Source organism: Pseudomonas parasichuanensis, from assembly GCF_021601385.1.
Lineage (GTDB): Bacteria > Pseudomonadota > Gammaproteobacteria > Pseudomonadales > Pseudomonadaceae > Aquipseudomonas > Aquipseudomonas parasichuanensis.
In genome coordinates, this window is record NZ_BQHO01000007.1 from 1 (window position 1) to 115,343 (window position 115,343).

General features: G+C 63.6%; 95 protein-coding genes and 1 other RNA gene (1 of these 96 running past the window's edge). 30 read left to right on the plus strand and 66 right to left on the minus strand.

Annotated elements, in window-relative coordinates:
* Positions 1-370: 370 nt before the first annotated feature.
* The 12 genes from ccoN to L6D77_RS07790 all read left to right on the plus strand — a co-directional run bounded on the left by ccoN (position 371) and on the right by L6D77_RS07790 (position 12,544).
* Positions 371-1,813, plus strand: a complete 1,443-nt coding sequence (gene ccoN, locus L6D77_RS07735; protein WP_232883850.1) for a cytochrome-c oxidase, cbb3-type subunit I — start codon at positions 371-373, stop codon at positions 1,811-1,813.
* The gene (gene ccoO / locus L6D77_RS07740; RefSeq protein ID WP_236170033.1) at positions 1,813-2,421 is read left to right on the plus strand and encodes a cytochrome-c oxidase, cbb3-type subunit II; all 609 of its coding nucleotides are present in this window, start codon (positions 1,813-1,815) and stop codon (positions 2,419-2,421) included. The genes ccoN and ccoO overlap by 1 nt, the downstream gene beginning before the upstream one ends.
* Positions 2,422-2,426: 5 nt before the next feature.
* Positions 2,427-2,627 (plus strand): cbb3-type cytochrome oxidase subunit 3, encoded by a 201-nt coding sequence (locus L6D77_RS07745; protein ID WP_232882883.1) that lies wholly within the window; start codon positions 2,427-2,429, stop codon positions 2,625-2,627.
* Positions 2,624-3,604: a cytochrome-c oxidase, cbb3-type subunit III gene (ccoP, locus tag L6D77_RS07750; RefSeq protein ID WP_232882882.1), complete on the plus strand. Its 981-nt coding sequence runs from the start codon at positions 2,624-2,626 to the stop codon at positions 3,602-3,604. The genes L6D77_RS07745 and ccoP overlap by 4 nt, the downstream gene beginning before the upstream one ends.
* Before the next feature lie 320 nt (positions 3,605-3,924).
* Positions 3,925-5,340 carry a cytochrome c oxidase accessory protein CcoG gene (gene ccoG, locus L6D77_RS07755; RefSeq protein ID WP_232882881.1) on the plus strand — a complete coding sequence of 472 codons (1,416 nt, stop codon included), beginning with the start codon at positions 3,925-3,927 and terminating at the stop codon, positions 5,338-5,340.
* 18 nt (positions 5,341-5,358) lie between these two features.
* On the plus strand, positions 5,359-5,889 hold the full coding sequence (locus tag L6D77_RS07760; protein ID WP_232882880.1) for a FixH family protein: 531 nt from the start codon (positions 5,359-5,361) through the stop codon (positions 5,887-5,889).
* Positions 5,890-6,040: 151 nt separating this feature from the next.
* A complete protein-coding gene (locus L6D77_RS07765) occupies positions 6,041-8,512 on the plus strand; it encodes a heavy metal translocating P-type ATPase (RefSeq protein WP_232882879.1) in 2,472 nt (823 codons plus the stop codon).
* A complete protein-coding gene (gene ccoS, locus L6D77_RS07770; protein WP_232882878.1) occupies positions 8,494-8,703 on the plus strand; it encodes a cbb3-type cytochrome oxidase assembly protein CcoS in 210 nt (69 codons plus the stop codon). The genes L6D77_RS07765 and ccoS overlap by 19 nt, the downstream gene beginning before the upstream one ends.
* Entirely contained in the window at positions 8,696-9,379 is a 684-nt protein-coding gene (locus L6D77_RS07775; protein ID WP_232882877.1) for a sulfite exporter TauE/SafE family protein, read from the plus strand. Before ccoS ends, L6D77_RS07775 begins: the two co-directional genes overlap by 8 nt.
* A gap of 257 nt (positions 9,380-9,636) precedes the next feature.
* Positions 9,637-11,019: an oxygen-independent coproporphyrinogen III oxidase gene (gene hemN / locus L6D77_RS07780; RefSeq protein WP_232882876.1), complete on the plus strand. Its 1,383-nt coding sequence runs from the start codon at positions 9,637-9,639 to the stop codon at positions 11,017-11,019.
* Positions 11,020-11,206: 187 nt separating this feature from the next.
* A complete protein-coding gene (gene fnrA, locus L6D77_RS07785; protein ID WP_110991794.1) occupies positions 11,207-11,941 on the plus strand; it encodes a Crp/Fnr family transcriptional regulator FnrA in 735 nt (244 codons plus the stop codon).
* A gap of 54 nt (positions 11,942-11,995) precedes the next feature.
* On the plus strand, positions 11,996-12,544 hold the full coding sequence (locus L6D77_RS07790; RefSeq protein WP_028692867.1) for an adenine phosphoribosyltransferase: 549 nt from the start codon (positions 11,996-11,998) through the stop codon (positions 12,542-12,544).
* A gap of 195 nt (positions 12,545-12,739) precedes the next feature.
* Here the strand turns inward: L6D77_RS07790 and recR are convergent, their stop codons facing one another.
* The 3 genes from recR to dnaX all read right to left on the minus strand — a co-directional run bounded on the left by recR (position 12,740) and on the right by dnaX (position 15,872).
* A complete protein-coding gene (gene recR, locus L6D77_RS07795; protein ID WP_125464932.1) occupies positions 12,740-13,342 on the minus strand; it encodes a recombination mediator RecR in 603 nt (200 codons plus the stop codon).
* Positions 13,343-13,430: 88 nt separating this feature from the next.
* On the minus strand, positions 13,431-13,766 hold the full coding sequence (locus tag L6D77_RS07800) for a YbaB/EbfC family nucleoid-associated protein (RefSeq protein WP_110991796.1): 336 nt from the start codon (positions 13,764-13,766) through the stop codon (positions 13,431-13,433).
* Positions 13,767-13,829: 63 nt separating this feature from the next.
* The gene (dnaX, locus tag L6D77_RS07805) at positions 13,830-15,872 is read right to left on the minus strand and encodes a DNA polymerase III subunit gamma/tau (protein WP_232882875.1); all 2,043 of its coding nucleotides are present in this window, start codon (positions 15,870-15,872) and stop codon (positions 13,830-13,832) included.
* A 132-nt stretch (positions 15,873-16,004) separates the two neighbouring features.
* Here dnaX and L6D77_RS07810 point away from each other — a divergent pair, with 132 nt between their 5' ends.
* Positions 16,005-16,772 (plus strand): substrate-binding periplasmic protein, encoded by a 768-nt coding sequence (locus L6D77_RS07810; RefSeq protein ID WP_232882874.1) that lies wholly within the window; start codon positions 16,005-16,007, stop codon positions 16,770-16,772.
* Here the strand turns inward: L6D77_RS07810 and L6D77_RS07815 are convergent.
* Positions 16,769-17,263 (minus strand): DUF2938 domain-containing protein, encoded by a 495-nt coding sequence (locus tag L6D77_RS07815; protein WP_232882873.1) that lies wholly within the window; start codon positions 17,261-17,263, stop codon positions 16,769-16,771. The two genes, L6D77_RS07810 and L6D77_RS07815, sit on opposite strands and share 4 nt — an antisense overlap.
* A gap of 85 nt (positions 17,264-17,348) precedes the next feature.
* On the opposite strand from L6D77_RS07815, the gene L6D77_RS07820 reads away from it, so the two are divergent.
* Positions 17,349-17,750, plus strand: a complete 402-nt coding sequence (locus L6D77_RS07820; protein ID WP_232882872.1) for a helix-turn-helix domain-containing protein — start codon at positions 17,349-17,351, stop codon at positions 17,748-17,750.
* Between the two features lie 4 nt (positions 17,751-17,754).
* Here the strand turns inward: L6D77_RS07820 and L6D77_RS07825 are convergent, their stop codons facing one another.
* The 7 genes from L6D77_RS07825 to L6D77_RS07855 form a co-directional block, all read right to left on the minus strand.
* Positions 17,755-19,704 (minus strand): hypothetical protein, encoded by a 1,950-nt coding sequence (locus L6D77_RS07825; RefSeq protein WP_232882871.1) that lies wholly within the window; start codon positions 19,702-19,704, stop codon positions 17,755-17,757.
* 29 nt (positions 19,705-19,733) lie between these two features.
* A complete protein-coding gene (locus L6D77_RS07830; RefSeq protein WP_232882870.1) occupies positions 19,734-20,171 on the minus strand; it encodes a hypothetical protein in 438 nt (145 codons plus the stop codon).
* A 118-nt stretch (positions 20,172-20,289) separates the two neighbouring features.
* Positions 20,290-20,386, minus strand: an RNA gene (ffs, locus tag L6D77_RS07835) — signal recognition particle sRNA small type.
* A 119-nt stretch (positions 20,387-20,505) separates the two neighbouring features.
* Positions 20,506-22,860 (minus strand): NAD-dependent DNA ligase LigA, encoded by a 2,355-nt coding sequence (gene ligA / locus L6D77_RS07840; RefSeq protein ID WP_232882869.1) that lies wholly within the window; start codon positions 22,858-22,860, stop codon positions 20,506-20,508.
* A gap of 101 nt (positions 22,861-22,961) precedes the next feature.
* Positions 22,962-23,849, minus strand: a complete 888-nt coding sequence (gene zipA, locus L6D77_RS07845) for a cell division protein ZipA (protein ID WP_232882868.1) — start codon at positions 23,847-23,849, stop codon at positions 22,962-22,964.
* A 204-nt stretch (positions 23,850-24,053) separates the two neighbouring features.
* Positions 24,054-27,542, minus strand: coding sequence for a chromosome segregation protein SMC (gene smc, locus L6D77_RS07850; protein ID WP_232882867.1), 3,489 nt, complete (start codon positions 27,540-27,542; stop codon positions 24,054-24,056).
* A gap of 3 nt (positions 27,543-27,545) precedes the next feature.
* The gene (locus tag L6D77_RS07855; RefSeq protein ID WP_232882866.1) at positions 27,546-28,205 is read right to left on the minus strand and encodes a GntR family transcriptional regulator; all 660 of its coding nucleotides are present in this window, start codon (positions 28,203-28,205) and stop codon (positions 27,546-27,548) included.
* 269 nt (positions 28,206-28,474) lie between these two features.
* On the opposite strand from L6D77_RS07855, the gene xdhA reads away from it, so the two are divergent.
* The 4 genes from xdhA to guaD all read left to right on the plus strand — a co-directional run bounded on the left by xdhA (position 28,475) and on the right by guaD (position 34,590).
* The gene (gene xdhA / locus L6D77_RS07860) at positions 28,475-29,929 is read left to right on the plus strand and encodes a xanthine dehydrogenase small subunit (protein WP_232882865.1); all 1,455 of its coding nucleotides are present in this window, start codon (positions 28,475-28,477) and stop codon (positions 29,927-29,929) included.
* Entirely contained in the window at positions 29,922-32,321 is a 2,400-nt protein-coding gene (xdhB, locus tag L6D77_RS07865; RefSeq protein ID WP_232882864.1) for a xanthine dehydrogenase molybdopterin binding subunit, read from the plus strand. Before xdhA ends, xdhB begins: the two co-directional genes overlap by 8 nt.
* A 107-nt stretch (positions 32,322-32,428) precedes the next feature.
* A complete protein-coding gene (xdhC, locus tag L6D77_RS07870; protein WP_232882863.1) occupies positions 32,429-33,274 on the plus strand; it encodes a xanthine dehydrogenase accessory protein XdhC in 846 nt (281 codons plus the stop codon).
* A gap of 11 nt (positions 33,275-33,285) precedes the next feature.
* Complete coding sequence (gene guaD / locus L6D77_RS07875) at positions 33,286-34,590, plus strand: guanine deaminase (protein WP_153785088.1); 1,305 nt, start codon at positions 33,286-33,288, stop codon at positions 34,588-34,590.
* Here guaD and aqpZ read toward each other — a convergent pair.
* Both aqpZ and L6D77_RS07885 read right to left on the minus strand, forming a co-directional pair.
* On the minus strand, positions 34,587-35,285 hold the full coding sequence (gene aqpZ, locus L6D77_RS07880; RefSeq protein WP_038705702.1) for an aquaporin Z: 699 nt from the start codon (positions 35,283-35,285) through the stop codon (positions 34,587-34,589). The genes guaD and aqpZ overlap by 4 nt on opposite strands.
* Before the next feature lie 149 nt (positions 35,286-35,434).
* Positions 35,435-36,190, minus strand: a complete 756-nt coding sequence (locus tag L6D77_RS07885; protein WP_232882862.1) for a GntR family transcriptional regulator — start codon at positions 36,188-36,190, stop codon at positions 35,435-35,437.
* A gap of 355 nt (positions 36,191-36,545) precedes the next feature.
* Between L6D77_RS07885 and L6D77_RS07890 the strand changes: the two genes are divergently transcribed.
* Positions 36,546-37,895, plus strand: a complete 1,350-nt coding sequence (locus L6D77_RS07890; protein ID WP_153785090.1) for an NCS2 family permease — start codon at positions 36,546-36,548, stop codon at positions 37,893-37,895.
* Between the two features lie 41 nt (positions 37,896-37,936).
* On the opposite strand, the gene L6D77_RS07895 is transcribed toward L6D77_RS07890, so the two are convergent.
* Positions 37,937-40,333: a sensor domain-containing diguanylate cyclase gene (locus L6D77_RS07895; protein ID WP_232882861.1), complete on the minus strand. Its 2,397-nt coding sequence runs from the start codon at positions 40,331-40,333 to the stop codon at positions 37,937-37,939.
* 95 nt (positions 40,334-40,428) lie between these two features.
* The gene (gene rlmKL, locus L6D77_RS07900) at positions 40,429-42,621 is read right to left on the minus strand and encodes a bifunctional 23S rRNA (guanine(2069)-N(7))-methyltransferase RlmK/23S rRNA (guanine(2445)-N(2))-methyltransferase RlmL (RefSeq protein WP_232882860.1); all 2,193 of its coding nucleotides are present in this window, start codon (positions 42,619-42,621) and stop codon (positions 40,429-40,431) included.
* 550 nt (positions 42,622-43,171) lie between these two features.
* Between rlmKL and rmf the strand changes: the two genes are divergently transcribed.
* Positions 43,172-43,387, plus strand: a complete 216-nt coding sequence (gene rmf, locus L6D77_RS07905; RefSeq protein WP_079227119.1) for a ribosome modulation factor — start codon at positions 43,172-43,174, stop codon at positions 43,385-43,387.
* Between the two features lie 95 nt (positions 43,388-43,482).
* On the opposite strand, the gene L6D77_RS07910 is transcribed toward rmf, so the two are convergent.
* A complete protein-coding gene (locus tag L6D77_RS07910; RefSeq protein WP_232882859.1) occupies positions 43,483-44,508 on the minus strand; it encodes a quinone-dependent dihydroorotate dehydrogenase in 1,026 nt (341 codons plus the stop codon).
* Between the two features lie 127 nt (positions 44,509-44,635).
* Between L6D77_RS07910 and L6D77_RS07915 the strand changes: the two genes are divergently transcribed.
* From L6D77_RS07915 to cobA, 5 genes are all read left to right on the plus strand, one after another.
* Positions 44,636-45,850 (plus strand): CmpA/NrtA family ABC transporter substrate-binding protein, encoded by a 1,215-nt coding sequence (locus L6D77_RS07915; RefSeq protein WP_232882858.1) that lies wholly within the window; start codon positions 44,636-44,638, stop codon positions 45,848-45,850.
* Between the two features lie 10 nt (positions 45,851-45,860).
* Positions 45,861-46,436 (plus strand): ANTAR domain-containing response regulator, encoded by a 576-nt coding sequence (locus tag L6D77_RS07920; protein WP_232882857.1) that lies wholly within the window; start codon positions 45,861-45,863, stop codon positions 46,434-46,436.
* A 331-nt stretch (positions 46,437-46,767) separates the two neighbouring features.
* Positions 46,768-47,979: a nitrate/nitrite transporter gene (locus tag L6D77_RS07925; protein WP_125464953.1), complete on the plus strand. Its 1,212-nt coding sequence runs from the start codon at positions 46,768-46,770 to the stop codon at positions 47,977-47,979.
* A 9-nt stretch (positions 47,980-47,988) separates the two neighbouring features.
* The gene (locus tag L6D77_RS07930) at positions 47,989-49,659 is read left to right on the plus strand and encodes a bifunctional protein-serine/threonine kinase/phosphatase (protein ID WP_232882856.1); all 1,671 of its coding nucleotides are present in this window, start codon (positions 47,989-47,991) and stop codon (positions 49,657-49,659) included.
* Positions 49,660-49,686: 27 nt separating this feature from the next.
* Positions 49,687-50,448, plus strand: coding sequence for a uroporphyrinogen-III C-methyltransferase (gene cobA / locus L6D77_RS07935; protein WP_232882855.1), 762 nt, complete (start codon positions 49,687-49,689; stop codon positions 50,446-50,448).
* A gap of 132 nt (positions 50,449-50,580) precedes the next feature.
* Here the strand turns inward: cobA and L6D77_RS07940 are convergent, their stop codons facing one another.
* The 8 genes from L6D77_RS07940 to ppsA form a co-directional block, all read right to left on the minus strand.
* Positions 50,581-51,621 (minus strand): OmpA family protein, encoded by a 1,041-nt coding sequence (locus tag L6D77_RS07940; protein ID WP_232882854.1) that lies wholly within the window; start codon positions 51,619-51,621, stop codon positions 50,581-50,583.
* A 110-nt stretch (positions 51,622-51,731) separates the two neighbouring features.
* Complete coding sequence (gene sigX, locus L6D77_RS07945) at positions 51,732-52,298, minus strand: RNA polymerase sigma factor SigX (RefSeq protein ID WP_110991831.1); 567 nt, start codon at positions 52,296-52,298, stop codon at positions 51,732-51,734.
* A gap of 113 nt (positions 52,299-52,411) precedes the next feature.
* Complete coding sequence (locus L6D77_RS07950) at positions 52,412-53,236, minus strand: mechanosensitive ion channel family protein (protein WP_153785098.1); 825 nt, start codon at positions 53,234-53,236, stop codon at positions 52,412-52,414.
* Between the two features lie 2 nt (positions 53,237-53,238).
* The gene (locus tag L6D77_RS07955) at positions 53,239-53,502 is read right to left on the minus strand and encodes a CrfX protein (RefSeq protein WP_232882853.1); all 264 of its coding nucleotides are present in this window, start codon (positions 53,500-53,502) and stop codon (positions 53,239-53,241) included.
* Between the two features lie 106 nt (positions 53,503-53,608).
* The gene (locus L6D77_RS07960) at positions 53,609-54,604 is read right to left on the minus strand and encodes a zinc transporter ZntB (protein WP_232882852.1); all 996 of its coding nucleotides are present in this window, start codon (positions 54,602-54,604) and stop codon (positions 53,609-53,611) included.
* A gap of 27 nt (positions 54,605-54,631) precedes the next feature.
* Positions 54,632-55,123 (minus strand): ribonuclease E activity regulator RraA, encoded by a 492-nt coding sequence (rraA, locus tag L6D77_RS07965; protein WP_125464957.1) that lies wholly within the window; start codon positions 55,121-55,123, stop codon positions 54,632-54,634.
* Between the two features lie 86 nt (positions 55,124-55,209).
* Positions 55,210-56,208: an alpha/beta fold hydrolase gene (locus tag L6D77_RS07970; protein WP_232882851.1), complete on the minus strand. Its 999-nt coding sequence runs from the start codon at positions 56,206-56,208 to the stop codon at positions 55,210-55,212.
* 158 nt (positions 56,209-56,366) lie between these two features.
* Complete coding sequence (gene ppsA, locus L6D77_RS07975) at positions 56,367-58,742, minus strand: phosphoenolpyruvate synthase (protein WP_232882850.1); 2,376 nt, start codon at positions 58,740-58,742, stop codon at positions 56,367-56,369.
* 182 nt (positions 58,743-58,924) lie between these two features.
* Here ppsA and ppsR point away from each other — a divergent pair, with 182 nt between their 5' ends.
* Positions 58,925-59,743 carry a posphoenolpyruvate synthetase regulatory kinase/phosphorylase PpsR gene (gene ppsR, locus L6D77_RS07980; protein WP_232882849.1) on the plus strand — a complete coding sequence of 273 codons (819 nt, stop codon included), beginning with the start codon at positions 58,925-58,927 and terminating at the stop codon, positions 59,741-59,743.
* Between the two features lie 210 nt (positions 59,744-59,953).
* Here ppsR and L6D77_RS07985 read toward each other — a convergent pair whose 3' ends face one another.
* On the minus strand, positions 59,954-64,819 hold the full coding sequence (locus tag L6D77_RS07985; protein WP_232882848.1) for an NAD-glutamate dehydrogenase: 4,866 nt from the start codon (positions 64,817-64,819) through the stop codon (positions 59,954-59,956).
* Positions 64,820-65,108: 289 nt separating this feature from the next.
* Between L6D77_RS07985 and L6D77_RS07990 the strand changes: the two genes are divergently transcribed.
* The 4 genes from L6D77_RS07990 (at position 65,109) to L6D77_RS08005 (ending at position 69,053) form a co-directional block, all read left to right on the plus strand.
* Entirely contained in the window at positions 65,109-65,462 is a 354-nt protein-coding gene (locus tag L6D77_RS07990; protein ID WP_232882847.1) for a hypothetical protein, read from the plus strand.
* A gap of 211 nt (positions 65,463-65,673) precedes the next feature.
* Positions 65,674-66,384 carry a FadR/GntR family transcriptional regulator gene (locus tag L6D77_RS07995; RefSeq protein ID WP_232882846.1) on the plus strand — a complete coding sequence of 237 codons (711 nt, stop codon included), beginning with the start codon at positions 65,674-65,676 and terminating at the stop codon, positions 66,382-66,384.
* Between the two features lie 103 nt (positions 66,385-66,487).
* Entirely contained in the window at positions 66,488-67,681 is a 1,194-nt protein-coding gene (gene lhgO / locus L6D77_RS08000) for an L-2-hydroxyglutarate oxidase (protein ID WP_232882845.1), read from the plus strand.
* A gap of 43 nt (positions 67,682-67,724) precedes the next feature.
* The gene (locus L6D77_RS08005) at positions 67,725-69,053 is read left to right on the plus strand and encodes an MFS transporter (protein WP_232882844.1); all 1,329 of its coding nucleotides are present in this window, start codon (positions 67,725-67,727) and stop codon (positions 69,051-69,053) included.
* Positions 69,054-69,059: 6 nt separating this feature from the next.
* On the opposite strand, the gene flhB is transcribed toward L6D77_RS08005, so the two are convergent.
* From flhB to L6D77_RS08210, 41 genes are all read right to left on the minus strand, one after another.
* On the minus strand, positions 69,060-70,202 hold the full coding sequence (flhB, locus tag L6D77_RS08010) for a flagellar biosynthesis protein FlhB (RefSeq protein WP_232882843.1): 1,143 nt from the start codon (positions 70,200-70,202) through the stop codon (positions 69,060-69,062).
* A 2-nt stretch (positions 70,203-70,204) separates the two neighbouring features.
* Positions 70,205-70,981 (minus strand): flagellar biosynthetic protein FliR, encoded by a 777-nt coding sequence (gene fliR, locus L6D77_RS08015; RefSeq protein ID WP_232882842.1) that lies wholly within the window; start codon positions 70,979-70,981, stop codon positions 70,205-70,207.
* Positions 70,982-70,988: 7 nt separating this feature from the next.
* Complete coding sequence (gene fliQ / locus L6D77_RS08020; protein ID WP_110991846.1) at positions 70,989-71,258, minus strand: flagellar biosynthesis protein FliQ; 270 nt, start codon at positions 71,256-71,258, stop codon at positions 70,989-70,991.
* Between the two features lie 21 nt (positions 71,259-71,279).
* A complete protein-coding gene (fliP, locus tag L6D77_RS08025) occupies positions 71,280-72,032 on the minus strand; it encodes a flagellar type III secretion system pore protein FliP (protein ID WP_110991958.1) in 753 nt (250 codons plus the stop codon).
* 2 nt (positions 72,033-72,034) lie between these two features.
* Positions 72,035-72,481, minus strand: coding sequence for a flagellar biosynthetic protein FliO (gene fliO, locus L6D77_RS08030; protein WP_232882841.1), 447 nt, complete (start codon positions 72,479-72,481; stop codon positions 72,035-72,037).
* The gene (fliN, locus tag L6D77_RS08035; RefSeq protein WP_232882840.1) at positions 72,482-72,940 is read right to left on the minus strand and encodes a flagellar motor switch protein FliN; all 459 of its coding nucleotides are present in this window, start codon (positions 72,938-72,940) and stop codon (positions 72,482-72,484) included. It abuts the gene before it with no gap.
* Positions 72,941-72,987: 47 nt separating this feature from the next.
* Positions 72,988-73,956: a flagellar motor switch protein FliM gene (gene fliM / locus L6D77_RS08040; protein ID WP_232882839.1), complete on the minus strand. Its 969-nt coding sequence runs from the start codon at positions 73,954-73,956 to the stop codon at positions 72,988-72,990.
* 10 nt (positions 73,957-73,966) lie between these two features.
* Positions 73,967-74,464 (minus strand): flagellar basal body-associated protein FliL, encoded by a 498-nt coding sequence (fliL, locus tag L6D77_RS08045; RefSeq protein WP_232882838.1) that lies wholly within the window; start codon positions 74,462-74,464, stop codon positions 73,967-73,969.
* A gap of 225 nt (positions 74,465-74,689) precedes the next feature.
* The gene (locus tag L6D77_RS08050; RefSeq protein WP_232882837.1) at positions 74,690-76,018 is read right to left on the minus strand and encodes a flagellar hook-length control protein FliK; all 1,329 of its coding nucleotides are present in this window, start codon (positions 76,016-76,018) and stop codon (positions 74,690-74,692) included.
* A gap of 72 nt (positions 76,019-76,090) precedes the next feature.
* A complete protein-coding gene (locus L6D77_RS08055; protein WP_232882836.1) occupies positions 76,091-76,438 on the minus strand; it encodes an Hpt domain-containing protein in 348 nt (115 codons plus the stop codon).
* A 53-nt stretch (positions 76,439-76,491) separates the two neighbouring features.
* Positions 76,492-78,183: an ATP-binding SpoIIE family protein phosphatase gene (locus L6D77_RS08060; RefSeq protein WP_232882835.1), complete on the minus strand. Its 1,692-nt coding sequence runs from the start codon at positions 78,181-78,183 to the stop codon at positions 76,492-76,494.
* 8 nt (positions 78,184-78,191) lie between these two features.
* Positions 78,192-78,497 (minus strand): STAS domain-containing protein, encoded by a 306-nt coding sequence (locus L6D77_RS08065; protein ID WP_232882834.1) that lies wholly within the window; start codon positions 78,495-78,497, stop codon positions 78,192-78,194.
* Positions 78,498-78,629: 132 nt separating this feature from the next.
* Positions 78,630-79,082: a flagellar export protein FliJ gene (gene fliJ, locus L6D77_RS08070; protein WP_232882833.1), complete on the minus strand. Its 453-nt coding sequence runs from the start codon at positions 79,080-79,082 to the stop codon at positions 78,630-78,632.
* Positions 79,083-79,088: 6 nt separating this feature from the next.
* Entirely contained in the window at positions 79,089-80,444 is a 1,356-nt protein-coding gene (gene fliI / locus L6D77_RS08075) for a flagellar protein export ATPase FliI (protein ID WP_232882832.1), read from the minus strand.
* Positions 80,434-81,207: a flagellar assembly protein FliH gene (fliH, locus tag L6D77_RS08080; RefSeq protein WP_232882831.1), complete on the minus strand. Its 774-nt coding sequence runs from the start codon at positions 81,205-81,207 to the stop codon at positions 80,434-80,436. Before fliH ends, fliI begins: the two co-directional genes overlap by 11 nt.
* 179 nt (positions 81,208-81,386) lie before the next feature.
* Positions 81,387-82,406 carry a flagellar motor switch protein FliG gene (gene fliG / locus L6D77_RS08085; RefSeq protein WP_110991858.1) on the minus strand — a complete coding sequence of 340 codons (1,020 nt, stop codon included), beginning with the start codon at positions 82,404-82,406 and terminating at the stop codon, positions 81,387-81,389.
* Positions 82,399-84,177 carry a flagellar basal-body MS-ring/collar protein FliF gene (gene fliF / locus L6D77_RS08090; protein WP_232882830.1) on the minus strand — a complete coding sequence of 593 codons (1,779 nt, stop codon included), beginning with the start codon at positions 84,175-84,177 and terminating at the stop codon, positions 82,399-82,401. The genes fliG and fliF overlap by 8 nt, the downstream gene beginning before the upstream one ends.
* Before the next feature lie 15 nt (positions 84,178-84,192).
* Positions 84,193-84,525 (minus strand): flagellar hook-basal body complex protein FliE, encoded by a 333-nt coding sequence (gene fliE / locus L6D77_RS08095; RefSeq protein ID WP_110991860.1) that lies wholly within the window; start codon positions 84,523-84,525, stop codon positions 84,193-84,195.
* A gap of 106 nt (positions 84,526-84,631) precedes the next feature.
* Positions 84,632-86,008, minus strand: a complete 1,377-nt coding sequence (locus L6D77_RS08100) for a sigma-54-dependent transcriptional regulator (protein WP_232882829.1) — start codon at positions 86,006-86,008, stop codon at positions 84,632-84,634.
* A complete protein-coding gene (locus L6D77_RS08105) occupies positions 86,008-87,225 on the minus strand; it encodes a sensor histidine kinase (RefSeq protein ID WP_232882828.1) in 1,218 nt (405 codons plus the stop codon). Before L6D77_RS08105 ends, L6D77_RS08100 begins: the two co-directional genes overlap by 1 nt.
* Positions 87,226-87,435: 210 nt before the next feature.
* Positions 87,436-92,541: a glycosyltransferase gene (locus tag L6D77_RS08110; RefSeq protein WP_232882827.1), complete on the minus strand. Its 5,106-nt coding sequence runs from the start codon at positions 92,539-92,541 to the stop codon at positions 87,436-87,438.
* A gap of 100 nt (positions 92,542-92,641) precedes the next feature.
* Positions 92,642-93,703: an NAD-dependent epimerase/dehydratase family protein gene (locus L6D77_RS08115; protein ID WP_232882826.1), complete on the minus strand. Its 1,062-nt coding sequence runs from the start codon at positions 93,701-93,703 to the stop codon at positions 92,642-92,644.
* Between the two features lie 62 nt (positions 93,704-93,765).
* Complete coding sequence (locus L6D77_RS08120; RefSeq protein ID WP_232882825.1) at positions 93,766-95,085, minus strand: FkbM family methyltransferase; 1,320 nt, start codon at positions 95,083-95,085, stop codon at positions 93,766-93,768.
* 91 nt (positions 95,086-95,176) lie between these two features.
* Positions 95,177-96,091, minus strand: coding sequence for a nucleotidyltransferase domain-containing protein (locus L6D77_RS08125; protein ID WP_232882824.1), 915 nt, complete (start codon positions 96,089-96,091; stop codon positions 95,177-95,179).
* Positions 96,091-97,380, minus strand: coding sequence for a hypothetical protein (locus L6D77_RS08130; RefSeq protein ID WP_232882823.1), 1,290 nt, complete (start codon positions 97,378-97,380; stop codon positions 96,091-96,093). The genes L6D77_RS08125 and L6D77_RS08130 overlap by 1 nt, the downstream gene beginning before the upstream one ends.
* Positions 97,368-98,348, minus strand: a complete 981-nt coding sequence (locus L6D77_RS08135) for a hypothetical protein (protein ID WP_232882822.1) — start codon at positions 98,346-98,348, stop codon at positions 97,368-97,370. Before L6D77_RS08135 ends, L6D77_RS08130 begins: the two co-directional genes overlap by 13 nt.
* 87 nt (positions 98,349-98,435) lie before the next feature.
* Positions 98,436-99,494 (minus strand): FkbM family methyltransferase, encoded by a 1,059-nt coding sequence (locus L6D77_RS08140; RefSeq protein WP_236170034.1) that lies wholly within the window; start codon positions 99,492-99,494, stop codon positions 98,436-98,438.
* A 150-nt stretch (positions 99,495-99,644) separates the two neighbouring features.
* Positions 99,645-101,450, minus strand: a complete 1,806-nt coding sequence (locus L6D77_RS08145) for a thiamine pyrophosphate-binding protein (RefSeq protein WP_275094582.1) — start codon at positions 101,448-101,450, stop codon at positions 99,645-99,647.
* 26 nt (positions 101,451-101,476) lie between these two features.
* Positions 101,477-103,375, minus strand: a complete 1,899-nt coding sequence (locus L6D77_RS08150; protein WP_232882820.1) for an N-acetylneuraminate synthase family protein — start codon at positions 103,373-103,375, stop codon at positions 101,477-101,479.
* On the minus strand, positions 103,372-104,736 hold the full coding sequence (locus L6D77_RS08155) for a GHMP family kinase ATP-binding protein (RefSeq protein WP_232882819.1): 1,365 nt from the start codon (positions 104,734-104,736) through the stop codon (positions 103,372-103,374). The genes L6D77_RS08150 and L6D77_RS08155 overlap by 4 nt, the downstream gene beginning before the upstream one ends.
* Positions 104,733-105,425, minus strand: coding sequence for a sugar phosphate nucleotidyltransferase (locus L6D77_RS08160; protein ID WP_232882818.1), 693 nt, complete (start codon positions 105,423-105,425; stop codon positions 104,733-104,735). The genes L6D77_RS08155 and L6D77_RS08160 overlap by 4 nt, the downstream gene beginning before the upstream one ends.
* Complete coding sequence (gene rfbH, locus L6D77_RS08165) at positions 105,425-106,747, minus strand: lipopolysaccharide biosynthesis protein RfbH (protein WP_232882817.1); 1,323 nt, start codon at positions 106,745-106,747, stop codon at positions 105,425-105,427. Before rfbH ends, L6D77_RS08160 begins: the two co-directional genes overlap by 1 nt.
* A complete protein-coding gene (rfbG, locus tag L6D77_RS08170) occupies positions 106,740-107,816 on the minus strand; it encodes a CDP-glucose 4,6-dehydratase (protein ID WP_232882816.1) in 1,077 nt (358 codons plus the stop codon). The genes rfbH and rfbG overlap by 8 nt, the downstream gene beginning before the upstream one ends.
* Positions 107,798-108,568 (minus strand): glucose-1-phosphate cytidylyltransferase, encoded by a 771-nt coding sequence (gene rfbF, locus L6D77_RS08175; RefSeq protein WP_232882815.1) that lies wholly within the window; start codon positions 108,566-108,568, stop codon positions 107,798-107,800. The genes rfbG and rfbF overlap by 19 nt, the downstream gene beginning before the upstream one ends.
* Before the next feature lie 458 nt (positions 108,569-109,026).
* The gene (fleQ, locus tag L6D77_RS08180) at positions 109,027-110,502 is read right to left on the minus strand and encodes a transcriptional regulator FleQ (RefSeq protein WP_232882814.1); all 1,476 of its coding nucleotides are present in this window, start codon (positions 110,500-110,502) and stop codon (positions 109,027-109,029) included.
* Positions 110,503-110,668: 166 nt separating this feature from the next.
* On the minus strand, positions 110,669-110,965 hold the full coding sequence (gene fliT, locus L6D77_RS08185) for a flagellar protein FliT (RefSeq protein ID WP_232882813.1): 297 nt from the start codon (positions 110,963-110,965) through the stop codon (positions 110,669-110,671).
* A 19-nt stretch (positions 110,966-110,984) separates the two neighbouring features.
* Positions 110,985-111,386 (minus strand): flagellar export chaperone FliS, encoded by a 402-nt coding sequence (gene fliS, locus L6D77_RS08190; RefSeq protein WP_232882812.1) that lies wholly within the window; start codon positions 111,384-111,386, stop codon positions 110,985-110,987.
* Positions 111,387-111,514: 128 nt separating this feature from the next.
* Complete coding sequence (gene fliD / locus L6D77_RS08195) at positions 111,515-112,903, minus strand: flagellar filament capping protein FliD (protein ID WP_232882888.1); 1,389 nt, start codon at positions 112,901-112,903, stop codon at positions 111,515-111,517.
* A gap of 82 nt (positions 112,904-112,985) precedes the next feature.
* On the minus strand, positions 112,986-113,339 hold the full coding sequence (locus L6D77_RS08200) for a flagellar protein FlaG (RefSeq protein WP_232882811.1): 354 nt from the start codon (positions 113,337-113,339) through the stop codon (positions 112,986-112,988).
* Between the two features lie 75 nt (positions 113,340-113,414).
* Positions 113,415-114,827 carry a flagellin N-terminal helical domain-containing protein gene (locus L6D77_RS08205; RefSeq protein ID WP_232882810.1) on the minus strand — a complete coding sequence of 471 codons (1,413 nt, stop codon included), beginning with the start codon at positions 114,825-114,827 and terminating at the stop codon, positions 113,415-113,417.
* Positions 114,828-115,069: 242 nt separating this feature from the next.
* On the minus strand, positions 115,070-115,343 hold the 3' end of the coding sequence (locus L6D77_RS08210; RefSeq protein WP_232882809.1) for a ketoacyl-ACP synthase III. The gene runs 656 nt beyond the window's last position; only the last 274 of its 930 coding nucleotides appear in the window; the start codon falls outside the window, past its right edge; the stop codon is at positions 115,070-115,072.

The window sequence follows — 115,343 nt, forward strand, 5'->3', positions numbered from 1 at the left end:
GCACCCCCTCCGAACGCAACTAAGCTTGTTGCCACAGTTGCCCCGCTCGCAGCAGCCGGAGCAGACGTGGTTCACAGCCTGCCACCATGCAGCGAATCCAGCCTTGCGAGCCCACGCTTTGGGATGATGCCTTGCGTGCCCGTCCCGGCAATAAAAGCTTGACCGATCGATCAGAAAAACATGGGAAACGGTACACATTACAAAGATTTATTTGTGTACAATCGTTCAAACCCCGACGCCACGGGACGGTGGCGAACAGGGTCTGGACACGGGTCGGCGTACATAACATGCGTTGCCATAATCATGGCGGTTATTGATACTGGCGCCGATTTACCAACCAACAAGAATACCCAAACCGTGGAACCTTAGAATGAGCACTGCAATCAGTCCGACTGCTTATAACTATAAGGTCGTCCGCCAGTTCGCCATCATGACGGTGGTCTGGGGGATCCTTGGCATGGGGCTTGGCGTCTTCATCGCCTCGCAACTGGTATGGCCCCAGCTCAACCTGGACCTGCCATGGACGAGCTTCGGCCGCCTGCGCCCACTGCACACCAACCTGGTGATCTTCGCCTTCGGTGGCTGTGCCCTGTTCGGCACCAGCTACTACGTGGTGCAGCGCACCTGCCAGACCCGCCTGATCTCCGACAGCATGGCCGCCTTCACCTTCTGGGGCTGGCAGGCGGTGATCGTCGGCGCGCTGATCACGCTGCCCATGGGCTTCACCACCACCAAGGAATACGCCGAGCTCGAGTGGCCGCTGGCGATCCTGCTGGCCATCGTCTGGGTGACCTACGGGCTGGTGTTCTTCGGCACCATCGTCAAGCGCAAGACCAAGCACATCTATGTCGGCAACTGGTTCTACGGGGCCTTCATCGTGGTCACCGCGATGCTGCACATCGTCAACCACATGTCGCTGCCAGTGAGCCTGTTCAAGTCGTACTCGGCCTACTCCGGCGCCACCGACGCGATGATCCAGTGGTGGTACGGCCACAACGCCGTGGGCTTCTTCCTCACCACCGGTTTCCTCGGGATGATGTACTACTTCGTGCCCAAGCAGGCCGAGCGCCCGATCTACTCCTATCGCCTGTCGATCGTGCACTTCTGGGCACTGATCACCCTGTACATCTGGGCCGGCCCGCACCACCTGCACTACACCGCCCTGCCGGACTGGGCACAGTCACTGGGCATGGTGATGTCGATCATCCTCCTGGCGCCGAGCTGGGGCGGCATGATCAACGGCATGATGACCCTGTCGGGGGCCTGGCATAAGCTGCGCACCGACCCGATCCTGCGCTTCCTCGTGGTATCGCTGGCGTTCTACGGCATGTCCACCTTCGAAGGCCCGATGATGGCCATCAAGACGGTCAACTCGCTGTCCCACTACACCGACTGGACCATCGGCCACGTGCACGCCGGCGCCCTCGGCTGGGTGGCGATGATCTCGATCGGCGCGGTCTACCACATGATCCCCAAACTGTACGGCCGCGAGCAGATGCACAGCGTCGGCCTGATCAACACGCACTTCTGGCTGGCGACCATCGGCACCGTGCTGTACATCGCCTCGATGTGGGTCAACGGCATCACCCAGGGCCTGATGTGGCGCGCCATCAACGACGACGGCACCCTCACCTATTCGTTCGTCGAAGCGCTGCAAGCCAGCCACCCGGGCTACATCGTCCGCGCCCTGGGCGGTGCGTTCTTCGCCTCGGGCATGCTGCTGATGGCCTACAACGTGTTCCGCACCGTTCGCGCGGCCAACCCGGTACAGGCTGAGGAAGCCGCCAAGATCGTCGTCGTGGGAGCGCACTGATGAAGCATGAAGCCGTCGAGAAGAACATTGGCCTGCTGGCCTTCTTCATGGTCATCGCCGTCAGCGTGGGTGGCCTTACCCAGATCGTCCCGCTGTTTTTCCAGGACGTCACCAACAAGCCGGTCGAAGGCATGAAGCCGCGCACCGCACTGGAAGTCGAAGGTCGCGATATCTATATCCGCGAAGGCTGCGTGGGCTGTCACTCGCAGATGATCCGCCCGTTCCGCGCCGAGACCGAGCGCTACGGCCACTACTCGGTGGCCGGCGAAAGCGTGTGGGACCACCCGTTCCTGTGGGGCTCCAAGCGCACCGGCCCGGACCTGGCCCGCGTGGGTGGCCGCTACTCCGATGACTGGCACCGCGCGCACCTGTACAACCCGCGCAACGTGGTACCGGAATCGAAGATGCCGTCCTACCCGTGGCTGGTCGAGAACAAACTCGATGGCAAGGACACCGCCAAGAAACTGGAAGTCCTGCGCACCCTCGGCACGCCGTACACCGACGAAGACATCGCCGGTGCCCGCGACGCGGTCAAGGGCAAGACCGAGATGGACGCCCTGGTGGCGTACCTGCAAGGCCTTGGCACCCTCATCAAAAGCAAACGGTGACACTGATGGATATCGGGATGATTCGCGGCCTGGGCACCGTCGTGGTGCTGGTGGCTTTCGTGGGCCTGGCGTTGTGGGTGTTCAGCCCGCGGCGCAAGCAGGACTTCGACGAGGCCACGCAGTTGCCCTTTGCGGACGACCCCGAGGCCACTCGCCACGTTGAGCACGCGAAAGCGCAAAAAGCTTCTGGGAGCAAACAACAATGACAACCTTCTGGAGTCTGTACGTCACCGTCCTGACCCTGGGCACCATCTTCGCCTTGACCTGGCTGTTGCTGTCGACCCGCAAGGGCCAGCGCGAAGAGATCACCGACGAAACCGTCGGCCACGCCTTCGATGGCATCGAGGAATACGACAACCCGTTGCCCAAATGGTGGTTCTGGCTGTTCGTCGGCACCATCATCTTCGCCCTGGGCTACCTGGTGCTGTACCCGGGCCTGGGCAACTGGAAAGGCGTGCTGCCAGGTTATTCGTACCTGGATAACGACAAGCAGACCGAGTTCAGCAATGGCCAGGCCGGTTGGACCGGCGTGCACGAGTGGGAAAAGGAGATGGCCAAGGCCGACGCCCGCTTCGGGCCGATCTTCGCCAAGTTCGCTGCCATGCCGGTGGAAGAAGTGGCCAAGGACCCGCAGGCACTCAAGATGGGCGCACGCCTGTTCGCCTCCAACTGCTCGGTGTGCCACGGCTCCGACGCCAAGGGCGCCTACGGCTTCCCCAACCTGACCGACAACGACTGGCGCTGGGGCGGAGAACCGGAAACCATCAAGACCACCATCATGGGTGGTCGCCATGGCGTGATGCCGGGCTGGGGCACGGTGATCGGCGAGCAGGGCGTGGCTGACGTGGCGGCCTTCGTGCTGACCAGGCTCGACGGCCGCACACTGCCCGAGGATGCCAAGGCCGACCCGGTCAAGGGCCAGCAGATCTTCGCCACCAACTGCGTGGCCTGCCATGGGCCTGAAGGCAAGGGCACTCCCGCCATGGGCGCGCCGAACCTGACCCACCCGCAGGCGTTCATCTACGGCTCGAGCTTCGCCCAGCTGCAACAGACCATCCGCTATGGCCGCCAGGGCCAGATGCCGGCCCAGGAACAGATGCAGGGCAACGACAAGGTGCACCTGCTGGCGGCCTATGTATATAGCCTGTCGCATCAGCCGGAGGCAGCTCCACAGGCCGAGTAAGGCAGGCCTGGCCTCTTCGCGGGCAAGCCCGCTCCCACAGGTTCACTGCTTTTTCAAACGTTGCGCAGTTCCTGTGGGAGCGGGCTTGCCCGCGAAGAGGCCGGCACAGGCACTGCATAACTTGAGAGCAGATGACCTGGATCAATTGACACTCGCCATATCACGATTCAAACCAGCACCCAACGCGACTAAGTGTCGCAGCAAGGCCCCGGCACGCCACCACAGGCGTATCATGGGCCGCAGAGCGCCAGCAAGAACGCGCGCGACTGCGGCCGGCAAGCACTGGCCGCGGCGTTTCTCCACTGCCGTGGGACTAGATGATGAGCAAGCAAATTCCGGTACATGACGTCACCCCGCCTGCCAGCAAAGGGAAGGATTCCGTCGACCTCTACGCATCACGCGAAAAAATCTATACACGCGCCTTCACTGGCATTTTCCGCAGGCTGCGGATGGTCGGCGGCGCGGTGTTGTTCCTGCTGTATTTCGGCACTGTGTGGCTGAACTGGGGCGGCCACCAGGCCGTGTGGTGGAACCTGCCCGAGCGCAAGTTCTACATCTTCGGCGCCACCATCTGGCCGCAGGACTTCATCCTGCTCTCGGGCCTGCTGATCGTCGCGGCCTTTGGCCTGTTCTTCATCACCGTCTACGCCGGCCGCGTCTGGTGCGGCTACACCTGCCCGCAAAGCGTGTGGACCTGGGTGTTCATGTGGTGCGAGAAGGTCACCGAGGGTGACCGCAACCAGCGCATGAAGCTGGACAAGGCGCCCATGAGCGGCAACAAGTTCCTGCGCAAGTTCGCCAAGCACAGCCTGTGGCTGCTGATCGGCTTTGTCACCGGCATGACTTTCGTCGGCTACTTCTCGCCGATCCGCGAACTGGTCATCGAGTTCTTTACCGGGCAGGCCGACGGCTGGGCCTACTTCTGGGTCGGTTTCTTCACCCTGGCCACCTACGGCAACGCCGGCTGGCTGCGCGAGCAGGTGTGCGTGTACATGTGCCCCTATGCGCGCTTCCAGAGCGTGATGTTCGACAAGGACACCCTGATCGTCAGCTACGACCCCCGCCGCGGCGAAACCCGTGGCCCGCGCAAAAAAGACATCGACTACAAGGCCAAGGGCCTGGGCGACTGCATCGACTGCACCATGTGCGTGCAGGTCTGCCCCACCGGCATCGACATTCGCGACGGCCTGCAGATCGAGTGCATCGGCTGCGCCGCCTGCATCGACGCCTGCGACAGCATCATGGACAAGATGAACTACCCCAAGGGCCTGATCAGCTACACCACCGAACACAACCTGTCCGGGCAGAAGACCCACATGCTGCGCCCGCGCCTGATCGGCTACGCGCTGGTGCTGCTGGTGATGATCGGCGCCCTGACCACCGCCTTCGCCACCCGTTCGCTGGTCGGCTTCGACGTGGCCAAGGACCGGGTGCTGTACCGCGAGAACGCCCAGGGGCGGATCGAAAACGTGTACAGCCTGAAAGTGATGAACAAGGACCAGCGCGACCACGTCTACGTGCTGGATGCCGCCGGCCTGCCGGACCTCAAGCTTGAAGGCCACCGCGAGATCCGCGTGGCCGCCGGCGATATCGTCAGCCTGCCGGTGCAACTGTCGGTTGCCCCGGAGAAACTGCCCTCGACCACCAACGAAATCACCTTCATCCTCAAGGACGCCGACGACAGCGCCAGCCAGGTTGAAGCCAAGAGCCGCTTCATCGGCCCACAGATCCGCTGACTAGAGAGAACACAGACAATGCCTGCCGCCACCGCCGCCAGCCCCTGGTACAAGCACCTCTGGCCCTGGATCATCATCGGCATCCTGGCCACCTCGGTCTGCCTGAGCCTGACCATGGTCAGCATCGCCGTGCGCAACCCGGACAACCTGGTCAACGACAACTATTACGAAGCCGGCAAGGGCATCAACCGCTCGCTGGACCGTGAACTGCTGGCCCAGACCCTCAACATCAAGGCCAGCATCCACCTGGACGAACTGACCGGTGAAGTGGACGTGCGCCTGACCGGCAACAGCGCCCCCCAGGCGCTTGAGCTGAACCTGATCTCGCCGACCCAGCCGAACAAGGACCGCAAGGTGGCGCTGGCACGCACCGAGCCGGGCCGCTATGTCGGCCAGCTGGACGACAAGGTCGATGGCCGGCGCTTCGTCGAACTGCTCGGCAGCCAGGATGACCATGTGTGGCGGTTGTTCGAAGAAGAGAAGGTCGAGCATGGGGTGACCTTGCAGTTGGGCGATGAAGCATTGCAAGGTGCCGAGCACCAGCCATGATTTTCCCTATGATGGGGGCGCTGCGCGCCCCTTTCGCGGCACAAGGCCGCTCCTACAGGGTTATGCGATCTCCTGTAGCAGCGGCCTTGCGCCGCGAAAGGGCTGCACAGCAGCCCCAGCATTCTCGAAGTATCAATAAGACCGCCCGAAAATGACCCAACCCACCCCCTGCTACCACTGCGCCCTGCCCGTCCCCGCCGGCAGCCGCTTCACCGCCGTGGTGCTCGGCGAGCCCCGGGCATTCTGCTGCCCGGGTTGCCAGGCGGTGGCCGAGTCCATCGTCGCCGGGGGCCTTGAGCACTATTACCAGCACCGCAGCGACACCAGCGCCAACCCCGAAGCCCTGCCCCGCCAGTTGCAGGACGAACTGGCGCTGTACGACCGCAACGACGTGCAACAGGGCTTCGTGCGCCACGAGGGCGAACTGGCCGAAGCCACCCTGCTGGTCGAAGGCATCAGCTGCGCCGCCTGCGGCTGGCTGATCGAGAAACACCTGCGCACCCTGCCCGGGGTTGCCGAAGCGCGCCTGAACCTGTCCAACCACCGCCTGCTGGTCAACTGGGCCGACAGCGCGCTGCCGCTGTCCAGGCTGCTGGCCGAGCTGCGGCGCATCGGCTACGCCGCCCACCCCTACCAGCCGGACCAGGCCGCCGAGCAGCTGGCCCGGGAAAACCGTAGCGCCCTGCGCCGCCTGGGCGTGGCCGGGCTGCTGTGGTTCCAGGCGATGATGGCGACCATGGCCACCTGGCCGGAATTCAACATCGACCTGTCCCCCGAGCTGCACACCATCCTGCGCTGGGTCGCGTTGTTCCTCACCACCCCGATCGTGTTCTACAGCTGCGCGCCGTTTTTCAAGGGCGCCGCCCGCGACCTGCGCACCCGACACCTGACCATGGACGTCTCGGTGTCGCTGGCCATCGCCCTGGCCTACTGCGCCGGGATCTGGACCGCGATCACCGGCAGCGGCGAGCTGTACTTCGACACCGTGGGCATGTTCGCCCTGTTCCTGCTCACCGGCCGCTACCTGGAACGCCGCGCCCGCGAGCGCACGGCGGCGGCCACGGCGCAGCTGGTCAACCTGCTACCGGCCTCGTGCCTTCGCCTGGACGCCAACGGCCAGGCCGAGCGCATCCTGCTTGGCGAACTCAAGTGCGGCGACCGGGTACAGGTGCTGCCCGGCGCGGTGATCCCTGCCGACGGCTGCATCGTCGAGGGCCGCTCCAGCGTCGACGAATCGCTGCTCACCGGTGAATACCTGCCCTTGGCGCGGCGCGCCGGCGACCGGGTCACCGGCGGCACCCTCAACGTCGAGAGCACCCTCACCGTCGAGGTCCAGGCCCTGGGCCAGGACTCACGGCTGTCGGCCATCGTGCGCCTGCTGGAGCGGGCACAGACCGAAAAGCCGCGCCTGGCCGAGATTGCCGACCGCGCCTCGCAATGGTTCCTGTTGTTCACCCTGGTAGCGGCGGCGATCATCGGCCTGGTCTGGTGGCAACTCGATGCCGGGCGGGCGTTCTGGATCGTCCTGGCCATGCTGGTCGCCACCTGCCCCTGCGCGCTGTCGCTGGCCACCCCGACCGCCCTCACCGCCGCCACCGGCACCCTGCACAAGCTTGGCCTGCTGGTGACCCGTGGCCATGTGCTGGAAGGCCTCAACCAGATCGACACGGTGATCTTCGACAAGACCGGCACCCTCACCGAGGGCCGCCTGGCCCTGCGCAGCATCCGCCCGCTGGGGCGCCTGGATGCCGACCGCTGCCTGGCACTGGCCGCTGCGCTGGAGAACCGCTCCGAACACCCTATCGCCCGCGCCTTCGGCCGCGCCGCCCGGCCGGCCGAGGCAGTCAACGCAGTGCCTGGCCTGGGCCTGGAGGGTGAGGTGGACGGCCAGCGCCTGCGCATCGGCCAGGCCACCTTCGTCTGCGCCCTGAGTGGTGCCGAGGTGCCTGGCGTACCCGAGCCTCGCGGCCAGTGGCTGCTGCTGGGCGATCGCCAGGGCCCGCTGGCCTGGTTCGGCCTGGATGATCGCCTGCGCGACGACGCCGCCGACCTGGTGGCCGCCTGCAAGGCCCGTGGCTGGAAAACCCTGCTGCTGTCCGGCGACAGCTCGCCGATGGTTGCCGAGGTGGCCGCGCAGCTGGGCATCGACCAGGCCGTCGGCGGCCTGCGCCCGGACGACAAGCTCGCGCGCCTGAAACAGCTGCAGGCCGAAGGGCGCAAGGTGCTGATGCTGGGGGACGGGGTGAACGATGTGCCGGTGCTGGCCGCCGCCGATATCAGCATCGCCATGGGCAGCGCCACCGACCTTGCCAAGACCAGCGCCGACGCCGTGCTGCTGTCCAACAACCTGCACGCGCTGGTGCAGGCCTTCGCCCTGGCCCGGCGCACGCGCCGCAACATTGTCGAGAACCTGCTCTGGGCGACCCTGTACAATGGCCTCATGCTGCCGTTCGCCGCGCTTGGCTGGATCACCCCGGTATGGGCGGCGGTCGGCATGTCGGTCAGCTCGCTGATCGTCGTGCTCAACGCCTTGCGCCTGACCCGGCTGCCAACGCCCGCGGGCGTGCCGGCGAACGTACCACCGTCACTTGGAAGCAAACCCTTATGCCCGCCCTCTACGTGATGATCCCCGCCGCCCTGCTGCTGGTCGGGGTGGCCGTGTACATTTTCTTCTGGGCGGTGGACAGCGGCCAGTACGACGACCTCGAAGGGCCGGCCCACAGCATCCTGTTCGACGACCAGGACCCACGCCACCAGGCCGCGGTCAAAGACGAGCAACCCGCCGAAGACAAGGACACCAAACCGAGTGCCTGAACTGATCCCCCTGCTCGGCTCGGCGCTGGTCCTCGGCCTACTCGGCGGCGGCCACTGCCTGGGGATGTGCGGCGGCCTGATGGGCGCCTTGACCCTGGCCATCCCGCCGGAGCAGCGCAGCCGGCGCCTGCGCCTGCTGCTGGCCTACAACCTCGGGCGCATCCTCAGCTATGCCGCTGCCGGCCTGTTGCTGGGCCTGGCCGGCGTGGCCCTGGCCAGCAGCCCGCTGGCAATCGGGCTGCGGGTGGTCGCGGCGCTGCTGCTGATTGCCATGGGTTTGTACCTGGCGGGGTGGTGGAGTGGCCTGACCCGTATCGAGGCATTGGGACGCGGCCTGTGGCGCCACATACAGCCGCTGGCCACACGGTTGCTGCCGGTGTCCAGCTTGCCCCGCGCCCTGCTGCTCGGCGCCTTGTGGGGCTGGCTGCCGTGTGGGCTGGTGTACAGCACCCTGCTGTGGGCGGCCAGCCAGGGTGATGCGCTGCACAGCGCGGCGCTGATGCTGGCGTTTGGTGTGGGTACCTGGCCGGTGTTGCTGGCCACGGGGTTGGCGGCAGAGCGTGTAGGCAGCGTGCTGCGCAAGCGCGGGGTGCGGATGGCGGGCGGGGTGCTGGTGATCCTGTTCGGGCTTTGGACGATGCCCGGGCCGCACCAGCATTGGCTGATGGGGCATTGACACAACCCTCGCTGTGCAGGAGCGGCCTTGTGCCGCGAAAAGGCCGCGCAGCGGCCCCAGGATCTCTGCATCATGCAAAATTGCCGGGGCCGCTTCGCAGCCCTTTCCGGTCGGTCCGGCGCCCCGGCAAGGCCGCTCCTACAGGGATCGGTGCTGGCCTGCCTAAGCGCGCCGATTGCCCTTGATGCAAATCAACACGCACGCCGCTGCACACCCCTAGACTCCGGACACTGCTGCTCTATCCGGGGACTGCCCACATGCTCGACGACCTACGCTGGGACGCCGACCTGATCCGTCGTTACGATCTGGCCGGGCCACGCTACACCTCCTACCCTACCGCCGTGCAACTGCACGGCGAAGTGGGCTCGTTCGACCTGCTCCACGCCCTGCGCGAGAGCCGCCGGGCCACGCGCCCGCTGTCGCTGTACGTGCACGTGCCGTTCTGCGCCAACATCTGCTACTACTGCGCCTGCAACAAGGTCATCACCAAGGACCGCGGCCGCGCCGCGCCCTACCTGCAGCGCCTGGAGCAGGAAATCCAGCTGCTCGCCTGCCACCTGGACCCCAAGCAACGCGTCGAGCAGCTGCATTTTGGCGGCGGCACCCCGACCTTCCTCAGCCATGTGGAACTGCGCCAGCTGATGGCGACCCTGCGCCAGCACTTCAACCTGCTGGACGATGACTCCGGTGACTACGGCATCGAGATCGACCCGCGCGAGGCCGACTGGTCGACCATGGGCCTGCTGCGCGAGCTGGGCTTCAACCGCGTCAGCCTCGGTGTGCAGGACCTCGATCCGGCGGTGCAGCGTGCGGTCAACCGCCTGCAGAGCCTGGAACAAACCCGCACCCTGATCGAAGCGGCGCGCACCCTGCAGTTCCGCTCGATCAACCTCGACCTGATCTACGGCCTGCCCAAGCAGACCCCGGAAGGTTTCGCCCGCACCGTCGAAGAAGTGATCCGCCTGCAACCCGACCGCCTGTCGGTGTTCAACTACGCCCACCTGCCCGAGCGTTTCATGCCGCAGCGGCGCATCGACAGCAACGACCTGCCGGCCCCCGCGGCCAAACTGGAGATGCTGCACGCCACCATCGACCAACTGACCGCCGCCGGTTACCGCTATATCGGCATGGACCATTTCGCCCTGCCCGACGACGAGCTGGCCATCGCCCAGGAGGAAGGCACCCTGCAGCGCAACTTCCAGGGCTACACCACCCACGGCCATTGCGACCTGATCGGCCTGGGGGTCTCGGCCATCAGCCAGATCGGCGACCTGTACTGCCAGAACAGCAGCGACCTCAACACCTACCAGGACACCCTGTCCACCGCCCAACTGGCCACCCAGCGCGGCCTGCTGTGCAACCAGGACGACCGCTTGCGGCGGGCGGTGATCCAGCAATTGATCTGCCATTTCGAACTGGACTTCGAACAGATCGAACGGCAATTCACCATCGATTTTCGCGGCTACTTCAACGAACTGTGGCCGCAACTGCAGGCCATGCAGCGCGACGGCCTGATCAGCCTCGACAGCAAAGGCATCCGCATCCTGCCAGCCGGCCGCCTGCTGGCGCGCTCGGTGTGCATGGTTTTCGATGCTTACCTCGCGCAACAGAATCGCCAGCGTTTCTCACGGGTGATCTGAGGCGATTGAGGCGTTTCACCGCATGGACAGCCCGCCTTCAGGGGCACACTATGGACAGTCGAAAGGTACCGGAAACATCCACTCCGGGCCGCCGCCAGCACGCACCAAACAAGTGCATGCTGGCCTCCAGCCTATGCCGTGGGTTACCCTTACGGCTTATGTGTGCTTTCCCACAAGGATCGAAGAAATGTCCGAGCCAGTAAAACTGCGCCCACACAACCAGGCCCACTGCAAGGATTGCAGCCTGGCCCCTCTGTGCCTGCCCCTGTCCCTCAACCTCGAGGACATGGATGCACTGGATGAAATCGTCAAACGCGGTCGCCCACTGAAAAAAGGCGAATTCCTGTTCCGCCAGGGTGACAATTTCGGCTCGGTTTACGCAGTCCGCTCCGGCGCCCTCAAGACCTTCAGCCTCAGCGACGCTGGCGAAGAGCAGATCACCGGCTTCCACCTGCCCAGCGAGCTGGTCGGCCTGTCCGGCATGGACACCGAAGCCTACCCGGTGTCGGCCCAGGCCCAGGAAACCACCTCGGTGTGCGAGATCCCCTTCGAACGCCTGGATGAGCTTTCGGTACAACTGCCGCAACTGCGCCGCCAGCTGATGCGGGTCATGAGCCGCGAGATCCGCGATGACCAGCAGATGATGCTGCTGTTGTCGAAGAAAACCGCCGACGAGCGCATCGCCACCTTCCTGGTCAACCTGTCGGCGCGCTTCCGCGCCCGTGGCTACTCGGCCAACCAGTTCCGCCTGAGCATGTCGCGCAACGAGATCGGCAACTACCTGGGCCTGGCCGTGGAAACCGTCTCGCGGGTGTTCACCCGCTTCCAGCAGAACGGCCTGCTCAAGGCCGAGGGCAAGGAAGTGCACATCCTCGACCCGATCCAGCTGTGTGCGCTGGCCGGTGGTGCAATGGAGGCCTGACACAGGCCGGATGCGGGTATACTGGCGCCTTGGTTTTTCCAGGATACCCGCACCATGCACAGCGACACTTTCGACCTCAAAGCCCTGATTCGCCCGGTAGTGGACTTCCCCAAACCGGGGGTCATCTTCCGCGATATCACTCCGTTGTTCCAATCGCCGCGTGGGCTGCGCTATGTCGCTGACCAGTTCATCGAGCGTTATGTCGAGGCCGAGTTCAGCCATATCGGTGCCATGGATGCGCGGGGTTTCCTGATCGGCTCGATCATCGCCCACCAGTTGAACAAGCCGCTGATCCTGTTCCGCAAGCAAGGCAAGCTGCCGGCCGACGTGCTGTCGGAGGGTTACCAGACCGAGTACGGCGAAGCCTTCCTGGAAGTGCACGCCGACAGCCTGTGCGAAGGGGATTCGGTGCTGATCTTCGATGACCTTATCGCCACCGGCGGTACCCTGCTGGCGGCAGCCAACCTGGTGCGTCGCACCGGGGCGCAGGTATTCGAGGCGGCGGCGATCATCGATTTGCCGGAGCTGGAAGGCTCGCGCCGGCTGCAGGCGGCCGGGGTACCGACCTTCTGCCTGACCGAGTTTTCGCTCAGCGAATACTGAGTGACCACCAGCAAGCCCGCATCGACTGCGATGCCCCCCTGTAGGAGCGGCCTTGTGCCGCGAAAGGGGCGCGCAGCGGCCCCAGGTTTCAGGTACGCCACGACGTTGCCGGGGCTGCTCCGCAGCCCTTTCGCGGCACAAGGCCGCTCCTACAGGGAATGTGCAAGCCCAGGGAATGGAGTGCCGCTCAGCGCGTCACAGCGAAATCGGCCGGCGCCCGGCAAAGGCATGGGCCAGCGTCCCGCCATCCACCAGTTCCAGCTCGCCACCCAGCGGTACGCCATGGGCGATACGCGTGGTGCTCAAACCCTTCTCGGCCAGCAACTGGGCGATGTAGTGGGCCGTCGCCTCCCCCTCCACCGTGGGGTTGGTCGCCAGGATCACCTCACTGAAGGTGCCCTGCTCTTCGATCCGCGCCATGAGCTGCGGAATACCGATTGCATCCGGCCCCAGGCCATCGAGCGGCGACAGGTGCCCCTTGAGCACGAAGTAACGGCCACGGTAGCCGGCCTGCTCCACTGCAAACATGTCCATCGGCCCTTCGACCACGCACAGCTGGCTGTCATCACGACGCGGGTCGGCGCACTGCGGGCACAGCTCCTGCTCGGTCAGGGTGCGGCACTGGCGGCAATGGCCAACGCCGTCCATGGCCTGGCTCAGGGCCTGGGCCAGGCGCGTACCGCCACTGCGGTCGCGTTCGAGCAGTTGCAGGGCCATGCGCTGGGCGGTTTTCTGGCCGACACCGGGCAGAATGCGCAGGGCGTCGATCAGTTGGCGGATCAGGGGGCTGAAGCTCATGTATGCGGGCCTGCCAGTTCAGGAAACAGAATGAACAAGGGAGCAACGACCGCCTGGCCGTTGCTCCCCCGGGGTAACGCGAAGCCGATCAGAACGGCATCTTGAAGCCAGGCGGCAGCTGCATGCCGGCGGTCATGCCGCCCATCTTTTCCTGGCTGCTCTGCTCGATCTTGCGCACGGCGTCGTTGAGTGCGGCGGCGATCAGGTCTTCGAGCACTTCCTTGTCGTCGGCATCAGCCGACATCAGGCTGTCATCGATGCTGACGCGCTTGACGTCGTGGCGACCGGTCATCACCACGCTGACCAGGCCACCACCGGACTGGCCGGTAACTTCGGCGTTCGCCAGCTCTTCCTGCATCTTCTGCATCTTTTCCTGCATCTGCTGGGCCTGCTTCATCAGGCCGGCCATGCCACCTTTCATCATGGGGTATACCTCAATTGGTTCATGTAATGCGGCCGCGCACAGGGCCGGCCGCATGGTTATCCGTTATTGGCCCTGGCTGGCCAGGGCATCCACAGGCTCAATAGTATCCTGCCGTACCGTCGCACCGAACTGCCGGATCATCTGCTGGATGAGCGGATCCTGTTCGATCGACACCACCGCATCGTGCTGGCGTTCGGCGCGTTTGCGGGACGCGGCCTGGGCCGGGGTTTCCTGCTCCGGGCGAATCAGTTCGATCTTCAGCCGGATCTCGCGCCCCAGCTGCTGGTTGAGCGCATCGTTGAGGCGGCGCTGTTGCGTGCTGTTGAACAACGCCCCTTGGCCCGGGTCCAGGTGCAGCAGCCAGTCATCACCATCGGCGGCGATCAGCGTACAGTTCGCGGCGATGTTGCCTGTCATACCCGAGACAGGCAATTGTGGGAATAATTCCAGCCATTGCAGGGCCAGGCCCGTGGCGGGCTGAGCCGCCGGCAGGGGCTCGGGGGCCTTGGCGGGCTCGTCTTCCTGCACATGCTCGGCCAGTTCGTCGAGGTAGCTGAAGCCCGCCGGGTCGCTGTCCGCGACGTAATAGTCTTCGTCCGCCGGCGGCTCGTCATCGCGATCCATGCCCACAGCGTTGTACGCGGACGGGTCAAAGGGTGGCGCGTCGTAGTCCGGCTGGCTGCCGGCCGGCTCGGCAACGGTCGGCGCGGCAACCACTGGCTCAGGCTGCGGCGGGGCGGCGACCGGCGCAGGAGGGGCGGCGGGCTCCTCCCATGGCAGATCGATCACGTCCTCGACCGGCTCGGGCACCGGGGCTGGCTCAGGCTGCGCGACGTGCGCTTGAGCCACGGCCTCGGCGACGACAGGCGCCTCTATCGGGGCCTGTGCGGCGGCTTGCTCGACAACAGGTTCAACGGGCGCTGCGACGGCAACTGCCGCAGCTGCCACCGGTGGGGCCGGATCAGCTGTGGCCTGGCTGATCCCCACTGGCTTTAGTACCGGTTTGGGTGCATCGTCGCTGTCGGCCGGGCGGAACGCCAGCATGCGCAGCAGGACCATTTCGAAGCCGCCACGCGGGTCGGGTGCCAGCGGCAGGTCGCGGCGGCCGATCAGGCCCATCTGGTAGTAGAACTGCACGTCCTCGGCGGGCAGCGCCTGGGCCAGCGCCAGCACCCGCTCACGGTCGCCCTGGCCGTTGTCGACCGCCTCGGGCAGCGCCTGGGCGATGGCCACGCGGTGCAGCACATTGAGCATTTCCGAGAGCACGCCGTTCCAGTCCGGCCCCTGCTCGGCGAGGTGGCGCACCGCTTCGAGCAAGGCCCGGGCATCGCCGTCGAGCAGTGCCTGCAGCACGCCGTATACCTGGCCGTGGTCAAGCGTGCCGAGCATCGCCCGCACATCCGCCGCCAACACCTTGCCTTCGCCGAAGGCGATAGCCTGGTCGGTCAGGCTCATGGCGTCGCGCATCGAGCCGTCGGCAGCACGGCCCAGCAACCACAGGGCGTCGTCTTCGAACGGCACGTTCTCGGCGCCCAGCACATGGCTGAGGTGCTCGACCACCCGCTCCGGGCTCATGTTCTTCAGCGAGAACTGCAGGCAGCGCGACAGGATGGTGGCCGGCAGCTTTTGCGGATCGGTGGTGGCGAGGATGAACTTGACGTAGGGCGGCGGCTCTTCCAGCGTCTTCAACAAGGCGTTGAAGGAGTGGGTCGAGAGCATGTGCACTTCGTCGATCAGGTAGACCTTGAAGCGCCCGCGGCTGGGGGCGTACTGCACGTTGTCGAGCAGCTCGCGGGTATCTTCGACCTTGGTGCGGCTGGCGGCGTCGATCTCGATCAGGTCGACGAAGCGGCCTTCATCGATCTCCCGGCACACCGAGCAGGTACCGCAGGGCGTGGAGGTGATGCCGGTTTCGCAGTTCAGGCACTTGGCGATGATCCGCGCGATGGTGGTCTTGCCCACCCCACGGGTGCCGGTGAACAGGTACGCATGGTGCAGGCGCTGGTTGTCCAGGGCGTTGATCAAAGCCTTGAGCACATGGGTCTGGCCGACCATTTCGCGGAACGAGCGCGGACGCCATTTACGTGCAAGAACCTGATAACTCATCAAAAAACCATCGTGACCGGAGCGGGCGGAAAGAGCGCTAATGCTAGCGGAGCGAGGGGGAAATTGCACCCTGCGGATCTCGTCTAAGCTCAGCAGCAGGCGCAGCCAGGGGCTGATCAGGGAGGATGAGACGTGCGGCGAGCCTTGGTCATCCTGTGGTTATGCAGTACATGCAGCCTGGCCGAGCCGCCTGTACTGCGTTTTTCCGTGGCCGAAAGCTGGAGCATGCCGCTGATGCGCATCGAGCAGGGGCAGCCGGCAGAGGGCATTCTGTTCGAGTTGATGCAGGCTGCGGCCCGCGAAGCAGGGGTGCAGGCGCAGTACCATGTGATGGCCCGGCTGCGGCTGCAGGAGGCCATGGAGAACGGCGACATCGACGTGCGCTGCTACGTCTCCACCCAATGGTTGACCAACCGCCCCGGCGATTACCTGTGGAGCATCCCACTGATCGAGCAGCGTGACCTGCTGGTAGGCCGCCCGGGCGACACCGTCACCACCCCCGACGCTCTCCCTGCGCAAGCGCTTGGCACCGTGCTGGGCTACAGCTACCCCACCCTTGAGCCATTGTTCACCCGCGGCCAGCTACGGCGCGAGGACAGCCGCAACCAGCTTCTGGCCCTGCAGAAGCTCCAGGCCGGGCGCTATCAGCATGCGGTGAGCAACCAGTTATCGCTGCAATGGTTCAACCGTGGGCTGCCACAGGCGCAGCAGCTGCATGGGCTGGCGGTACTGGAAGAACAGGCACTGGGCTGCATGGTGCGCAACGATCCGGCGTTACCGACGCAGGCGATGCTGAGAGCATTTGTGCGGCTGAAGCAATCCGGGGAGATCGAGCGGATCATCGGGCGTTACACCCAAGGCCTCACTGTGCAACCCGTGGCCGACGGCAAGGACCACTAGCCTAACAAGCCACGCGCGCCCAGCGCGGCCAGGTACAGGCCACCCCCGAACACGCAATGCGTCCCCAGGCTGCGCAGGCAGCTTTTCACCGGTGCAGGCGTATTGGCAGCAAAGTACCCCGCCCCCAGCGCCGGCTGTATCACGCACAGCGGCACCAGCACCGAAACAATCCCGAACAGCAAGGCCGGGAGTGCCGTCGGTTCACGCAACCAAGGCACTCCAACCAGCCCCACCAGGAGTGCGGCGAACAACAACCCGGTGACATAGTGCAGCAGCCAGCCCCACGCCAGCTCACCGCGAACAGCTTCGGCCTTGCCAATCGCCGCATGCCGCCAGCGCCCTTTCAGCAAGTGCCCTGCCCAACGGCCGATCATGGCGTAGTTCAGGGTCGTGATACCCAGGCGCCTGAGCAACAGCGTCCACAGGTCCATCACCAGCGTGGCGACGATGCCGATGAACAGCGTGGAGTAGATCAACGAGGTTACGGTCATGACGGATGCCCTTGGCAGATTGACGGAACAGGTCTTTGCCAAGCAGCATGCAAGTTGAAGTCAACTTCAAGTCAAGAGGCCACCGATGGATATTGCCGATGTCGCCAGGTGCAGTGGTGTACCGGCGTCGACCCTGCGTTACTACGCCAACAGGGGCCTGCTAACGGCGTTGTCCGGCCGGGGTCAGCGTCGCCAGTTCCCGGCCGACACGCCACAGCGCCTGGCGTTGATCGCCCTGGGCCAGGCGGCCGGCTTTTCGCTGGATGAAGTGGCGGCGATGCTGGCCGAGCAGCAGGTCGACCGGCAATTGCTGCTGGCCAAGGCCGACGAGATCGACCAGCGGATCAAGCGCCTGCAGGCGATGAGCAAGGGGTTGCGGCATGCGGCGGTGTGCCCTGAAGAGCATCACCTGCAGTGCCCGACCTTCCAGAGGTTGATGACAGTGTCCGCCAGCCAGGGCAAGCGCGGCCGAGCGCCGCGCGAGTGAGCCGTCAATAGCCGTGCAGTTCGCGGAACGGCTGGCTCTTGTGGTAGGTGATCCACTCTTCCACGTCGTAGGGCAGGTACAACTGGCGCCGCGCCCGCGACAGGGCGATATACACCGCGCAGATACGCGCATCGAACGCGTAGGCATCCTTGAAGCGGTTGGTGGTCATCAGCTCGGGCGTAAGCAGGACATGATCGAACTCAAGGCCCCCGGCCTCCTCGGCCATCATCAGCAACAGGCTGGTACGTTGCTCGGCGACCCGCGCCGCCAGGGTGGTCAAGTCTGCCAGTTTGAAACCGTCCTGCAGCCGTGCCTCGACCCACAGGAACGACTCATCGAAACGCTCGGCCTCGCGCACCTGCTGCCAGTCGAGCATGTGCGCGAAGTGCGGGTGTGGCCCTTCGGCGTCCTGCACCGGGCCATGGATTGCCGCCCGGAACAGGCCGACCGCAGTGGCCATGAAGCGCCGCATATCGGGCCAGTCGGGGAATTTCAGCAGGCAACCGGACTCGGCCAGCTCCATGGCCCAGCGCATGCTGTCCCAGCGCGAGGCAGTCAGCACCACGCAGCCGTCGGGCGGGGTGAAGCCCTGGGGAAACAGCTCGATACCGACATCGACGTTGCGCGCCGCCTCGAAGGCTACTTTCGACTTTTGCGAATGCACGTCGATCAACGGGTTGATCAGGCGCTCGACCTTTGGCCCGGAGCGCACGGCGAAGGCGATATCCTTTTGCCGCACCTGGCGCTCACGCCGCACCACGGCGCCGGAGGCCTTCTGGTATTCGTCGCCCAGGGTGATCAACACCTGCCGCCCGCGCTCGATGATCTGCAGCAGCGAGCCCGGCACGTCCTGGCTCTCGTCGATGATCACGTGGCTGAAGCGAGTAGGCACGCTGCAGCCGCCCAGGCTGGCACGTTTGATCAGCAGCAGCGCCTCGAAACCGGTCTGCGCGCCCCAGGCCGAATGCGACTCCAGGTAGCGCCACAGCCGGCTGGCATATTCGAGCAGGACCTGGGCGTCGACGCCCGACAGCGCCTGACGGAAGAACGGCAGGTGGCGATTCGACAGGCTGTAGTCACGTGACTCGCAATAGCTGTGCAGCACTTCGAGGCAGATATCCAGGGCATGCCCGGCGTCGTACTGGCGCAGCCCGACAATGCCGAGCTCTTCGGCCAGCTTCAGCTTGCCAGGGCCTCGCGCTGCTGCCCTGCCGTTGGCTGGTTGCGCATCCTTGAGCAGGGCCTTGGCGAACTGACCGAAGGTCATGCCGACCTTTGACTGCGGGTCCAGCCCCATTCGCTGGCGCAGGGTGCCAAGCTTGGCCGGTGTGCGCGCCAGGGCCAGCACCCGCCCGCGCGGCAGGCAATCCATCAACGCGCCGAGCAGGTAGCTCTTGCCGATGCCGGCGTAGCCCTGGACATGGATGTCTTCGTCGAGGTTGGCGCGGATGACCTTGAGCAGCTTGTCCTGCTCGACGGTCAGCCAGCGCTCGTTGTCGAAACCGGTCACCACCTGCTGGCTGAAGGGGTTGTCGGTTTGCTGCCGGCGGAGCCTGAAGTCGAAATCCCACTTGCCGTCGGCCAGCAGGTAATCCCTGCCCTGCACCTCTTCTGCGCTGAGCAGGCGCAGCTTCGAGGCCTTGATCACCTCGAGGCCGAAGTACAGTTTGCGTGCATCGAACAGCCGATGTGCTTCCGAGAGCAGGCTCACATCAGCCGAATGGAGGCCATCGACAGACCAGGCCAGCAACTTGCCCAGCACCTTCTCCGCCGCCGGCGCATCGAGCTTGCCCTGGGCCTGGGCAAGGTTCTGGATCACCAGCAAGGCCGCCAGCTCAGGGTCGCTCAGCGCGTCCAGGGCGGGCGCGCCTTCGGCCTGCAGCAACCCCTGGCAGCGCTCCAGGGTGATGGGCAGGAAGACAGGGCAGGAGAAATTGAAATGTTCAGGCTGCATGTGCGCTCAATGTCCAGGCAAAGGCTGATTCAGGGCGTGTCGGCATCCGGCGCCTGGCCAACCCGCAGTTCGAACTGGTATGCACCCAGTGACCCCGACATCCCGCCAGGATGGCTGTCACTCGGCTGAGGCTCATCGAGCACGCCATCGAGTTCGTGCAATGCCAGTTCCAGCAACTTGCGCAGGTCACGCACGCTGCCGGCCGATACGTTCAAGTGAAGGTCCAGCAAGGCCTGGGGCGCGGCAACAGGCGCTGGGGGCGTGGCCTCGGCGAGAATGCGCTCGTGCTCCTCTTCCATCTGGTCGAGCACCCGCGACAACTCCAGCACCCGCTCGGGGCTGGCGGCCATCTGGTCCTTGATTTCCAGGCGGCGCATCTGCCACTCCCGGATCTTGTGACGGGTAAGGTCGTCGACATGTTCCACGGTCGCTATCTCCTGGCCGAACGCAATGAACGCTGGGGGCATGATAAGACGCCACGCACGATTGTGCAGGGGTTAAGGCTTAGGTGGGCGTAAAGAAAGGGTACAGGCGGGGTACGAAAGGTGCGCGAAGCGAAAAAGCCTGCGCCCAAAATGGAGGCGGCCCCACCAGCCACACCCCGGCACTCGATGTTCCCGCTATGGCTGCTCCCTTCCGGGCCTGACCAGGTTAACGGGTAATCAATGCGGGGGGACCGATGGGGCCACCACGACGGCTCGCCAAGTGACGAGCCGCGCCATTGTACCTGTCAGCGACGAAGTTACAACCTTTGCATCAAGAAAAAAGCATCATTTCTCAATGACTTGTCCCGCGACGCTGTCAAACGGCGATACCCTGCCCCGCCATAAAGGCAACGAACTGCTCCTCGTCCAGCACCTTGACTCCCAGCTCACCGGCCTTGGCCAGCTTCGAGCCGGCACCGGGGCCGGCAACCACGCAATGAGTCTTGCCGGAGACCGAACCTGAGACTTTCGCCCCCAGGCTTTCCAGCTTCTCTTTGGCGATATCCCGGCTCATGCGCTCCAGCGTACCGGTGAGCACCCAGGTCTGGCCGGCCAGGGGCAGGCCCTCGGCGGTTTTCTTCTCGCAGGACCAATGCATGCCGAACGCGAGCAACTGGGCTTCGATGGCCCGGGCCAGCTGCTGGTTGGCCTCGACCTTGAAGAACTCGCGCACACCCTCGGCCTGCTTGGCACTCAACGCCTGGCGCAAGTCGATGCCATCGGCGGCGATGATCTTGTCCAGCGTGCCGAGCTTGTCCACCAGCTTCTCGGCGCCGGTCGGGCCGACCGAAGGGATGTCGAGCTTGGCCAGCATCCCGGCCAGTGTGGTGCAGGCGGCAAACTCGGCGGCGAGCTCACCTTCGTCCTGCAGTTGCATGCCACTGGCCAGCAATTGCGCGATCACCTCGCGGTTGTGCTCGGCCTCGAAGAAGTTGTGGATCTCGTAGGCCACTTCCAGGCCAATGTCCGGCAGGTAGGTGAGCACCTGGGGCAGCGCCACCTGGACCCGCGCCAGGCTGCCCAGCGAACGGGCCAGCACCTTGGCGGTCTCCTCGCCGACATCGGGGATGCCCAGGGCAAAGATGAAGCGCGCCAGGGGCGGACGCTTGCTGGCCTCGATGGCTTCGAGCAATTTGCGGCTGGACACCTCGGCGAAGCCTTCCAGCGCAACCACTTGCTCGAACTCAAGCGTGTAAAGGTCGGCCGGCGAGCGGATCAGGCCTTCATCGACCAGTTGCTCGACGCTCTTCTCGCCCAGGCCGTCGATGTCCATGGCCCGGCGCGACACGTAGTGGATGATCGCCTGCTTGAGCTGGGCTGCGCAGCTCAAGCGGCCGACACAGCGGTACACCGCGCCTTCGCTGGTGGTCGCCTTGCCCTTGCTGCGTTTGACCAGCTGCGTGCGCTCGACCTGCGAGCCGCACACCGGGCAGGCGCTGGGCACCTGCACCGGCCGGGCATCGGCCGGGCGGCGCTCGGTCACCACCTGCATCACCTGCGGGATCACGTCGCCGGCACGGCGGATGATGACCGTGTCGCCAATGCACAGGCCAAGCCGGGCGACTTCGTCCATGTTGTGCAGGGTGGCATTGGACACGGTGACCCCGGCCACCTTGACCGGCCTCAGCCGCGCCACGGGCGTTACCGCGCCGGTACGGCCGACCTGGAATTCGACGTCGAGCACCTCGGTCAGCTCTTCCATGGCCGGGAACTTGTGGGCAATCGCCCAGCGCGGTTCACGGGCGCGGAAACCCAGCTCGCGCTGCGCGGCCAGGCTGTTGACCTTGAACACCACCCCGTCGATCTCGTAGGGCAGCTCATTGCGCCGTTCGCCGATATCCCGGTAGTAGGCCAGGCACTCTTCGATACCGGCCGCGTGCCGGAGCTCGCGGCTGATGGGCAGGCCCCAGCCCTTGAGCTTCTCGAGAATACCGATATGGCTGTCACCGAAAGGCTCCGACACCTGGCCGACGCCGTAGCAGCAGAACTCCAGCGGGCGGCTGGCGGTGATCTTCGAGTCCAGCTGGCGCAGGCTGCCGGCGGCGGCGTTGCGCGGGTTGGCGAAGGTCTTGCCACCGGCTTCGGCCTGGGCGGCGTTGAGCCGGTCGAAACCGGCCTTGCTCATGTACACCTCGCCACGCACCTCCAGCACCGACGGCCAACCGTCGCCCTGCAGCCTGAGCGGGATATTGCGCACGGTACGCACGTTGGCGCTGATGTCCTCGCCGGTGGTGCCGTCGCCACGGGTGGCGCCCTGCACCAGCTGGCCGTCGCGGTACAGCAGGCTGACCGCCAGGCCATCGAGCTTGGGTTCGCAGCTGTAATCGACGGCGGCGCGGGCAGCGAACAGATCGCCGCCAGGCAGGTCGAGGCCCTCGACCACGCGACGGTCGAAATCGCGCAGGTCATCCTCTTCGAAAGCGTTGCCCAGGCTGAGCATGGGCACTTCGTGGCGCACCTGGCTGAACGCCGCCAGGGCCGCACCGCCGACGCGCTGGGTAGGCGAGTCGGGGGTCACCAGATGCGGGTGCTCGGCCTCCAGTGCCTTGAGCTCGTTGAACAGCCGGTCGTATTCGGCGTCCGGCACGCTGGGCTCGTCGAGCACGTAGTAGCGGTGGTTGTGCAGGTCGAGCTCGGCACGCAGTTCATGGATTCGGGTTTCGGCGTTCATTTTTTCGTCTTCTCGTGCAAAGCAAAAGAGCAGCCCCAGGCTGCTCTTTTGCTTGAATCATCGCGGCGCGGACCGAGGCGGGAGCCGACCGCTGGTCTGGATCAGCGTTTCTGCGTCAGCGCCCGGCGCTCGAACTCGACGATGCGCTGGCGGTAGTGCTCGATGGTCTGGGCGGTGAGCACGCTGCGCTGGTCGTCCTTGAGCTCGCCGTTGAGCTCGTGGGACAGCTTGCGCGCGGCGGCGACCATCACGTCGAAGGCCTGCTTGGGGTGGCGCGGGCCAGGCAAGCCAAGGAAGAAGCTCACGGCACGGGTGCTGAAGTGGTCGATGTCGTCCAGGTCGAACACGCCGGGCTTGACCGCGTTGGCCATGGAGAACAGCACTTCGCCGTGGCCGGCCATGCTTTCGTGGCGATGGAAGATGTCCATCTCGCCGAAGCGCAGGCCGCTTTCCAGGATGTTCTGCAACAGGGCCGGGCCCTTGAAGCCGCCTTCGTCGCGGGAGATGACGCTGATCACCAGCACCTCTTCCATCGGCGGCAGCTCCCTGGCTGGGGTGCTGGCGCTACTGGCCGCGCCGTTGTTGCGGCTGCCGGTGTCGACAACCACGTCATCATCGCTGTCGGCGAACAGGTCGGGCTCGCGCTCGGCGGCAAGGTTGAGGTCGCCCTGCTGCGGCTCGCTGTTGTTGCGCTTGCCGCGCTTGGGCTGCTTGGCCGGCTTGGGTTCACGCTCGCGCTCACGCGCCGGCGCACTCAGCGACGGCAGGTCGGTCTCGTCCAGCTCGGGCTCTTTGTGCGTATCCAGCACACGTGAAGGGCCAAGCACCTCGGCACTGCCCTCTTCGTCCTGGGCATTGGCGTAGCTACGGTCCAGACGGAACTTCAACTTGCCCTTGCCGCCGCGCATGCGACGCCAGCCGTCGAAAAGAATACCGGCAATGACAATGACGCCGATGAGGATCAGCCACTCGCGCAGACCGATTTCCATGTAATCCCGTGCCTCTATAAAAAATATGCTTGAAAACAAAGGCTTCAAAGGCCTTTAACACGTGGCGCCAACTCTATGTTCTGACAGGCGTTTTACCCACGCAAAAACAAGTGACGTAAAGCTAGCACGACCAAAGGCAACTTTACACCGTCTGTCGCACCTGCTGCGGATTTTACCTGCTTGATCGCACCCAATCTTCCCTCGTCATGCATCGACCATGGCCAAGGCCTCCTCGACATCCACCGCCACCAGGCGCGAGCAGCCCGGCTCATGCATGGTCACCCCCATCAATTGATCGGCCATTTCCATGGCAATCTTGTTGTGGGTGATATAGATGAACTGCACGCTCTCGCTCATTTCCTTCACCAGGCGCGCATAACGCCCGACGTTGGCGTCGTCCAGCGGTGCGTCGACTTCGTCGAGCATGCAGAACGGCGCCGGGTTCAGTTTGAAGATGGCGAACACCAGCGCCAGGGCTGTCAACGCCTTCTCGCCACCGGACAGCAAATGGATCGTGCTGTTTTTCTTGCCCGGCGGGCGCGCCATGATCGTCACCCCTGTATCGAGTAGATCTTCGCCCGTCAGTTCCAGATAAGCGCTGCCACCACCGAAAACTTTTGGGAAAAGTGCCTGTAATCCGGCATTTATCTGATCAAAGGTATCCTTGAAGCGGTTACGGGTCTCTTTGTCGATCTTGCGGATGACGTTTTCCAGGGTCTCCAGCGCTTCAACCAGGTCGGCATTCTGGGCGTCCAGGTAACGCTTGCGCTCGGACTGCTGCTCGTATTCCTCGATGGCCGCCAGGTTGATCGCGCCCAGGCGCTGGATACGCCCATCGAGCTGCTCCAGTTCCTGTTCGGTACCCTGTTCGCTGGCGTGCTCATCGAGCGTGGCGAGCACGCCCGGAAGATCGTAGCCGTCAGCCAGCAGTTGTTCCTGCAGGGTCTTGCGCCGCACATCCAGGCCTTGCGACTCCAGGCGCTGCTGTTCCAGCTGGCCGCGCAGCAGTTGCGACTGCTGTTCGGCCTGGGTGCGACGGCGCTCGGCATCGCGCAGTTCGCGGTCGGCTTCGTCCATGTGCAGGCGGGCCTGGCGCATCTCTTCGTCGACGCTCATGCGCCGCTCAAGCAGTTCTTCCAATTTGAGGCGCAGCTCTTCCTGGGGCGCCTCGCCCTCCTCCAGGTTCAGGCTCAGCTGCTCCTGGCGCTCGCCCAAGCGCGCGGCCTGCTGCTCCAGGCGCTCGAGGGCCTGGCGGGTGGAGTCGTGCTGGGCGCGCAGCGAGCCCAGGCGCACGGCCAGCTGATGGGCATGGTCCTTGTGCTGGCGGGCTTCCTGGCGGATACGGTCAAGGCCTTCGCGCAAGCTGTCGCGCCGGGCCATCAGCTGTTCGCGCTGCTCGGTGTCCTGGGCCATCAGGTCGAGGGCGTCCTGCAGCAGCAGGCGTGACTCACCCAACTGCTCGTGTTCCAGGGCGCGCTGCTCCTGCAGCTCAGCCAGTTCTTCGTTCAGGCGCTTACGGCGCAGCTCAAGCTGCTCGGCACGGGCGCGGCCGGCGGACAGACGCGCTTTAAGTTCGCCATGCTGGCGACCCTCGTCCTGGCTGCGGCGGCGCAGCTGTTCGCGCTGCTCTTCCAGGTCGAGCTGCTGCTCACGCAGACGCTGCAGCTGCTCGTCCAACTGTTCCAACTGCGCCTGCTGCTCCAACTGTTCCTGGCCCAGGCGCTCGATTTCCTGGCCACGGGCCAGCACACCACCCTGGGACTCACCGCCACGGCTGATGCGCAGGAAGTGCCGCCCAACCCAGTAGCCGTCGCGGCTGACCAAACTATGGCCGTCAGCCAAGGTCGGGCGCAGGGCCAGCGCCTGCTCCAGGCTTTCCACCGGCTTGACCTGGCCGAGCCAGGGCGAAAGATCGGTACGCCCCTCGACCTTGTCGAGCAGGCTGCCGGGAATACTTGCCCCTTTGCCATCGCTCAACAGCAGACGCAAATCGCCCTGTTCCAGACTGGCGAATTCGAGGTTGTTGAAATCCTCCAGCAGCACGGCCTGCAGGTCGGCACCCAGCACCGTCTCCACCGCCAGCTCCCAGCCGGGCTCGACCCTCAGGCCTTCGGCCAGGCGCGGGCGCTGCTGTAAACCCTGCTCGCGCAACCAGTCGGCGGCGCCGACGCTCGGTTCCAGCGCAGCTTGCTGCAAGGCTTCCAGGGACGCGAGGCGGCCACCGAGACGCTGCAGATCGCCTTGCTGTTGCTGCTGCGCCTGGTTGGACTGCTGCAGTTGCTCACGCAGCGCCTCGAGCTGCTCGACCACCTGCTGCTCCTGCAGTTGCAGCTCCTCGAGCAACAGTTCGCTGCCGAGCACCTGCTCCGCCAGGTCGAGCATTTCAGCGTCCTGCGGGTCGGCGAGCAGTTGCTCGTCTTCCTCGCCCAGCTTGCGCTGGCGCTCGCCCAGGCGTTCCAGGCTCGTTTCAAGCTGGGCAAGGCGCGCCTGCTGCACTTCGGCCTGGCGGCGCGGCTCGGCGGAGCGGGCGTTGAAGCTGTCCCACTGCTCCTGCCAGCCATGCATGCCCAGCTCGGCCTCTTCCAGCGCCGCAGCGGCTTCTTCGGCGGCGGCCAGGGTAAGTTCCTGCTCAGGTTCGAGCATTTGCAGCTCTTCACCCAAGGTGGCCAGCAACGTGCGGTCATGGCCCAGGTGCGATTCGGTTTCCAGGCGGGTGCGCTCGGCCTCTTTGAGGTCGTCCTGCAACTGGCGCAGGCGCTGCTGGCCGTGCTGGATGCTCTGCTCGACCCGGGCGATATCGCCGGCCACCGAATAGAAGCGGCCCTGCACCTGGTTGAAGCGCTCGGACAACTCGTGATGGCCATCGCGCAGGCGCTCGATGCTGGCATCGGCATTGCGTTGCTCAGCCACCAGCGCCTCGAAGGCGATTTCCTGGTCACCGATGACGCTTTCGCGCTGGCGCACGCGGTCGTCCAGGTCACGCCAGCGCAGGGCCGCCAAGCGAGCCTTGAGCTGGCGTTCCTGGGCCTTGTATTCACGGTATTTTTCGGCGGCCTGGGCCTGGCGGTGCAGGCGTTCGAGCTGACGCTCCAGCTCTTCGCGCAGGTCGGTCAGGCGCGCCAGGTTTTCCTGGGTGCGGCGAATGCGGTTTTCGGTCTCGCGGCGGCGCTCCTTGTACTTGGAGATGCCGGCCGCTTCTTCGATGAAATTGCGCAGTTCTTCAGGCTTGGCTTCGATCAGCTTGGAGATCATGCCCTGCTCGATGATCGAGTAACTGCGCGGGCCCAGGCCGGTACCGAGGAAAATGTCGGTGATATCACGGCGGCGGCACTTGGTGCCGTTCAGGTAGTAGGTGTTCTGCGCGTCGCGGGTGACCTTGCGGCGGATCGAGATCTCGGCGTAGGCGGCGTACTCGCCCACCAGGGAGTTGTCGCTGTTGTCGAACACCAGCTCGATGCTGGCCTGGCTGACCGGCTTGCGGCTGGTGGAGCCATTGAAGATGACGTCGGTCATCGACTCGCCGCGCAGGTTCTTCGCCGAACTTTCGCCCATCACCCAGCGCACCGCGTCGATGATGTTGGACTTGCCGCAGCCATTGGGGCCGACCACGGCCGCCATGTTGCTGGGGAAGTTGACCGTGGTCGGGTCGACGAACGACTTGAAACCGGCCAGGCGAATGCACTTCAGGCGCATCGGTCAGGTCCGCGCCAAGGCCGCCAGCACCAGCTCGCAGCTGCGCTGGCAATAGGCGGCGAGGACCTCGCGGATGCGCGGCTGGTCACGGGCGACCACGGCTTCGAGCAGGCGGGCGAACAGGTTGAGGTAATCGGCCATGTTGGCCTGGCGCTGGTCGAGCGCGAGGTAGTAGGCACGGCTCATGGCCGGCTGCAGGTTCTCGACGGTTTCCTGCAGGTAGGGGTTGTTGGCGAACGGGTAAGCGGCGCGCATTACCGCGAAACTGTCGGCGACGAAGGCTTTGATGTCCTGCTCGGCGTGGGCCTGGGCCAGGCGCTGCTGGATCTCCAGGAACGGGCGCAGGTCGGCCTCGGTGCGCCAATGCAGGGCAACGGCATTGCCCAGCAGGATGTAGAACTCGCCCATCAGCGCGCACAGGCTGCGCACGCTGTTTTCGTCGAGTTCGGTCACATGGGCGCCGCGCCGCGGCAGGATCGCCACCAAGTGGCGACGTTCAAGAATCAGCAGTGCCTCACGCACCGAACCACGGCTGACGTTGAGGGCCTGGGTGACCTTCTGCTCCTGGATACGCTCGCCGGGCGCGAGTTCGCCGCGGATGATCCGCTCGGCCAGGTAGTGGGCAATTTGCTCGGAGAGGCTGTCCGGCGCCTTGAACGTCATGGGTTTCCTTCGAAATCGGATCGCTGTGCACAAGCGCGCGATTGTAGCGCACTTGCCCGGTGCTCGCGCAGGGGGATCACGTGCTTTGTGCGACTGTGCGGTCAACCCTGATGCCCGGCGCGAACTATGCTTGAGGAAGGTTCCTTGAGGCGGTTCGGACGTAACGCAGGCAATTTCTTGACCTTTGAGTCAGAAAATTATTGACCAAGAGGTCAGCCCTTGCTTAGAGTCCGCCCGAACAACAATAAAACCATTGCGAGGCCCTCCCCGTGATCCAGTTTCTCGTCAACCAGGAGCTGCGCAACGAGCACGCCCTGGACCCGAACATGACGGTGCTGCAGTACCTGCGTGAGCACCTGGGCAAACCCGGTACCAAGGAAGGCTGCGCCAGCGGCGACTGTGGCGCCTGCACCGTGGTCGTCGGCGAACTCGTCGCCGACGAACTGGGCAGCGACAGCATTCGCTACCGCAGCCTCAACTCGTGCCTGACGTTTGTCTCTTCCCTTCACGGTAAACAGCTGATCAGCGTCGAGGGTCTCAAGCACCAGGGCGAACTGCACAGCGTGCAGAAAGCCATGGCCGACTGCCACGGCTCGCAGTGCGGTTTCTGTACCCCCGGTTTCGTCATGTCGCTGTTCGCGCTGCAGAAGAACAGCGAAGGTCACGACCTGCACCAGGCCCAGGAAGCCCTGGCCGGCAACCTGTGCCGCTGCACCGGCTATCGGCCGATCCTCGACGCTGCCGAGCAAAGCTGCGCCCGTCCCTGCCGCGACCAGTTCGACGCGCAGCAGGCGCAGACCATCGCCCGCCTCAAGGCCATCGCCCCGCAACAGACCGGTGAACTCAACAGCGGCGACAAGCGCTGCCTGGTGCCGCTGACCGTGGCGGACCTGGCCGACCTCTACAGCTCGCACCCCGAGGCGCGCCTGCTGGCCGGCGGTACCGACCTGGCACTGGAAGTCACCCAGTTCCACCGCACCCTGCCGGTGATGATCTATGTTGGCCACGTCGCCGAACTCAAGCGCATCGAAAAGACCGCCACGCACCTGGAAATCGGCGCCGCCACCCCGCTGACCGACTGCTACACCGCCTTGAACGAGGAGTACTCCGACTTCGGCGACCTGCTGCACCGCTTCGCTTCGCTGCAGATCCGCAACCAGGGCACCCTGGGCGGCAACATCGGCAACGCCTCGCCGATCGGTGACTCGCCACCCCTGCTGATCGCCCTCGATGCCCAGGTGGTCCTGCGCCAGGGCGAGCGCCAGCGCACCCTGGCCCTGGAAGACTACTTCATCGACTACCGCATCACCGCGCGCCAGGACAGTGAGTTCATCGAGAAGATCATCGTCCCCCGTGCCACCAGCGACTGGGCGTTCCGCGCCTACAAGGTGTCCAAGCGCCTGGATGACGATATCTCGGCAGTGTGCGCCGCGTTCAACCTGAGCATCGAGAACGGTGTGGTCAGCGGCGTACGCGTGGCCTTCGGCGGCATGGCCGCAATCCCCAAGCGCGCCCGCGCCTGCGAAGCCGCCCTGCGCGGCAAGCCCTGGAACCAGGCCACCGTCGAGCGTGCCTGCCAGGCCCTGGCCGAGGACTTCACCCCGCTCAGCGACTTCCGCGCCAGCCGCGAGTACCGCCTGCTGACCGCGCAGAACCTGCTGCGCAAGTACTTCATCGAACTGCAATCGCCGCACATCGAAACCCGGGTGACCGACTATGTCTAACCATCACGCCGTCAAGAGCCAGGCCGAGATGGCCGCACTGTTCAGCCAGGACCTGACCACCGGGGTCGGCCGCAGCCTCAAGCACGACAGCGCCGACAAGCATGTGGCGGGCGAGGCGGTGTATATCGACGACCGCCTGGAGTTCCCCAACCAGCTACATGTCTATGCGCGCACCGCTGACCGTGCCCATGCACGCATCCTGAGCATCGATACCACGCCGTGCTACCAGTTTGAAGGCGTGCGCATCGCCATCACCCACGAAGACATTCCAGGCCTGAAGGACATCGGCCCGGTGGTGGCCGGCGACCCGCTGCTGGCCATCGACAAGGTCGAGTTCTTCGGCCAGCCGGTGCTCGCCGTTGCGGCCCGCGACCTGGAAACCGCACGCCGCGCGGCGATGGCGGCGATCATCGAGTACGAAGACCTGGAGCCGGTACTCGACGTGGTCGAGGCCCTGCGCAAGAAACACTTCGTGCTCGACAGCCACACCCACCAGCGCGGCGACTCGGCCAGCGCCTTGGCCAGCGCCCCGCACCGTATCCAGGGCACCCTGCACATCGGTGGCCAGGAGCACTTCTACCTGGAAACCCAGATCAGCTCGGTGATGCCCGCAGAAGACGGCGGCATGATCGTGTTCTGCTCCACCCAGAACCCCACCGAGGTGCAGAAGCTGGTCGCCGAAGTGCTCGACGTGCCGATGCACAAGATCGTCGTCGACATGCGCCGCATGGGCGGTGGCTTCGGCGGCAAGGAAACCCAGGCTGCCAGCCCCGCGTGCCTGTGCGCGGTGATCGCGCGCCTGACCGGCCAGCCGACCAAGATGCGCCTGCCAAGGGTCGAAGACATGACCATGACCGGCAAGCGCCACCCGTTCTACGTCGAGTACGACGTGGGCTTCGACGACAACGGTCGCCTGCACGGCATCAACTTCGACCTGGCCGGCAACTGCGGCTACTCGCCGGACCTGTCCGGCTCGATCGTCGACCGCGCCATGTTCCACTCCGACAACGCCTACTACCTGGGCGATGCCACCGTGCATGGCCACCGCTGCAAGACCAACACCGCCTCCAACACCGCCTACCGCGGCTTCGGCGGCCCACAGGGGATGGTCGCCATCGAGCAGGTGATGGACCATATCGCCCGCCACCTGGCGCTCGACCCGCTGGCGGTGCGCAAGGCCAACTACTACGGCAAGACCGAACGCAACGTCACCCACTACTACCAGACCGTCGAGCACAACATGCTCGAGGAGATGACCGCAGAGCTCGAGGCCAGCAGCGACTACCATGAGCGCCGCGAGTCGATCCGCCGTTTCAACGCCAACAGCCCGGTGCTGAAAAAAGGCTTGGCGCTGACCCCGGTCAAGTTCGGCATTTCGTTCACCGCCACCTTCCTCAACCAGGCCGGCGCGCTGATCCACATCTACACCGACGGCAGTATCCACCTGAACCACGGCGGCACCGAGATGGGTCAGGGCCTGAACACCAAGGTCGCGCAGGTGGTGGCTGAAGTGTTCCAGGTGGATTTCAACCGCATCCAGATCACCGCCACCAACACCGACAAGGTGCCCAACACCTCGCCGACCGCCGCCTCCAGCGGCGCCGACCTGAACGGCAAGGCCGCGCAGAACGCCGCCGAAATCCTCAAGAAGCGCCTGACCGAGTTCGCCGCACGGCATTACAACGTCACCGAGGAAGACATCGAGTTCCGCAACGGCCATGTGCGTGCCCGCGACCAGATCGTCAGCTTCGAGCAGCTGGTGCAGCAGGCCTACTTCGCCCAGGTATCGCTGTCGACCACCGGTTTCTACCGCACGCCAAAGATCTTCTACGACCGCAGCCAGGCACGCGGCCGGCCGTTCTACTACTTCGCCTTCGGCGCCGCCTGCGTGGAGGTCGTGGTGGACACCCTGACCGGTGAGTACAAGATGCTGCGCGCCGACATCCTGCATGACGTGGGCGACTCGCTGAACCCGGCCATCGACATCGGCCAGGTCGAGGGCGGCTTCGTCCAGGGCATGGGCTGGCTGACCACCGAAGAACTGGTGTGGAACGCCAAGGGCAAGCTGATGACCAACGGCCCGGCCAGCTACAAGATCCCGGCGGTGGCCGACATGCCGATCGACATGCGCGTGAAACTGGTGGAAAACCGCAAGAACCCCGAGGACACGGTGTTCCATTCCAAGGCCGTGGGCGAGCCACCGTTCATGCTCGGCATCGCCGCCTGGTGTGCGATCAAGGACGCGGTGGCGAGCATCGCCGACTACCGCGTGCAGCCGAACATCGACGCGCCGTCGACGCCGGAGCGGGTGCTGTGGGGCTGCGAGCAGATGCGCAAAGCGGTGGCACAGCAGCAACCGACCGAGGCCGAACTGGAAACCGTCACTCACTGACAGCGAGGAAACCCTGTGGGAGCGGGCTTGCCCGCGAATGCGCTGGTGGGCTCACCGCCCTCTTCGCGGGTAAACCCGCTCCCACAGTGCTCACCGAGGATTCAGCTATGCACCAATGGATCAACGCCCTCGCCGACCACCAAGCACGCGGCGAACCCTGCGTGCTGGTGACCATCATCGAAGAACGCGGCTCCACCCCGCGTAACGCAGGCTCGAAGATGGTGGTCAGCGCCAGCGCCCTGTACGACACCATCGGCGGTGGCCACCTGGAATTCAAGGCACTGCACATCGCCCGGCAGATGCTCGAGGAGCACCGCTACACGCCACACCTGGAGCGCTTCAGCCTGGGTGCCAGCCTCGGCCAGTGCTGCGGCGGCGCCACGGTGCTGCTGTTCGAACCGATGAGCGGGGTGCAGGCGCAGATCGCCGTGTTCGGCGCAGGCCATGTCGGCCGGGCTCTGGTACCCTTGCTCGCGGCGCTGCCCTGCCGGGTGCGCTGGATCGATTCGCGCGAACAGGAATTCCCCGAGCACATCCCCAGCGGGGTGAGCAAGATCGTCAGCGAGGAGCCGGTCGACGAAGTCGCGGACCTGCCGCCAGGCAGCTACTGCATCGTCATGACCCATAACCACCAGCTGGATCTGGAACTGACCGCCGCCATTCTCAAACGCAATGATTTCACCTGGTTCGGCCTGATCGGCTCGAAGACCAAACGGGCCAAATTCGAGCACCGCCTGCGCGAGCGCGGCTTCGACGAGGCACTGATGGCGCGGATGCGCTGCCCGATGGGCCTGGCCGAAGTGAAGGGCAAGCTGCCGATCGAGATCGCCGTGTCCATCGCCGCCGAAATCATTGCCACCTACAACGCCTGCTTCGGCCAGCACGACAGTGCCGCCAACGCCGGCCAGATCACCCAGTTGCTGCCGCCCTCCCGGCGCAGCCAGACCCTTTGACGAGCGTATCCATGACCGCAACCCGCAAAGCCTACCGCGCCGCCATCCTGCACAGCATCGCCGACCCCGCCGAGGTCGGCCTGGAGGCCTCCCAGGAATACTACGAGGATGGCCTGCTGGTAATCGACAACGGCCGTATCAAGGCCCTCGGCCACGCCAGCGAGCTGCTGCCGACGCTTGAGGCCGACATCGAGGTGGTGCACTACCAGGATGCCCTGATCACCCCGGGCTTCATCGACACCCATATCCACTTCCCGCAGACCGGCATGATCGGCTCCTACGGCGAACAGCTGCTGGACTGGCTGAACACCTACACCTTCCCCTGCGAGAAGCAGTTCGCCGACAAGGCCCACGCCGACAAGGTGGCAAAGATCTTCCTCCAGGAGCTGCTGCGCAACGGCACCACCACCGCCCTGGTGTTCGGCAGCGTGCACCCCGAGTCGGTCAACGCGCTGTTCGAGGAAGCCGAGCGCCTGGACCTGCGCCTGATCGCCGGCAAGGTGATGATGGACCGCAACGCCCCCGACTACCTGACCGATACCGCCGAATCCGGCTACACCGAGAGCAAGGCGCTGATCGAGCGCTGGCACGGCAAGGGCCGCCTGCACTACGCGGTCACGCCGCGCTTCGCCCCCACCAGCACACCCGAACAGCTGGCCCTGGCCGGTCAACTGCTCAAGGAGCACCCGGGCGTTTACATGCACACCCACCTGTCCGAGAACCTCAAGGAGATCGAGTGGGTGAAGGCGCTGTTCCCCGAGCAGAACGGTTATCTGGATGTCTACGATCACTTCGAGCTGCTGGGTGAGCGCTCGGTGTTCGCCCACGGCGTGCACCTGTGCGACGACGAGTGCAAGCGCCTGGCCGAGACCGGCTCGGCCATCGCCTTCTGCCCCACCTCCAACCTGTTCCTGGGCAGCGGCCTGTTCAACCTGCCCCAGGCCGAGCGTTTCAAGGTCAATGTGGGCCTGGGCACCGATGTGGGCGCGGGCACCAGCTTCTCGCTGCTCAACACCCTGAACGAGGCCTACAAGGTGATGCAGCTGCAGGGCGCGCGCTTGCACCCGTTCAAGTCGCTGTACCTGGCCACCCTCGGCGGCGCGCGGGCCTTGCGCCTGGACGACCGGATCGGCAGCCTGCGCCCGGGCAACGACGCCGACTTCGTGGTGCTCGACTACAAGGCCACGCCGCTGCTGGACTACCGCATCCAGCAGTCCAACAGCATCGAGGAAACCCTGTTCGTGCTCACCACCCTGGGCGACGACCGCACCGTGCGTGAAACCTACGCCGCCGGCCGTTGCGTGCACCAGCGCTAAGGCTGTTTCGCCAACCCTCGGTACAGTGCGCCGCCGATCGCTGCCCCGATCAGCGGCGCCAGCCAGAACAACCACAGCTGCTGCAGCGCCCAGCCACCCACGAACAAGGCCGGCCCGGTGCTGCGCGCCGGGTTGACCGAGGTGTTGGTGACCGGAATCGAGATCAGATGTATCAGGGTCAGCGCCAGGCCAATCGCAATTGGCGCAAAGCCGGCCGGTGCCCGGGCATCGGTGGCGCCCATGATGATCACCAGGAACATCGCGGTCATCACCACCTCACTGGTGAAGCCTGCCGCCAGCGTGTAGCCGCCCGGCGAATGCTCACCGTACCCGTTCGAGGCCAGGCCGCTGGCCAGTTCGAAGCCGGCTTTTCCACTGGCGATGAAGTAGATCACCGCTGCGGCCAGGATGGCGCCGATCACTTGGGCAATCACATAGGGCAGCAGCTCTTTTGCCGGGAACCGCCCGCCCACCACCAAGCCGAACGACACGGCAGGATTGAGGTGACAACCCGAGATATGGCCGATGGCGAAGGCCATGGTCAGGACAGTCAGGCCGAACGCGAAAGCGACACCGAGAACGCCGATGCCAACGGGAGAACTGGCGGCCAGCACGGCACTGCCGCACCCGCCAAGGACCAGCCAGAAAGTGCCGACCAGCTCGGCACCCATGCGCACACCCAGGGATGAAGTCATGAACCCTTCCTCAAGTAATTGGACGCAACGACTGCGCAAGCCCAACTGCTTGATGAAGGTTTGCTGGTTTGAAATCTAGCAGAGCTTTGGCCAAGGGCCAGTAACGACGAAGGGCCGCTAAGCGGCCCTTCGGTCATCAAGGCAAACGATCAACCCTTGGCGGTGGCCTTGGGCTTTTTCAGCAGGTGCGAGAACACGGCATGCAGATCGTCCGACGCGCTTTCCTCATCGAGGTTGAGCTTGCTGTCGATATGATCCATGTGGTGCATCATCAGGCTGACCGCCTGCTGTGCGTCACGGGCCTCGATGGCGTCGATCAGTTGCATGTGCTCGTCATAGGAACAGTGCGAGCGGTTGCCGCTCTCGTACTGGGCAATGATCAGCGAGGTCTGCGACACCAGGCTGCGCTGGAAGCTCACCAGCGGGGCATTGCCCGCGGCTTCGGCCAGCTTGAGGTGGAATTCGCCGGAAAGGCGGATGCCGGCGCCACGGTCGCCACGGGAGAAGCTGTCACGCTCATCACGGACCATCTGGCGCAATTCGTTGAGCTGCTCGAGGGTGGCGTGCTGCACGGCCAACTCGGTGATGGCACGTTCGACCATGCGCCGCGAGAAGAACACTTGGCGCGCCTCTTCCACTGTGGGGCTGGCCACTACCGCGCCGCGGTTGGGCCGCAGCAGCACCACGCTTTCATGAGCCAGGCGCGACAGCGCGCGGCGGATGATGGTGCGGCTGACGCCGAAGATCTCGCCCAGTGCCTCCTCGCTCAACTTGGTGCCCGGCGCCAGGCGCTGCTCGAGGATCGCCTCGAAGATGTGCGCGTAGACGATGTCGTCCTGGGTACCACTGCGGCCGGCCTTGCCAGTGCGCACAGGTTTTTTCAGAGGTTGCAGCTGTTCGTTCATGGGCTCTCGAGCACAAAGGATCTGCCAGTCGGACCGTGACTGTACTACCTGTCAGCGGGTGGAGGGCAAGTCCTGGAAGTAGGTGGTGGACCAAGGTATGGCGCCATTGTACACAGGCTGACCCGTTTCTGCAGGGGGCCTTTAACCTATATAGCCGTTGTACGGCAGTTTGTGCGCACAAAAGATAAAACATTATTTGCATTCTTTGTACACAAAAGCATAATCCTGCGAGCAACTTCCTGACCCGCAAGTCAACAAAATGGTCGGACGTCTGCCACACCCCCTCGCGAAGCCCCCAAGTGCATTGCTCAGGATCAGGCTTCGAACAACAAGAAAGACTTGAGGAGTACTCGCTGTGGAAAGCCGCAAATCCGAAGCCCCTACGCTGGATCTCGCTGCGCCGCCCGAAACGGGTTGGCTGGAGCGGATTTTCAAACTCAAGCGACATGGCACCACCGTCCGCACCGAACTGATAGCCGGGGTGACCACCTTCATCACCATGGCCTACATCATCTTCGTCAACCCCAACATCATGGCCGACGCCGGCATCGATCACGGGGCGGCCTTCGTCGCTACCTGCATTGCCGCGGCGCTGGGCTGCCTGCTGATGGGCCTGTACGCCAACTGGCCGGTGGGCCTGGCGCCCGGCATGGGCCTCAACGCCTTCTTCACCTACACCGTGGTCGGCACCATGGGCTACACCTGGCAGGCCGCGCTGGGTGCGGTGTTCATCTCGGGCGTGCTGTTCATGTTCCTCACCCTGTCACGGGTGCGCGAGTGGCTGCTCAACAGCATCCCAGTGAGCCTGCGCCATGCCATGGGGGCCGGCGTCGGATTGTTCCTCGGGCTGATCGGCCTGAAAACCGCGGGCATCGTCGTCGACAGCCCGGCCACCCTGATCAAGCTCGGCTCGCTGCATGAGCCCGGCCCGCTGCTGGCGGCCGTGTGCTTCCTGATGATCGCGATCCTCAGCTACAAACGGGTGTTCGGTGCGATCCTCATCAGCATCATCAGCGTCACCCTGGCCGGCTGGGGCCTGGGGCTGGTCAAGTTCGGCGGGGTGATGTCGATGCCGCCGAGCCTGGCGCCGACCTGGATGGCAATGGATGTGGCGGGCGTGTTCAACGTCAGCATGATCAGCGTGGTCTTCGCGTTCCTGTTCGTGCACATGTTCGACACTGCCGGCACGCTGATGGGCGTCGCCCAGCGCGCCGGCCTGGTAGCGGCCGATGGGCGCATCGAGAACCTGTCGCGGGCGCTGAAGGCCGACAGTGCCTCCAGCGTATTCGGTGCCGCGGTGGGCGTACCACCGGTCACCAGCTACGTCGAGAGCGCCGCAGGCGTCGCCGCCGGCGGCCGCACCGGCCTGACTGCCGTGGTGGTCGGTCTGCTGTTCGTCGCCGCGATGTTCTTCGCGCCGCTGGCGGGGATGATCCCGGCCTATGCCACCGCCGGTGCGCTGATCTATGTGGCGATGCTGATGATGGGCAGCATGGCGCACATCGAGTGGGACGAAGCCACCGACAGCATCCCGGCGATCGTCACGGTGATCATGATGCCGCTGACCTTCTCGGTCGCTGACGGCATCGCCCTGGGCTTCATCAGCTATGTGGCCCTGAAGGCGGGCACCGGCAAATTGAAGGAAGTTTCGCCGAGCCTGTGGGTGCTCAGCGTGATCTTCATCGCCAAGTTCGTGTTCCTGTAAAGCGCTGACACCCTGGCCTGGCAGTGACGCCAGGCCAGGGGTCAGGCAAGCTCCGCCTCGACCCGGTCCCGGCCACCCTGCTTGGCTGCATACACCCCCGCATCCGCCCGCAGCAACAGCGCATCGGCCCCCTCCCCGTCCCGCCAGCCCGCGACCCCGAAGCTTGCCGTCACCCGCCCGACACCTTCGATCGGCACGTTACGCACGCCCTGCCACAGCTCCAGCGCCAGCAACCGCGCCTGTTCGGCATCGCTGCCCGGGCACAGCACCATGAACTCCTCACCGCCCAAGCGGCAGAACACATCGGTGCGCCGCAACCGCTGGCTGATCCGCTGGCACAGGCTGCGCAGCACCAGGTCGCCCACCGCGTGGCCGAACTGGTCATTGATCCGTTTGAAATGGTCGATATCGAGCATGATCACCGCCAGGTCCAGCCCGTCCCGCTGGGCACGATCAAGTTCATTGCGCAGGCGCTCCTGGAAATAACGGCGATTGTGGATGCCGGTAAGGGCATCGGTGATCGACAGCGCGCGCAGTTCCTCCTCCACCCGTTTGAGGTCGGAGATATCGGTCAGGTAGCCATGCCAGAGGGTGCAACCGTGGTCGCCGATTTCCGGCGTTGCCTCGCCGCGCACCCAGCGCAGGCCGGCCCGGGGCAGGCACACCCGATACTCCTCGCGCCAGGGCGTCAGGTGCTCGGCGGAAAAACGCACCGAGCGCCGCACCCGCTCCAGATCATCAGGATGGATGCGTTCGAACACCACCGTGGCATCCTGCTGCAGCAGCGCCAGGTCGACTTCGTAGATATCGTGCAGCCCCTGGCTGGCATAAGGGAAACACGAGCGCCCGTCAGCATCCAGGCGGTACTGGTAGATACCGCCGGGCACCTCGGCACTGAGCTTCTCCAGCAACCGATCGCGCGCTGCCAGCGCCTCGTGCACTCGACGCCGCTCGGTGACGTCGATGCAGATGGCCAGGTAGCCCACCCACAAGCCCTGCTCATCGAGAACAGCAGTCACCAGCATGTTGGCCAGCAGGTGGCTGCCATCCTTGCGCACCAGGGTCCATTCGCCGGGCTCTGCGCCGCCTTCCTGCACGGTCTCGGCGAACATCGCCTGGCCCGCACCGACCTCGCGCCCATAACGCAGGCTCAGGGCATGGGCACGACGATGCAGCTCTTCGGGCTGCACCAGGTCCTCGAGGGTGAGCACGCCCAGGGCTTCCTCGGCCGAATAACCGAGCAGGCGTTCGGCACCGGCATTGAAGGTACCTATCACACCCTTGAGGCTGGTGGCGATGATCGCTACCTGAGTCGCGGCGTCGAGCACACTGCGCAGCTGGTTGTGGGTTTCCCGCAACGATTGCTCGCTGATACGCAGCTCAGTGGTACGCCGGGCCACCAGGTCCAGGGCGCGCTGGCGCTGACTGAACAGGCTGTAGAGCAAGGTCGCCAGCAACAGGCTGAGCAAACCGCCGAGCAGACCGACCACCTGCACCGCCGCCGAGCGGTTGGCGGCCATGAAACCTACGCTGGGGCGGATGTCGAGCTGGTAGTGGTGATCGGCCAGGTGCAGCAGGTGGGTACTGGCCAGGGCCATGCGCGCCGTTCGGTTGCCAGAATCGAACAGCACTTCGTGGCCACCGTCGGTGGACAGGTCGAGGATCCGTACCACCAGGTTGTCGTCCGCCACCGTCGGCAAGCTCTCAACGATCAACTGACGCAGGCTGAGCAACGCCATGACATAGCCACTGGGCGGGCCACCGGCCGGGGCCGATTCGGCGAACACCGGTGCCACCATCAGCAGGCCACGGCTGTAGGCCGGGTCGACACTGAGCATGTCCAGCGGCTCGGACACCGCCATGCTGCCAGGTGCTACGGCCCTGGCCAGGGTCGCCGTGCGTTTCGGCTGGCCGAGCAGGTCCAGGCCATAGGGCTGCCCTTGCTGGCTGGAGGCCTGGTTGTACAGCACCGGGTAATAGTGGTCGCGCGCGGGGGCCGCCTGCCAGCCGCCTTGCGCGTCCTGGTCGCGGATCTGGTAGCGCTGCGCTAGCAAATCGCTGGCGCGCTGCTCGAAAGCTTCACGCTGCCCTGCCTCCACCCGCGGCGCCCAGGAATAGGCTTGGGTGCGGTGCAGCAGCGGACGTGCATAGCCGTCAAACTCGCGGGGGGTGATTTCGTTGGAGAAATCGAAGAACCGGCGCAGGCCATCCAGGCGCTGCTCCTGTTCTTCGAAACGCTCGGCGATACGGCTGTAGCGCTCGCCGGCCAACAGCTCGAAGCGCTGGCGCAACTGCTGCTTGTAGAAGCTCTGGGTGGCAATGGCCAAGGCTGCCGTGAGCAGGCCGCCGGCGACCAGCGCCGCCAGGGCCACACCCCAGGCCGACAGCTCGTCACCGAGCAGGCCAAACCACTTCGCAGGTACACCCGCATTCGCCATAAAGGACTCTCGACAACATCAGCGTCCTGCGAATGGATTAACCCTTCAGTGCTTTATAGCCACTGGCCAGCAGCCGCGCAATGTACCTCGTCGTCTCAGCGCAGACGCAGTTGCCAGGCGCGGTGGATACGGTTGTTGCGGGCGAAGTCCGGGTCCAGGGTCTGGGCGCTGATTTCCTCCACCGCATAACGCGTTGCCAGGTGCTCGTCGAGCTGGAACTTGCGGAAGTTGTTGGAGAAATACAGCACGCCGCCCGGCGCCAGGCGGGCCATGGCCAGGTCCAGCAGCTCGACATGGTCGCGCTGCACGTCGAACACCCCTTCCATGCGCTTGGAGTTGGAGAAGGTCGGCGGGTCGATGAAGATCAGGTCGTAGCTGTCCGTCGCGCTCTGCAGCCAGGCCATGACGTCGCCCTGCTCCAGGCGGTTGCGCTCGGAGAAGCCGTTCAGCGACAGGTTGCGCCGCGCCCAGTCCAGGTAGGTCTTCGACAGGTCGACGCTGGTGGTGCTGCGCGCGCCGCCCTTGGCCGCGTGCACGGTGGCCGTGGCGGTGTAGCAGAACAGGTTGAGGAAGCGCTTGCCCTCGGCCTCGCGCTGGATGCGCATGCGCATCGGGCGGTGGTCGAGGAACAGGCCGGTGTCCAGGTAGTCGGTGAGGTTGACCAGCAGCTTGACGCCGCCTTCGCTGACTTCCTGGAAGCGCCCTTCGGTGGCCTGGCGCTCGTACTGGCGCGTGCCGCTCTGGCGCTCACGGCGCTTGAGCACCACGCGCTGCTGATCGACACCCAGCGCCTGGGGAATGGCCGCCAGGGCATCGAGCAGACGCGCCTGGGCCTTTTCCGGGTCGATGGAACGCGGGGCGGCGTATTCCTGCACATGCACCCAGTCGTGGTACAGGTCGACCGCCACGGCGTACTCGGGCATGTCGGCATCGTACACGCGGTAGCAGTCGACCTTCTCGCGGCGGGCCCACTTGCCCAGCTGCTTGTAGTTCTTCTGCAGGCGGTTGGCGAACATCTGCGCGCCTTCGGACAGCCGCGCCGGCTCGCTGGCCTGTGGCGCCGGGCGACGCTCCTGGCCCTCTTCAACCTGGGCCGGGCGGCGCTCGCCGGTGACGAACTGGTCGGGCTGCAACTTGAACAGCAGCAGCTTGCAGGGCAACGCGCCGTTCCAGAACGCGTATTGCTTGTGGCTACGGATACCCATGCGCTTGCCCAGCTCCGGCGCGCCGGTGAACACCGCTGCTTCCCAGCCCATGCAGGCCTGGCGCAGGCGCTCGCCAAGGTTCTGGTAGAGGTACAGCAGGCTGGCTTCGTCGCCCAGACGCTCGCCATAAGGCGGGTTGCTGATCACCAGGCCTTTCTGGTTCTGGTCCGGGCGCGGCTCGAAGCTGGCCACCTCGCCCTGGTAGATCTTCACCCAGTCACCCAGGCCTGCGCGCTCGACGTTGTTGCGCCCCGGCTGGATCAGCCGCGGGTCAGCCTCGTAGCCACGGATCCACAGCGGCGGTTTGGCCAGGCCGGCCTGGGCACGGGCCTGGGCCTCTTCGTGCAGCTTGCGCCACAGTGCCGGCACATGGCCGAGCCAGGCGCTGAAGCCCCAGCGCTCGCGCTTGAGGTTGGGGGCCATGTCGGCAGCTATCATCGCCGCCTCGACCAGGAAGGTGCCCACACCGCACATTGGGTCGGCCAGTGCGCCGCCCTGGGCGGCGATGCGCGGCCAGCCGGCGCGGATCAACACCGCCGCCGCCAGGTTTTCCTTGAGCGGCGCCGCGCCTTGCTGCAGGCGGTAGCCGCGCTGGTGCAGGCTGTGGCCGGACAGGTCAAGGGAGAGGATCGCCTCGCCACGGTCCAGGCGCAGGTGCACGCGCACATCCGGGTCGATCTTTTCCACCGACGGGCGCAGGCCTTCACGGTTGCGCAGCTTGTCGACGATCGCATCCTTGACCTTCAGCGCGCCGAAGTGGGTGTTGTCGATACCCGAGCCATGGCCGCTGAACTCCACCGCCAGGGTGCCGTCGGCCGCCAGGTGATCGGCCCAATCCACCGCGTTCACCCCGTCATAGAGGTCGTCGGCGTTTTTCATCGGGAAGCGCTTGAGCACCAGCAGCACGCGGTTGGCCAGGCGCGACCAGAGGCACAGGCGGTAGGCGGTTTCCATGTCGGCCTCGCCGCGGATGGCCGAGGTGTGCTCACGCACCTCGGTCAGGCCCAGCTCCCGGGCCTCTTCGACGAGCAGGCCTTCGAGGCCCTTGGGGCAGGTGAGATAAAGTTCGATACGGTCCGACATGGGTATTCCAGAGCCTTTGGCTAAGTAGATGGCAGCCGACGCATCGGCCTGCCGAGGTTTTCCCGCACGCCCTTTAAGCAGGCGCCCGGGTGGCCCGCGAGCTGTCTCGCCAGGCCTGGCCGCCCGACGCAACCTGCTCTCGCCGGGTGGCGAAAAAGGCTTTGATCGTCGAGCAGTATGAAAATTCGCGCACAGCGGGTCCAGATGTGACCCTTCGTCGCATTACCAATTATTACGAGCCATTGACCAGACACGCTGGCCAATTGACGTCAAAGCTGACTAAACCCTGATCATAGCGGGCCCAACGGCAAACAAGGTTGAGTCGCATCTATTTACTTATCCTCTCACCCTTGGAAAGGTTACGTCCTTATGACAAAACGATCATTCACACTGTGACTCGCATTCGTTAGAACTGATCTCAGGTCGCCTCGCAATGGGGCGACACCTTCAGCCCGCCACGCCGGCAGCGGGCGCACACCGGCAGAACGATTCTGCCCGGCCTCGTAGAGGCCGACGGGACATTACAGTCAACAAGTGAGGGCAACACCCTATGAGAAGACTTAAGCGTGATCCGTTGGAAAGAGCATATTCACGTGGCTACCAGTATGGGGTCACCGGCAAATCCCGCGAACTTTGCCCATTTACTCTACCTTCCGTACGTCAAGCCTGGATCAACGGCTGGCGCGAAGGGCGCGGCGATAACTGGGACGGCATGACCGGCACCGCTGGCATCCATAGACTCAACGAAAATCACGCCGTTGGCTGATCGAGGACACTGAATTCGAGTTACCATGCGCGCCCCATCCGGGCGGCGGGCTACGGCCCAGGGGGCCCCATGCGGGGCCCCTTTTTTATGGCCGCTTATTGCCGAGGCATGGCCGCGATAGCATCCACCGCCTCGCGGATCAGCGCCGGGCCCTTATAGATGAAGCCCGAGTAAATCTGCACCAGGCTGGCACCGGCGGCGATCTTCTCCGCGGCGTGACGGCCCTCGGTAATACCACCGGCCGCAATGATCGGCAGCTTGCCACCCAGCTCACCCGCCAGCACTTTCACCGTGTGGGTGCTCTTCTCCAGCACTGGTGCGCCCGACAGGCCGCCCGCCTCGCCACCGAACGGCAGCCCTTCGACACCCTCACGGCCCAGGGTGGTGTTGGTGGCGATCACCGCGTCCATCCCCGACTCCATCAGCGCAGCAGCCACCAGGGCGGTTTCTTCATCGCTCATGTCCGGGGCGATCTTGATCGCCAGTGGCACGCGCTTGCCATTGCTCACCGCCAGCTGCTCGCGGCGCTCGGCCAGGGCATCGAGCAGTTGCTTGAGCGAGTCACCGAACTGCAGCGAGCGCAGGCCCGGGGTGTTTGGCGAGCTGACGTTGACGGTGATGTAGCTGGCGTCGTTGTAGACCTTCTCCAGGCAGATCAGGTAATCGTCCTGGGCCCGCTCGACCGGGGTGTCGAAGTTCTTGCCGATGTTGATGCCCAGCACGCCGGTGTAGCGTGCGGCCCGCACCCGCGCCAGCAGATGGTCGACGCCCAGGTTGTTGAAGCCCATGCGGTTGATGATCGCGCAAGCTTGCGGCAGGCGGAACAGGCGTGGCTTGGGGTTGCCCGGCTGTGGGCGCGGGGTGATGGTGCCGATTTCGACGAAACCGAAGCCCAGCTGGGCGAAACCGTCGATGGCCGCGCCGTTCTTGTCCAGGCCAGCGGCCAGTCCCACCGGGTTGGCGAAGTTCAAGCCCATGACGCTCACCGGCAGCGCCGCTGGCTGCTTGCACAGCAAGCCGTTGAGACCAAGCCGGCCACCGGCACCGATCAGGTCCAGCGACAGGTCGTGGGAGGTTTCCGGGGAGAGCTTGAACAGCAGCTGGCGGGCCAGGGTATACATGGGCGGGCGGACTCGCGGTGTGTGAGGGGTGCGATTATAGCCAGCGCATCGCCGGGGCGACAGGGCCATGGCACATGGGTTGCTTCAACAACCCCATGCAGCCCCCGCAGAACGCCCGAGGATCCACGTGAATACAGCTTTCCCGACATCGCCACTGGCCTGGGTCAACGGCAGCGACGCGCCAGAAAAAAACAGCCTGAACATCGGTTTCATGGCCCTGAGCGATTGCGCCTCGGTGGTGGTCGCCGCCACCCAGGGCTTTGCCCAGCAACAGGGCCTGACCCTCAACCTGCAGCGCCAGGCGTCCTGGGCCGGGCTGCGTGACAGGCTGGTCAGCGGCGAACTGGACGCCGCGCACTGTTTGTATGGCCTGGTCTACGCCGTGCAGTTGGGCGTGGGCGGCGGGCCCGCCAATGACATGGCAGTGCTCATGGGCCTGAACCAGAACGCCCAGGCCATCAACCTGTCCGCGGCCCTGCAACGCAAGGGCGTGACCAACCCCGAGGCACTGGCGCGGCTGGCGCACCAGGGCGGTGCGCGCCTGACCTTCGCCCAGACCTTCCCCACCGGCACCCACGCCATGTGGCTGTATTACTGGCTGGCCAGCCAGGGCATCCACCCGCTGCATGACGTCAACAGCGTGGTGGTGCCGCCGGCCCAGATGGTCGCCCACCTGCAGGCCGGGCGCATCGATGGTTTTTGTGTCGGCGAGCCGTGGTCGGCCGAGGCCATCACCCAAGGCCAGGGGTTCACCCTCGCCACCAGCCAGTCGATCTGGCCGGACCACCCGGAAAAGGTCCTGGCCTGCGCGCGCAGTTTCGCCGAGCAATACCCCAACAGCGCACGCGCGCTGATCAAGGCGATCCTCGCCGCCAGCCGCTTCATCGAAAGCAGCACCGAGAACCGTCGTGGCGCCGCGCAATTGCTCAGTGGCAGCGCCTATCTGGACACCCCGGCCAGCAGCATCGAGCCACGCCTGCTGGGCGATTACCAGGACGGCCTGGGCAACCGCTGGCAAGACCGCCATGCCCTGCGCCTGTTCGACCAGGGGCGGGCCAACCTGCCCTACCTGTCCGACGGCATGTGGTTCATGACCCAGTTCCGCCGCTGGGGCATCCTGCGTGACGACCCGGACTACCTCGCCGTGGCACGCCAGGTCCAGCAGCTGGCGCTGTACCGCGAGGCCGCCGACGCACTGGGCGTGCCCTGCGCCGACCTGCCGATGCGCAGCAGCCAGCTGATCGACGGCAGCCGCTGGGACGGCAGCGATCCGCATGGCTACGCGCGCAGCTTCAAGCTGCACGCCCTGGACGCGGCGCCCGACGCCCGCGTCGGTCTGTGAGGAGCCGACCATGCTGCGCATCCTGCTGATCGACGACACTGAAAAGAAAGTCGGCCGCCTCAAGGCCGCATTGGTCGAGGCTGGCTTCGAGGTGATCGAAGCCCCTGGCCTGACCATCGACCTGCCGGCCTGCGTCGAAACGGTGCGCCCGGACGTGGTACTGATCGATACCGAGTCACCGGGCCGTGATGTGATGGAGCAAGTGGTGCTGGTCAGCCGCGACCGGCCCCGCCCCATCGTGCTGTTCACTGACGAACACGACCCGGGGGTGATGCGCCAGGCGATCCAGGCCGGGGTCAGCGCCTACATCGTCGAAGGCATCCATACCGCGCGCCTGCAGCCGATCCTCGACGTGGCCATGGCCCGCTTCGAAAGCGACCAGGCGCTCAAGGCCCAGCTGCTGGCCCGCGACCTGCAATTGGCCGAGCGCAAGCGTATCGAGCAGGCCAAGGGCTTGCTGATGAAGATGAAGGATTGCAACGAAGAGCAGGCCTACACCCTGATGCGGCGCCAGGCCATGAGCCGCCAGCAGAAGCTGATCCAGGTGGCCGAACAGATCATCGCCATGTCGGAGATGCTTGGCTGAAACCCCATTTTTCAACTGCAGGAGCGGCCTTGTGCCGCGGATGGGGTGTGCGTAGCGCCCCCAGAATGTAGTGGCTCTTGCACCTATCGCTGGGGCCGCTGCGCGCCCCTTTCCGGCCGGTCCGGCGCCCCGGCAAGGCCGCTCCTACAGAAATCGATGCCTGAGCCGGCAAGTAATCTTGGCCCGGCTCTTGCTCAGTGAATCACCAGGTAGCCAACGGCGGTTGCCAAGATACCCCGACAAAGACGTCGCTCCCCCTCCACGCCAGTGGACCGGGCAGCGGCGTCTTTTTCGTTTCCGCCCCTGTGTTGCACGCCGATCGAGGTGTTCGATGAATACGAGCTTCTGGAAATCCGGGCATGTGCCCACCCTGTTCGCTGCCTTCCTGTATTTCGACCTGAGCTTCATGGTCTGGTACCTGCTCGGCCCCATGGCGGTGCAGATCGCCACCGACCTGCAACTGAGCGCCCAGCAACGGGGCCTGATGGTCGCTACACCCATCCTCGCCGGTGCCCTGCTGCGCTTCGCCATGGGCCTGCTGGTCGATCGCCTGTCGCCCAAGACCGCCGGCCTGATCGGCCAGGTGGTGGTGATCGTCGCCCTGGCCTGCGCCTGGCACCTGGGCGTGCACAGCTTCGAGCAGGTGCTGCTGCTGGGCGTTTTCCTCGGCGTTGCCGGCGCCTCGTTCGCCGTTTCGCTGCCCCTGGCGTCGCAGTGGTACCCACCCCAGCATCAGGGCAAGGCCATGGGCATCGCCGGCGCCGGCAACTCCGGCACCGTGTTCGCCGCGCTGCTGGCGCCGGTGCTGGCGGCGGCCTACGGCTGGAACAACGTGTTCGGTTTCGCCCTGCTGCCACTGTTGCTGACCCTGGTGCTGTTCGCCCTGCTGGCCCGCAACGCACCCGAGCGGCCAAAACCCAAGGCCATGGCCGATTACCTCAAAGCGCTGGGTGACCGTGACAGCTGGTGGTTCATGTTCTTCTACAGCGTCACCTTCGGCGGCTTCATCGGCCTGGCCAGCACCCTGCCCGGCTACTTCAACGACCAGTACGGCCTGAGCCCGGTGACCGCCGGCTACTACACCGCCGCTTGCGTGTTCGCCGGCAGCCTGATGCGCCCGCTGGGCGGCGCCCTGGCCGACCGCTTCGGCGGCATCCGCACCCTGCTGGGCATGTACAGCGTGGCGGCGGTGTGCATCGCCGCCGTCGGCTTCAACCTGCCCAGCGCCGCAGCGGCACTGGCCCTGTTCGTCAGCGCCATGCTCGGGTTGGGTGCCGGCAATGGCGCGGTGTTCCAGCTGGTGCCGCAGCGCTTTCGCCAGGAGATCGGGGTGATGACCGGGCTGATCGGCATGGCCGGTGGCATCGGTGGCTTCCTGCTGGCCGCAGGCCTGGGCACCGTCAAGCAACACACCGGTGACTACCAGATGGGCCTGTGGCTGTTCGCCAGCCTTGGCCTGCTGGCCTGGTTCGGCCTGCACGGCGTCAAGCAGCGCTGGCGCACCACCTGGGGTTCGGCGGCCGTCACTGCGGCACGGGTCTGAGCACACACCATGAGCCTGCAACTGAGCTTTGCCCAGGCCTCTGCCACCGGCCCCCGCACAGAGAACCAGGACGCCCTGCGCCTGGTCACGCCGGCACCGGAACTGGCCGCCAGCAAGGGCTACCTGTGCGCCCTCGCCGACGGTGTCAGCCAGTGCGCCGATGGCGGCCTGGCGGCCCGCGCCAGCCTGCAGGCCCTGGCCCTGGACTACTACGCCACGCCCGCCACCTGGGGCGTGGCCCAGGCCCTGGACCGGCTGTTGCTGGCCCAGAATCGCTGGCTGCGCGCCCAGGGCAACGGCCAGCCGCTGCTCACCACCCTCAGTGCCCTGGTGCTGCGCGGGCGTCGCTTCACCCTCGCCCACGTCGGCGATTGCCGTGTCTATCGTTGGCATGACGGCCAGTTGCACTGCCTGAGCGAAGACCACGTCTGGGACCAGCCCGGCATGCAGCATGTGCTCAAGCGCGCGCTGGGCCTTGACCAGCACCTGCTGGTCGATTACCTGGATGGCGAGCTGCACCAGGGCGAACGGTTCCTGCTGCTCAGCGATGGCGTGTGGGCCAGCCTCGGCGACCAGCGTATCCAGGCTATCCTGCGCGAACACCCCGACCTGCAGGATGCCGTCGACACCCTGGTGGCTACCGCCCACCACAGCGGCAGCCAGGACAATGCCAGCGCCATGCTGATCAGCGTCGACGAACTGGGCGCCGCGAACCTCGGCGATACCTTGGCCCAGCTCCAGCAGTGGCCGCTGCCCGGCCCGTTGCGGGACGGGCAGACCCTCGATGGCTGGCGGCTTGACGGGCTGCTGGCGCAGAGCCGGCAATCGCTGCTGTACCGGGTACGTGATGCCCTCGGTCAGGCCTGGCTACTCAAGACCCTGCCACAGGCCCGCGATCAAGAGCCCGGGGCTGCCCAGGCCTTGCTGCTGGAGGAATGGTTCCTGCGCCGGGTCGCCGGCCGCCACTTCCCCGAGGTGCATCCGGCCAGCCAGCGCCAGCATCTGTATTACCTGATGCGTGAGTACCCCGGCAGGACCCTCGCTGCCTTGCTCAAGCAAGACGGCCCGCTGCCCCTGCCGCAGTGGCTGGAACTGGCGCGCCAGCTGCTGCAGGCGGTCGGCGTGCTGCATCGGCGCAACCTGCTGCACCGCGACATCAAGCCGGAAAACCTGCACCTGGGCAGCGACGGCCAACTGCGTTTGCTGGACTTTGGCCTGGCCTATTGCCCGGGGCTATCTGAAGACCAGCCGCACAGCCTGCCCGGAACGCCGTCCTACATCGCCCCCGAGGCGTTCGACGGCCAACCGCCAAGCGCGCGCCAAGACCTCTACGCCGTGGGCGTCACGCTCTATCACCTGCTCACCGGCCACTACCCCTACGGTGAAGTCGAAGCATTCCAGCGTCCGCGCTTCACCGCGCTGATCAACCCCGGCCGCTACCGGCCCGACCTGCCCGAATGGTTGCAACGCAACCTGGAGCAGGCACTGGCCAGCGACCCGGCCCAACGCTTCGAGACCGCCGAGCAATGGCTGCTGCTGCTCGAACGCGGCGACCGCCAGGCGCTGCCTGACCGCCCTAGCCCACTGCTGGAGCGCGAACCCCTGAAGGTCTGGCGCTGCCTGGCGCTGCTGTCCCTGCTGTTCAACCTGATCCTGCTGTTCGCCCTGCTCAAGGGTTGAGTGGCACCTGTCGACGAGGAACACCCGATGAATGCGAAAGTCTGGTTGGTTGGTGCCGGCCCTGGCGACCCCGAACTGCTCACCCTCAAGGCTGTCCGTGCGCTGGGCCAGGCCCAGGTGGTGATGATCGACGATCTGGTCAACCCGGGCATATTGGCGCACTGCCCGCAGGCGCGGGTGATTGCCGTGGGCAAGCGCGGCGGCTGCCGCTCCACGCCCCAGGCCTTCATCCAGCGCCTGATGCTGCGCCATGCCCGCCAGGGGCGTTGCGTGGTGCGGCTCAAGGGTGGCGACCCGTGCATCTTCGGTCGCGCCGGTGAAGAAGCGGCGTGGCTGCGCGGGCACGGCATCGAGGTGGAGGTGGTCAACGGCATCACCGCCGGCCTGGCCGGCGCCACCCAATGCGACATTCCGCTGACCCTGCGCGGCGTCAGCCGTGGCGTGACGCTGTTGACCGCGCACACCCAGGACGACAGCGAGCTTAACTGGCAGGCACTGGCCCAGGGCGGCACCACACTGGTGCTGTACATGGGCGTGGCGCGCCTGGAGCAGATTCGCCGTGGCCTGCTGCAAGGCGGAATGGCGCCCGGCACGCCAGTGGCGATGATCGAGAATGCGTCATTGCCGCAGCAGCGTGAATGCCGTAGCCATCTGGCGGCGCTGGAGGAGGATGCATTGGCGTTTGGCTTGCGCAGCCCGGCAATTTTGGTGATCGGTGAGGTTGTAGGAGCGGCCTCGTGCCGCGAAAGGGCCGCAGAGCGGCCCCAGCAATGGGTGCATCAACGCTGAAATCCTGTGGCCGCCCTGCGGCCCTTTCGCGACACAAGGCCGCTCCTACAGAAGCCGTGTCAAGCGTAATGGTAAATCCCAGGCAAAGAAAAACCCGGCCGAGGCCGGGTTTTTCGTGAAGCTTCAAACCAATTACTTGGCCTGGGCTTCTACCTGAGCTTCTACGCGACGGTTAACGGCGCGGCCAGCTTCGGTGGCGTTGTCGGCGACCGGACGGGTCTCACCGTAGCCAACCGAGCTAACACGGCTCGATTCGACGCCGTACTGCTGGGTCAGGACTTGCTTGACAGCGCTGGCACGACGCTCGGACAGCTTCTGGTTGTAAGCGTCTGGGCCGACGGAGTCAGTGTGACCTTCCACGGTGGTGGTGGTCTGTGGGTACTGCTTCATGAAGTCAGCCAGGTTCTTGATGTCGCCGTAGCTGTTAGGCTTGACGACCGACTTGTCGAAGTCGAACTTGACGTCCAGCTCAACGCGAACGACTTCGGCAACAGCCGGGCAGCCATCAGCGTCAACGGTAACGTTGGCTGGGGTGTCTGGGCACTTGTCGACGTTGTCGCAAACGCCATCGTTGTCGCTGTCGGAGCAGACTTCGGCGACTGGAGCAGGCGCAGGAGCGGCTTTCTGGCCACCGCTGCCACCGAAGTTCAGACCCAGACCAACGGTCGGGCCCCACTCGGTGTTGCCGTTGTCGATGTTGTACATGGCTTCGACGCCAGCGCGGGCGAAGAACATGTCGGTGATGTACCACTTGGCGCCAGCGCCAACGTTGGCGAAGGTGGAGTGGTCACGGCCGCTACGGGTGGCCTGGCCCAGGCTCTCGTGCGCGAAGCCGGCAGAAACGTACGGACGCAGTGCATCGCCTACGGTACCGAAGTGGTAGGTAGCGTCGAGCTTGGTCTTGGAGCCTTTGATGTCTTTGTTGAAGACTTCACCGCGAGCGTTGTGGGTCTCGTTGTAGCCCAGGTCCAGGGAGACGTCGTCGGTCAGGAAGTAACCGAGGCGAACACCAGGGTTGGTGCCGTCGTTCTTGAAGTTACGCTCGCTGTCGTAGAACTGCTTGGTAACGTTACCTTCGATTTCGACCGCGCCTTGGCCTTGAGCCAGAGCGCCGAGCGAAGTCACGGCTACGAGAGAGCCAATGGCCAAGCCCAAGGTGTTTTTCAATTTCATCCGTTAAATCCCCATCTGGTGATAGTTAAGCAGTCCCACCAAAATCCGGGGGACAACTCGACGGCAAGTCTAGCAGAACTTGCCGGTTGGTTAGAGATATTTGAACGCCACTAAGTTTCAGTGAGCCCTGCAAATTTCTCTCTAAGCTTGTCGAGCGCACGCTTGTAGCGCATTTTCGTGGCACTCAGGCCCATGTGCATGATGTCGGCGATCTCCTGGAATTCCAGCTCTGCGACAAATCGCAGCACCAGGATTTCCCGGTCGATCGGGTTCACATGCACCAGCCATTTGTCCAGCCCGCCTTTCTCTTCAGGTTTCGGAGCCTTGTCCTCGGACGCCTCTTCGACAGGGTCCAGGCTCAGGGCATCCATCAACCTGCGCTTGCGACGCTCCTTGCGGTACTGGGTGATGCATTCGTTGTAGGTGATGCTGTAGAGCCAGGTCTTGAACTTGGATTTACCCTCGAAGTTCTTCAGCCCGTACAGCACTTTGAGCATCACCTCCTGACAGACATCGTCAGCATCCCGGTCGTTCCCCAGATACCGCGCACACACGTTGAACAGCGTGCGCTGATAGCGCCTCATGAGCTCCTCATAGGCGCGGGTAACGTGAAACAGCTCCTCATGCGAACGCGCCACCAACTCCTCGTCGGTGAGCTCCCGGGGGTCATAGCGCATGGGCGGCAAATGAACTTTATTCAATGCGGATCTGGCCGACAGTCGGGTCAATGTCGCCGCTCAGCCCCTAGGGCCGATTTTCGCGGCGGCATACATTAACAGCTTTTGTGCGGTTAGCGGCTATTCACGCGCTGCTCGAGCAGCTCGCGATTAGACAACGACACCAGTTCGCCATCATCGGTCAGCAGCGTCGTCTTGACGGTGCCGATCTCTTCGATGTGCCCTTCAACCTCTCCAATCCGCACCTGCTGGCCGACCTGATAGAGTTCGCGCACGTAGATTCCGGCAAGAATCTGCCCGGCGATTTCACGGCTGCCGAGGCCCATGGCCAATGCAATTGCCAGACCAACGGTAATCAGGCCGATGACGATCACATGGTTGAGCAGGTCGGTCTTGACCTCCAACTGGCTGATCGCCACCGAGATACTGATGATGATCACCAGGCCCTGTGCTATCCGCCCCACGCCAGCGGCATACTCCAGGCCAATGCCTTCGGCGGCGCCCCGCACCAGGCCGTTGACCAGCTGTGCCAACAGCACACCGGCCAGCAGCACCAGCGCCGCGCCGAACACCTTGGGCAGGTACAGGGCAAGCATGTCGAGGGTCGCCGAGACCCGCTCAAGGCCTAGCGATTCCGCGGCCGAGACCAGGAAGATCAACAGCACGAACCAGTAGACGATCTTGCCGACCAACGTCGAGATCGGCACCTGAATGCCTGCCCGGGCGAGGATCTTGGTCAGCCCGGTACCGCTCATCAGGCGATCCAGGCCAAATTTGGCCAGTAGCTTGGACAGCAGTGTGTCGAGCAGCTTCGCCACGACGAAGCCCAGCAACACCACCACCAGCGCCCCGAACAAGTTGGGGATGAAGTTCGCCACCTTGGTCCAAAGGGCAGTCATGGCGGTGACCAGACTCTGGGTCCAGAGATCGAGTTCCATATTCAATCGGCCTTATCTACGTTTCTGCCGGCGGCAGGATTGCGGGTGGCATTGCGACGCACCGGCGCGACATGCGCCGAGCCATTGTTGACAGCGATCATCAGCGCCTGGCTCCAGCGGCCGAGCAGGCTGAACAGATCGCCCGCGCCGACCTGGCGGTTGGCGGTCTTGAGCACGCGACCCAGGCAGGCGGCGTCGTCGCGCTCCTGGCCGGAGGGTGACGCCTTGAGCAGGTCACGCAGGGATTCTTCAAACGGATCGTGCATGGGCACCTCGCGCAGTGTCAGTCAAAGACGAGAGCTGCGGGCGATGGGTCACACAGGGACGTGGGACGAATGTTTCAGAATGAGAACAGTGCAGGTCAAACGCCATCTAGACCCACCGCAACTTGCGGAACAACAGCCACTGCGCCACCGCCAGGCCCAGCACGATCAAGCTGGCGAACAGGAAGCCATAGGGGCTGCTCGAACCCGGTATGCCGCCAACGTTGATGCCCAGCAGGCCAGTGATGAAACTCATGGGCAGGAAGATGCAGGTAATGATGCCGAAGCGGTACATGGTCCGGTTCATCCGTTCGCTGCGGCGTCGGTCCTCGCTTTCCAGCACCAGGGCGGCGCGCTCACGGGCCAGCTCGAGCTCTTCGAGGTAGCGGATCAGGCTGTTGTTGAGCTCGTTCCAGTAATCGCTGTCGGGGTCGGCGAACCAGCTGCACTTGTTGCGCGACAACTGCGCGTAGATATCCCGCTGTGGCGCCAGGAAGCGGCGCAGGCCGGCGGCACGTCGACGGATCTGCTGCAGGCTGCCCTGCTCGGGGGCATACCGTTCGTCGGCTTCCACCTTCTCCTCTTCGAGATCGACCGCCTCGGACAGGTCGCTGACCAGCGCCTGGACCTTCTCGGTGAGCAACTCGCCCATCAGCAGCAACAGCTCGGATGCCGACTTCGGCCCCCTGCCCTCATCCAGCTGCTGAAGCACCTCGTCGCTGGCACGCAGCGGCCGCAGGCGCAGCGAGATGACCCGCCGCGCCTCGGCGAAAATGCGCACCGAAACCATGTCCTCAGGCTCGGCACCCGGGTTGAGGTTGACCCCGCGCAGGAACAGCAGCATCTGCTCGTTGGCCAACTGCAGCAGGCGCGGCCGGGTATTCTCCTCCAACAGCAGATCGCAGGCGAACTCGCTCAGGCCACTGTCGTGCAGCAGCCAGGTGCGGGTTTGCGGGTGGCTGCGATCCCAATGCAGCCACAGGCTCTCCAGAGGCTGCAGCTGCAAATCGTCCAGCTCGGTACGGGCTATCGAGCGCGCGCCGCCTTTGCCATCGAGCACCAGGGCATGCACCAGGCCCCACTGCGCGTTGTCTTCCTCGAACATCAAAGCTCCATCAGCGCGCGCCGCGCGTCACTCGGGCATCTTCAGCGGGCTTGGCGAGACGATGACGCCATTGTTGTCGGCGTACACATATTCGCCCGGGCGGAAGGTCACCCCGGCGAAGGTCACCGCGACGTTAAGGTCGCCAATGCCGCGCTTGTCGGTCTTCATCGGGTGGCTGGCCAGGGCCTGCACACCCACGTCGGTCTGCACCAGCACGTCGACATCGCGCACACAGCCATAGATCACCAGGCCCTCCCAACCGCTCTTCGCCGCCTTCTCGGCGAGCATGTCGCCCAGCAACGCGCGGCGCAGCGAACCACCGCCATCGACCACCAGCACCTTGCCCTTGCCATCGAGCTCGACCTGCTCCTTGACCAGCGAGTTGTCCTCGAAACACTTGATGGTGACGATCTGGCCGCCGAACGAGTCGCGGCCGCCGAAGTTGCTGAACATCGGTTCGAGCACCTGGACGAGGTCAGGGTAGGCGTCGCACAGGTCGGGCGTTACGTAATGCTGCATGGGAAACTCCTGTCAGTCACAACGAAAGCGGATGTGGGATCAAGGCTACACCGTGGAAGGCATGGCAGTCATCCGGGACCGGGCAGTCAGTTTATCGCTGGCTGCGCCGGCTCTGCCGCCACCGTCGACTCATGCACTGGCACCCGCGGATCGCGCAACCAGCGCGCTACCAGCGGCCACACCTGGGCCTGCGCCGCCTTGCTGACCAGCATGTCGACGTGCCCGAAAGCCTCGAAGCCCTCTTCCCGCCCCAGGCGCAGAAACTGCTTGCTGTCACCGCCCAACTGCTCGAACAGCTTGCGGCAAGCCCACACCGGGTCCTGGAAATCGCCTGCCCCGGCTACGGCCAGCACCGGAACGTCAACCTCGGTCAACCCCGCCCACCAGTCGCGATCCTTGTCGCCGAAACGGCCGAACAGGCCATTCCAGCGCAGGCTTTCCAGGGCCAGGCCGATCGGTTCGTCTTCCGGACCACGCTTGAGCCTCGAACCGCTGATCTGGGCAAAGCGCTTAAGCAGCAACTTCGCCCCCCACGCCACCGGCGGCACCTTCAGCGGCCAGTACACGCGGCTGACCTGGGCGCCGAAGAAGGCCGCGCTGGCCACCTGCTCGCAGGCCAGGTAGCCACTGCCCAGCGCAGCGGCCAGGGTTGTGCCGCCCAGGGAATGGCCCAGCCAGTGCGGCGCTTGCCCGGTTTGCTCCTGAACGAAAGCCCCGATCACCGGCAGGTCATAGCGGGCATAGTCGGCCACACGGTTCTGGCGCCAGTCGCGGTTGCGGGGCGACAGGCCATGGCCGCGCATCTCCGGGATCCATACATCGAAACCGGCGCGGGCAAGGTAGGCGCCCAGGCCGATGCCCTTGGGCGAGTACCAAAAGCGCCGATTGGAAAAACTGCCGTGCAGGAGGATGACCGGCACGCCCTGGGCACGCCCCTGGTCGGCCAGGCCCAGGCGAGTGACGGCCAACTCGACGCTCAAATCGGGGCTGTTGCCTGCCTTGATCCGGTAGACGTCTTCGCTGAGGTCGCCGCGGCGCTCGGCACTGAGCAACGCGACGGGAAATTGGGTGCTGCTGCTTTGCATGGCTTCACAAATTCAGTGGATATGAAACGTGGGAGCGGGCTTGGCCCGCGACAGTGACAGATCGGACGACAGGGTTGTCCTTGCTGGCGCTGTCGCGGGACAAGCCCGCTCCTACAGGTGCGATGCGCGGATGCCAGGGCACCCGCGCACTCACCGCATCAGGCCGCGCCCTGGCCTTCGGCCAGGAAGAACCAGGTCTCGAGCACCGAGTCCGGGTTCAGCGACACGCTCTCGATACCCTGCTCCATCAACCATTTGGCCAGGTCCGGGTGGTCCGAAGGGCCCTGGCCGCAGATGCCGATGTACTTGCCAGCCTTGTTGCACGCGGCAATGGCGTTGGCCAGCAGCTTCTTGACCGCAGGGTTACGCTCGTCGAACAGGTGGGCGATGATCCCCGAGTCGCGGTCCAGGCCCAGGGTGAGCTGGGTCAGGTCGTTGGAGCCGATCGAGAAGCCGTCGAAGTACTCGAGGAACTCTTCGGCCAGGATGGCGTTGGACGGCAGCTCGCACATCATGATCACGCGCAGGCCGTTGTCGCCACGGGCCAGGCCGTTTTCGGCGAGCAGGTCGACGACCTGGCTGGCTTCGCCCAGGGTGCGCACGAACGGCACCATGATCTCGACGTTGGTCAGGCCCATTTCGTTGCGCACGCGCTTGAGGGCACGGCACTCGAGCTCGAAGCAGTCACGGAACGACTCGCTGATGTAGCGCGAGGCGCCACGGAAGCCCAGCATCGGGTTTTCTTCTTCCGGCTCGTACAGCTTGCCGCCGATCAGGTTGGCGTATTCGTTGGACTTGAAGTCCGACAGGCGCACGATGACCTTTTTCGGGTAGAAGGCCGCGGCCAGGGTGCTGATGCCTTCGACCAGCTTCTCGACATAGAAGCCGACCGGGTCGCTGTAGCCGGCGATGCGCTTGTCGACGCTCTCTTTGAGCTCCGGCGGCAGGCCCGCGTAGTTCAGCAGCGCCTTGGGGTGCACGCCGATCATGCGGTTGATGATGAACTCCAGGCGCGCCAGGCCCACACCTTCGTTGGGCAGCTGGGCGAAGTCGAACGCGCGGTCCGGGTTGCCCACGTTCATCATGATCTTGAACGGCAGCTCGGGCATGGCGTCCACCGAGTTCTGCTTGACGTCGAAGCCCAGCTCGCCTTCGAAGATGAAACCGGTGTCGCCTTCGGCGCAGGACACGGTCACGCCTTGGCCGTCCTTGAGCAGTTGGGTGGCGTTGCCGCAACCGACCACTGCCGGGATACCCAGCTCACGGGCGATGATGGCCGCGTGGCAGGTACGCCCGCCGCGGTTGGTGACGATGGCGCTGGCGCGCTTCATCACCGGTTCCCAGTCCGGGTCGGTCATGTCCGACACCAGCACGTCGCCGGGCTGGACCTTGTCCATTTCCGACACGTCCTTGATCACGCGCACCTTGCCGGCGCCGATGCGCTGGCCGATGGCGCGGCCTTCGACCAGCACGGTGCCTTTTTCCTTAAGCAGGTAGCGCTCCATCACGTTGGCGCTGGCACGGCTCTTCACGGTCTCAGGGCGGGCCTGAACGATGTACAGCTTGCCGTCGTCACCGTCCTTGGCCCACTCGATATCCATCGGGCGCTGGTAGTGCTGTTCGATGATCATCGCCTGCTTGGCCAGTTCGGCCACTTCGGCGTCGCTCAGGCAGAAGCGCGCGCGTTCGGCGCGGTCGACTTCGACGGTCTTGACCGAACGGCCGGCCTTGGCTTCGTCGCCGTAGACCATCTTGATCGCCTTGCTGCCCAGGTTACGGCGCAGGATCGCCGGGCGACCGGCCTGCAGGGTGTTCTTGTGGACGTAGAATTCGTCCGGGTTGACCGCACCCTGCACCACGGTTTCACCCAGGCCGTAGGCGCCGGTGATGAACACCACGTCACGGAAGCCCGACTCGGTGTCGAGGGTGAACATCACGCCGGCGGTGCCGGTTTCGGAGCGGACCATGCGCTGCACGCCGGCGGACAGGGCGACCAGCTTGTGGTCGAAGCCCTGGTGCACGCGGTAGGCGATGGCACGGTCGTTGAACAGCGAGGCGAAGACTTCCTTGGCCGCGCGGATCACGTTGTCGACGCCGCGGATGTTGAGGAAGGTCTCCTGCTGGCCGGCGAACGAGGCGTCCGGCAGGTCTTCGGCGGTGGCCGAGGAGCGCACGGCGACCGCCATGTTGTCGTTGCCGGCGGCCATTTCGGCGAAGGCCGTACGGATTTCCGCATCCAGGCGTGCCGGGAATTCGGCCTCCATGACCCACTGGCGGATTTGTGCGCCGGTCTTGGTCAGGGCATTGATGTCATCGACGTCCAGCGCGTCGAGCGCGGCATGGATACGGTCGTTCAGGCCACTCTGTTCGAGAAAGTCGCGGTACGCCTGAGCCGTAGTGGCAAAGCCGCCCGGCACCGAAACGCCGGCACCGGCAAGATTGCTGATCATCTCGCCCAGGGATGCGTTCTTGCCCCCCACATGCTCCACATCATGGACGCCGAGCTTATCGAGGGAAACTACGTACTCTACCAAGGTGATCTCTCCACTAACTGTATTGGAAAAGCTCAAGGGCGCCCGCCTGTCTGCTCTGCGACTGGGCCGGGACGCTTGTGGCCTGGACCTGGAAAATAAGTGAGAATGCCGAGCAACCGCGTTCGGCAAACCGAACCTATCATATCCAGAAATCTTCGGCAGCTTAAGGCCCCCAGGTGCAAATGAAACGAACCGCGTTTTTCATCTCCGACGGTACCGGCATCACTGCAGAAACGTTGGGGCAGAGCCTGCTCGCACAATTCGAGAGCATTCCGTTCAATAAATTCACCCGCCCCTACATCGATACGCTGGACAAGGCCCGGGCCATGGTCCAGCAAATCAACGCGGCGGCCGAGCGTGACGGGGTTCGCCCGATCATCTTCGACACCATCGTCAACCAGGACATCCGCGAAGTCATGGCCACGTCCAATGGCTTCATGATCGACATCTTTTCGACGTTTTTATCCCCGCTCGAGCAGGAATTGACTGCCCACTCGTCGTATTCCGTGGGTAAATCCCACTCGATCGGCGGCAATTCCAACTACATGGAGCGTATCGAGGCGGTCAACTTCGCCCTCGACAACGACGACGGCGCACGCACCCATTACTACGACAAGGCCGACCTGATCCTGGTGGGCGTGTCCCGCTGCGGCAAGACCCCAACCTGCCTGTACATGGCCATGCAGTTCGGCATTCGCGCCGCCAACTACCCGCTCACCGAGGACGACATGGAGCGCCTGCAGTTGCCGGCGGTGCTGAAAAAGCACCACAACAAGCTGTTCGGCCTGACCATCGACCCCGACCGCCTGACTGCCATCCGCCACGAGCGCAAGCCCAACAGCCGCTATTCGAGCTTCGCCCAGTGCGAGTTCGAGGTGCGCGAAGTGGAAAACCTGTTCCGCCGGGAGAACATTCCCAACATCAACTCCACGCATTTTTCGGTGGAAGAGATTTCGGCGAAGATCCTGGTGGAGAAAGGGGTGGAGCGACGCTTCAAGTAACACCTGTATTTGCCATCTCGCCCCTGTAGGAGCGGCCTTGTGCCGCGAAAGGGCTGCGCAGCAGCCCCGGCAATTTATGTTGAAACGCATGAACCTGGGGCCGCTGCGCAGCCCTTTCGCGGCACAAGGCCGCTCCTACAGGGATCGCGCCAGTGAACATGAAAAAGCCCCGGCATCACTGCCGGGGCTTTTTTCATTTCAGCGCAGGGCTCAGGACGGAATCACCGCCGCCTGCCCGCTCATTGCCAGGTCGACCAGCTCGCGGTTGGCCACCGCGTACATCGCATAGTCGGTACCGGTGGCGTTGCGCAGGTCGTCGAGCATGGCGCGCCAGCGCTCCACCATCACCCGGTGCTGCTCGCACCACAGGGCCACACGGGCGTCCATGTCGTCCGGCGCATCGGCCATCTGCAAGACCGAGATGGTGATCGCCCGCTGCTGCAGGTCGATGTCATCACGGAACGCTTCGCGGGCCAGCGCCTGCCAGTTGTTTTCCACCGGCAGGTTGCTGATTTCCTGCAGGTACCAGGTCAGGTCCAGCGAGCTGCCCACGGCGAAGAACGCCTTGGCCACCTGCGCAGGATCATGCCCGGTCACGTCGGACGCCTCGATGATCGGCAGCAGGGTGTACAGGTGCGTGGTGCCAGCGACCATGCGCGCCAGCAGCTCCGGCACACCGGCTTCGACGAAGCCCTGGTAACGGATCATCCAGCGCTCGCGGGTCGGGCCTTCGAGCAGTTCGTCGAGCTTGAGCCCCAGCTGGGCGATCTTCGGCCCGAAGTGGGCGACGTCACGGCCAGCATCCTGCTCGTTACGGCGGCTACGCAGGAACCAGCGGGTGGCGCGGCGGCCCAGGCGCATCAGTTCGTCCATCAGGGTCAGCTGGATCTCGGCCGGCACCTGGTAGTCCAGGGCCTCGATCTGGCGGAACCAGTGCGGCAGGTGGAAGATGTCGCGCACGATCACGTAGGCGCCAGCCACGTTGGCCGGGCTCATGCCGGTGGACTCCTTCAGGCGCTGCACGAAGGTGATGCCCATGTTGTTGACCAGGTCGTTGGCGATCTGGGTGCTGACGATCTCGCGTTTCAGGCGATGGCCGCGCATGGAATCGGCGTACTTGGTCACCAGCGACGGCGGGAACGCCGTCTCCATGTCGCGGGTGAGGTAGTCGTCGTCGGGCACCAGCGACTTGAGCAGTTGTTCCTTGAGGTCGATCTTGCTGTACGAGATCAGCACCGACAGCTCGGCGCGGGTCAGGCCCTGGCCTGCGGCCAGGCGCTCGGCCAACTGCTCTTCGCTCGGCAGGAACTCGATGGCACGGTCCAGCTTGCCACGGGCCTCGAGGTCGGCCATCAGGCGCTTGTACTCGGCAATCCGCTCGCGGGCGCGGCGCGCGGCCAGCGACAGCGCTTGCGTCTGCTTGTAGTTGTTGCCCAGCACCAGCCCGGCCACTTCGTCGGTCATGCTGCCCAGCAGCTGGTTACGCTGCTTCTCGGTCATGTCGCCGGCCTGCACCACTTCGTTGAGCAGGATCTTGATGTTGACCTCGTGGTCGGAGCAGTCCACGCCCCCGGCGTTGTCGATGAAGTCGGTGTTGGTGGCGCCGCCATTGAGGCCGAACTCGACACGGCCCAGCTGGGTCATGCCCAGGTTGCCGCCCTCGCCCACCACCTTGCAGCGCAGTTCGTTGCCGTTGACGCGCAGGGCGTCGTTGGCCTTGTCGCCGACATCGGCGTGGCTTTCGCTGCTGGCCTTGACGTAGGTGCCAATACCGCCGTTCCACAGCAGGTCGACCGGCGCCTGCAGCAGGGCATGCAGCAGTTCGGTCGGGGTCAGGCGGTCGGCTTCGATGGCGAAGCGTTCCTTCATCTGCGGGCTGATGGCGATGCTCTTGGCACTGCGCGGGAAGATCCCGCCGCCTTCGGACATGATGCTGGTGTCGTAGTCGCTCCAGGCCGAGCGCGGCAGGTCGAACAGGCGCTTGCGCTCGACGAAGCTGGTGGCCGGGTCCGGGTTCGGGTCGATGAAGATGTGCAGGTGGTTGAACGCGGCCACCAGCTGCAGTTTTTCCGACATCAGCAGGCCGTTGCCGAACACGTCACCGGCCATGTCGCCGACACCCACCACGGTGATCGGGTCTTCCTGCACGTTGATGCCACGCTCGCGGAAGTGGCGCTGTACGCCCACCCACGCGCCACGTGCGGTGATGCCCATCTTCTTGTGGTCATAGCCGGCCGAGCCGCCCGAGGCGAACGCATCGCCCAGCCAGAAACCGTAGTCGATGGCGATGCCGTTGGCGATGTCGGAGAAGGTCGCGGTGCCTTTGTCGGCAGCGACGACCAGGTACGGGTCGTCGTCATCGTGACGCACCACGTTCGACGGCGGCACCACGCCACCGTCCTTGAGGTTGTCGGTGATGTCGAGCAGGCCGGAGATGAAGATGCGATAGCACGCCACGCCTTCGGCGGCGATCTCGTCACGGCTGCCGCCCAGCGGCAAGCGACGCGGCAGGAAGCCGCCCTTGGCACCCACCGGCACGATCACCGAGTTTTTCACCTGCTGCGCCTTGACCAGGCCCAGCACTTCGGTGCGGAAGTCTTCTTCGCGGTCCGACCAGCGCAGGCCGCCACGGGCAACGTTGCCGAAGCGCAGGTGCACGCCCTCGACCCGCGGTGAATAGACGAATATCTCGAATTTGGGTACCGGTTTGGGCAGCTCGGGGATCAGCTTGGGGTTGAACTTGAAGCTGAAGTACGACTTGTTCTGGCCGTTGGCATCCGGCTGGTAGAAGTTGGTGCGCAGGGTGGCCTTGATCAGGTCCAGGTAGCGCCGCAGGATGCGGTCCTCGTTGAGCACCTGCACGTCGTCCAGGGCGGTAAGGATCGCCTGCTCCAGGCGCTGCTGCTTGTCGTCGAGGTCGTCCTGGGTGAGTTTGCGCGCCAGGTAGAAGCGGGTCTTGAACAACCGGGTCAGCTCGCGGGCGATGTCGGTGTGGTTGTTCAGGGTGCTGGCGATGTAACCCAGGTCGAAGCCCAGGCGGATCTGCTTCAGGTACCGGGCATAGGCGCGCAGCAGCGCCACGTCGCGCCACGGCAAGCCGGCGGTCAGTACCAGGCGGTTGAAGGCGTCGTTCTCGGCGTCGCCCTTGACGATGTGGATGAAGGCGTCCTGGAAGGTGTCGTTGAGCTGCTGGATATCCAGGTTCAGGCCTTCGCTGTAGGTGAAGGCGAAGTCGTGGATCCAGAACTCACGGCCACTGGCATGGCGCAGGCGGTAAGGGAACTCGCCGAGCACACGCAGGCCGAGGTTTTCCAGGATCGGCAGCACGTCCGACAGCGCCAGCGGCGTATCGGCGTGGTACAGCTTGCAGTGCAGCGTGCGTTCACCCAGTTGCGTGAGCGGCTGGTAGAAGCTCATGGCCAGCGGTTTGTGTTCCGACAGGTTCAGCACGTGCTGCATGTCGACCACCGCCGAATGGGCGGCGAAGCGCTCGCGGTAGCCGGCCGGGAAGCCTTTCGGGAACTCATCGAGGATGGTGGTGCCCTGGGCTTCGCCGAAGTTTTCCACCACCAGCGCCGAGTAATCGTCATGCCACGAGCGGCACGCCTGGATCACTTCGTTTTCCAGCTGCTGCAGGTCGATATCGATACGATTCTTCGGGTCGACGCGCAGGATCAACTGCACACGGGCCAGCACCGACTCAGAGAAGAAAGTCCAGAACTCGCAGTCGGTGGCCTTCAGGCGCTCCATCAGCACCTGCTGGATCTTCTGCCGCACTTCGGTGGAGTAGATCTCGCGAGGCACGTAGGCCAGGCAGTAGCAGAAGCGGCCGTACGGGTCCTTGCGCAGGAACACGCGGATCTTGTTGCGCTCCTGGATCTGCACGATCGACATGGCAGTGCTGAACAGCTCGTCGACCGGGGTCTGGAACAGGTCGTCGCGCGGCAGCACTTCCAGTACCTGCGCCAGCTCCTTGCCCAGGTGGGCCTTGGGGTCGAAGTGCGAGCGGCGCTCGACTTCGGCCACCTTGCCGCGAATGTAGGGGATGGTGTGCACGCTCTCGCCGTACACCGACGAGGTGTACAGGCCCATGAAGCGGCATTCCTTGAGCACATTGCCGTCTGCGTCGATCTGGCGGATCGACACGTAGTCGGGATAGGCCGGGCGGTGCACGCGGCTCGGCTGCGAGGCCTTGGCGAACGACAGCAGGCGCGGCTCGCGCAGGTAGGCGACGGCGTAGTCCTCGATGCGCAGGTCGTCGGCGCCCAGGCCGGCACGCAGCAGGCGGGTCAGGCCGAGGAACGAGGCATCGTCGTAGACCAGGTGGCCACCGTCGGCATCGGCCTGGACGGTGAATTCTTCATAGCCGAGGAAGGTGAAATGGTTGTCCAGCAGCCACGACAGGAAGCTCTTCACCTCGGCCTTGTCGTTCTGCGCCGGGCCAAAGGCATTCTGCTCGACCAGCGCCAGCAGTTCGTGGATCTTGGCCTTCATCGGCTCGAAGTCGGCGACCACGCCGCGCACCTCGGCCAGCACCTGCTCCAGCTCCTTGGTCAGGGTAGTGAGCTCGGCGGCGTTGGAGCAGCGGTCGATCTCCAGGTACATCAGCGATTCGTGGCTGACGCCCTCGCCCTGGGTGCCCTTGGGCAGCAGCTCGACCAGCTCGCCCTTGCTGCCACGGCGTACGCTGAGCACGGTGGTCTGCAGGGTGTGGATGCTGTAGCCGCGGCGGTTGAGTTCGGTACGCACCGAGTCGACCAGGAACGGCAGGTCGTGGTGCAGCACCTCAACCACGGTGTGGGTGGATTGCCAGCCGTGGCGTTCGTAATCGGGGTTGTAGACCCGCACCTGCGGGTGTTCGGGGTCGAAGCGCTCGATGATGCGCCAGGCGGAAAGCGTGCAGCCGGCGAGGTCGGACAGCCGCCGCTGAGTGAGTTCGTCCAGAGAGATGATGCCGAAGAACTGGTCGGCGAACAGTGCCACTTGTGGCAGGGACTGTTCGCTGATGTGCTGCGCCAGGGCCGCTTGCAGTTGATGCTGGAAGTCGGCTTTGCTGGCTGCGGTGAAGAACGCCATCTGTGGTACTCCGCTTGGGCTTTTATAGGTGAAGCGTCGCGTGCGTGCGCCTTGTACGGATCAACCATAGCCAACCCGTGGCAAGACGGAAGCGTTGGGTACCTGCAAAAGCGACTGCCCGGTGGCTGTGCCTTTACGGGAACCCATCGACTGGGGAGCTTAACGACTGAACGGTCACTCCGGCTTGCAGCGCTGCGACAATTTCGGTCAATGCGCGGTAACTTTACGTTTATCAGTGGGCGTAAGGCTGTCAGAATTCCTTTTCATTTCCATTGATTCGAGCCACCCCATGCAACTGAAGACCGCCCTGCTGTTCGCCACTCCCTGTGACGACGAGGAAGACAACATGGCGACCTTGTGCTGCCACAGCGACAAGGGCCAGATGTTTCTGCTGACCCGCTACCCGGACGAAGACACGGTCGACCTGACGCTGGATGACGAGCCCTCGACCCTGGATGGGCTGAAGGTGACGCTCAGCGCCAATCGCCTGCTGCTCGAGGTGGCTGCGGGGGACCGTGATGCGCTCAGGGGCGATGACAGTCTGGAGATCATCCTGACTTCGCAAGGCAGCGATATGGACGAGGTGGCGCTGACATTGCGCAACATCCTTGAAGGCACCGGGACGTTCCTTAACGAGATATGAGTTTGACCCTCGGGCCTCTTCGCGGGTAAACCCGCTCCCACAAGTGGAGTGCCGCCCTCGGGACCTGCAGTGAACCTGTGGGAGCGGCGGTTCGCCGCTGCGATTTACCCGCGAAGAGGCCGCAACAGGCGAATTGCCAGCAGCTCCCCCGTTGACACTGCCTCATTGAAACGGGCATTGTCTGACAACCTGATTAATTGGCTTCCCTTCCATGCTAGAACTCCAGCGCCCCGACACCCTGGTCGAACGGGTCGTCAGCGCCATCCGCGGCGAGATCGACGCAGGCCGCCTGGCCGCCGAATCGCGCCTGCCCACCGAACAGCAACTGGCTGAACAGCTCAATGTCAGCCGCTCGGTGGTGCGCGAAGCGGTTGCGCAGCTCAAGGCCGATGGGGTGCTGATCGCCCGCCGTGGGCTTGGCTCCTATATCTCGCAGACGCCGCACGGCACGGTATTCCGTTTCCCTGACAGCCAGGGGCGCAAGCCGGATCTGGTGCAGATGTTCGAGATGCGCCTGTGGATCGAGACCCAGGCCGCCGCCATCGCCGCGCGCCGCCGCGATGAAGCCGACCTGGCCCGCATGGGCGAGGCCCTGCGCATCATGCTCGACAAGCGCGCCGACCTGGCCACCGCCTCCGCTGCCGACGTGGCCTTCCATCGCGCCATTGCCGAAGCCAGCAAGAACGACTATTTCGTCGCCTTCCACGATTTCCTGGGTGGCCAACTGGCCGCCGCACGTCGCAATGCGTGGGAAAACTCCGCCGCCCACTCAGTGGGCGGTTCGGCCGACGCCCTGCGCGAACACCAGGCGCTGTACCAGGCCATTGCCGATGGCGACCGCCAAGCCGCCGCCGCGTGCGCCGAAGCCCACCTGCGGGCTTCGGCCAAGCGCCTGAAACTCGACCTGCCGACCCTCGACTGAACCCGGAGAACCTCATCGTATTCATGCGAGGTTTTCTCGCGCACTACTTAGTCTGACAACCTGATAAGCAGATCCACTGACAAGAACACCAAGGTATTCCTGCATGACTTACGACTACTGCATCATCGGCGGCGGCATCGTCGGCCTCGCGACCGCCATGGCCCTGCTCCAACAGCGCCCAGGGGCCTCACTGCTGATCCTGGAAAAGGAAGCCAGCCTCGGCCGTCACCAGACCGGCCACAACAGTGGTGTGATCCACGCAGGTATCTACTATGCCCCCGGCAGCCTCAAGGCTGACCTGTGCAAGCGCGGCGCCCAGGCCACCAAGGACTTTTGCCGCGAGCACGGCATCGCCTTCGACGTCTGCGGCAAGCTGCTGGTAGCCTCCAACGACCTGGAAATGCAGCGCATGCAGGCGCTCTACGAGCGTTCGCAACAGAACGGCTTGAAGGTCGAGCGCCTGGACGCCGCCGAGCTGCGCCAGCGTGAGCCGAATATCGTCGGCAAAGGCGCGCTGTTCCTCGACGCCACCGGCATCGTCGATTACACGCAGGTGTGCAATGCCATGGCCAAGGTCATTCGCCAGGCCGGCGGCGAGCTGCACCTGTCCACCCCGGTGCGGGCGATCCAGGAGCATGCCGAGCACGTCAGCGTCAGCAGCGACGGCAAGACCTGGCACGCCCGCCAACTGGTGGCCTGCGCCGGCCTGCAGTCCGACCGCCTGGCACGCCTGGCCGGGGTGAAGATCGACCACCAGATCATCCCCTTCCGCGGCGAGTACTACCGCTTGCCGGCGAGCAAGAACCAGATCGTCAATCATCTGATCTACCCGATCCCCGACCCGGAGCTGCCGTTCCTGGGGGTGCACCTGACGCGGATGATCGATGGCAGCGTCACCGTCGGCCCTAACGCGGTGCTGGGGCTTGGCCGGGAAAACTACCGCAAGTTCTCGGTGAACTGGCGCGATGTCGCGGAATACGCGCGCTTCCCGGGGTTCTGGAAAACCCTCTGGAACAACCTCGGTTCCGGCACCGCCGAGATGAAGAACTCGCTGTTCAAGCGCGGCTACCTGGAACAGTGCCGCAAGTACTGCCCGTCCCTGCAGGTCGAAGACTTGCTGCCCTATGAAGCTGGCATCCGCGCCCAGGCGGTGATGCGCGACGGCACCCTGGTGCATGACTTCCTGTTCGCCGAGACCCCGCGCATGGTGCATGTCTGCAATGCCCCGTCGCCGGCTGCCACCTCGGCCATCCCGATCGGCCAGATGATCGCCGAGAAGATCCTCAAGGCCCGCTGATTCACCGCTGCACACCCCATTACAAAGACAATAAGGAAACCCCATGTCGGTACACGAGGCGGCCCCGGCCGCAAGCGAAACGCCTGAACAGCAACGCAAACGCCTGCGCAAGGTGGCAGCGGCGACCATCTTCGGCTCGATGCTGGAGTGGTACGACTTCTATCTCTACGCCACCATGGCGGCGATCGTCTTTTCGAAGATCTTCTTCGACCCGAGCAACCCGGCGGTGGCCTCGCTGCTGGCGTTTTCCACCTTCGCCATCGGCTTCATCGCCCGCCCCTTCGGCGGCGTGCTGTTCGGCTACCTGGGCGACCGTTTCGGGCGTAAACACGTGCTGGTGATCACCTTCTGCATGATGGGCGTGTGCACCATGCTCATCGGCCTGATCCCCGGCTACGCCACCATCGGCATCTGGGCACCGATCCTGCTGGTGGTGATCCGCATCATCCAGGGCCTGGGCGCCGGCGCCGAACTGTCCGGTGCGGCGGTGACCTCCTATGAACATGCCAGCGAAGGCAAGCGTGGCAGCCAGGGCGCCTGGCCGGCGCTGGGGCTGAACCTGGGCCTGTTGCTGTCGTCGCTGACCGTCTACTTGCTGACCATGAACGGCAATGAATTCCTCTTGGCCGGTGGCTGGCGCATCCCCTTCATCGCCAGCATCGCCCTGGTGGCGGTGGGCCTGTGGGTGCGCAAGAGCATCCCCGAGACGCCGGACTTCAAGGAACTCGACCACGCCGATGACAAACCCAAGGTCTCGCCCCTGAAACTGCTGTTCAAGAACGACCTCAAGGGCCTGGCCGTGGTGTTCTTCGTCGCTATCGGCTACAACGCGCTGAGCTACATCTTCAAGACCTTCTCGCTGGCCTATCTCACCCAGTTCAAGGGCGTCGAGGCGCACGTCACGTCCCTGTCGGTGACCCTGGCCAGCCTGGTGGCGATCGTTGCCGTGCCGTTCTTCGGCTGGCTGTGCGACAAGTGGAGCAGCAAGACCGTGCTGATGCTCGGCGGGCTGCTGTCGGCGCTGTTCGCCTACCCCTTCCTGCGCTTGCTGTCGACGGGCGAGCCGATGCTGATCTATGTGGCCATCGCCATCGGCACTGGCATCCTGGCGCCGATGATGTTCGCTCCCCAGGGCTCGTTCCTCAGCCGCCAGTTCCCGACCCAGACGCGCTCTTCGGGTTTTGGCACCGGGCGTGAGGTCGGTACCGCGGTAGCGGGTGGCCTGGCCCCGTTGGGCGGGCTGGCGCTGGTGGCAAGCTCGGCCACCCACTCGACGGATGGCGTGGCGTTGATGCTTGCAGTGGCCGGTGCACTGGTGGTGGTCGCCGCCTTCTTCGATCAAGGCTGGCGGCACTCACGCACCAAGAACTGAGCGGGCTCAGCTGTCGCGCCGCAGGTCGTCGGGGATGGGCAAGTCCTTCTTCAACGGCTCCGGCGGCTTGCCCCGGCCGGCGCGGTACTGGCGGATCTGGAACACGTACGCCAGCACCTGCGCCACCGCCATGTACAGCCCGGCGGGGATTTCCTGCTCGATTTCCGTGGAGTAGTAGATTGCCCGCGCCAGGGCCGGCGATTCGAGGATCTGCACCTTGTGCTCGACGCCGATCTCGCGAATCTTCAAGGCCATGAAGTCGGTGCCCTTGGCCAGCAGCAGCGGCGCCGAACTGCCTTTTTCCGGGTCGTACTGCAAGGCCACGGCATAGTGGGTCGGGTTGGTGATGATCACGTCGGCATCGGGCACCGCCGCCATCATGCGCCGCTGCGACATCTCGCGCTGCAGCTGGCGTATGCGCTGCTTGACCTCGGGCTTGCCCTCGGAGTTCTTGTACTCGTCGGTCACTTCCTGCTTGGTCATCTTCAACTTCTTGTGCGATTGCCAAAGCTGGAACGGCACGTCGAGCCCAGCGATCAGCAGCAGCCCCGCGGCCATCCACAAGGCACTCCAGCCGACCACCTGGACCGCCTGGATGATCGCCTGCTCCATCGGCAACTTGGCGATGGCCAGCAGCGCCTCACGGTCACTGATCAGCACCAGCAGCGCCACCACCAGGATCATGATGAACTTGGCCAGGGCCTTGAGCAGCTCGGTCAGCGAATTCATCGAGAACATGCGCTTGATCCCCGACAGCGGGTTCATGCGGCTGAACTTGGGTTGCAGCAGGCTGCCGGAGAACAGGAAACCGCCGAGGGCGATGGGGGCGACGAACGAAATGACGAACAGCAGGATCAGGATCGGCTGCACCGACCAGATGGCCATCTTGCCCGATGCCAGCAGGAACGCGCCCATGCTGCGCTCATCCACGATCACTTCGCGAGTGAGGCTGAAATTCATGCGCATCAGGCTCATCAGGGTTTCCGCCAGGTAGCCGCCAAAGGCCAGCACGCCGCCCGCACCGGCCAGGGTCACGGCAACCGTGTTCAGTTCCTTGGAACGGGCGATCTCACCTTTTTCCCGCGCGTCGCGTTTGCGCTTTTCGGTGGGTTCCTCTGTCTTGTCCTGCCCGCTCTCGCTTTCGGCCATGCTCAGCGCGCCCGTGCCAGTTCACGCAGCCACTGCAGCGCTTCGCTGGCCAGTGCCTGGTAGTGGGAAAGAATGTCGGCCAGGCCGACCCAGAAGATCCCCATGCCCAGCACCAGGGTGAGCGGGAAACCGATGGAGAAGATGTTCAACTGGGGCGCGGCACGGGTCATCACGCCGAAGGCGATGTTGACCACCAGCAACGCCGCGATCGCCGGCAGGATCAGCAGCAGTGCGGCGCCCATTACCCAACTCAGGCGCCCAGCCATCTCCCAGAAGTGATTGACCACCAGGGCGCTGCCCACCGGCAGCGTGGTGAAACTCTCGGTCAGCACCTCGAACACCACCAGGTGGCCGTTCATCAGCAGGAACAGCACGCTCACCAGCATGGTCAGGAACTGGCTGATCACCGTGACGTTGACGCCGTTGGCCGGGTCGACCATCGAGGCGAAGGCCATGCCCATCTGCACCGCGACAATCTGCCCGGCAATCACGAAGGCCTGGAACAACAGCTGCAGGGAGAAACCGAACAACGCCCCGACGATGATCTGCTCGCCGCACAGCAGCATGCCGCGCAGGCTCAGCGGTTCGAATTCGGGGATCGGTGGCAGGGCCGGCACGATCACCACGGTGATTGCCACGGCCGCATACAGGCGAACCCGGGCCGGCAGCATCTTGGTGCCGAAGATCGGCATGGTCATCAGCACCGCCGCCACCCGGAACAGCGGCAGGATGAAGGTGGCGACCCAGGTGCCGATCTGCGCGTTGGTCAACTCCAGCATGGCGGCGTCAACCGATGAGATGCGGGATGTTGGTGTACAGCCCGGTGATGTATTCCATGAACTTCTGCACCAGCCACGGCCCGGCGACGATCAGCGTGATCAGCATCACCAGCAGGCGCGGCAGGAAGCTCAGGGTCTGTTCGTTGATCTGGGTGGCGGCCTGGAACATCGCCACCACCAGGCCGACCAGCAGGCTCGGCACCACCAGCACCGCCACCATCAGCGTGGTCAGCCACAGCGCGTCACGAAACAGGTCGACGGCGACTTCTGGCGTCATGTCAGGCTCTCCATTTGGGTGTCAGACACCGCCGAAACTGCCGGCCAGGGTGCCCATGATCAGCGCCCAGCCATCGACCAGCACGAACAGCATGATCTTGAACGGCAGCGAAATGATCAGGGGCGACAGCATCATCATACCCATGGCCATCAGCACACTGGCGACCACCATGTCGATGATCAGGAACGGGATGAAGATCATGAAGCCGATCTGGAACGCGGTCTTGAGCTCCGAGGTGACGAAGGCCGGGACCAGGATGGTCAGCGGCACCTGGTCGGGGCCGGCGATATCGGTGCGCTTGGACAGGCGCATGAACAGGTCGAGGTCGCTTTGCCGGGTTTGCGCCAGCATGAAGTCCTTCAGCGGCCCCTGGGCCTTGTCGATCGCCTGCTGGGCGGTCATCTGCTCGGCCAGGTACGGCTGCAGGGCGTCCTTGTTCACCCGGTCGAACACTGGCGCCATGATGAACATGGTCAAAAACAGCGCCATGCCGGTGAGCACCTGGTTGGACGGGGTCTGCTGCAAGCCCAGCGCCTGGCGCAGGATGGAGAAGACGATGATGATGCGGGTGAAACTGGTCATCAGGATGACGAACGCCGGGATGAAGCTCAGCGCCGTCATGATCAGCAGGATCTGCAGGCTGACCGAGTACTCCTGCTGCCCGTCCGCCCCGCTGGACAGGGTGATGGCCGGTATCGACAGCGGGTCGGCAGCCAGGGCCAGTGGCGCAGCCAGCAGCAGCGCCAGGGTGAACAGCATGCGCAGGGCGCCCATCATCACTTCTTGTCCTTCTGATCCTTGCCCATCAGCTCGAGCAGCCGCTGGGCGAACTCCGGCGTGGCCTGGCGTGCCGCGGTGGGCACCTCGACAGGCTCGGCCAACACATGCAGGGCTTCGATGCTGCCCGGCGTATGGCCGATAAGAATCTGCTCCTTGCCGACCTGCACCAGCAGCAAGCGGTCGCGCGGGCCGATGGCACGGCTGCCGACGATCTCGATCACCTGGGCACCGCGCTGCGCGTTGCCCTGCATGCGCCGCAACAGCCAGGCCAGGAAGAAGATCAGGCCCACCACCAGCAGCAGGCCGAAGACCATCTGCGCCAGTTGCGCCCCCAGACCGCCGGGCACGCTAGCGGGTGCCGCAGCCGTTTCGCCGGCGGCGATCACCACTTCGCTGGCCAGCAGCGCCGCCAGGGCCGAAACGGCCCGCGCCATGCCCTTCACTCAGCGCAGCTTCTTGATACGTTCGCTGGGGCTGATCACGTCGGTCAGGCGGATGCCGAACTTTTCGTTGACCACCACCACCTCGCCATGGGCGATCAGGGTGCCGTTGACCAGCACGTCCAGCGGCTCACCGGCCAGGCGGTCGAGCTCGATCACCGAACCCTGGTTGAGCTGCAGCAGGTTGCGGATGTTGATCTCGGTGCTGCCCACTTCCATGGAGATGCTCACCGGGATGTCCAGGATCACGTCCAGGTTCGGGCCTTCGAGGCTGACGTTCTCGTTGGGCTTGGGCGAGCTTGCGAACTCTTCCATCGGCAGGCGGTTACTGCCACCCATGTCGCCACCGAGCAGTGCATCGATATCCGCCTGGCCGGCATCACCGGTTTCCTCGAGCGCTGCAGCCCACTCGTCGGCCAGTGCCTGTTCCTCGGGGGAGTTGATCTCGTTTTCGTTAGCCATGATTTCCTCGACAACCTTTCAATACGTTTAAAGCGACCGGCACGCCGTCAGCGGCGTTCGATCGGGTCGATGATCTGCAGCGACAGGGTGCCTTTGTGCGAACCTAACCGCGCCTTGAACGCCGGCACGCCATTGGCGCGCAACACCAGGTGCTCGGGCAGCTCCACCGGTATTACGTCGCCAGGCTGCATGTGCAGGATGTCACGCAGCTTGAGCTGGCGCCGGGCAACGGTGGCCGACAACGGCACGGCAACGTCCAGTACGTCTTCGCGCAGCGCCTTGACCCAGCGCTCGTCCTGATCGTCCAGGTCGGACTGGAAACCGGCATCGAGCATTTCGCGCACCGGTTCGATCATCGAGTACGGCATGGTCACGTGCAGGTCGCCACCGCCGCCGTCCAGCTCGATGTGGAAGGTCGATACCACCACCGCCTCGCTGGGGCCGACGATGTTGGCCATGGCCGGGTTGACCTCGGAGTTGATGTACTCGAAGTTGACCGGCATGATCGCCTGCCAGGCTTCCTTGAGGTCGACGAAGCACTGGTCCAGCACCATGCGCACCACGCGAAGCTCGGTGGGGGTGAACTCGCGGCCCTCGATCTTGGCGTGGCGGCCATCGCCGCCGAAGAAGTTGTCCACCAGCTTGAACACCAGCTTGGCGTCGAGGATGAACAGCGCGGTACCGCGCAATGGCTTGATCTTGACCAGGTTGAGGCTGGTGGGCACGTACAGCGAATGCACGTACTCGCCGAACTTCATCACCTGCACGCCACCCACCGCCACGTCGGCGGAGCGGCGCAGCAGGTTGAACATGCTGATGCGGGTATAACGGGCGAAACGCTCGTTGATCATTTCCAGGGTCGGCATGCGGCCCCGGACGATACGGTCCTGACTGGTCAGGTCGTAGCTCTTGATGCTGCCGGGCTCGCCGGCACTTTCGGTTTGTACCAGACCATCGTCCACCCCATGCAACAGGGCATCGATTTCATCCTGGGACAGCAGGTCCTGCACGGCCATCTATGTGCTCCTACTGCAATACGAAATTGGTGAACAACAGTTGGTCGACGACCGGCCTGCCGACTTCTTTCTGCGCCACTTCCTGAACCACCGCGGTGGCTTTCTGGCGCAACATCTCCTGCCCTACCGGGCTGCTGGCGAGGGTGTCGAAACCCTGCCCGGAGAACATCATCACCAGGTTGTTGCGGATCACCGGCATGTGGACTTTCAACGCGTCCAGGTCGGCCTGGCTGCGGCCCTGCATGGTGATGCTCACCTGCATGTAGCGCTGGCGGCCGTTCTGGTTGAAGTTGACCACGAAGGCCGGTGCCAGCGGCTCGTAGAGCGCCGCCGGCTTGACGTTGGCCTGGGCTGGGTCCGGCGCCGGAGCAGACTCGCTCTTGTGCATGAAGAACCAGGTGGCGCCCACCGACAGCCCGACAGCCAGCAGCAAGGCCAGCACCAGCAGCAGGATCAGCTTGAGTTTGCCTTTAGTGGCGGGGTCTTTCACTGCGTCGCTCTTCGCCATGCCAATAATCCGTCGTCCATCGCGGTTTCTAAGGAGGATGACGTGGCTTGAGCAAGTGTTATGCCAGATTTGTCAGGAGCACCGCGCACGCCCCCTTGCAGGAGCGGCCTTGTGCCGCGCAAGGGCCGCAAAGCGGCCCCAGGATCTCAGCCGTTACGCAAGAATGCTGGAGGCCGCTGCGGCCTCTTCGCGGCACAAGGCCGCTCCTACAGCGGGCGCGAAACATCAGGCGTAGTAGTCAACCGCACTGTCGCCCACCACCACCTGGTGCTCCACCGGCTTGCCGGCCTCGGCCAGTTCACCACCCTCGCCTGCCGCAGCAGCGCGGCGCGCCGCTACGCCGGAAAGGTTCGAGGCGTCCTGCTGGGCCTGCTGTTGCTGCTGGCCACGGGACTGGTCGGCGACACTCACGTCAGGCTGGGCCAGGCCCTGTTGGGCAAACAGTTCACGCAGGCGATGAACCTGGCTGTCGAGCGCATCGCGCACCCCGGCATGGCCACTGACGAAGTGAATCTGCGTGGGCTGGTCCGCCGCCACATTGACCCGGATGTCGAGGCGGCCAAGTTCGGCGGGCTCAAGCTGGATATCGGCCGACTTGAGGTTCTGGCTGGACAGGTACATGACACGGTTCACCAGGCCCTCGGTCCAGGCGCCCTGGTTCATCGCCAGCGGCTGCTGCAGCGGGCTGGGGGTAACCGGCACGGCATTGGCGGTCTTGGCGGTGACGGCCTGGGTGAGGCTGGCCAGGCGATCGGCAAAGTCGTCCACGCGCGTGTCGCTGCTGGCGCCCTTGAGGTCCTTCAGGCCGCTATCAAGCAGCCCGGCGAATGCCTTGTCGCCATGCTCGGCATGCCCTGGCTCGGCCTCCACTTGGGCGACCACATTCGCCAAGGTATTGACGGCAACCGCATCAGGCTCGGCAGCTTGCTGACTATTGTCGACACGGGCACTGCTGGCGTGGGCCGACGTTGCCCCCTGGGCCTTGGCGCTCTGCTCGAGGGCCAGGCGCAGGGCCGGCATGTCGGCAAGCGGGTCGGCGTCGGGATCGAACTCGGTGACCGCCGGCGATGCCTTTGCATCCGCAGCAGGCGGCGCTGGCTGCTGCGCGGGCTGCAGGGCCGCCTGCAATACCGGCGCGACCACTTCGGCCTGGGCCTGAATCAGTTGGGCGCCCGTCTGGGCATCGGTGACCTGGCCTGCCACCAGGCTGGCGTCGATGATCGTTGCATCAGCGGCATCAGCCGTTGTGCTGCCATCGGCGGGTGACGCTGGCAAGTTATTGCCGTCATCGGCAAGGTCTTTCGAGGCTGCGGCGTCCTTCTTGCCGCCGGCCTGCGCCTGCGCCTTGCTGCTACCGGCTGCTTGCGCAGGGCCTTGGCTTGCCTTGTCGTCACGGTTCGCCACGCTGTCGCGGCCCTGCCTGGACATGACCTGATCGAAGCCGGGACCGTTGCCTTGCGCCGCCTGCGCTGGCTTGCTCGCCACGCCGGCGGCCGGGCGCGAGGCACTGCTCGCAGGGCCGGATTGCAACAATGGATTGGGTGCGACAGGCATAGAAAAGGTCTCCGCGCCAAAACTCAAAAAAACCGAATGGGCAAAGACAGGCAAAACTCGCGCCAAGCCCCCTCAGTCGGCGGAAATCCGTTGGCTTTCACTGCGATAGAAGAGCTGGACGGCCTGGTACTCCTGGTCGATACGGTTGATCAGGTCTTCGATGCCATACAACGGCACCTGCCTTGCGCGCTCCTCGAGTTGCTGGCAAAGCCTTGCCAGCTCCACCGCACCCATGTTGCTGCTGCTGCCCTTGAAGCTGTGCGCCGCCAAGCCCAGCTCGGCGGCATCCTTGGCCTTGTGCAACTGGTTCAGGCGCCGCTCGGAGTCTTCCAGGAAGGTTTCCAGTAACTGCAGGTAGCCACCTTCCATGACCTCACGCAGGTCGCGCAGCACCCTGTGATCAATATGCATGTCCACCACTTGTTCACTCCCTGATCAAGCCTTGCCGCCACCAAGCCCGGGCCATCCCGGACTCACCAATCGAACTCCACCCGCGCCAATCGCCCGCCTTCCAGCCACCGGGCACGCTGCCCCAGGCGCATCACCAGGCCCAAGCCACGCCCACTCAGGCTCTGCTCGAGCGGGGAGCGGGCAAGTACCCTTGCCACATCGAACCCCGCCCCACTGTCGCGGACCTCGATCATCAGACGGCCACCCTCACTGCGTGGTTCCACGTGCAGGCTGATACCGACGTAACCCTGCACCTGTTCGGCCAGGCGCTGGCTGCGCTGGCGATAGTACTCGGCAAACCCCTGCGAGTCGCGCTTGAGCCGCGAGTCGAGCCCCAGCACGCCATGCTCCAGCGCGTTGGAATACAGCTCGCTGAGCACACTGTGCAATTTACCGCTGCTGGGCCTCAGGCCATGGATTTCCAGCAAGAGTTGCACCAGATACGGCACCGGATTGAAACGCCTGAGGCTTTCCCCGCGCAACTCGAAGTTCAGCGACCACTCCAGCGGGCTGGAGCGCCCGCTGTCCGAATAAACCATGGCCTGCGGTACAACCTGGTCTGGCGCCAGCATGCGCACATCGCACAGGCTGATGTCATCCCGCGACTGCCCACCGAAGGCCTGCAGCGCCGCCATGACCTCATCGAACAAGCGTGCCGGCTGCCGGTTGGCCGCCAATACCTCACGCAACCGCTGCACACCGAACAAGCGCTCCTGCCCGTCACCGGTATCGACCACGCCATCGGACAGCAGCAACAACCGTTCGCCGGCGGCAAGGGGCATCACCTGCGTAGTATCGTCGAATGCCTCCGGCGCAAGGATGCCCAACGGCAGATGCTGCGAAGGCAGCACCGCCAACACCTCGCCCTCGGCGGACAGCTGATAGCCATCGGGCATGCCGCCATTCCACACCTCCACCGTGCCACGCTGAAAGTTCAGGTTGAGCAGCAACGCGCAACAGAACATGTCCACCGGCAGGATGCGCTTGAGCTTGGCGTTCATTTCACGCAACGTCTCGGCCAGCCCGTAGCCCTTGGCGGTCATGCCATAGAACACTTCCGCCAGGGGCATCGCGCCGACCGCCGCCGGCAGGCCATGGCCGGTGAAGTCGCCCAGCAGCACATGCATGTCCCCGGACGGGGTGAACGCTGCCAGCAACAGATCACCGTTGAACAGCGCATAAGGTGACTGCAGATAACGAATGTTCGGTGCATTGAGGCAGCCGGAATGGGCAACCTTGTCGAACACGGCCTTGGCCACGCGCTGTTCGTTGAGCAGGTAATGGTGATGCCGGGCTATTTCATCGCGCTGCTCCAGCACCGTGGCTTGCAGCCGACGCAAACGGTCCATCGCACGAATCTTGGCAGCAAGAATCACCGCGCTGTAGGGCTTGGCCATGAAGTCGTCGCCACCGGCTTCCAGGCAGCGCACCAGCGCCTGCTCTTCGTTGAGCGAGGTCAGAAAGATGATCGGCACCAGCGCCTCGCCGGCCAGCGCCTTGATCTGCCGCGCGGCCTCGAAGCCATCCATCACCGGCATCAGGGCATCGAGCAAGACCAGCTGCGGCCGCCGCTCGGCAAACAACGCCACCGCCTGCTCGCCGTTTTCGGCGGTGAACACCTCGTGGCCCTGGCGCCGCACGATCTGCGCCAGCAGCATGCGATCAGCAGCACCGTCCTCGGCAATCAGTACGGTCAACGCCTGTTCGGCAGGCATGGCCGCAGTCAACCGATATCGAAGAGCTTGTCGAAGTTGGAGATGGCCAGGATCTTGCGCACGTCCGGGCTGGCATGGACCACGCGGATATCCGAGTCGTCCCCGCCCACATGGTCACGCAGCAACAGCAGCATGCCCAAGGCCGAACTGTCCAGATAGGTGGCTTCCTTCAAGTCGACAACCACTGTTTCCGGGCGCAGGCGCTGGCGCTCGTAAGCATCCCGGAATTCCTGATGCTTGCCGAAATCGAAGCGGCCCTTGACCTTGATGGTCAGCTTTTTCCCTTCCTGTGAAAAATCGGTTTCGACTGCCATGCGAGCGATTCCTTCGATGATGGCGAATGCGGCTTCTGAAGGTTTAGCAGCCACAGCCACAAGCTGCAAACCACAATGCAGCGGAGCGCATGGGCTGGTTTTCACCCGCGACCGCGCGCTTGAAACCCACCGCTAAAGCGGCCCGTGCCGCGGCAGGCGCTGGGACAGCTCGTCGAGCAACCGCTGCTCGCGTTTGTCCTCCGCCCGGCGGGCTTCGTCCAGGTAGCGCTGCACCAACTTGCGTAGGCCCTCGACCCGCGCATAGGCCTGCTGCCAGGTGTTGCGGGCGTTGTTGAGGTTGTTCTGGTGCCAACTGAGGCTCTGGCGCTGCTGGGTCATGGCGGTTTCCAGCTGACCGAGAAAGCGCTGGTAATTGAGCAGCCAGCTGCCATCGACCCCCTGCCCGCCTCGGGTGATCCACTGCGCCTGGTAGCCCTCGCGAAACTGCGCGAGCTCATCGAGCCTGGCTTGCGCCTGCACCACCTGCTGCTGGAAATGCCCCAGGCGCTGGGCGGCCTTGCGCTCGGCCTCCTCGGCCATGTCCACAACAGGCGCCAGGCGCGCTGCTCGACCGGGCAGGGCCATGGCCTATCAGCCCGCCGGCGGCACGAAGATCGCGCCCAACTGGTCGCGGCTCTGCGCCATACCGACGTTCTCCTGCAGGCCCTGGCGCAGGAAGTCCACCAGGTTGGGCTGCAGCGCGATGGCCAGGTCGGTCTCCGGATCGCCACCGGCGACATAGGCGCCCACGCTGATCAGGTCACGGCTCTGCGACAGGCGCGACCACAGCTGCTTGAATTTCTGCGCCTGGCGCAGGTGATCGGCATCGACCACCTGGGGCATGACCCGGCTGATCGACGCTTCGATGTCGATGGCCGGATAGTGGCCCTCCTCGGCCAGGCGCCGGGACAGCACGAAGTGACCGTCGAGCACACCGCGCGCAGAGTCGGCGATCGGGTCCTGCTGGTCGTCACCTTCGGACAGCACGGTGTAGAACGCGGTGATCGAACCACCGCCCGCCTCGCCGTTACCGGCACGCTCCACCAGCTTGGGCAGCTTGGCGAACACCGAAGGCGGGTAACCACGGGTAGCCGGCGGCTCGCCAATGGCCAGGGCGATCTCACGCTGCGCCTGGGCAAAACGGGTCAGCGAGTCCATCAGCAGCAAAACGTTCTTGCCCTTGTCGCGGAAGTACTCGGCGATGCGCGTGCAGTACATCGCCGCACGCAGGCGCATCAAGGGAGCATCGTCCGCTGGCGAGGCCACCACCACCGAGCGCTTGAGCCCTTCTTCGCCGAGGATGTGCTCGATGAACTCCTTCACCTCACGGCCCCGTTCACCAATCAGCCCGACCACGATGATCTCGGCCTCGGTGAAGCGGGTCATCATCCCCAGCAGCACCGACTTACCCACACCGGTACCGGCGAACAAACCCAGGCGCTGGCCGCGGCCAACGGTGAGCAGGCCATTGATACTGCGAATGCCGACATCCAGCGGCCGGCTGATGGGGTCGCGATTGAGCGGGTTGATCACCGGCCCGTCCATCGGCACCCAGTCTTCGGCCTTCATGCCGCCCTTGCCGTCCAGCGCCCGCCCGGCACCGTCGAGCACCCGCCCGAGCATGCTCATGCCCATGGGCAGGCGACCACCGTCGTCCAGCGGTACCACGCGCGCACCGGGGGCAAGGCCGACGATGCTGCCAACCGGCATCAGGAACACCTTGCTGCCAGCAAAACCCATGACCTCGGCCTCCACCCGTACCGGGTGATAGCTGTCGTCGTTGATCACCAGGCAGCGGCTGCCGACGGCCGCGCGCAAGCCTTCGGCTTCAAGCGTCAGGCCGACCATACGCAGCAGGCGGCCTTCCACCACCGGCTGGTCGGGCAAGCGCACCGCATCGTTGTAACCCGCCAGGCGCTTGCCGAAGCTGGTACGGTCAAGGCGCATCGTCGCTACCTGCCTGCACATCCAGTTCGACCGCGATGTCCGGCGCTGCCGGGTGCAGGAACTGGTCATGGGACTGGTCGAACAACTGTGCCACGGCCTTCTCGATACGCGTCTCCATGGTCGCATCGATGCGGCTGTGCGCCGTTTCAATACGGCAGCCACCCGGCAGCAACGCCTCGTCTTCGAGCAGTTTCCAGCTTTCTTCGTGGCGCTCGCGCAGGGCCTTGGCCAGCTCGAAATCCTGCGGGTTGAGGTGGATGCGGATATTGTCGGCGCCCATCGGCAACAGCTTGAGGGCTTCACGCAGGACGTGGATGACCTGGCTGGAATCACTGCGCAATTCACGGCCGATGACCTGGCGGGTAATGTTCGCGACCAGTTGCACCAGGCCTTTTTCGATCTGGGTGTCCTGCTCGGCAATCGGGTCGAGCAGGTGCAGCATGATCTGCTCCAGGCTGGCCAGCTTGGCCGCCAGGGCTACTTCAGCTTCTTGGCGGACCTTGAGCTGGGTGCTGTGGAAGCCTTCCCGTTCGCCGGTGGCGAAGCCTTCGTTGTAGGCCTCCTGGCGGATGGCCTCAAGCTCTTCGAGGGTGAGCGGCTGGACTTCCTCCAGCGGCACTTCCTCGACCTCTTCCTCGATGACTTCCGGCTCGGGTTCCGGCTCGGGTTCGGGCTCCGGGTCGAAGCTGGGCAGCGCCCAGACGTCGACGCCCTCGAGGTCGCGGGCGCGGATCAGGTCGCTGGGGTGTTCGGTGGTGGACATGTTTTCAGGTACTCAAAAGCCATCTGCAACCAACGCGCCCCGGTAGGAGCGGCCTTGTGCCGCGAAAGGGCTGCAAAGCAGCCCCGGCAGTTTTGCGGTGACATCAAGATCGCGGGGCCGCTGCGCGGCCCTTTCGCGACACAAGGCCGCTCCTACAGAGGACCGCGTCGCCCCGCAGGTCAGATCATTTCCTCGGCACCCTTGCCGCCCAGCACGATCTCGCCGGCCTCGGCCATGCGTCGGGCGATGGTGAGGATTTCCTTCTGCGCTGTCTCCACGTCGCTGACTCGCACCGGCCCTTTGGCCTCCAGGTCGTCGCGCAGCAGTTCCGAGGCGCGCTTGGACATGTTCTTGAAGACCTTGTCCTTGACCCGCTCGTCGGCGCCCTTGAGCGATACCACCAGCACATCCGAGGACACCTCGCGCAGCAGCGCCTGGATACCCCGGTCGTCGACATCGGCCAGGTTGTTGAAGACGAACATCAGGTCTTCGATCTGCTCCGACAGGTCGCTGTCGATCTCGCGGATCGCATCCATCAGCGCACCCTCCACGGAACTGTCGAGGAAGTTCATGATGTCGGCGGCACGCTTGATGCCGCCCAAGGTGGTGCGGGCGGCGTTGGAGTTGCCGGAGAACTGCTTCTCGAGAATCTGGTTGAGTTCTTTGAGCGCCGCAGGCTGTACGGTGTTGAGCGATGACACGCGCAGGACGATGTCGAGGCGCACCTTGTGGTCGAAGTTGCTCAGCACCTCGCCGGCCTGGTCGGGGTCGAGGTAGGCAACCACGATGGCCTGGATCTGCGGGTGTTCGAAGCGGATGACGTCGGCCACGGCACGCGGCTCCATCCACTTGAGGCTGTCCAGGCCGCTGGTGTTGCCACCGAGCAGGATGCGGTCGATCAGGCCGTTGGCCTTGTCCTCACCCAGGGCCTGGTTGAGCATCTTGCGAATGTAGCCGTCGGAGCCCACACCCAGGCTGGTCTGGTCGCCGACGATCTCGACGAACTCGCTCATCACCTGCTCGACCTGCTCGCGGTGCACGTTGCCCATTTGCGCCATGGCCACGCCGACCCGCTGCACTTCCTTGGGCCCCATGTGGCGCAGGACCTGTGCGGCGTCGGTCTCGCCGAGCGACAACAGGAGGATGGCCGCCTTGTCGACGCGGCTCAGCTTGGCGGTAACGGCTCGGTTGTCACTCATCGGCGTTGATCCACTCTTTCACGACCTGGGCCACGCGGCCCGGGTCTTCGGCCACAAGGCCCTTGATTGCGTTGAGCTGCGCCTCGTAACCCTCGCTCGGGCTCGGCAACAGAATGCTTGTCGGGCCACCCAGGCTGACGCGGTCGTTGGCCAGTTCGCCATCCAGACCGATCATGCCGCCCAGCTCCATGTCGCTGTCTGTGGCAGCCTGCTTGCCGCCACCGGTAATGTTGTTGAGCACCGGACGCAGCACGCCGAATACCAGGACCAGGATGAACACCACGCCCAGCACCTGCTTGACGATGTCCCAGAACCACGGCTGCGAATAGAACGGAATATCGACCAGTTGCTCGCCACGGTCAGCGGCGAACGGTACGTTGATCACGGTAACGCTGTCGCCACGGCTGGCATCGAAGCCCACCGCGTCCTGCACCAGGCGGGTGAAGCGCGCCAGGTCCTCGGCACCCCAGGGCGTGCGGGTCGCCTCGCCAGTGGCGGCATCGATCTTGGCCTGGTCGTCCACTACGACGGCCACCGACAGGCGGCTCAGGCGACCCTGCTGCTGACGGGTGTGGCTGATGGAACGGTCCAGTTCGAAGTTCTTGGTCGACTGCTGGCGCTTGTCGGCCGGGTACGGCGCCAGCATCGGCTGGCCGGTGGCCGGGTCCATGATCTGCTGGCCGTTGGCGTCCACCAGCGGCTGCCCCGGCTGGATGGCACCGGCGGGGGTTGCGCCGGCCTTGGCATTCTCAGGCGCGCTGGCGCCTGCCGGTGGCTGGTTGCTCAGCGCGCCCGGCACACCCTGCGGGCCCTGGCTGCTGGCGCGCTGTTCGTTGACCGACTGCTCGCTGCGCAGCGCCGGCTGATCGGGGTTGAACTGCTCGGAGGTGGACTCGACGGCGCTGAAGTCGATATCGGCCGACACTTCGGCCTTGTAGCGATCGTTGCCCAGCACCGGCAGCAGAATATTGTGCACGCGCTGGGTGAGCATGCCTTCCATGCGGCGGCTGTAGTCGAACTGCTTGCCGGCCATGGTCAGCGCGGTGTCCTGCAACTGGTCGGAGAGCAGGTTGCCCTTCTGGTCGACCACGGTCACCTGCGATTTGTCCAGCTCTGGAACACTGGTAGCCACGAGGTTGACGATGGCCATTACCTGGCCGGCCTCCAGGGCGCGCCCCGGATACAGCTCGACCAGCACCGACGCGCTTGGCTTGCGCTCGTCACGCACGAACACCGAGCTTTTCGGGATGGCCAGGTGCACGCGGGCAGCCTTGACGTTGTTGAGGCTGGACACGGTACGCGCCAGTTCGCCCTCAAGGCCACGGCGGTAACGGGTGGCTTCCATGAACTGGCTGGTGCCCAGGCCTTGATCCTTGTCGAGCAATTCGAAGCCGACGTTGCCATCGCTTGGCGCCACGCCGGCGGCAGCAAGTTTCAGGCGCGCACGGGAGAGGTCGTCGGCCTTGACCAGCAGCGCGCCGGAGTTCGGCTCCACGGTGTAGGGAATGTCGGCGGAGGCCAGGGTGTCCATGACCTGCTTGGTATCCATGCCCGCCAGGCTGCCGTACAGCGGCCGGTAGTCCGGCTGTTGCGACCAGAGCACCACGGCGAAGCCGATGGCCACGCTGGCGGCCAGGCCGACCAACAGGCCGATCTGACGCAGCATGGGCATCTGCGAGATGTTTTCCAGGAACGACAGCCCGAACAGCGGCGGCTTGGCTGCTGGCGGGCCGCTTTTGGCGGGGGCGTTATCGACGACTGCTTCGGCCATGACTCAACTCTCGCCTTAAACCGGCATCTGCATGATGTCCTGGTACGCTTGCACCAGCTTGTTACGGACTTGGGTCAGTGCCTGGAACGACACGGAGGCCTTCTGCGAGGCGATCATCACATCGGTCAGGTCGACACCGCTCTTGCCGATCTCGAAGGCGTTGGACAGTTGGGTCGAGGCCTGCTGGGTCTCGCTCACCTTGCCAATGGCCTGGCCGAGCATGTCGGCAAAACTGCTTTGCCCAGGCGCCAGCTCAGGAGCGGCAGCCGCTTTGGGCATGGACATGGCATCGGCCTGCATGGCGCGCATATCCAGCATCAGACGATTGAATTCAACACCTTGGGTCATGGACTTCTCTCTCCGGCGGCCGCATTTTTTTGACACTCATGCAGCGAATGGGCAGAAACTAGCAAGAGCAGTGCCAGCCAGCCCAGAAACTATTCAAAAGAGTGCCTCAGCCGAACAGGCTGGCCTCGACATCGAACCCGGCGTCACGCATCTGCGCCAGCTTGTAGCGCAGCGTACGCGGGCTGATGCCCAGGCGCTCGGCAGCCTCCTTGCGACGCCCGCGCTCGGCGCGCAAGGTGTCGATGATCATCTGGAATTCGTGACGGCGCAGGTCGTCCCCCAGCCCGCCCACCTCGGCGGCCGGATCGCCGCGTAATGGCGCAATAGTGGCCTCGCTCGGTGACGACAATGGAATGGCGCCAGCCAGACAAAAATCCGCCGCTTCGATCATCCCCCCCTGCTGCAGAATCAACGCGCGCTGTATCGCGTTGTCCAACTCACGCACGTTCCCCGGCCAGGCGTAAGCCTGCAGGCAAGCCTGCGCCTGGGCAGACAAGCGCACCTGGGCATGGCGCATCTTGCGGGCATGGCGGGCCAGCAGACGCTCGGCCAACGGCACGATGTCGGCCGGGCGCTCGCGCAGGGCCTGCCAGGCCATGGGGAACACCGACAGACGGTAGTACAAGTCTTCACGGAAGCGCCCCGCCGCCACCTCCCCCGCCAGGTCGCGGTTGGTCGTGGCGAGGATGCGGATATCCAGGGCGATGGGCTTGCGCCCGCCAACGCGCTCGACCTCGCGTTCCTGCAGCACGCGCAACAGCTTGGCCTGCAGCCCCAGCGGCATCTCCGAGACTTCGTCAAGCAGCAAGGTGCCACCTTCAGCCTGCTCGAACTTTCCGGCCTGGGCAGCAATGGCGCCGGTAAAGGCACCCTTTTCATGGCCGAACAGCGTGGCCTCGAGCATGTTGTCGGGGATTGCCGCGCAGTTGATCGCCACGAACGGTGCCGCCGACCGCGGCGACTGCTGGTGGATGTAGCGCGCCAGCACTTCCTTGCCGGTGCCGGACTCGCCGGAAATCAGCACGGTCGAGTCACTGCGCGCGACCCGCGCCGCCAGCTCCAGCAATTGCCGGCTGGCCGGCTCGCAAGCCACCGGCCCCGCGTCGTCGCTTGCGCCGAGCTGACCGGCGGCATGCCGTTCAACCAGGCTGATCAGCGCCTTGGGCTCGAACGGCTTGACCAGGTAGTCCACCGCCCCCTGACGCATCGCGTCCACCGCACGCTCGACTGCCGCGTGGGCGGTCATCAGCAGCACCGGCAGGTGCTGGTGATTGCGGCCCAATTGCGCCAACAACTGATGGCCGTCCATGCCCGGCATGTTCACGTCGCTGACCACCAGGCTGAAAGGCTCCTGCGCCACTGCGTGCAACGCTTCTTCTGCCGACCCCACTGCGTGATGGGCAAAGCCGCCGATCTCGAGCGTGTCCACCAGCGCCTGGCGCAGGGTACGGTCGTCCTCGACCAGCAGCACTTTGATATCCATCACAGGGCCTCCGCTGCGCCAGCGACGATCAGCGGCAGCACCACGCGGACACTGGTACCGCGCCCCGGCCTGGAACGCAGCGCTAAACTGCCCTGGTGCGCCCGCACCACGGCCTGCACCACCGCCAGGCCAAGCCCGGTACCGGTCGACTTGGTGGTGAGGAATGGCTCACCGAGCCGCGCCAGCAACTCGGCGGGGATACCACAGCCAGCATCGCTGACGCACATTTGCAGGTTCTGCTCGCGGCGGTACAGATGCACTTTCAAGCGCGCCGGCTGCGCACTGGCCTGCAAGGCATTTTCGATCAGGTTGAGCAAGGCGCCGACCAGCGTGTCACGGTTGCACAGCAACTCACCCAGGTGGGTGTCGCACTGCCAACGCACCGCATGGCCCTGAACATGGGCCTGGGCCGCCTGCTGCAGCGCCTGGAACAACGCCTTGGGCGTCAGCCGGTCGCCCAGGGGCAACTCACCACGGGCGAACACCAGCATGTCGCGGACCTGATGCTCCAGCTCGTGCAGGCGCTCCTTGAGGCTGCCGGCAAAACGCTGGCGGGTTTCCACCGACAGGTCATTTTCACTGTCGGCCAAATGGCTGGCATAGAGCATGGCCGCCGACAGCGGCGTGCGGATCTGGTGGGCAAGCGAAGCGACCATGCGCCCCAGCGAGGACAGCCGCTCATGGCGCGCCAGCTGGTCCTGCAGGCGCCGCGTTTCGGTCAGGTCGGTGAGCAGCACCAGCTGGCCCGGCTCGGCATCCAGCGAGCGGGTGGCGATCGACAGGCGGCGGCCGTCACGCAGCGAAACTTCGTGGCCGTCGTCTTCGCGCGGGGCAAAGCTACGGGCAATCACCTGGCGCCACAATTGGCCGATCAGGGGTTCGCCGAGCAGCTCGCAGGCGGCGGGATTGGCCTCACCGACATAGCCCTGGGCATCGATCACGATGACGCCGCCCGGCAGCAGGTCCAGCAGGTTCTGCAGGCGGTTGGCCAGGCGCTCTTTTTCACCGAGTTCAGCCATGCGCTGGGCACCGACCACCGCCAACTCGCCCTTGAGTTCGCTGACGCGCGCCTCGAGCATGCCGTACGACTCGGTAAGCTGGCTGGAAACCTGGTTGAACAGGGCGAACGCCTGGTCAAGACCCCGTCGACTTTCCTGCTCGACCGGGGTGCGCCCCTGTGGGTCGGGGGCTAGGGATATCTGGGTGGCCTGGGGCATCGTGCTCTCTCGCGTGGCTGACCGTCATAAAAACGGTATGTTGCCTGCGGTGTAGCAATAGCCGTGCCGGAGATGGGGGTTTTGTGGGACTGCGCCGGCCTCTTCGCGGGTAATGCCGCTTTTACAGGGACTCTGTATCCGCGAAGAGGCCGGTGCACATTTACCGACAGACGCCCTCGCCTGACAAAGCGCGAGGACGTCGAGCCAGGCTTAATCCGCCAGCCAGGCCTTGCGCCAATTGCTCAGATTGTCGCCTTCGAGCATCCAGCCGCCCAGCACTGCATTGCGCAGTGCATCGCCCGCCTTGGCCGTGGCATCCATATCGGCGATATGCATGCGGATGGCGTCTACCCAGGCACGGAAGCGGTTCTTCACCAAGGTCACCGGCAAGTCGTTGTAGCCCTGGTAGCAACGCAGGTCACTGGCGATCACCGGGAAGCCACAGGCGCCGTACTCCAGCAGGCGCAGGTTGCTTTTGCACTCGTTGAACAGGTTCTGCTCCACGGGTGCCAAAGCCAGGTCCAGATTCATTCTGGCCAGCATCCGCGGGTAATGCTCAAGCGAAACACTTTGGTGGAACTCATGAATGTAGGGCCGCAGCTTGTCCGGGCACATGCCGAAGAACACCCACTCCACTTCATTAGCCAATTCCTTGACCACGTCGGCGATCACTTCCAGGTCCCCCGTGTGGCTCGCCCCTCCTGCCCAGCCGACGCGCGGTTTGCGCGACTGCCGACGCAGGCCTTCGAGGCCTTTCCAATAGCGGCTATCCAGCGTGTTGCGCACCACCCGGATATCGCCATGCAAGCCAGCGAAGGCCTCGGCCAACGGCTGCGTGGAAACGACCAAGCGGTCCACATAGGCCAGGCCGCGTCGCAAGGAGCGCAGCATGTCCTTGGGCATGTCCGCCCGGTGCACGCTTTTGATCGGCAGGTTGGGCAGATAGTCGTCGAGCTCGAAGACCTTGAAAGCCTGGGAGAACGCGTGCATCCGGCGCATGTGCTCAATCTGCTGGTCGCCGATCTGGCGTTGCAGCACGATGCTATCCGGCTGGTAACGCTCGAGTTCCACAGGCGTCAGGTGAGCCCACGACAGTTGCCCCTCGGCCAGCCCCTCGCGCTTGAGCGCTTCGAGCGGCTGGATGACCCGGTAATTGCCACATCCGCCCTCATCCGCCGCATGGGCCAGGATCGTCGGCAGCGGCTTCCAGGACGACAGCGGCCGCCAGCTCAGCTCGGCGGGCTCCAGACTGAAGCCATTGGCGGCGGACAGCGAGAAGTTCGGGTTGTAGAACGGATCCCGTGCCAGTACAGGCAGCCAACGGGCATACAGGGCATCTTCTTCCCCAGTGCTGGCCGGCATCGCGGCATCCTCGCTGAGCAGCAACTGCGCACGCGGCGTCCATACGTTCAGGTAGCCGGCACGGTGCAGACGCAGGCACAGATCAACATCCGTCCAACGCTGCAGCTCGGGGGTCTCGTCGAAACCACCCAGCTCCAGGAACAGGTTTTTACTCACCAGCAGACACTTGCCGCTCACTGCGACATAGTTCTGATCGATCTGCAGCCGCTGCAGATAGCCGGGCGCCTCCATCGGCTGACCGGCAAAGGCTTCGCCAACAGGGCCATTCAGGCCGAGCACGAAACCGGCATGGCCGATGGTGGCGTCCCCCGTCACCAGCTTGGCCCCCACCACGCCGACTTCCTGGCGCATGCCATGGTTAAGCATCTGCTGCAACCAATCGCCATCGAGCACGGCAGCGCCTTCGTCCAGCCACAACAGGAAGTCACCGCGGGCCTGCTCGGCGGCCTGGTTGCGCATTTGCACCGGCGCCATGCCGGCAGGGAAACGCATGCAACGAATGGCATCGGTGCCAAGCCGGGCAACGCCATCGAGCCAGCTGTTCACGGCAGGAGCGGCATTGACCGGTGCCAGCAGCACCACCTCGTAGTTGCGATAGGTGGTCTTCTCCAGGATGGTTTCCATGCAACGCAGCGCCCGCTCCGTGCTGTTGCCCTGGAGCAGAATCAGGATGCTGACCGGTGCGTCGCCGGAGGCGCCATAGTGGAGATCATAACGCCCGGGCAGACGAGACTCGACGCGAGCCTGGGCAAAACCGCGCGCCTGCAGATGGCGCTGAATCACCCCGCGCTCATCCGGGCAGTCACGCAGCGACGGCGCTGCGCTGATCAGCAACGGCTCGCTGATATGCCCCAGCCCCTCGAAGCCAGCGGACTCGATCAGGCGCAGGATGTAATCCAGCTCGAACGCCTGGCCCGCCTCTTGACGGAAGCCCCCCATCTCCAGCCACACCTGGCGGTTGAACAGCCAGTGGCGCGACATGCTCGCCGGCAAACTGAGCAGCAGATCAAGGTTGAGATCAGGGCGCAGCGCAGCGCCCACTTCCGATGCACCGCTGCGCAGACCTTCATCACCATAAACCGCCCGGCAGCCAGGCGCCGCCAGCAGATCCAACGCGGCAATCAGCAACCCGTTCGCCGTGAACTCACTCCCTGCCTCCACCAGCATGAACCAGTCGAACTCACCCGCCTGAACCACCTGATTGAGCTGAACGCTGCGGCTGGCATCGGTCAGGCGCAGGACCTGCAGTTTGTCCTGAGCCGAAGTCGCTGGCCCCTCCCCTGCGGTCAGCGCGATGACTTTCACTGTGGCAGAAAGGCCGTTATCGCGACTCAGGCTTTGCACAGAGGCCTTCAAGGCATCTGTGTGCCCATCAGCGTCCAGCACAATGATCCCGATCACAGGCCCGCCCTGATGCGCGTGCAGGCGCTGCTCGATCAGACGACTCTGCATGGCATCCGGAACGCGTTCGGCCAGCCAGCTTTGCAATGTCAACGCCTTGGGTTTTCCCTCCAGATGCTCGAGCATCTGCTGGCGCCCGCGCTTGACTGCTTCCCAGCCATTGTCGCCATGGCGCGCATACAACTCGCGATAAAGCGCAGGGTAATCTTTGAGTGCCTGCTCCGAACGACGCGCAGGTGCACCGTCATCCAGGCGCATGCGGACTTCCACCGTCTCAAGGTGAATATGGTGGAAGGCGCTTCGAGCGCTCAGGCGCATGAGGAAATCCCAATCCTCCAAACCTGCCAGAGATTCGTCGATGTCGCCCACCGCAAGGGCAAGCGCACGCGGGCAGGCAAAGGTGTTGACCGGGATGTAGTTGTTAACCAGCAAACGCTCCCTGGAGTACGCCTCGTGGGGGTAGCGTTGCGCACGCGACACTTCGGTCCGCTTGCCCGCCGCGATCGTCTCCTCAACGAATACCGCATCGGTGTACACAACAGTGTCGGGGTGCTCTGCCAGCGCGGTTGCCAAGGCGTCGAGATGACCAGGCAGATACAGGTCGTCATCGTCCAGATAGACCACATACCGGCCACGGGCCAATCGCAAAGCGGTATTACGGGCAGCGGCGGGGCCGCCATTACGGCCTTGGCGGACATAGGTGACTGGATACTCGTAATCAGCCAGCAAGGATTCGACCGGGTCGCCGTTGTCATTGACCAGGATGACTTCGAAGTCCTTGAACGACTGCTGAGCAATGCTGTTCAGCGCATCCTTGAGTAACTCGGGGCGGTTATACGTGGTGACAATGATGGAGAACAGCGCTCGCTCGGCGTCTTGAGCCAGGGCTTCCAGGCGCTCGCACAATTGCCACACCCGCTTGCCCAACGCCGTATCCTGCTCCTGCGGATAAAGCGTCAGCCTGCGTTTGAGATGCGCAGCAACCTCACGTTCATAGCCCTTCAGGCGCCCCTCGTTGCCGCGCTCGAACACGCCCTCGAGAATACAGGTATGCCCCTGCAACGGAGCAGTGGATACATAGAATTCATGGGAATGTTGTGCAGCATGTACGCGATAACTCACGCCTGGCACTGTGGTGAAAATAAAGTCAGGGAACAGCTCCGCAAGCTGAACCATGAGCATCCAGTCACCTGACCCTCTAATTCTGACATCACGTCGCCACGCCTTGAAAAAGGCGTCTCTGCGAATGATAGCTGCGGAAGGGGTAATATAGCTGTCATAAATCAGAAGGTCAGCGACCTCATTACGCCCACCCACATAATCAAGACTGCGATGACCCGGATGAGCAGGCCCCACGAGCGGATCACCTTGTTCGTCAACCCAACATATCGGGCTATAACCTACAGCGATTTCCGCATTAGCTTCCATCAATGGGATAAGGCGCTGCACATGACCTGGATTCATAAAATCGTCGGCCATGAATAAAATTATGTATTTCCCTTTAGCTGCCCAAAAACCATTATGCGCGCTATTCCCAGCTCCAAGATTCCGCCGATTGCGCATATATCGGACGCGCGTCTCAGACGAAAAACCCGCCATCACCGATTGAGTGTTATCCGTCGAAGCATTATCCACAACGAGAACTTCTACGCTCTCAATGCCCTGAGCCAAAATTGACCGTACGGTCTGCCCTAGGTACCGACCGTAGTTATAGGCAGGAATAACCACACTCAACAATGGCGCAGCACCACGCACCTCTGCAGCATCCAGCGCAACAGCTGAAGTTAACGCATTGATCCAAATATCGACGGTGTAAGGATAAATACGCTCATCCGGCCGAGCACTGCCCTGCATCAGAAACGACCGCAGGCGGCTCGCCAGAGCCTCGTACTCCACCCACGCCATAGCATCAAGGAAGGCGAACAAGTCTGCTCTATTGCTAAATACACTACCGTCTACATAGCAATCACTCGGAAACCACTCTGGTACCGGAGTGGTTGCGGTATGCACAGGCACGGTGCCCGACAATAGACAAGACTGCCACTGAGGGGACAACCAATCAGATAACTCGGGCTCATGATCACACAGCGCAAAGTGCGCTCGCTGCAACTCGATACCGTCCCGCCCAAGCACACAGGCCTTTCCTTTGAAAGCAGGGCGCGGGTCCAATTCAGCAAGCGGCAGTTCCAGTGGCTGATTGAGTCGCACCAGATGCTGGCCTGTGAAAGCTTCTTTGGCAGGTAGAAAGACTCTGTCGAACTGCTCAAGCAACTGCGCGCCATCACCGGAGCGCTCAAGCCGTATCAGATAGCTACGGGTACCACAGGATAACGTCAGCCCCCCCGCGCCTGCATAAACCTGCTCAATCAAAAGCACACTGTCATAGCCAGCAACGGCGTCTGCTGCAGCGATCCGTTCGAAGACAAGGCCGTTGGCGTTACCATAGGCCTGCAACGGGCCAAGAGGAAATAGGGCCTGCAGCTTTTGCCATTGTTCATCGCTGATGAGAAAAGCCTTGTGCTCCTGATCTAGCTGAACCCCAGCGATACCCACTCGCCAAGGCTCACCCTGGCAACTACCGCCTGCAATTGAGGCCCAATCCATCCCGCATCCCCTCTGTCACGGCCTCGCTCACACGCAGCCTCGTTGAAATTCAAATGCCATAACCCATGGATTTCGCCCAGACAGCCATGCTGTCTATCGACTGATCCAGGGTGGTCCAGACATCCAGCCCCACCCCGCGGGCAAGGCTGATATCCGGTACATAAAATGAGGGCGCCGAACCCTCGGTACGCCCCATGATCCGCACCTGCTTTCCTTGCGCCACTCGCGAAACAACGCGATGCGCCAAATCTGCAATGCTGATCGCCTGATCGGAACCAACGTTGTAGGCTTCACCAGCCTTACCGTTCACGAGCAACGCGAGCAGCCAGGCAGCCAAATCTGCACCGTGCAAATAGCTACGGACCGCGGTGCCACAAGAGCGGATCACGACCTCATCCGCACAGAGGGCATCACGAACGAAGTTGCCAATGGCAAAATGGCCATCGAGCGGCAGACCAGGCCCGGAAAAGGCAAAGCAGCGCGCCATGATTACGTCAATGCCGTGGGCCTGTGCATAAATCGCGCCCAAGGTTTCCTGTGCCCGCTTGCCTTCGGCATAGGCACTCCCCGCGCTGTTGCTGGCACAAGCGCCAATGAAGCCTTCGGCGATCCCGGCAGCCTGATCTTCCCCTGCCCGCAAAGCCCCATACTGCGCACCCGAGCCCGTCAAAAGCACGCGTGCACGATCACGCACCGCCAGGTCGAGTACCCGGCGCGCACCGGTAACGATGGTGTCGAAGATTTCCAACGGTTTGCCATGAGCCGCCGAGGACGTATCGGTTGCCGCATGAATGATCAGGTTCACAGGCTGCCCCGCAACGGCCAGCAGATCACGCACATCACCACTGACCCAATGCAGCCAGGCGCAATCGCGGTACAAAGGCCGTGCATCCAGAAAACGCGATGGGTTGCGTGACAGAACAGTGACCGTCACCCCTGCGCCTTGCTGGTTCAGTTGTTGAAACAACGCCAACAACCACAAGCCAAAAAAACCGGTACCGCCGGTGATCAACACGTGTTGCCCAGCCAGCGCGTTATGCAGACCCAGCGTGGAAGGTATGGCCTGCAACGCGCTGCTGATAATGGGTGAATGCAAGGAAAAACTAGGCATTGGCGTCAGGCGCTCATGGATATATGGAACGAGGTGTGGAAATGCCGCCGCGGCCCACTGCGCTAATAGAAATACAGGGTGATGTCTTCAAGAATGTCCGCGTACAAACGAATGCCCACTCTGTAGTCAGCGCGGATGGACTGCACTTCATCCATCAAGCACCAATAATCGTCGGAGCGATGATAGGCACAGACCGCCAACACGGGTTTGTCGCGCGCGATGATCGTACGTGCCCCCCGCAAAGCAGAGGCTTCCATGCCCTCGATGTCGAGCTTGAACAAACCCACCTTACCCGGCACCACGGCATCCAGCGGCACGCCCTGAATGAAAGAGGTGATGTTTGCCGGTACATCACTGCTCAACTCGCCGGCAATGTCATAGGTCAACTCAGGCTGATAGACGGCTCGGCTGGGCACTTCGTCCAGGCCCATGTTGAACAGCCAGACATCAGGGCGATCGGCGACACTCTTGAGCGCTTCGTAGTACGCCGGCAATTCGGGCTCAAACAGCCAAGCCTGCTCGACCGGCCCAAAACGTTGCTCCAGGCGATGCAGGGTATCGCCAGCTGCCGCACCGGCGTCCACGAAGCGCGCCGCTTGTTCAGGCCGTACAAATGCCTTGTCGAAATACTCTTCATCCCAAGGCGACTTGGCCTGTTCTGCACAGGCGATCGACAGGCGAGTTCGCATGCCGATCAACGCATCAAAAACCAGCCGTGACGGCTCGTCATCCAGGCACAGGAACGCAGAGATGAAACGCCAAGGGTCATGCAACGGCGCTTCGACAAAACTTGAAAATTGCTCGCACCCCAAGCCCGGCCCCGGGCCATCAAGTGCGTACAGAAACTCATGCATGTTGACCAGGCGAATCCCAGGCACCTGGCTCAATTGCCTGGAAATGGCGTTGCCATGCCTGCCACTGGCAACGACGACGACGGCGTTCTCAAGTGAAAGACTGGAAGGATGAGCAATCGAAAGCCCTTCCAATGAACCTCCGTCCTTGGCGCGGTCATTGTCGATAAATCCTTTGACCTCAAGACTCAGCAATTGCGCGTGACGTGCCAAGCGCAAACCGACCTTGAAGGCGCCAAAGATATAGAACCCCTCATTCAGCCAGTCGCGGGCCTGGCGCTTGAACGCCGCCAAATCGGCCAGGCCGGCCTGCGAGTCCAGCAAGCGCTTGATATTGGGGTAGTCATCAAGGCGCGATAGAGCCTGCAGCCTTGATGGCTGCCTGACCACGATATGGTCTTGAGCATCACGCAGCAGCGCATCCGACCAGCAAACCGGCACACGCTGGCCTGACGCAAGTGCGAAGGAATAGATGCCACCTTTCTGCATCTTGGAAAAATCGGCACCGCACAAGGACAAGCCAGCATTCATCTTATTACCTGCCTAACAGATCAGAACGGCCAGGGGCTGCCATCCTGCAACAAAAAACCAACCAAGCACCTGAAAAATGCGCTCGCCCTTGTCAATCAATAACGACGTTGAAAAGTGCATGGGCGCGTTGCGGGTACAAATCCACCAAGCGCGGCCTTATACGCTCCAGCTTCTCGGCAATCCATTGATTCAAGATCGGGTTTGGATCGAGCAGTAGCTTTTCCTTTGCAATCGTGGCGCTACTGTTAATCTCGACATAGCGCCGGGCAATATCCAGCACCTGCGCATCATCAAGATAATTCAACATCACCGAGACATCAGCCGGCGGCACGTCGAGGCGATCGAGTGCGTACTCAATGGCCAATATATCGTTGATGCTTTGCAAATAGGTACGCAGCCTGACATTGCCTTGCTCGACAAGGTAGTACTGAAGCCGTCCATACGTTGTCACAAACCGGCGCTTGCAAAAATCATAGACGCGCAGAAAGTGCTTCATTTCCGAAAAATTATTTCGAACCGTACCCAGGCGATCGGTCAGCACACCGCCGCCGTAATAAAACATATCGGAAAAAATCGAGGCCACCTTGGGTGAGGTGTTACCAGGCACCACCGAGATATCAAACGCACGATCATGAACTGTCAGTGAATTCAGGTGATGAGGGTAGTCCTGAGCGAAAACCGCCTCAGGCATATCCACAAACTTCAAGGAACACAACTCACTGTCAGCCAGCAGCAAATTCACCTGCCCGGCAATATGCGCCGCCCCCAGCAGAGGGGTTTTATTATTGATGACGTCGTACTGATCTGAGCTTATGGCCTTGTGCGGCTGGTAAAATGCCAGCAAATCATAATCAGACGAAGCATTGCCCATACCAAGAGGTATGGAGCCCATCAGCGAGTAGCACACAATGCGCACTGGGCAGTGCCGCTCCATTCGCTCAATGACATCGTCCACCTGCTGCTGCAAATCAGGCTTCGCACACACATCTACTAGTTGCGCACGCATTATCGAGCCACCCACTCATCCAGTACAAAATCACACGCATCCGGCACATCGTCCGACCGTGCAAAGCGATCGGAGATGCGATACAAATCCCTGACAGCTCGGTCAAACTCGCTTTCTTGATAACCGTGCTGGACTGAACACCCCAGCACGGCAAACGCTTGTGCCAATGGCTCAAGATCAGCGCTTTCTGCCCGCAGTCGAACGCCGCTGAGGCTAACCCTGCCGGTCTCACTGAAATTTTTCAGCACGAGGGCGCGACATGACTTCAGCAACGCTTCATAAAAAGCGCTGTCTGCGCGATAGGGAACTCTCAGAAAGTACGAATGCATCACCGGATAAGGCAGTTCGGTGATGTTTGAGCGCAGCATGCAATCGACCAGTGCTTTCAACGCGGGCCGATTGAGGTATGCCTCATAGTCCGCATTGGCCAGTTTTAGCGGAACAAGTGATCGCTTGCGATGGATCAGGAACGCTGCACGGTGCTTGCCACTGTCCATGTTGAAGTGACTTTCATCATTGTTCCAATCAGCGTTCACCGCATGATTCAGAAAGAACAAAGGGTCGACGGATTCGGTTTGTCGCATGCGCTCATACACCTGCCTACGACTTCGAAGCACGTTCTCCACCCACGCAGGGGTTTGCGCGATACCGAATTGATCAGCAGCGTTGCGACAGTAAAGATCGATGTAGTGATCCGGGTTAGCGCCAGCCTCGCCATCAAACCACTTGAACAGTTCCAGATAAGGGAACAGGGTAAGCACCGGACTGTCTTGGAACAGGCCATTACCGTTTCTGCGGGCACAGACCAACCAGGCAGGTATCCACGCCAGCACCTCTCCCTCTTCGTCACTGATCAGCGCATCATCCTTGTACGCCGGATGAAACAGTCCATTCAACACGGGAATCTCAACGGGCAAGTTCAGCTGCTCGCCGATGACATCGCTATGAACCTTTGCCATCTTCGTCCGATCCTCAGCGGATCGCCATACCATGTTGGAGCCATTTACCGGGCAAAAGACAACACGTTCGAAGCCCTCTGCAGCCAAGCTCATCGCTATACTTTCGTGCTCAAAAATATTATTTACACAAACGATAACGAGTGCAGCTTTGTTAGCCTGTGCGACAAGGGTGACTGGCAACCCCTCGTGGCTGTTTATCTCTGCTGCACGCTTGTCAATAAAACCCGTGACATTGCAACGCCCCCTGAGAAAGCGCGAGACCATCGTCCCACGGTGTGCGGCACCATACAGTATGACTGGCGTTTCAGCAGTCCACATCATGACGGGCATACCCCCTCGACCAGACGCAAGAACTCTGCATCCGGTTCACGCTCCATTACCGGGAATGACATGAAAGCAGGATGCTTGACGACAGCCGGGAGCGATTGCATATGCTTGCAATAATTCATCAACGCCTGCGCTTGGTGCTCCCGGAAATAGGCCTCCCATTCCGCCCGCTTCATTTTAAGGGGAATACCATTGAACCCCTGACGCTCCAGATATAGGGCACGGTGAGAGCCATCCAAGATATTGAAACGATGCAAGGCTCCATCAAACACCGCGACAGTCGCAGCCTCACGATAATAATCGCCCATATCAAAAAAGGTTTTCCCACGGTAGAAGTCCAGCTGCTCTTTGCTGAACAACGTGCCAAATGGAAGAAGCGCTTCAACTACCGGATCATCCAACCGGACATTGGTCGTTCTATCGATTACGTCCTGACCCTGATCTTGCCATTTAAAGTAGTCAACGTAATCGTGATCGATCCCTTCATAGGATCGCCTCACGGTATATACATAATCCTTGTGCACGATTGCAGACACATAATCCGACAACGTGCTCAATATATAGTCATCGGCACGCACGGTATACAGCTCATCGAAACTGCAGAACGACACTGCATGATCACCAGAATAAAACGCGTTCCATGCTCGCGTCATGGCCGCCGCTCTATCACCTCGCAGAAACACTGGCAGGTGCAAAATACTGGTAAAGCCCACACTGCGTAAGGCTCGCGCAATTGGCGGGTGGGCAAGGCCATTGCCTATTGCCACAAACACCAGCGCATTGCCGCCCCTCTGAATGCACTCTTCTATGCGCATCACCGGCACGGGCGAATTCACTACGCCTTCCGGATTACGATCAATGATGGCGCGAACCTTCACGCCGCATTGCATCAAGCGTCGACAAAAGCCAACACCTATCTGACCGCCCCCATAAATGACGACCGGTTCGTCTATCGTGGATGGTTTATTCATTGACCGCACTTCCAATTTCCTTGCAAAACGACCGTCACGCATTTTGCTGATGAAAAAACATATGAGCTAACGAAGACATGGGATTTTTCAAGGTTTCCCAGGCACCGCGTAAAGCACTGCATCAAAGGTACTCGGCGAGTGACAGCGCAGGTAATAGCGGTAGCCCAATTCGTAGCCTTGCAGCTGCTCGGCAATTTCCCAAAGGTGTTCCGCACGGTGATAGATGCTGATGGCCAGGTGCGGACGATGTGCCTGCAACAGGCCCTCCGCGCCGCGCAAAGCTGCCGGTTCTTCGCCCTCGATATCCATCTTGACGAAGTTCGGCGCGAATCCTGGTAAAGCATCATCCAGGCGCACACAGCACACAGGATTCCCGCCCGACTCGACAAGGTGGCCACCTGCGCCCAAGCTGGGGTCATATCCACTCAAGCGATTACTGTCTGAAACACCGCAAGGAAAGTGGATCGCGCCCGGGACTTTACCAAGCTGCGCCGTCAGATGACGGTAGTTGTCCAAATCCGGCTCGAATGTCGCCAGACCGGCGAAACCAAACCCTCCAGCCAACAACGCCTGAACGGTATCGCCGATGTAAGCGCCGCAGTCGATAAATCGAAGCGGTTCCGGCAAGCGCGGCAAGTCTGTCGGGAAATACTGCTGCCCCGCCAGCGCAGGAAGACAGCGCGGATCCCCCAGAGTGCGGTACTCGACTATCGCGTCCAACAGCTGTTTGCTGGCTTCATCCTCCAGAGCAACACGCAACGCTGCAATACGCGATGCATGCTGTTCATAAAATGCTGGGGCAACCAGCCAGTAACGAAAAGGCTGACCTTCTGGATAAAGCCGTACGAATTCGACAAGGCTGACTATGCGGCCAAACCCCAGGGTTTCCAGATCATCAAAAATGGTTCTGGTATCCACATGGGCGTTGAACACACCGATCAACACACAGGCCTTAGCCGGGTCATGATTGGCAGCCCAGTGCTGAGCGCTGACGACAGGCAAACCGTCCACTTCCTCTAGGCTTTCATCGCGGTCGAGAAAAGAATCCACGCTTTGTCCACGAGTAACCAGATAATCCCGTACTCGCCGCCCGGCAAGCCTGGCGCCATAAATCAGCAACTGGTCGAATCCGAACTCATTGGCCATGATCCGCTACCTTGATCAGAATGGCATGACCATTGGGGTTATGAAGGAAGCGGTAGTCGCTGATCTGCGCTACGCACTCATTCATCCCATACGCCCCACTTTCACAGCTGAAGGCCATTAGCGTGCAGTGACGCACAGTCTCATATAGGCTCATACCTGAGGCTCAAGCGAAACGGCCATCTGCTGCGCCAGCTCTTCACGGCTGAGGAACGGATACAAATCCTCCAGGGCACCGGTTACCGGCTTGCCATTTTCATCCATGCGGGTCATGACGCGCGGTATCCGTGGCTCTTCGACCTGTACCAGCACCTCACAGATCACCGGGCCATCGCGCTCCAGCACAGCCTGCAGGCTGGCCTGCAGATCGGCATGCGACTCGATGCGCGCATAACCCACGCCGTAAGCACTGGCCAACTGGGCCAGATCCGGCAGTTGCAGGCCGCTGGTGGCATCGGCACCGACCAGCAGTTTGAAATGTGCACTTTGCGACGCACGAATCGAGGCATAGCCCTGATTGTTGATGACGAAGCATTTGACCGGCAGCTTCTGCGCGGCCAGGGTCGCCAGCTCCTGGATGTTCAACTGCAAACCACCATCACCTTCAACACACACGGTCGGCTTGCGCCCGGAGGCCAGGCACGCGCCGATTGCAGACGGAATGCCAAAGCCCATCGAGCCCGTGCCACGGTTGTGGAAGCAACGCTGGCCCTTCTTGAGGCGCAGGTTGAGCAGGAACAACTCGGAGGCGAAACCCGAACTGCCCGGCGCGATCACGTCACCTTCATTGAGCAGCGAGGACAGCTGGTCAGTGAAGTAGTACATGCTCACGCCCTGGCTGTCGTCGGCATGCTCGCTCTGCAGCAGCGGGTATTGCTGGCGCCAGTCAGCGATGCGTGCCAGCCAGTGCGCGTAGGATGGCAGGCGATCACGGCAAACCTCTGCCGCCAACGCCTCGATGAAAGGTTTGACATCAGAGACCACCGATACCTCGATGGGCATCTGCAACTTGGCGATTTCCGCAGGATCGATATCCACCACGACCTTTTTCGCATACGGCGCGAAGTGAGCATGGTTGTAAGCAGTCAATGCCATGTCCAGACGCGAGCCAAGGACGATCAGCAAGTCGCAGTTCTGCAGGGCAAAGTTGGCCCAGCGCGGGGCAATGGAACCAGGACGGCCACCATAAAGCGGATGCTCGTCTTCGATGATGTCCATGGCCAGCCAGGTCGGCATGACCGGTACGCCCGCAGCTTCGATCAACTGGTTGAATGCTTCGACCGCACCCGCCATGCGAATACCGCTACCGGCGATGATGCCCGGGCGTTTGGCCTGGCGCAGCAAACTCAGGGTTTGCGCGACCGCCGCGCTGATGTCCGGTTGCTCGGTGGCCTCAGGCAACGGTGCCCGGCGCAAGGTCGCAGGGTCAATCCGAGCAGCCTGCACGTCCAGCGGTACATCCAGCCATACCGGGCCGCGGCGCCCGCTGAGTGCTGCATGCTCGAGCCGGTCGAAGACCTCGGCTACCGCTTCGGGATCGGTCAGGGTGACGGCCGCCTTGGTGATCGGCTCGACAATCGAAACGATGTCGGCTTCTTGCACGCCCAGCATGCGCAGGCCTGTACCGGCTTTAAGGTCGGCACTTTTTACCTGGCCGGACACGAAGAACACCGGTGTCGAGTCCAACCAGGCACCGAGCACTGCGGTCACCGTATTGGTCGCCCCCGGGCCACAGGTGGTCATGCAGGCCGCCGGCCCACCGGTAAGCTTGCCGGCGGCTTCGGCGGCAATGGCCGCAGCCTGCTCGTGCAAGCACAGCACCGGTTCCAGCTCGGGGTGGCGCCCCAGAGCGTCGTTAAGGTGCATGGCACCGCCACCTGGCAGGAAGTAGACCTGCCCCACGCCCAAACGCGCCAGGCGCTCCATGATGTAATCCGCTACACGGATAGTTTGTGTCACCTTGAATTCCCCCTCGAAACCGGCGTTTAAGCAAGCCGCGTCAAATACTGCAGCGCCGACCAGAAGCCGGCCCCGTGATCCTTGTGCCCTTGCCAGACTTCAGGAATGAAGCTGACCTCGGGATGTTGGCGAATCTGTGCCCAGCTGGCCGGCCAGTCGATGTCGCCGGTGCCCATTAGCACGCCTTCGCCATTGGTGCCCTTGGCGTCGGCCACGTGCAGGTGCGCCGAGTGCGGCAGCAGCAGCGCCAGCGCGGCCTGGAAGTCGAGGCCGAAGTGGAAGCAGGTCATCTGCAGGTGCGACAGGTCCAGGCACAGGCGCAGGCCGTGCTCGCGGGCCTGGGCCGCCAGCTCGTCGGGCATCATGAAAATGTTCTGGTGGCGTTGGCCGCCGAAGTGCCAGGGGAACGGCGCCATGTTCTGCGGGATCAGCTCGGTGCCGGCGAAATCCACCTGGCGGCAGGCTTCATGGAACCGCTCGTAGAGTTCGGGGCGCATGGCCAGCGGGCGGGGCTGGTCGGCGGAGAAACCGCCGATGTTGGCGACGATCAGCCGGGCATCGGCTGCGGGGAAGAACTCGCCGATCTGCAGGGTGGCATCGACCACACGCTGCAGGTTGTCGATGGAGCGCTGGCGGTAGGCCTGGTCGTCCGCGACCAGGTCCAGCAGCTCGCTGTTCTCGAACAGCTCAGGGGCGTGTACCACCAGGCGCGAACACGCCACCTCGGCCAGGAAGGGCTGCGGTTTCAGGCTGAGGTCGCGGTAGGACAGGTGGAACTCGAACAGGTCCGGTTCGATGCGCCGACGGTAGTCGAGGAAGTCGTGGTAGCGCACCGGCACGCCCCAGCGAATCGGCATGTCGAACGCCAGTTTCTGCTCGGCAGGCTGTTCCTGCAGGTCGCTCTCGAACAGGAAATCGCCCTGGGCGATGTCGCGCTGGGCCGGCTTGCCCAACAGCTCCGGCAGCCGGTACGGCGCCAAGCCCTGGCCGGGGCTGGCGATGCGCAGCATACCCTGCTCCAGGACCGCGCCACGGGGGATCTCACGGGCTGCGATCACGCTCTTGCCGAGGTTCTCGCGGTTGAGCAATTCACCCTGGCTGGCATGACGGCCGGGGCCTTGCCAAGGCAACGCCAGTTCAAGTTGGCGAATGCCGTCCACCAGTTGGCGGAATTCGGTAGGTTCCAGGCTGGCCAGGTGATCCGGGCCTTCCATGTTGCGGTCCAGGGTAATGTGGCGCTCCACAAGCTTGGCGCCCAGGGCCACAGCACCGAGGGTAATGGCGATACCGCGCTCATGGCCGGAATAGCCGATCAGGCCATGCAGCTCTTGCAGGCGGCGCAAATAGCCGAGCTGGATATCCGACTCCGGCGCCGGGTAGGCGCTGTTGCAGTGCAGCAGCGCAAAGGGCGTGCCCAGCGCATTGAGCTGTTCGATGGCACGGATGATTTCGTGCTCGAAGGACATGCCGGTGGACAGGATCAGCGGCTTGCCCAGGCTGGCCGCCTTGGCGATCAGGTAGGGGTTGGACAGGTCGGCCGAGGCGATTTTCAGGGCCGCCACGTCGAACTGGGCCAGGGCATCGACACTGGGCTCATCCCAGGGGGTGCACAGGTAGGTGATGCCCTGTTGCGCACAGTAGGCACGCAGCTGGCGGTGCTCGTCGAGGCTCAGCTCGACCTTGTCCAGCAGGTCCTGGATGTACTCCACACCGAGGTCCTCGGCACGCGAGCCATCGGCCTTGCGCCGGTACAGCGCCTCGCGGTTACGCAGCTGGAACTTGACGCAGTCGGCACCCGCCGCAACGGCGGCATCCACCAGTTGCCTGGCCAATGCCAGCGAGCCGTTGTGGTTGTTGCCGGCTTCGGCGATGACATAGACACGCTCGCCACCCAGGGCGATGCCGTCGAGAATAATTGGGGTCATTGGATTTTCGTCCGCCAGGAAGTAACACCGCAGGACTCGAAGCGGAAGCCTTGAGTCTCGCAGCCCAGTGCGCGCACCGCATGCACCACGCGCTGGCGATGCTGGGGTTGTACGTAGAACAGGAAGAAGCCACCGCCACCTGCGCCCAGCAGCTTGCCGCCGAGCGCGCCGGCCGCCAGTGCGGCAGCGTAGATATCATCGAGGTGCCCATGGCTGATGGCCGAGGAAAAGCGCTTTTTCAGGCGCCAGGCTTCGTCCAGGCACAGGCCGAAATCGCGCAGCTCGCCGCGAATCAGATAGCGGTGCATGCGCCGGCAGAGCGCAACGCTGGCGTGGAGCAGGTCGGTTTGCGCGCACTCGGCCTGCATCTCCTCGCGCTGTAGGTCATGCAGGCGGCCGGAATCGTGGGAAATGCCGGTATCGCACAACACCAGGCAGGACTCCAGCTCATTGCGGATCGCATCTTCCAGGCGAATCGGGTGGACCAGGTTGCGCTGGTTCTCGAACTCGATCAGGTTGAAGCCGCCGAAAGCCGAGGCGTACTGGTCCTGCCAGCCGCCGGCAATGCCGAAGCACAGACGCTCGGCCTGAAACGCCAGTTCGGCGATCTCATAGGTGCTCCAGCGATCCTGGCGCAGTTCGTTGAAGACCGCGATGGTGGCCGTGGTGGCAGCAGAGGAGCCGCCCAGCCCGGAGCCAACAGGAAAATCCGAGCGCAGGTAGAGGTCGAAGCCGTATTGCGGCTTGATCACCGAAACGATGGTCGCCAGCAGGCTTTTTTCACTGGCGGCCAGCAGGTCAGCCAGGGAGTCGTAAACCTCCTCGCGCCCCAGGTCCTCGGAGAAAATGCGGATGCCACGGTCGCCCCGAGGCACCAGGGTGGCGTGGGCATAAAGGCCGACGGTACAGCTGAGCACCGCGGCCGGGTGATCGATGAAGAAATAGGTCAGGTCCGCCCCCCCACCGCAAAAGCTCATGCGCACCGGCGCACGCGCACGCGCCAGCACCGGCACTTCCGGGCTGGCCGCCATGAGGCGGGTGTAAACTTCAACCAGGCGCCCCTGCTCATCCACGGCCGGGATGGCGTTGAAGCCGAGGTCGAACGCCTTGAGCAACTCCTCCCGCGACGCACCGGCCTGAACGGCACGGTAATGGCTGTTCATACAAGTCGTTACCGGCAGGTCGGTCTGCCCACCCTGCAGCAAGTGGCGACGTACATCACCGTTGGTCACCACCCCCAGCAAGCGCTGGTCGTCGGCCACCACAAAGGCGATCTGCAAGGCGCCTGCCTCGATGCACTTGACCGCATCGAGAATACTCTGGCGTTCGCCAATGCTCAGGGTCTGCACCAACAGGCTCATAGCGCTGTATCCGGAAAAAATTCGTGGGTGTAGCGCGCGAGTGATTCTGGCGTGCCGATATCGATGAAGCGCCCGCTGTAATCGACAACGCAGACGGCCTCTCGCTGGAGCAGCTCGGGCAACAGATCGTGCTCCATGGAGCATGCGCGAACGGGTGTGGCGACGAAGGCCGGTGCAGTGAAGGCGTACACCCCGGCGTTGATCAGGCCAGGCCCCTGCAGGCCTTTTTCCTGCAGCCCGGCCAGGTGCCCTGTGGCATCGAGCGCCAGGCTGCCGTATCGGCCGCGGTCATCGACCCGCGCTGCCAGCACGGCATTGCCTTCGCTCAGAACCATCTGCCGATAACCTTCCGCGTCCACAAAGGTGTCGGCGTTGAGTACCAGGTACCGCCCGTGGGCAGGCTGCTCGCGCAACGCGTTGAGCAATGCTCCCCCCGTTCCCAGAGGGCTCTGCTCCACCACCAGCGACAATGGCAGCCCGGCATGGCGAGACAACTCATCAAGCTGCTCGGCCACCTGCTCGGCGCGGTAGTGCGCGCACAGCACGCCTTCGCTGATGCCGGCACGGGCCAACTGGCTCAATACGCGCGCCAGAAAGGGCTCACCGCGAACGGGCACCAGGGCCTTCTGCGCGTCGGTGACGCTGCGCAGCCGTGTACCGAAACCGCCACACAGGACGTAGGCGCGCATCAGCACAACCTCTGCAGGTAGGTTTCCAGACTGCGCGCAGCATGCTCCAGATGCTCATCGCTCAAGCCCGGCCAGAGGCCGATCCAGAACGTGTCGTTCATGATCTTGTCGGTGACCGGCAGTTCACCGGCAACCCGGTATCGCTGCCCCTGCATGTAGGGCTGGCGAGTCAGGTTACCCGCGAACAGCAGGCGTGTGCCCACGCCCTGTTCATCCAGGTAGCGCAACAGCTCGACGCGCTTTACGCCACAGCCATCGCGCAGGGTGATCGGATAACCAAACCAGGAGGGGTCACTGTCGCGGGTGGCCTGCGGCAGGATCAGTTTGTCCGCGCAACCGGCCAGGCGCTCGCCGAGCCAGGCGAAGTTGCGTTTGCGCGCGGCCACGAAATCATCGACCCGATCCATCTGCGCCAATGCGCAGGCGGCCTGCATGTCGGTGATCTTCAGGTTGTAGCCCAGGTGCGAGTAGGTGTACTTGTGGTCGTAACCTTGCGGCAGGCTACCCAGCTGCCAGCAGAAGCGCTTGCTGCAGGTGTTGTCCTCGCCCGGCGGGCAGTAGCAATCACGGCCCCAGTCGCGGAACGACTCGATGATGCGCTTGAGCAACGGCGAGTCGGTGAACACTGCCCCGCCCTCGCCCATGGTGATGTGGTGTGCCGGGTAGAAGCTGAGGGTACCGATGTCGCCGAAGGTGCCGACCATGCGCCCCTGGTAGGTGGAACCCAAGGCATCGCAGCAGTCTTCGATCAGCCACAGGCCGTACTTGTCGCACAGGGCGCGGATCACACTCAGGTCGAAGGGGTTGCCCAAAGTGTGGGCCAGCATGATGGCCTTGGTCTTCGGGCCGATGGCGGCTTCGATCAGCGCGGGGTTGATGTTGTAGGTGCCCATCTCGACATCGACGAACACCGGTACCGCGCCGAACTGCAGGATCGGGTTGACCGTGGTCGGGAAACCGGCGGCAACGCCGATCACCTCATCGCCAGGCTTGATCGCCCGGTCGCCGAGACGTGGCGAGGTCAGGGCGGAAAACGCCAGCAGGTTGGCCGAAGAACCGGAGTTGGTGGTGAGTACGCAGCGGCGCCCCAGGTACTTGCCCAGGCGCTTCTCGAACGCCTCGTTGAAGCGGCCGGTGGTGAGCCAGCCATCCAGCACGGCCTCGGTCATCGCCTGCAGCTCGCCCGCACCAATCACCTTGCCGGCAGGCGGAACACTGCTCTGGCCCGCCACGAAGGGTTTGGGGGCCATTTGCAGCTCGGCATAGCGGCCGACCAGCTCGGCAATCTGTTGGCGCAACTGTTGCGCCGTACTGTCACTCATGGGTTCCGCCTTGGTGAACCGCGAGCTGCTCGCGGGTAACGATGTTCATGTCACGCCCTGCGCGCCAGGCCAGATGCCAGTCCAGGGTATGTTTCAGGGTGTCATCCAGCGACCAGCGCGGCGACCAGCCAAGCCCCTGCCGCGCCTTGCTGGAGTCCAGCGCCAGCAGACTCGCCTCGTGCGGCTGGGCATCGCTGGCAACCGACCAGCGCGCCTCGCCTGGCCAGCGTTCGGCAAGCTGTTGGACGATCTCGCCGACAGTGGCCAGCCCTGCGCTGTCAGGGCCGAAGTTCCAGGCTGCGGCATGCTGTTCGGCGTCAGTGAACAATCCCTGCGCCAACTGCAGGTAGCCCATCAGCGGGTCGAGCACGTGCTGCCAGGGGCGCGTCGCCTCGGGGTAACGCAGGACTACCTCCTGACCGCCCTGCCAGGCGCGGAAGATGTCCGGCAGCAGGCGCTCGGCAGACCAGTCCCCGCCACCCAGCACGTTGCCAGCGCGCGCCGTGGCCAGGGCCACACCGCCGGCACGCAAAAAAGAGTCGCGGTAGCTCGCGCACAGCAGTTCGACACAGGCCTTGCTGCTGCTGTAGGGATCGAAGCCGCCCAGGGCGTCCTGCTCTCGGTAGGGCCAGGGCCACTCGCGGTTCTCGTAGCACTTGTCCGTGGTCACCACCAGCACCGCACGAACCGAAGGCGTGGCACGCACCGCTTCGAGCAGGTTGAGCGTGCCCATGACATTGGTGGCGTAGGTATCGGCTGGCGCACGGTAGGCCTCACGCACCAGCGGCTGAGCGGCCAGATGCAGCACCAGTTCGGGCTGGAAATCCTGCAAGGCGCTGAGCAAGGCCGAGGCATCGCGGATATCGGCGAAATCGCCAGGTACCTGCTGTTGCAAGTGCGCGACCTGCCACAGCGATGGCGTGGTTGCAGCGGGCAAGGCAAAGCCGCGCAGCTCGGCGCCCAGCTGGCGCAGCCATACCGCCAGCCAGCCGCCCTTGAAGCCGGTATGCCCGGTCAACAGGACTCGGCGCCCCGCCCAGAACGCGGGATTCAGCGCCATAGCTGCCATGCCGCTTCGCCGTTTTTCCAGTGTGCTTCGAGCAGCGTGCGATCACGCAGGGTATCCATCGCCTGCCAGAAGCCACGGTGCAGGTGGCTCATCAACTGGCCCTGCTCGGCCAGACGACGCATGGGCTCGTATTCCCAGGTGGTGCCATCGCCCTCGATGTAATCGAGCACGGCCGGCTCGAGCACGAAGAAGCCGCCATTGATCCAACCACCGTCGCCCAGCGGTTTTTCCTGGAAGCCGCGCACCTGCTCGCCCCGCACATCCAACGCGCCATAACGCCCCGGCGGCTGTACGGCGGTAACCGTGGCCAGCTTGCCGTGCTGTCGGTGGAAGTCGATCAGTCGGGGAATATCGACGTCGGACACGCCGTCGCCGTAAGTCAGGCAGAAGGTCTCATTGCCAACGTACTCACGGACGCGCTTGAGACGGCCACCGGTGGCCGTGTTTTCCCCGGTGTCCACCAGCGTCACCCGCCAGGGTTCGGCATGGCGGTTGTGGATATCCATGCGGTTTTCCGCCATGTCGAAGGTCACGTCCGACATGTGCAGGAAGTAGTTGGCGAAGTACTCCTTGATCACGTAGCCCTTGTAGCCCAGGCAAATGACGAAGTCGTTGATACCGTAGTGGGAGTAGATCTTCATGATGTGCCAGATGATCGGTTTGCCGCCTATTTCGATCATCGGCTTGGGGCGCAGGTGGGATTCTTCGCTGATGCGTGTGCCCAGCCCACCGGCCAGAATGACTGCTTTCATTATGCTGTTGGTCCGCATTGGTCGGAGGGGTGACAAAAAACTGTCCCCTGGCCCTTTATGCTAGCCAAAGCAAAACGCATGCCTGCTTCACAATGGCGCACGCTGCGGAATCGGTTTGTCGCTAGGGATTTTGCAATGATTGCTGGTTCGTTGCCTGCGCCTGCTAAAAGAGCCCAGCGAGCGCGATTCGGTCAAGGGCATTGTGCGCGCGTGTGGGCGACCGCCATCACTGCTCAACAGTCAGCAGTGAAGCGATAGCCGTGGCGCAGATGGGGATTTGGAGATTTAGAGTGCCTGCTGCGGCCTCTTCGCGGGCAAGCCCGCTCCCACAGGGGTAGCGTAAGCTTCAAGCGCTGCGTAGAGCCCGTGTGGGCGCACTTACCCGTGAAGGAAGCGCTCCCACAGGATTGATGCAACGCATGAAGTCTGCGCTATCCCTGTGGGAGCGGAGCCAGGCGTCAATCCTCCGCCTGGTCCTCGCCGCCTTGGCGGCTCATGCCGTACTTGCGCATTTTTTCGACCAGGGTAGTGCGACGAATACGCAAACGTTCAGCCGCACGCGCAACGATACCGTTGGCGTCGTCCAGCGCCTGCTGAATCAGGCCCTGCTCCAGGCTACCGAGGTAGTCCTTGAGGTCCAGCCCTTCCGGCGGCAGCATCGCGTGATTGGCGAAGTTCGGCGTGTGGCCGTTAATCGCCACGCGCTCTTCGAGGTCGCTGCGCAGGCTGTCCACCAACTGCTCGTCTTCGTCATCGACATAGCGGAATTTCTTTGGCAGCTCCGACACGCCGATCACCCCGTACGGGTGCATGATCGCCATGCGCTCCACCAAGTTGGCGAGCTCACGCACGTTGCCCGGCCAGCCATGCCGGCACAGCGACATGATCGAGGCGGAATTGAAACGGATCGAGCCGCGCTTCTCGTGCTCCATGCGCGAGATCAGCTCGTTCATCAGCAGCGGGATGTCTTCGACGCGCTCACGCAGCGGCGCCATCTCGATGGGGAAGACGTTGAGGCGGTAGTACAGGTCCTCGCGGAAGGTCCCGTCCTCGATCATGCTCTCGAGGTTCTTGTGGGTCGCAGCGATGATGCGCACATCAATGCTTTGCGTCTTGTTGCTGCCCACGCGCTCGAACGTGCGCTCCTGCAGCACCCGCAGCAGTTTGACCTGCATCGGCAGCGGCATGTCGCCGATTTCGTCGAGGAACAGCGTACCGCCGTTGGCCAGCTCGAAACGCCCGGCACGGCTGGTTATGGCTCCGGTGAAGGCGCCCTTCTCGTGACCGAACAGTTCGCTTTCAAGCAGCTCTGCCGGAATCGCCCCGCAGTTGACCGGCACGAAGGGTGCCTCACGGCGCTTGGAGTGGTAGTGCAGGTTGCGCGCCACCACCTCCTTGCCGGTGCCGGACTCACCGAGGATGAGCACGCTGGCGTCGGTGTCGGCCACCTGTTGCATCATCTGCCGCACATGTTGGATGGCACGGCTGGTGCCTACCAGGCTGCGGAACAGGTTGGGCTCGCGCTGGCGGCCACGCTCGCGGGCCTGGTCGTACATCTCGCGATAGACCTGGGCGCGGTGCAGCGAATCGAGTACCTGGCTGTAGCTCGGCGGCATCTCGAGGTTGGACAGCACGCGACGGCGCAGCTCTTCGGGGAATTCGGCAGAAGAAGTTTCACCCAACAACAGCACCGGAAGGAACTCATCCCACGCGGCCACTGTCTTAAGGAGCCCCAGCACACTGGCCGGCGCTTTCACCGCGCCGATCAGCACGCACAGCACTTCGCGGCTGGAGGCCAGGGACTCTACCGTCTGCTGCCAGTCATCACTGGAGCACGGGAGGTTTTCTTCGCCGAGAAAGTTCAGGACCACCGCCAGATCGCGGCGGCGAGCGCTGTCGTCATCGATCAGGAGAATCTTGGTTTCACGCCACATGCAATAACAACTTCCCTAGTCATATCGGCGCCCGGCGGGCGTGCGCGACATCATCCCGACTGAATGGTCAGTGTTCGGACGTCTGAATTTCGAAAACAGCCACTAGTTAAGTCAAAAAGACCTGAACAGTCAAATTTATGGCGCCTTTTACTCAGTTCGGTGCATCTTAACTGAACAAATGGTAAACCTTCGACGCATTCTTTGCTTGATTGATCTGCGTCATTTCATCGGCGATGGCCTGCCGTTCGCCCATGGTCACATCGAGCAGTTCGCGGTAGACCTGCAACAAGCCTTCAAGGCGCGCCTTGACCACCGCTTCGTCCAGCGCCGGCGCCTTGAGCATGTCGTCGATACAGCCCCGGCAGCTCTCATCGAGCCTGCCGATCGCTTCCCAGTCCCGCGCGCCCAAGGCGGCGAGCAACGCTTCTCGGGTTTCGTCGAATCGTTGCAGCTCGCAATTCACCTTGCTCTCCCCCACCGGCTCAACCGGCCTGCTGTGCGTCGGCGATGGCATCCCAACCGCTCTTGACGGTGATCAGCAGTTGCGCAACTTCGTCGATAATCGCCGGATCGTTGTCGATATTGGCCTGCATCAAGCGGTTGGTCATGTAGGCATACAGGCTGGACAACTGCTCGATGTAAGCCGGGTCTTGGCTCTTCTGCGCATCCAGGCCGTCGCTCAGGCCAATGATGATGTCGATCGCCTTGCCCAGCATCAGGCCTTTCTCGGCGATGTCGCCACGGGCCAGTGCGCCCTTGGCCTGGGCCATGCGATCGAGCCCGCCTTCCATCAGCATCTGCACCAGGCGATGGGGTGTGGCTTCGGAAATCTGGGCATGGGAATTGACCTTCTGGTACTGGCGAAGGGCTCTCATGGGATTCATCTTGCGACCTCGTAACGGGCAAAAAACGTAAGGTTCGATAGTCCCTGTATCGGGCCGGATGGTCAAAACTTTACCGGCCGGTGCAAAAAGGCCGGGCATCAGGCCCGGCCATTCGCATCCATCACTGATTACTTGTCGCTCTTGGCGTTGTTCAGGGCGTTGAGCGTGCCCAGCACGTTGTTCTGCTGCTGGCGCAATTGGGTGACCAGGGAGTCCATGTTGTTGTACTTGTCCTGCAGGCTCTTTTGCAAGGCCTCCATGCGCGTATCCAAGGTGTCCTGCTCGGTCTTGAGCTTGGTCAGGCTCTCGGTCAGGGTCTTGCTGCGCGCGGCCAGGGTGCCGGTGGCGGCCTTGGCGTAAGGCTCGGTGACACTTTGCAGGCGCGCCAGCAGGCCATCCTTGCCATTGAAGATACTGGTCAGGTCAGCCCCGTTGGTCGTAGCAACCTTATCCCACTTCTTGTCGTCCAGGCTCAGTGCACCACCGTCCTGAGCCGTAGTGACGCCAAACGCGGCAAGCGACTTCAGGGTGCCGTTGCCAGACAACGCATTCATTTCTTCGCGGATGGAAGTCATCAACGCACGCATGGATGCATCACCGGTCAGGGCCGCCGCAGTCATGGTGCCGTCGGCATTCTTGGTGACCTTGGTTTCCGCGTTGACCACTTTAATCAATGCATTGTAGGTGTCGATGAAGCCTTTGAGACCGGACTTCAACGCAATGGTACTGGTGCTCAGCGACAACGTCGTTACCGTAGGGCTGGTTGCCCCGGTCGCAGTAGGCGAAGTACCCACTAGCTTGATGTTGAGGCCGCTCACCGCATCGGTGATGTCATTGCTCTTGGACTCCATGGCGATGCCATCGAGCTTGTACTTGGCATTCTTGGGCGGCTCAATAACGGTATAGGACGTGTCGATACCCGAATTGCCCCCCAGCGTGATGTCAGAACCCACACCCATCTTGGTGGAGGTGATGACCAGGCGCGAACCCGAGGCATCGGTCAGGATGTTGGCACTAAAGCCCGCCGTACCGAACTGGCTGTTGATGTTCTCACGCACCTGCTGCAGCGTGGCGCCCGCAGGAATGCTGACGTCGTGAGCCTTGCCGTTCTGGGTGATGGTCAGCTTGGTCGTACTGGTGCCAGGGTTGACCACGCTGCTCGCGCCATCGGTGAAGACCCGGGTGGAAACTTTGGATGCGGACGCCAGCTGATCCACAATCAGGTTGAAGGAACCATTGGCGGCACCCGCCCCTGCGGTAATGGTCGCAACTTTTTCATCCGACGACTTCAAGCTCAAACCACCGAAGCTGTTGTCGTTGGTCATGCTGGTCAGCGCGCCACGGAAGGCATCCAGCGCTGCCTGGATCTTGCCGATAGAGGACAACGTGGTGGTTGCCTTCAGTGTCTGGGTATTGATCTGTGCCTGCTTCGGCGCCTTCTGCGCGTCCACCAGGGACTTCACAATCGCCTGGGTATCGATGCCCGATCCGATACCGCTGACTGTTGTACCTGCCATCATTGCTCTCCTTGTTCAGTAGCTGCCGAATCCTTGGCGGAAAGATCCATCAAAAATCGGTAGCAACAAAATTCGTGCCAGCTTATGCCTTGCCGTCGAACAGCAGGCTGCCAGCTTCGCTGAGGCTTTGTGCCAGCTTCAGCGCGGTTTCCGACGGCAGTTGGCGGATCACGTCACCGGATTCGGTGGCGATGACCTTGACCACTACCTGGCCGGTTGAATCATCGATGGAGAAGTCCAGCTTGCGCTGGCTCGACTGGACGAAATCGCGAATATCGCCCACCGCTTTCTCCAGGTCCTCGCGGGTGTGCGGCTTGTCTTCAGGGGCCGCGGCCTCCTGCACCTTGGCAGGCGCTGTCAGCGGGTCCTTGGCCGTCGCCACTGCCTGGGGCAGCACCGAAGGGTATACCTGGTTCAACTTGACACTCATGTCCATGCTGCGAACTCCTCATGTCAAAAAGGTGAAAGGGCACGTAAACGCGCCCTTCCACCCTTTACTCAGGCGCCTGAATTACTGGAGCAGTTTCAGGACCGAGGATGGCAGCTGGTTAGCCTGCGACAGGATCGCGGTCGAAGCCTGCTGCAGGGTCTGCTGCTTGGTCAGCTCTGCAGTTTCCGAAGCGAAGTCCACGTCCTGCACGGTGGAGCGGGCAGCGGTGGAGTTCTTCTGGATGTTCTGCAGGTTGTCGACGGTGGTGGTCAGACGGTTCTGGGTAGCACCCAGGCCCGAACGGACGCTGTCGATCGAACCGATGGCCTTGTCGATAACGGCCAGGGCGTTCTGAGCCTTGGTGGCGTCAGTGACGTCGGTTTGCGAGATGGTGGTCTTGGCCGAGGTAACGGTGGCAGTACCGAACAGAGCAGCAGCGCCGCCCAGCGAGAAGCCTTTGGCCGAGTCCAGCGAAACCTGGCCGGTGACCACCATGGCAGCGCCACCCAGAGCCGCAGGAGTCGCGAAGTTGCCGGAACCGTCTTTGGCAGCGATCGAGATGTTGGCCTGGGCGTTGGCGTCAGCAGCCGAGAAGGAGATGTTCTCGCCAGTGTCCGACTTGATGCTCAGGGTGCCTTTGGTTTGATCGTAGTTAACGCTGATACCCAGCTTGGCAGCGTTGGATTTCAGCTGGTCGGCCAGGCCTGCAGTGTCAGTCACACCCACGAAGTCAACAGTGCCGCTGGAACCGACAGCCAGTTTGAAGTTGGACGGAGTGGCAGCGGTAACGCTCAGTTTGACTTCAGTGCTGGCGGACGCAGTCAGGCCACCGATCGAGCCGTTCAGATCGCTGGCGATCTTCTTGGCGGATGCACCAGCAGCGTAGGCGACAGTAGCGGTCTGGCCGTTGCCGGTAACGGAGAGGCTGCCAGCAGCCAGGCCGCTCACGCTCGGGGCGATCGCGGTGCTCTTGACCTGCTGCGAACCGATGTTGCTGGCAGCAACGTTTTCCAGGCTCAGGTTGATGGTTTCGTTGGCGTTGGCGCCGACCTGGATGGCCTTGGTGCCGTACGAGCCGTCCAGCAGCTTCTGGCCGCCGAAGGTGGTGGTGTCGGAGATACGGTTCAGCTCGGCGGTCAGAGCCTGGTATTCGTCGTTGTTCGACTTACGGTCATCGTTGCTCAGGGAGCCAGTGGCCGAGGACAGAGCCAGGGTACGCATTTTCTGCAGGATGTCGGTCGAAGCCTGCATCGCGCCTTCGGCGGTCTGGGCGATCGAGATACCGTCGTTGGCGTTCTTGACTGCCTGGCCCAGGCCGTTGATCTGGCTGGTCAGACGGTTGGCGATCTGCAGGCCGGCAGCATCGTCTTTGGCGCTGTTGATGCGCAGGCCGGAAGACAGGCGCTGCATCGAAGTAGTCTGGGCGTTGCTGGCCTTGTTCAGGTTAACCTGAGTAGTAACCGAAGCAATGTTGGTGTTTACAGTTAAAGCCATGACGAAATCCTCGTTGGATGGGTACTGCGGCTTCCGGCCCTGGCATCCGCCGGGTATGGCCTAGAGAACCTTCGTAATGGTTATCGTCGTTTGCGGGGGTTGCTTGAGGGCATTTGCGAAAAAAAAATGCCATCACGCTGCCACCCCCACGAAATCAGAGGGTTAAGGCTTTGCCTCGCAGATTCGAAGGCAAAAAAAAGCGCCTGGCGGAGTACGCCAGGCGCTTTTTTGACCACGTTGGATCAGCCGCGATAGAGAATCGCCGAGCCCCACGACAGGCCCACGCCAAAGCCACTGATGGCCACGCGCTGCCAACTGCTGTCGAGCATGTGCTTCTGCAGCAGCAGCGGCACGCTGGAGGACACCGTGTTGCCGGTTTCGAGCATGTCCTTGACGAACTTCTCCGGGTGCTGCTCTTCGAAGCGTCGTGCCACCGCATCGACGATCGCCGCGCTGCCCTGGTGAATGCAGAAGGCATCGATATCGGCCGACTGCAGGCCGCTGGCATCGAGCAGC

Excerpts from the sequence above, each read along its gene's own strand:
- L6D77_RS07855 (WP_232882866.1), bottom strand. The coding sequence starts at position 28,205 with ATGACGTTCAAGGCGCCGGACAGCCTCTCCGAGCAAATTGCCCACTAC.
- L6D77_RS07760 (WP_232882880.1), top strand. The coding sequence starts at position 5,359 with ATGCCTGCCGCCACCGCCGCCAGCCCCTGGTACAAGCACCTCTGGCCC.
- xdhB (WP_232882864.1), top strand. The coding sequence starts at position 29,922 with ATGTCTAACCATCACGCCGTCAAGAGCCAGGCCGAGATGGCCGCACTG.
- L6D77_RS07940 (WP_232882854.1), bottom strand. The coding sequence starts at position 51,621 with ATGAAATTGAAAAACACCTTGGGCTTGGCCATTGGCTCTCTCGTAGCC.
- L6D77_RS08135 (WP_232882822.1), bottom strand. The coding sequence starts at position 98,348 with ATGAATAAACCATCCACGATAGACGAACCGGTCGTCATTTATGGGGGC.
- fliQ (WP_110991846.1), bottom strand. The coding sequence starts at position 71,258 with ATGACGCCAGAAGTCGCCGTCGACCTGTTTCGTGACGCGCTGTGGCTG.
- L6D77_RS08120 (WP_232882825.1), bottom strand. The coding sequence starts at position 95,085 with ATGAATGCTGGCTTGTCCTTGTGCGGTGCCGATTTTTCCAAGATGCAG.
- ppsR (WP_232882849.1), top strand. The coding sequence starts at position 58,925 with ATGAAACGAACCGCGTTTTTCATCTCCGACGGTACCGGCATCACTGCA.
- fliS (WP_232882812.1), bottom strand. The coding sequence starts at position 111,386 with ATGAATCCCATGAGAGCCCTTCGCCAGTACCAGAAGGTCAATTCCCAT.
- fnrA (WP_110991794.1), top strand. The coding sequence starts at position 11,207 with ATGTCCGAGCCAGTAAAACTGCGCCCACACAACCAGGCCCACTGCAAG.
- rfbH (WP_232882817.1), bottom strand. The coding sequence starts at position 106,747 with ATGAGTGACAGTACGGCGCAACAGTTGCGCCAACAGATTGCCGAGCTG.
- recR (WP_125464932.1), bottom strand. The coding sequence starts at position 13,342 with ATGAGCTTCAGCCCCCTGATCCGCCAACTGATCGACGCCCTGCGCATT.
- fliE (WP_110991860.1), bottom strand. The coding sequence starts at position 84,525 with ATGACCCAAGGTGTTGAATTCAATCGTCTGATGCTGGATATGCGCGCC.
- L6D77_RS08005 (WP_232882844.1), top strand. The coding sequence starts at position 67,725 with ATGTCGGTACACGAGGCGGCCCCGGCCGCAAGCGAAACGCCTGAACAG.
- smc (WP_232882867.1), bottom strand. The coding sequence starts at position 27,542 with ATGCGCCTGAAGTGCATTCGCCTGGCCGGTTTCAAGTCGTTCGTCGAC.
- rlmKL (WP_232882860.1), bottom strand. The coding sequence starts at position 42,621 with ATGTCGGACCGTATCGAACTTTATCTCACCTGCCCCAAGGGCCTCGAA.
- dnaX (WP_232882875.1), bottom strand. The coding sequence starts at position 15,872 with ATGAGTTATCAGGTTCTTGCACGTAAATGGCGTCCGCGCTCGTTCCGC.
- L6D77_RS08200 (WP_232882811.1), bottom strand. The coding sequence starts at position 113,339 with ATGGACATGAGTGTCAAGTTGAACCAGGTATACCCTTCGGTGCTGCCC.
- ccoN (WP_232883850.1), top strand. The coding sequence starts at position 371 with ATGAGCACTGCAATCAGTCCGACTGCTTATAACTATAAGGTCGTCCGC.
- L6D77_RS07815 (WP_232882873.1), bottom strand. The coding sequence starts at position 17,263 with ATGACCGTAACCTCGTTGATCTACTCCACGCTGTTCATCGGCATCGTC.
- L6D77_RS07930 (WP_232882856.1), top strand. The coding sequence starts at position 47,989 with ATGAGCCTGCAACTGAGCTTTGCCCAGGCCTCTGCCACCGGCCCCCGC.
- L6D77_RS08140 (WP_236170034.1), bottom strand. The coding sequence starts at position 99,494 with ATGGCCAATGAGTTCGGATTCGACCAGTTGCTGATTTATGGCGCCAGG.
- L6D77_RS07995 (WP_232882846.1), top strand. The coding sequence starts at position 65,674 with ATGCTAGAACTCCAGCGCCCCGACACCCTGGTCGAACGGGTCGTCAGC.
- L6D77_RS08105 (WP_232882828.1), bottom strand. The coding sequence starts at position 87,225 with ATGCCCCAGGCCACCCAGATATCCCTAGCCCCCGACCCACAGGGGCGC.
- fliG (WP_110991858.1), bottom strand. The coding sequence starts at position 82,406 with ATGAGTGACAACCGAGCCGTTACCGCCAAGCTGAGCCGCGTCGACAAG.
- L6D77_RS07925 (WP_125464953.1), top strand. The coding sequence starts at position 46,768 with ATGAATACGAGCTTCTGGAAATCCGGGCATGTGCCCACCCTGTTCGCT.
- ccoO (WP_236170033.1), top strand. The coding sequence starts at position 1,813 with ATGAAGCATGAAGCCGTCGAGAAGAACATTGGCCTGCTGGCCTTCTTC.
- L6D77_RS08155 (WP_232882819.1), bottom strand. The coding sequence starts at position 104,736 with ATGAGCCTGTTGGTGCAGACCCTGAGCATTGGCGAACGCCAGAGTATT.
- rfbF (WP_232882815.1), bottom strand. The coding sequence starts at position 108,568 with ATGAAAGCAGTCATTCTGGCCGGTGGGCTGGGCACACGCATCAGCGAA.
- L6D77_RS07830 (WP_232882870.1), bottom strand. The coding sequence starts at position 20,171 with ATGCCCCCAGCGTTCATTGCGTTCGGCCAGGAGATAGCGACCGTGGAA.
- L6D77_RS07960 (WP_232882852.1), bottom strand. The coding sequence starts at position 54,604 with ATGTTCGAGGAAGACAACGCGCAGTGGGGCCTGGTGCATGCCCTGGTG.
- L6D77_RS07765 (WP_232882879.1), top strand. The coding sequence starts at position 6,041 with ATGACCCAACCCACCCCCTGCTACCACTGCGCCCTGCCCGTCCCCGCC.
- fliD (WP_232882888.1), bottom strand. The coding sequence starts at position 112,903 with ATGGCAGGTACAACAGTCAGCGGTATCGGATCGGGCATCGATACCCAG.
- xdhC (WP_232882863.1), top strand. The coding sequence starts at position 32,429 with ATGCACCAATGGATCAACGCCCTCGCCGACCACCAAGCACGCGGCGAA.
- L6D77_RS07790 (WP_028692867.1), top strand. The coding sequence starts at position 11,996 with ATGCACAGCGACACTTTCGACCTCAAAGCCCTGATTCGCCCGGTAGTG.
- L6D77_RS07800 (WP_110991796.1), bottom strand. The coding sequence starts at position 13,766 with ATGATGAAAGGTGGCATGGCCGGCCTGATGAAGCAGGCCCAGCAGATG.
- rraA (WP_125464957.1), bottom strand. The coding sequence starts at position 55,123 with ATGCAGCATTACGTAACGCCCGACCTGTGCGACGCCTACCCTGACCTC.
- ligA (WP_232882869.1), bottom strand. The coding sequence starts at position 22,860 with ATGAACGCCGAAACCCGAATCCATGAACTGCGTGCCGAGCTCGACCTG.
- L6D77_RS07920 (WP_232882857.1), top strand. The coding sequence starts at position 45,861 with ATGCTGCGCATCCTGCTGATCGACGACACTGAAAAGAAAGTCGGCCGC.
- L6D77_RS08100 (WP_232882829.1), bottom strand. The coding sequence starts at position 86,008 with ATGGATATCAAAGTGCTGCTGGTCGAGGACGACCGTACCCTGCGCCAG.
- L6D77_RS07950 (WP_153785098.1), bottom strand. The coding sequence starts at position 53,236 with ATGGAACTCGATCTCTGGACCCAGAGTCTGGTCACCGCCATGACTGCC.
- L6D77_RS07970 (WP_232882851.1), bottom strand. The coding sequence starts at position 56,208 with ATGCAAAGCAGCAGCACCCAATTTCCCGTCGCGTTGCTCAGTGCCGAG.
- aqpZ (WP_038705702.1), bottom strand. The coding sequence starts at position 35,285 with ATGACTTCATCCCTGGGTGTGCGCATGGGTGCCGAGCTGGTCGGCACT.
- fliR (WP_232882842.1), bottom strand. The coding sequence starts at position 70,981 with ATGCTGGAGTTGACCAACGCGCAGATCGGCACCTGGGTCGCCACCTTC.
- ccoP (WP_232882882.1), top strand. The coding sequence starts at position 2,624 with ATGACAACCTTCTGGAGTCTGTACGTCACCGTCCTGACCCTGGGCACC.
- L6D77_RS08050 (WP_232882837.1), bottom strand. The coding sequence starts at position 76,018 with ATGCCTGTCGCACCCAATCCATTGTTGCAATCCGGCCCTGCGAGCAGT.
- fliM (WP_232882839.1), bottom strand. The coding sequence starts at position 73,956 with ATGGCCGTGCAGGACCTGCTGTCCCAGGATGAAATCGATGCCCTGTTG.
- rmf (WP_079227119.1), top strand. The coding sequence starts at position 43,172 with ATGAGAAGACTTAAGCGTGATCCGTTGGAAAGAGCATATTCACGTGGC.
- L6D77_RS08130 (WP_232882823.1), bottom strand. The coding sequence starts at position 97,380 with ATGCCCGTCATGATGTGGACTGCTGAAACGCCAGTCATACTGTATGGT.
- L6D77_RS08205 (WP_232882810.1), bottom strand. The coding sequence starts at position 114,827 with ATGGCTTTAACTGTAAACACCAACATTGCTTCGGTTACTACTCAGGTT.
- fliF (WP_232882830.1), bottom strand. The coding sequence starts at position 84,177 with ATGGCCGAAGCAGTCGTCGATAACGCCCCCGCCAAAAGCGGCCCGCCA.
- lhgO (WP_232882845.1), top strand. The coding sequence starts at position 66,488 with ATGACTTACGACTACTGCATCATCGGCGGCGGCATCGTCGGCCTCGCG.
- L6D77_RS08125 (WP_232882824.1), bottom strand. The coding sequence starts at position 96,091 with ATGCGTGCGCAACTAGTAGATGTGTGTGCGAAGCCTGATTTGCAGCAG.
- hemN (WP_232882876.1), top strand. The coding sequence starts at position 9,637 with ATGCTCGACGACCTACGCTGGGACGCCGACCTGATCCGTCGTTACGAT.
- fliJ (WP_232882833.1), bottom strand. The coding sequence starts at position 79,082 with ATGGCCCTGCCCGGTCGAGCAGCGCGCCTGGCGCCTGTTGTGGACATG.
- flhB (WP_232882843.1), bottom strand. The coding sequence starts at position 70,202 with ATGGCCGAAAGCGAGAGCGGGCAGGACAAGACAGAGGAACCCACCGAA.
- L6D77_RS07745 (WP_232882883.1), top strand. The coding sequence starts at position 2,427 with ATGGATATCGGGATGATTCGCGGCCTGGGCACCGTCGTGGTGCTGGTG.
- L6D77_RS07955 (WP_232882853.1), bottom strand. The coding sequence starts at position 53,502 with ATGCACGATCCGTTTGAAGAATCCCTGCGTGACCTGCTCAAGGCGTCA.
- L6D77_RS07885 (WP_232882862.1), bottom strand. The coding sequence starts at position 36,190 with ATGAACGAACAGCTGCAACCTCTGAAAAAACCTGTGCGCACTGGCAAG.
- ccoS (WP_232882878.1), top strand. The coding sequence starts at position 8,494 with ATGCCCGCCCTCTACGTGATGATCCCCGCCGCCCTGCTGCTGGTCGGG.
- fliH (WP_232882831.1), bottom strand. The coding sequence starts at position 81,207 with ATGTCCACCACCGAACACCCCAGCGACCTGATCCGCGCCCGCGACCTC.
- L6D77_RS08115 (WP_232882826.1), bottom strand. The coding sequence starts at position 93,703 with ATGCCTAGTTTTTCCTTGCATTCACCCATTATCAGCAGCGCGTTGCAG.
- ccoG (WP_232882881.1), top strand. The coding sequence starts at position 3,925 with ATGAGCAAGCAAATTCCGGTACATGACGTCACCCCGCCTGCCAGCAAA.
- fliI (WP_232882832.1), bottom strand. The coding sequence starts at position 80,444 with ATGCGCCTTGACCGTACCAGCTTCGGCAAGCGCCTGGCGGGTTACAAC.
- rfbG (WP_232882816.1), bottom strand. The coding sequence starts at position 107,816 with ATGGCAGCTATGGCGCTGAATCCCGCGTTCTGGGCGGGGCGCCGAGTC.
- L6D77_RS07820 (WP_232882872.1), top strand. The coding sequence starts at position 17,349 with ATGGATATTGCCGATGTCGCCAGGTGCAGTGGTGTACCGGCGTCGACC.
- fliP (WP_110991958.1), bottom strand. The coding sequence starts at position 72,032 with ATGGGCGCCCTGCGCATGCTGTTCACCCTGGCGCTGCTGCTGGCTGCG.
- L6D77_RS08160 (WP_232882818.1), bottom strand. The coding sequence starts at position 105,425 with ATGCGCGCCTACGTCCTGTGTGGCGGTTTCGGTACACGGCTGCGCAGC.
- L6D77_RS08150 (WP_232882820.1), bottom strand. The coding sequence starts at position 103,375 with ATGACCCCAATTATTCTCGACGGCATCGCCCTGGGTGGCGAGCGTGTC.
- L6D77_RS07910 (WP_232882859.1), bottom strand. The coding sequence starts at position 44,508 with ATGTATACCCTGGCCCGCCAGCTGCTGTTCAAGCTCTCCCCGGAAACC.
- sigX (WP_110991831.1), bottom strand. The coding sequence starts at position 52,298 with ATGCGCTATGACCCCCGGGAGCTCACCGACGAGGAGTTGGTGGCGCGT.
- cobA (WP_232882855.1), top strand. The coding sequence starts at position 49,687 with ATGAATGCGAAAGTCTGGTTGGTTGGTGCCGGCCCTGGCGACCCCGAA.
- L6D77_RS07990 (WP_232882847.1), top strand. The coding sequence starts at position 65,109 with ATGCAACTGAAGACCGCCCTGCTGTTCGCCACTCCCTGTGACGACGAG.
- L6D77_RS07825 (WP_232882871.1), bottom strand. The coding sequence starts at position 19,704 with ATGCAGCCTGAACATTTCAATTTCTCCTGCCCTGTCTTCCTGCCCATC.
- L6D77_RS07985 (WP_232882848.1), bottom strand. The coding sequence starts at position 64,819 with ATGGCGTTCTTCACCGCAGCCAGCAAAGCCGACTTCCAGCATCAACTG.
- fliN (WP_232882840.1), bottom strand. The coding sequence starts at position 72,940 with ATGGCTAACGAAAACGAGATCAACTCCCCCGAGGAACAGGCACTGGCC.
- fleQ (WP_232882814.1), bottom strand. The coding sequence starts at position 110,502 with ATGTGGCGTGAAACCAAGATTCTCCTGATCGATGACGACAGCGCTCGC.
- L6D77_RS08060 (WP_232882835.1), bottom strand. The coding sequence starts at position 78,183 with ATGCCTGCCGAACAGGCGTTGACCGTACTGATTGCCGAGGACGGTGCT.
- zipA (WP_232882868.1), bottom strand. The coding sequence starts at position 23,849 with ATGGAAATCGGTCTGCGCGAGTGGCTGATCCTCATCGGCGTCATTGTC.
- fliL (WP_232882838.1), bottom strand. The coding sequence starts at position 74,464 with ATGGCGAAGAGCGACGCAGTGAAAGACCCCGCCACTAAAGGCAAACTC.
- guaD (WP_153785088.1), top strand. The coding sequence starts at position 33,286 with ATGACCGCAACCCGCAAAGCCTACCGCGCCGCCATCCTGCACAGCATC.
- L6D77_RS07895 (WP_232882861.1), bottom strand. The coding sequence starts at position 40,333 with ATGGCGAATGCGGGTGTACCTGCGAAGTGGTTTGGCCTGCTCGGTGAC.
- L6D77_RS08065 (WP_232882834.1), bottom strand. The coding sequence starts at position 78,497 with ATGGCAGTCGAAACCGATTTTTCACAGGAAGGGAAAAAGCTGACCATC.